The following is a 114,114-nucleotide window of genomic DNA, read 5'->3' on the forward strand; positions in this document are numbered from 1 at the left end:
GCACGAGGCCGTGACGTGGCGCAACCGCGCGCTGCTGCTGTTCGACCGGGTCGCGATGCCGGTCGCGGTGTGTGACGTGTACGGGGCGGTACTGCTGGCCAATCCGGCGATGGCGGCGGAGTGCGGCAGGACGCCGGGACGGCTGCGCGGCCGCGATGTGCTGGAGCTGTTCAGCCCGCGGGAGGCCACGCAGGTGGAGCGCATCGCCGAGGCCCTGCGCCTGCGGCACCGCTCGCGCTACCAGGTGTCGGTGCGCTGGCGGGCCCCGGGCGGCGCGGAGCGCACCGGCGAACTGACGGCGGACCCGGTCAGCGACACGGCGGAGGACACCCCGGCCCTGCTGGTGATGCTCAGGGTGGACCCCGCATGCACCCCCTCCCCCGCCGCCCCCGCGGAACAGGCCCGGGTCACCCCGACGGAGGCCCGCATCCTGGCCCTCCTGGCCGCCGGTACCACCACGGCCCGAGCCGCCCGGGAGACCGGCCTCACCACCGACGGCGTGACCTACCACCTGCGCCGCCTGTCGTCCCGCTGGGACGCGTCCAACCGCACGGAACTGGTGGCCAGGGCCTATGCACTGGGGGTACTCAGACCGGGCGTCTGGCCGCCGGAGGTCGCGGGCGCCGGCTCCTGACGGAAATCCGGTCGCCCCTCGCGTCGCGACTGTCTAGTCTGATCCCACCCTCAAAACCTAGGACCCCTAGGTTTGCGAAAGACAACTCCGAGGAGCTCCCATGCAGCCGCTCACCGAGCAGGACATCCGCGCCTCCTTCGTCAACTGCTCGAAGGGCGAGGCCAAGCGGCTCGTCGTGCCCAGGGATCTCGACAGGCGGCCCTGGGGTGATCTCGACTTCCTCGGGTGGCGGGATCCGGGGGCGCCGGACCGGAGCTATCTGGTGGCCGAGCGGGACGGGCGGCTCGTGGGGCTGGCGATGCGGTTCCAGGCCGGGCAGCGCGGGTTCCTGCACCGCAGCATGTGTTCGCTGTGCCTGACCACGCACCCGCGGGGCGGGGTCTCGCTGATGACCGCGCGCAAGGCCGGGCCGGCCGGGCGTGAGGGCAACTCCGTCGGCGCGTACATGTGCACCGATCTCGCCTGCTCCCTGTACGTGCGGGGGAAGAAGGCGCCGGAGGCGGGGTCCCGCTTCGAGGAGAGCCTCACCCTGGAGGAGCAGATCGCGCGGACCAGAGGCCATCTGGCCGCCTTCCTCGACAAGGTGTACGCCTGAGCCCCTCGGTCGCCCGCGGTTTGCCCCGGCACTAACGTCCTTCATGAGCGTCCTTCATGGACGTGTTCGGTGGATGCGTTCGAGGCGCCGGGGAAGGGGAACAGCCCGAGGATGCGAGAGGTACGTGAGTGGACGGCGCGCGCCGAGCGGATCGTGAGGAAGCGTCGTGATCCGGTGGTCGTCCAGACGCTGCGGTCCGCGACGGCGGCGACGATCGCGTACGTCATCGCGCTGCGGCTGAGCCCCGAGCCGGCCCCGCTCACCGCTCCCCTGACCGCACTGCTGGTCGTCCAGGTGACGCTGTACGCCACGATCACCAACGGCTTCCGGCGGGTCAACGCCGTGGTGACGGGCGTGCTCGTCGCCATCGCGTTCAGCCTGCTGGTGGGCCTGACCTGGTGGAGCCTGGCCATGCTCCTGCTGGCCTCGCTGGTGGTGGGGCGGCTGGTCCGGGTGGAGGAGTACGTACCGGAGGTCGCGATCAGCGCGATGCTCGTCCTCGGCGTGACCAGCGTGGGGGACTACGCCTGGGCCCGGGTGGTGGAGACGCTGATCGGCGCGTCCGTCGGGCTCGCCTGCAACCTGCTGCTGGCTCCGCCGGTGTGGGTGGAGGAGGCGGGCGAGTCGATCGAGGGCCTGTCACGCCGGCTGCGGCAGCTGATGCTGCGGATGGGCGAGGAGGCCGCGGGCGGCACGCCCGTGGACCGCGCGGAAAGCCAGTTGCACGAGGCACGCCGCCTGGACCACGACATCGTCGAGGTGGACGCGGCGCTGCGGCAGGCCGAGGACAGTCTGCGGCTCAACCCGCGCGTGCAGGACAGCGTGCTGCACCGGGTCGTGATGCGCACCGGCCTGGACACGCTGGAGATCTGCACGGTCGTCCTGCGGGTGCTGGCCCGCTCCCTCACCGACCTCGCGAAGGAACGCGAGCCCGAGCCGCTGTTCGAGGCGGAGACCGGCGCCGCCCTGGCGCAGCTGCTGTCCGAGATCGCCGACGCCGTGGTGAGCTTCGCGGTGCTGGTCACCACGCACCTGAGCGCGAGCGCCGAGTCGGCGGAGGAGCGGCTCGCCGCGGAGCTGCGCACCGCCGCGGGCACCCGCGACAAGCTGGCCCTGCTGCTGCGCGAGGAGGCCGAGCGCGACCCGCGGCACTGGCAGCTTCCGGGAGCGGTCCTGACGGAGGTCAACCGCATCCTCGACGAGCTCGACACCGAGCACCGCACCCGCCGCCTGTTCGAGGAACTGGACCGTGTGTCGGGCGAGCAGCGGGCCCGGATGCCCCGTCTGACGCGGCTGAGGGAGCGGCTGGGCGTCACGGAGCAGATGTGGCGGAACCGCGCGGGGTTCGACGGGCGTTCTCGCTGAGGGGAACGCCGGCAGGGGGCCGGCACCCGAGGCGAGGAGCGGGACATGGCCGACACGAGCGTCCGGATCGACGGGAACACACTGCGGCTGCCGGGCGGGGTCGCCGTGCGGTTCATCCGCACCCTGCGCCTGCCGGAGTCGGGTACGCATCCGCTGCCTCCGGGCCTCGGCGAGTTCCCGGTGCGGCGCGTCGCGGACTACGCGGACCGGGTCCCCGAGGAGTGGCGGGCTCGCGGCGGCGTGATGCTGCCGGTGTATCTGCGCGAGGCGATGTGGCTGAGCTTCGCGGGCACCTCGGAGCCGGCCGCGCTCCAGGTCGGTGTCGGCAAGGTGTGCGCGGTCTCGGGCCGGCCCTGGAGCGACCGGCCGACTCGCGGGCCGCAGAACTACGTGGTGCTTCCCCGTCAGCCCTGGCTGGACGGCATCAACTCCGGCACGGGCACGGTCCGGCAGTTCGTGGCCGTCCCGCTCGGTCTGGGCGCCACCGTCGAGGGGCAGATCACGGGCGAGGAGGTGTGGGGCGGCGTCCAGCTGCAGTCCTTCGCGCTGAACGACCGGGAGCTGGCGCGGTGGCGTGAGGAGGAGCGGCTGCGGCAGGTGCCCCCCGTGCCCGCGCCGCCCGGCGGCTACGGCGCCGCGATGCCGGCCGCTTTCGGCAGTCCTGCCGCCGGTGGATACGGGGCGCCCGCGACCGGTGGCTACGGCTCCGCGATGCCGATGGCGGCCCCGGCCGCGCCGGGCGCCGTCCCGCCACCGGCCGCGACCGGTGCGGCCCCGTCGGCCCCCGGGGCCGCGCCCGCGGCGCCGGCGAGCGCTCCGCGCGCGGCCGCAGCGATGGGGCTGGGCGTCGGCGGCTCCATGCGGCAGGAGGTCTACCAGGACGACCGGCCCCTCTCGCACTGGTCGGACAAGCCCGCCGGGCGGGTGTTCGTGCACCTGGTGACACCGCCGGAGTGGCGCCGCATCACCGGCGAGGCCGCACCACCGTCGCCGGTGGACCGGGCCGCCTACACCCGGGCGGGCCTGCCCTGGTTCGACTACTTCGACCAGGATGCGGAGGACCTCGCCCCCACGGACACGCTCCAGTCCGTCAAGCCGGTCGGCGACTGGCTCGGCGACGACCACGAGCCCTGGCAGCCGCCCACGCCGGGACAGACGCACCAGCTGAAGCACGCCCCGGGCCGACCGGTCGCGGACGGGGACTGGTAGTCGGCCGTGAGCATCGCGGACGGGACCGGCGCGGCGGTCGGTGGGACGCGTCGGCCGCCTCCCCTCGCGGCGCGTTGCGCCGCACGCAACACCCGCTGCCGTTTGTTGCACCCGAGGGCAGGTGAACGCCAGGGTGGCAGTCACGACGGGGACGAGTGACGACCTGAGGGGCGACATGGGCAGTGGTGGCTGGAGCAGGCGCCGGTTCGTCGGCGCACTGACGGGCGGGGCGGCCGCGGCGGCGCTGCCGTCCTGCGACAAGGCGCCCGCGCCCCCGTCGACCCCGGCAGCGACGCCCGAGGCGGCCACGAGCCCGCCGCGCGAGGCCCGGCGCCCTTCCGGGCCCCGTCCGCTGTACCTCGGCACCTACACCTCCGTCGAGGGCGGCGGCAAGGGCATCGGTCTGGCGACCTACGACGCGGCGACGGGTGGGATCACCGGCGTCGGCACGATCGGCGGCGTCGGCGACCCGTCGTACCTCGCGCTCCACCCGGACCGCGGCACGCTCTACGCGGTGGACGAGCGTGCGGACGGTGCCGTGACCGCCGTCCGGCTGTCCGACCGGAAGGTGCTGGGCAGCCGGAGTACCGGCGGCGCGGCCCCCTGCCACCTGTCGGTGCATCCGGGCGGGCGCTGGCTGCTCAGCGCGAACTACGGGACGGGCAGCGTCGCCGTGCATCCCATCGACGCCTCGGGCGCCCTCGGCGAACGCACCGCCCTGGTCCGGCACTCCACTCCCCCACCCGGCCCGGGCCAGGAGGGCCCGCACGCCCACCAGGTCGTCCCGAGCCCGGACGGGGGCCACGTACTCGCCGTCGACCTGGGGACGGACACCGTCTACACGTACCGGCTGGACGACAAGGCGGGCACGCTCACCGAGGTCGCGCAGGCGCACACCCGGCCGGGCGCCGGACCGCGCCATCTCACGTTCCACCCGGGCGGCCGGTACGCGTACCTCGCCAACGAGGTCGACGACACGGTGGCGGTCTGCTCCTACGACAAGGCTTCCGGCCGGTTGACCGTCGGCGAGGCGCAGTCCACGGGCACGGGTTCGGGTACGAACTACCCGGCGCAGATCCTGGTGACCGCCGACGGCCGGTTCGCCTATCTCGCCAACCGCGGCCACAACAGCCTCACCCGCTACGCCGTCGAGGCCGACGGCGCCCGGCTCAGGCTGCTCGACACGGTGCCGGTGGGCGGCGACTTCCCCCGGCAGATCGCGTTCTCGCCGGAGGGCACGCTGCTGTTCGCCGCGAACCAGAAGTCCTCCACCGTCACCGTCTTCCACGTGGACGAGGGCGACGGCGCACTGCGGCGGGCGGGCGCGGCGTTCCCCTCACCCGTCGCCGTCTGTGCGCTGCCGCTGTAGGGCCCGCGGGCACGATGCGGCGGCGGCCTGGCCGAGCAGGACGTGCATGCGCTCCGTGAGCTGCGCGACGTCGTCGGCGGGTGCGTGGAAGGCGAGGCGTACGTCGCCGTGGGCGCGGACCCGTTCGATGCGCAGCGTCAGTCCGTGCCGGTCGACGGCGAGCGGCTGGACGCCCACCGCGCCGTGCAGGCTGTCGGAGTCGACGAGCCGCGTGAGGCGCTCCACGGCGTCGGCGTGGCAGTCGGCGAGGTGGGTCAGCAGCCGGGCCTCGGCCATGCTGAGCGGGTCGGGGACGGCGGCCGCGAACTCGGCGAGGTCGACGGTCACGGAGCCGGACGGCTGCCGCAGCACGACACGGGTGGGCGTGAAGGCGAGCCTCTCCCCCTCGACGGCGAACCAGCCCGCGAGCCACAGCCGGGCGCGGATCCGGCTGCGCACCGGGACGGGAGCGACGTCGGCGAACTCCAGCACCGCGGACGGCTCGCCGCGGGGTGCGCAGATCGCGGCCGCGAGCAGGGCGCTGTCCGCGGGCACGTCCACGAGCACCCGGCCGTCCTCGTCCACGCTGTGCGCGCCGACCAGTTCCTCCCGTGTGCCCTCCGCGGTCACGGAGCAGGACCACGCGGCGGCGAGCACCGAGCGCGCCCGCTCCGCCGCGGCGGGAGCCGCCGTCCAGCTGTGGCTGTCGTCAGCCATCCCAGACCTCCTTAGGTAAGCCTAAGCTAACCTATCGAAGATCCGGGTGTGCGCCAACCACGGCGCGTCTCCTTTGCGGCATCCTTCAGGGTGTGAGCACACCCAGCAGAGCGCGTGCGCACACCTCGCGCACCTGCTCGCGGCCCAACTCCGTGCCGCGCAGCCACTCCAGGCAGACGGCCGTGGTGAACGCCAGCCAGCCGCGCACGGCCAGCCGGACCTCCGGCCGCCCCTCGACGGCGGGGCCGAACTCGGGATCCGCGGCGAGCGCGGCGAGGATCTGCCGCTCCTGCGCGGCCAGGGCCCGCTGATAGACGCGCCGCACCGCCTGGTCCCCGGCCGCGTCGGCGCGGTGGAAGGCCCGATAACCGTGGGCGTGCGCCTGGACGTACTCCAGGAACGTCTCCAGGCCTGCCCCGAGTTGCTCGCGGACCGGGACGCCGGGCACCGCCGCCGTCATGCGCAGCATGCGCTCGCTCTCGCGCTCGACGACCGCCGCGAAGAAGTCCCGCTTCGTCGGGAAGTAGTGGTACAGCAGCCCGCGCGACACCCCGGCGATCTCGGCGACCTGCTCGATCCACACCTCGTCGTAAGGGCTCTCCGAGAACAGCCGCGCACCGACCGACAGGAGCTGCTCCCGGCGCTCCCCGGTGCTGAGCCGGCGGCGCGTGCGCCCGTCCTGGTTCGCAGCCATGCCCGCACTTTACTTGACGCCGGTTCAACAACGGGACCACACTGAACCGCACTATTGAACCCACGTACAACACCTGCGAACCCGCCGTCGGATCAAGGGAGATCGCGTCATGACGGAGGCGCCGACACGCACCGGGGAGCCCAAGGGTTTCCGCAGTGCCGAGCTGGGCTGGCCGGAGCTGGACCGCATTCCGCATCCGCCCCGCCGGATCCCGCTGCTCGGGGACGTGGTGGGGGTGAACCGGCGCACTCCCCTGCAGGACTCGCTGCGCTACGCCCGCGAACTGGGTCCGGTGTTCCGGCGGAAGGCGTTCGGCAAGGAGTTCGTGTTCGTGTGGGGTGCCCGGCACGCGGCCGACCTCGCGGACGAGTCGCGGTTCGCCAAGCACGTGGGACTCGGCGTGGCCAACCTGCGGCCGGTCGCCGGGGACGGCCTGTTCACGGCGTACAACCACGAGCCGAACTGGCAGCTGGCCCACGATGTGCTCGCGCCGGGGTTCAGCCGCGAGGCCATGGCCGGTTACCACCCGATGATGCTGTCGGTCGCGCAGCGGCTGACGGAGCACTGGGACCGGGCGGCCGCTGCGGGCCGGGCGGTGGACGTGCCCGGCGACATGACCAAGCTGACGCTGGAGACGATCGCGCGCACCGGCTTCGGGCACGACTTCGGCTCGTTCGAACGTTCCCGGCCGCATCCCTTCGTGACCGCGATGGTGGGCACGCTGACCTACGCCCAGCGGCTCAACACCGTGCCCTTCCCGCTGGCGCCTCTGCTGCTGCGCAGCGCGAGCCGCCGCAACGCGGCCGACATCGCCCACCTCGACGAGACGGTCGACGAACTGGTGCGGGCCCGGCGCGCCGGGGGCGGCGGCGACGGCGACCTCCTCGACCGCATGCTGGAGACGGCCCATCCCGGCACCGGGGAACGGTTGGCACCGCAGAACGTCCGCCGGCAGGTCATCACGTTTCTCGTCGCCGGCCACGAGACGACCTCCGGGGCGCTCTCCTTCGCCCTGCACTACCTCGCCCGCCACCCCGAGATCGCCGCCCGGGCCCGCGCCGAGGTGGACCGGGTGTGGGGGGACACGAGCGAACCCGCCTACGAGCAGGTGGCCCGGCTGCGCTACGTCCGCCGGGTGCTGGACGAGTCGCTGCGGCTGTGGCCCACCGCGCCCGCGTTCTCCCGGGAGGCCCGGCAGGACACGGTGCTGGCCGGGGAGCACCCCATGCGGCGGGGCGCCTGGGCGCTGGTGCTGACGCCGATGCTGCACCGGGACCCCGAGGTGTGGGGAGCGGACGCCGAACGGTTCGACCCGGACCGCTTCGACGCCGGCGCCGTACGGTCCCGGCCCCCGCACACCTTCAAGCCGTTCGGGACGGGCGCACGGGCGTGCATCGGGCGGCAGTTCGCGCTGCACGAGGCCACGCTGGTGCTCGGACTGCTGCTGCGGCGCTACGACCTGCGTGCCGACCCGGCCTACCGGCTGCGCGTGACGGAACGGCTGACGCTGATGCCGGAGGGCCTGCGGCTGCACCCGGAGCGCCGCACGGCAGTGCGGGAGCCGGCCTCAGACCTGCGCCGTCCAGTGCCCGGGGCGGGTGACTGACCCGGGCAGCCGGGTCCCGGCGTTTCCCCGGGCCGCGTTCAGCTGTGGCTGGGTGAGGAAGAAGGCCCCGGTCAGATCGGCGTCGGTGAGGTTGGCGTCACGCAGGTCGGCACCGATCAGGTCGGCTCCCCGCAGGTCCGCCCCGGTGAGGTCGGCGGCGATGAGGTAGGCGCCGCGCAGGCAGGCTCCGCGCAGGTCGGCGCCCTTGAGACGGGCGCCCATGAGGTCCGCGCCCCGGCGGTCCTTCTTACGGCCCTTGACGCCCGCCCTGGCCAGCTCGCTCGTCCTCAGCAACAGGACGTTGACCTCCTGGCGGTGTGCCGCCACATCCAGCGCGGCGAGCTCCTCGGGTGTCCCGCCGGTCAGTTCTTCGGTCTTCTCCAGGGCCTCGCGCACGTCGGCGTGGACGGGACGGGCCGCGGGCAGGGTGAGCGCCTCGGTCAGGTACCACAGCAACTCGTGCAGCTGGCGGACCACCGGGAACACCTCGAACATGCGACGGGCGTCCTGCGGTGGCCCGGTGCGCCAGTCCCGGCCGCCGAAGGTGATCTGCGAGACCTGCTGCCCGGCACCGAAGCAGTCGTAGACCGTGCAGCCGGTGAACCCCTTCTGCCGGAGCCGGGCGTGGATGCCGCAGCGGTGGTCCTCCCGGAGGTTGCGGCAGGGCGTGCCGGCGGCTTTGTCGACCGCGAAGTCGGCCGAGGCGGCGAAGGGCAGGGCGACGCAGCACAGCCCGAAGCACCGCTCGCAGTCGCCGCGCAGTTCCGCCTGCTCGGCCTGGTGTTCTCGCATGCCGTTCAGCATACGAAACGACAATCGACGGGCGCGTTCCGGTCACGCGGCCGGTCCGGGCGCCTCCAGACGATCCAGCCGCTCGGGGTCGGCCAGGATGTACATGTCCGTGATGCGGCCGCCGACGATCGTGACGCCCATGACCGACTGGACGCGGCCTTCGTGCACGTTGACCATTCCGACCGAGCCGTTGACCAGGACCAGCTCCGCGGCCTGCGTGAACGGGGCGAACATGAGCGCCTGCTCCGCCACCGCCTTCGCGCCCTGGACCACCTTGGAGGCGGCGGCGCCCCGCACGAGCGCGCCCGAGTCGGCCCGCAGCAGGACATCCGGGTGCAGTACGGCCACCAGCGCCTCGAAGTCCCCGGCACGCGAGGCGGCCAGGAAGGCGTCGAGCACCTCCTTCTGCCGGCCCAGGTCCGGCTCGGCCGAGGGGGCGGCCCCGCGCACCCGGCGCCGAGCGCGGCTCGCCAGCTGCCGGGTCGCGGCCGGATTGCGCTCCACGATCGGCGCGATGTCGTCGAACGGCACGGCGAACATGTCGTGCAGCACGAACGTGAGCCGCTCGTCGGGCGTCAGGTTCTCCAGTACGACGAGCAGGGCCAGGCCCACGGAGTCGGCCTGGAGCACCTCCTCGGCCGGATCGATGTGCGACAGGGGCCGGAGCACCGGGTCCGGGACATAGACCCGCACGGTGTCCTGGGTGTCGCCCATCGGCTCCTCGCGGCGGGCGGTGCGCGAGCGCAGCATGTCCAGGCAGACCCGGCCGGTCACCGTGGTCAGCCAGCCGCCGAGGTTCTGGATGTCGCCCGTGTCGGTGCGGCTGAGCTTGAGCCAGGCCTCCTGGACGGCGTCCTCCGCCTCGGAGAGCGATCCGAGCATGCGGTAGGCCACCGCCTCGAGGTGCCCGCGGTGTTCCTCGAAGCGGTGCGCCAGTTCCTCGTCGCCTGTCATGGTCTCCCCCGTCGTCCGTTGATCAACCGCTGATCAACCGCTGGTCATCTGCTGAACAGTTCGAACGCCACCGCGGGGCGGCCCCCGAACCGCTCCCCCGTCCGCTCCGCGTTCTCCGTCAGGAAGCCGCGCACGTACGTCTCCGGGTCCTCGCTGGTCAGCACCTCGATGTACGTGCGGTGTTCCAGCAGGGAGCGCACGGCCCGTTCCATCCCGGCTGTCGCGTCGACCGCGTGCGTGGGCGTGCTGGAACCCGCGACCGCGACCCAGCGCACACCGTCCCAGGGGTCGAGGCCCTGCTCGACGAGCTCGGGGAAGATCCACCGGTTGCCGGCGTCGCCGGCCGCGTCGAGCGTGGCCCGGCCGACGGCCACGTGGTCCGGGGTGTTCCAGGCGACGCCGCCCCAGGTGTCGCGGTGGTTGAGCGTGAGGACCAGCTCGGGCCGGTGGCGGCGGATGGCGGCGGCGATGTCGCGACGCAGGGCGGTGCCGTACTCGATGACCCCGTCCTTGTGGTCGAGGAACTCCACCTCCGACACGCCGACCACCGCCGCGCTGGCCCGCTGCTCCCGCTCGCGCAGCGGCCCGCACCGCTCCGGCTCCAGCGTGTCGATGCCGGCCTCGCCCCGCGTCGCGAGGACGTAGGCGACCTCGCGGCCTTCGTCGGTCCAGGCCGCGATCGCCGCCGAGCAGCCGTACTCGAGGTCGTCGGGATGCGCCACGACCGCGAGGGCACGCCGCCAGTCGCCGGGCATGGGCTGCAGTTGAGGGGTCGTCATGCCCGCAGACTAGCCCGCGCCGCCGACATCACCGGGCGTACGGCACGGCATCACGCGTCACCCCGTACGAGCGCCAGCAGCCGGTCGAGGACGCGGGGGCCGCCGGTGCGGATGCCGTCGTGCTCGAACTCGTCCGTGATCCAGGTGCGCAGCCCCCGGATCGTGCGGGCGGTGCGCAGGGAGTGGGCCGTGTCGACGTACATGTCGTCGTGGTAGACGGCCGCCACCACCGGCACCGTGTTGTCGGCGAGGCGGGCGGGGTCGTACAGGGGCGTCCAGTCGGTGCGGGCGGCGAGCAGGTCGGCGGTCTCGCGCAGCGGGCGCAGCGCCGGGTCGCAGTCGAACATCCAGGGGTGAATCGATTCCCCTGTGAACAGCAGCGGCTCGTCACCGGCGAGGGCCTTGGCGGCGTCGAACTGCGGGAATTCGGCGCGGACCCGCTCGGCGGACCAGGCCGTGGGCCGGGCGTCCTGGCCGTAGATCGACTCGTGGACCAGGGCGTACAGCGGGTGACGGGCGTAGGAGAGCATGGCCTGCACCTGCTCCTGGAACGCGTCGGAGAGCGCGGAGCCCTGCGGGGTGCGGACGAAGGCGTCCTCGAGGAGGTAGTGCAGGCGGTGGGTGCCGTCTGCGGTGCCGAGGGCGATGCCGAGGGACTGGAACGCCTCGACGGTGAGCCGGTAGCCGTTCGGCAGGACCACGTCGTGGTGGAGCAGGTGCTCGGCGATGCGGCGGGCGCGCTCGGCGTCCTCGGGATAGCGGGCGTAGTGGGCGGCCACCTTGCGTTCGATGCGTGGGAAGGCGGCCCGGTAGACGTCGTCGGCGTGGGCGTCCAGGGAGGGCAGGCCACCGGTGATCACGGCGGTGGCCAGGCCTTCGGGGGCCAGGGACAGGTAGGTCGTCGCGCAGAAGCCGCCGAAGCTCTGGCCGAGGACGGTCCAGGGCTCGCCGCCGGTGAGTTCGGTGCGGACGGCCTCGCAGTCGCGGACGATCGAGTCGGCACGGAAGTGCGTGAGGTAGTCGGCCTGCTCGGCCGGGCCGCCGCGCAGCGGGAGCGTCTGGCGGTTCGCGGGGGTGCTGTGGCCGGTGCCGCGCTGGTCGAGGAGCAGGACGCGGTACTCCTTCAGGGCCCTGCCGAGCCAGCCCGGCCGTCCGACGGACCGGTCGGCGCCGAAGCCGGGTCCGCCCTGGAGGTAGAGCAGCCACGGCAGGTCCTGGGACGCTTTGTCGCCCGCCACGACCTCGCGGGCGTACAGCTCGATGGTCTCGCCGTCGGGGCGGCCGTGGTCGAGGGGGACGGTGAAGCGGCGGTCGGTGAGGAGGACTCCGGGCTGGCGGTAGCTGACGGTCAACAGGGCTCCCGGGACGGACGGATCTTCAGGCCGCGTCCCAGTTCATCACAAGGATCGCCCGTGGGTGAGCCCTTCGATCATGAAACCCTGCTGAACGGCCGTTCAGGCTCAGCGGGCGGACAGGCTGGAGCGGCGGACCACCAGCTCGGGCTGCAGGACGACCCTGCGGTGCTCGTGTGCGCGCGCCGCGCCCTCCTCCTCCGTCTCCTCCAGGAGCAGGTCGGCGGCCATGGCGCCCATGGTGACGGCGGGCTGCCGCACCGAGGTGAGCGGGACGGCCGCGGCGGCGGCGAACTCGATGTCGTCGTAGCCGACGATGGCGAGGTCGTCGGGGACGCCGACACCGGCCGCGTACATGGCCTGCAGGACCCCGAGGGCGAGCAGGTCGTTGGCGCAGAACACGGCGGTGGGCCGGTCGGCCAGCCCGAGCAGCCGGGCCCCCGCGTCCCGGCCCGCGGCGACGTCCAGCCGTTCGGTCGGCAGCTCGCGCAGGGCGTCGGGACCGAACCCGGCCTCGGCGAGCGCTTCGAGGGCACCGGTGCGGCGGTCGCGGACCTGGTTCAGGCCGGGCGGGCCGCTGACGTAGGCGATCGAGCGGTGCCCGGCGTCGACGAGGTGGCGTACGGCCAGGGCACCGCCCGCCACGTCGTCGACGGAGACCGAGCACTCGGTGGTGCCCTCGGCGACCCGGTCGACCAGCACGAACGGGATGCCGTGCCGACGGAACGTCTCGATGTTGCGGCCGGTCGCGTCGGCCGGCGTGAGCAGCACGCCGCGCACCCGCTGCTCGGCGAAGAGCGACAGGTACTCGGCCTCCTCGCCCGGGTTCTGGGCGCTGTTGCAGACCATGACACCCAGTCCGGCCTGCCGGGCGGCGCGCTCGGCGCCGCGCGCGACGTCGACGAAGAAGGGGTTGCCCATGTCGAGGACGAGCAGCCCCATGATGCGGCTGCGCCCCGCGCGCAGCTGGCGTGCGGACTCGCTGCGGACGTACCCGAGCCGGTCTATCGCGGACAGCACCCGGGCCCGGGTCTCGGTCGCGACCGTGTCCGGGCGGTTGATCACGTTCGAGACCGTGCCGACGGAGACTCCGGCGACGCGGGCGACGTCCTTGATACCCACCGACTGGGCCATCGGGCAGGGACCTCCAGGGGGAGACACGGGGGGGGCGGCGTCCGGGGCGGCTTCACATTACCGGCACGCCGCCCCGGGGACCGGATGCGGTCAGGCGGGCAGGCGGAAGTCCGTCACGTGCAGCGCCGAGGGCGTCGTGCCGCTGGACTTCTCCTGGTACATGAAGGACAGCACCCCGTCCTGTGCGACCCGCGTCTCGTCGATGACGACCTCGCCGAAGGCGTTGAGGCCGCTGCCGTCGAAGAGGATCTTCCAGTCCGTGTACCCGGAGGCGGCGGAGGCCCCGGCGATCCGGCCGAAGGGGAAGACCGCGTACGCGTTGTCGTACTTGTCCAGGATCAGCTTGGTGCGCTGGCTGGAGTTCAGCGGGACCGGTATCTCGGTCTTCTGCCAGGTGCCGGAGGCGTTCTTGCGGACGTGGAAGGCCCGTCCGTTGGCGGTGCGGTCCGCGACGTAGTTCGTGGTGCACTGGCCGAAGCGGCCCGGGACGTAGGAGATGATCGCGTGCGGCCGGCCCGCGGAGTCGGTGAACTGGCTCTCCTGGTTCATCAGGGAGTGGTCGGGGTTGAGCGGGTCGATCACCAGTCCGGCGTCGGTCACGGACACCTTGTCGGAGCCGCCCGTCACACCCACGACGGTTCCGTCGTTGTTGCGCCAGGTGCGGCCCCGGTCGTCGGAGTAGACGTAGCCGGTGTCGTGGTTGGTGATGCCGCCGCCGTTGCACATCACGGCGCCGTTCTGCTCGCGCCAGGTGAAGAAGGAGTGCAGCCGGCCGCCCCGGTCGTAGTCGATGCCGTGCAGGTACATGTTGCGTGCCGTCGAGGAGCCGTGCTCGCTGGTGTACGTGCCGGTGGAGCTCGACCACTCGCCGAGGTTCGTCCACTTCGTACCGTCGTACTCGGCGAGGGCGTTCCGCCCGTTGCCGGAGACGGCGACGCGGTAGCTCAGCTGGAGCTTTCCGTCGGGCGTGGAGATGAACTGCGGATAGGTGAACTGGGAGGTCGGCGCCAGCCCGTCCAGGGTGGACTGCGGCGCCCCGAAGCGAGAGGCGCTCCAGCTCAGCCCGGCGGGGTTGTCCATGAGCCCCGCGACGGACTTGACGTAGGTGAAGCCGTCGCTGTGGGAGTCCATGTTGAGGTGCAGCCGGCCGTCGACCTTGGAGACACCCATGGAGATGACGTTGTGGGAGTCGTCGGCCTTGAGGATGTGCCCGACCTTCACGGTGGACCAGGTGCTCCCGCCGAGGACGCGGCGGCCGACGACGGCGTTCCTGTCGGCGGTGTACCAGACGGCGTACTGGTAGCCCTTGTAGGTCAGCAGGCCGTTCTTCTGGAACGCGTTGTTGTTGACCAGCCCGTCGTACGACACGAAGAAGACGGCCTGACCGTCGAGTGTGGTGGTGCCGGTCCGGGTGACGGAGGGACCGGGGTCGGCGGCCCGCGCGGTGCCGGAGGCGAGGGCGGGGGTCACCACTGCTCCCGCGAGGGCGGCGGCCAGCAACGTACGTCTGTGCATCTCGTGGACTCCATCGTCATGCGAGGTGGAACACTTCGGTGAGCGGTTTCATGGCCTCGTCGGGCCGGGCGCCGTCCAGCGACTCGAAGAACGGCGCCATCTCCGCCTGCCAGCGGGCGTTGACGTCGGTGGCTTCCATACCGGCCTGGGCGGCGGCGAAGTCCTCGGTCTCCAGGTAGCCGACGAGCAGTCCGTCCTCACGCAGGAAGAGCGAGTAGTTGTGCCAGCCGGTCTCCGAGAGCGCCTGGAGCATCTCGGGCCATACCGCGGCGTGCCGCTCGCGGTACTCGTCGAGGCGGTCCGGCCGGACCTTCAGCAGGAAGCACACGCGCTGCATCAACAGATCTCCGGGATCAGAAGTTGAACTGGTCGATGTTCTTGGCGTCGAACACGGTGGGCTTGCCGAGGCTGATCACGCCGTCCTTGCCGATGGGGTACTCGCCCATGGAGCCGGCCTTGAACGTCTCGCCCTCCTTGCCGGTGATCTGCCCGGAGGACAGGGCGACGGCGGTGCGGGCGGCCAGCTCGCCGAGCTTGGCCGGGTCCCACAGCTCGAACGCCTCGACGGTGCCGTTCTTGACGTACTTGCGCATGTCGTTCGGGGTGCCGAGGCCGGTCAGCTTGACCTTGCCCTTGTACTTGGAGCCCGACAGGTACTGGGCGGCGGCCTTGATACCGACGGTGGTCGGGGAGATGATCCCCTTCAGGTCCGGGTACTCCTGCAGCAGGCCCTGGGTCTGCTGGAAGGACTGCTGGGCGTCGTCGTTGCCGTACGCGGTCTTGACCAGCTTGACGTTCTTGTACTCGGGCTTCTTCAGCTCGTCCTTCATGAAGTCGATCCAGGTGTTCTGGTTCGTCGCGGTCTGCGCGGCGGACAGGATCGCGATCTCGCCCTTGTAGCCGATCTGCTTGGCGAGCAGCTGCACCTCGGTACGGCCGAGGTCCTCGGCGGAGGCCTGGGAGACGAAGGCGTTGCGGCAGTCGGCCGTGGTGTCGGAGTCGTAGGTGACCACCTTGATGCCGTTCTTCATGGCCTGCTTGAGCGCGGTGCACAGCGCGCCGGGGTCCTGCGCGGACACGGCCATGGCGTCGACCTGCTGCTGGGTGAGCGTGTTGACGTAGCTGACCTGCCCGGCGGTGTCGGTCGCGCTGGACGGCCCGACCTCCTTGTAGCTGGACCCCAGCTCCTTCAGCGCCTTCTCGCCACCCTTGTCGGCGCTGGTGAAGTAAGGGTTGTTGACCTGCTTGGGCAGGAACCCGACGGTGAGCCCCTTCTTGGTGGCCGCGTTCGGGTCGGCCTTGCCGGCGGTGGCGGCGCTGCCGCCCTCGTTCGCGACGTCCTTCTTGGTGGTGCCGCCGCCGCAGGCGGTGAGGGCCAGGGCGAGGGAGGTGGCGGTGGCGAGAGCCGCGCAGCTGCGGCGGAGAGTTGACTTACGCATGGCTTTTCCTTTGAACGAGGTTGAGGGGAACGCCCTTGCTTTCAGGGGCGCGGGGAACTGCGCGACCAGCTACGGACGGCCGGTCAGCCGGACGATTGAGCACGCAACACGGCGATCTGCCGAGCCACCCGCGGCCCAAGAACGGAAAGCACGAGCAACACACCTGTCACGACGATCTGCGACTGTGCCGAGACATCCTGAAGGCTCATCACGTTCTGCAGTGCGCCGAGCAGAAACACCCCGGCGATCGCGCCACCCAACGTGCCCCTGCCGCCGTCGAAGTCGATCCCGCCGAGCAGCACGGCGGCCACGACCGACAGTTCGAGGCCGGTGGCGTTGTCGTAGCGGGCACTGGCGTAGTGCAGCGCCCAGAAGATCCCGGTCAGCGAGGCCATCAGCCCGGTCAGCGTGAACAGGATCAGCTTCTGCCGCTTGACGCGGATCCCGGCGAACCGCGCGGCCTCCTCGCTCGCCCCGATCGCGAACAGCGACCGTCCGAACGGCGTCGCGTGCAGCGCGACCACGGCGATGGCGAGCAGGACGAGGAACGGCAGGAAGGCGTAAGGGATGAAGGTGTCACCGACGCGCCCGGCCGCGAAGTCCAGGTACTGCGTGGGGAAGTCGGTCACCGCGTCGGACCCGAGCACGATCTGCGCGATGCCCCGGTAGGCGGCGAGGGTGCCGATGGTGACGGCGAGGGACGGCAGCCCCAGCCGGGTCACCAGCAGTCCGTTGACCAGCCCGCACACGACACCGAGCAGCAGACAGATCGGGATGATCGTCTCGATGGCCATGCCCTGGTTCCACAGCGCGCCCATCACGGCACCGGACAGACCGGCCGTGGACGCGACCGACAGGTCGATCTCGCCGGAGACCACCAGCAGGGTCATCGGCAGCGCGATCAGCGCGATGGGCAGGGTGTTGCCGATCAGGAACGACAGGTTGAGCGCGTTGCCGAACCCGTCGACGAAGCCGAAGGAGAACAGCAGGACCACGACGAGGAGTGCGCCGACGGCGGAGTCCCACCTCTTCAGGCCGGAGAAGCCGGCCGCTCGGCTCAGGGAGATGTCAGCCATGGCGGGCGTTCCTCTTCTTCAGGGCGGAGGCCACGCGCAGCGCGACGATCCGGTCGACCGCGATCGCGAGGATGAGCAGGATGCCGTTGATCGCGAGCACCCACACGGAGCTGACGCCGAGGGCGGGCAGCACGCTGTTGATGGAGGTGAGCAGCAGCGCGCCGAGGGCCGCGCCGTAGACGCTGCCGGAGCCGCCGGTGAAGACGACGCCGCCGACCACGACCGCGCTGACGACGGTCAGTTCGTAGCCGTTGCCGGTGCCGGAGTCGACGTTGCCGAAGCGGGCGAGGTACATCGCGCCGGCGAGTCCGGCGAGGGCGCCGCAGAAGGTGTACGCGGCGAGGATCCGCTTGCGGACGGGGATGCCGGCGAGGCGGGCGGCCTCGGGGTTGGAGCCGAGTGCGTACAGTTCGCGGCCGCTGCCGAAGTGCTTGAGGTAATAGGCGGTGGCGACGAGCACCGCCAGCGCGATCAACGCCAGGTACGGGACCGCCGAGATGCCGCCGGAGCCGAAGTCGACGAATCCGCCGGGCAGATCGGCAGCGGTGATCTGGCGTGATCCGACCCAGATGGAGTCGATGCCACGGATGATGTAGAGCGTGCCGAGGGTGACGACGAGCGCGGGCACCTGGCCGAGGCTGACGAGCAGTCCGTTGAGCAGTCCGAAGCCGATGCCGAGCAGCACCGCCAGCGCGATCGCCACGACGGGGTTGCCGCCGCCCTGGAGATACGTTCCGGCGGCGAACGCGCTGATCCCGAGCGTGGATCCGACGGACAGGTCGACGTTGCGGGTGATGACCACCAGGGACTGGCCGGTGGCGACCAGGACCAGGATCGTCGCGTTCAGCAGCAGGTCCTTGATGCCCTGCTCGGACAGGAACTGGCTGTTGCCTGCCTGGGTGACGCCGATCATCACCAGGAAGACGAGCAGGATGGCGAGTTCGCGCATCTTGAAGACGCGGTCGACCAGCCGGGTGCCGCTGGACTTGGGCACGTCGGCCACGGGGGCCTCTTGCGGGGTGACGACCGTCATGCGGCGGCCCTCCCGGTGGCTGCGGCCATCACGGTTTCCTCGGTGGCTTCGGAGCGCGGGATCTCGGCGGTGAGGCGGCCCTCGTGCATCACCAGCACGCGGTCGGCCATGCCGAGGATCTCGGGCAGGTCGGAGGAGATCATCAGGACGGCCACGCCGTCGGCGGCCAGTTGTGACAGCAGCCGGTGCACCTCGGCCTTGGTGCCGACGTCGATGCCCCGGGTCGGCTCGTCGACGATCAGCACCTCGGGGCCGGTGGCCAGCCATTTGGCGAGCACGACCTTCTGCTGGTTGCCGCCGGAGAGCGTGTTGACGGTGTCGGCGATGCGGGCGTACTTGACCTGGAGCTTGACGGCCCAGTCGAGGGAGCGGCTGCGCTCGGCGCCGCGGTCCATCAGCCCGGCCCTCACCGTCGTCCGCAGGCCCGTCAGCCCGATGTTCCGCTCGATGGACATGTCCATCACCAGGCCCTGGGCGCGCCGGTCCTCGGGGACCAGGGCGAGCCCGGCGGCCATCGCGGTGGACGGGGCGCCGTTGACCAGGGCCTTGCCCCGGACGGAGACCTCGCCGGCGTCCCAGCGGTCGATGCCGAAGACGGCCCGGGCGACCTCGGTGCGCCCGGCGCCGACGAGTCCGGCGAGGCCGACGATCTCGCCGTGCCGGACCTCGAAGGAGACGTCGGTGAAGACGCCCTCGCGGGTCAGCCGGCGCACGCTCAGGGCGACCTCGCCCGGCGTCACCTCCTGCTTGGGGTAGAGCTCGTCGAGGTCGCGGCCGACCATGCGGCGCACGAGGTCGTCCTCGGTCATGCCGTCCAGGGGCTCGCTGGCGACCCAGGCGCCGTCGCGCAGGGTGGTGACCCGCCGGCAGATCTCGAAGATCTCTTCCAGGCGGTGGGAGATGAAGAGCACGGCGGCGCCCTGGTCGCGCAGGGTGCGGACGACGTTGAAGAGGCGGGCGACCTCGCTGCCGGTGAGGGCGGCCGTCGGCTCGTCCATGATCAGGACGCGGGCGTCGAAGGAGAGGGCCTTGGCGATCTCGACGATCTGCTGGTCGGCGATGGACAGGCCGCGGGCGGGCCGGTCGGGGTCGAGGTCGACACCGAGGCGCTTCATCAGGGCGGCGGTCGCGTTGTGGGTGGCCTTGTGGTCGATCCGGCCGAGGGCGCGGCGCGGCCGGCGGCCCATGTAGATGTTCTCGGCGATCGACAGGTCGGGGAAGAGCGTGGGCTCCTGGTAGATCACGGCGATGCCGGCGTCACGGGCGTCGCCGGGTCCGTGGAAGGCGACGGGCGCACCGTCGAGCAGCACCTGGCCGGCGTCCGGGCGGTGCACTCCGGCGAGCGTCTTGATGAGCGTGGACTTGCCGGCACCGTTCTCGCCGGCGAGTGCGTGCACCTCCCCGGGGAACAGCTCCAGGGAGACGTCCCGCAGTGCGCGGACCGCGCCGAAGGACTTGGAGACGTCCCTCAGCGCGAGAACCGGGGCCGGACCCGTGGTGGACGGGTGGGTCATGAGGGCTCCTCGACGACGCCGGCGGGTCGGCCCTCTCGGCGTCGTGAAAGGTTTCAACTGGATTGCCGGGACGTTAGGCGGGCCGCGCATGTCACGTCAATGGGTTCCGGTCGAAAAAGTTTCGAGGACAGAAGGTCACGCATGGGTCACGGGAAACCGTCTCGGCCGGAGGGGTTGACACCCCTTCGGGGGGCCCATAACTTCGCGTCCTGAATCGTTTCATTCAGTGGTCGTCACGACCCGATGTCACAGGAGCCTGACGTGACCGAGCTCGCCGCGGCGAAGGCCGCTCTCAAGACACAGGCCGTCGAGACGCCGTCGTGGGCCTACGGGAACTCGGGCACGCGGTTCAAGGTGTTCGCGCAGCAGGGGGTGCCGCGCACCCCGTTCGAGAAGCTGGACGACGCGGCGAAGGTGCACGAGTTCACCGGGGTCGCCCCGACCGTGGCCCTGCACATTCCGTGGGACAAGGTCGACGACTACGCGGCGCTGGCGAAGCACGCCGAGCAGCGGGGCGTGAAGCTCGGGGCGATCAACTCCAACACGTTCCAGGACGACGCCTACAAGCTCGGAAGCATCTGCCACCCCGAGGCCTCCGTGCGGCGCAAGGCCGTCGATCATCTGCTGGAGTGCATCGACATCATGGATGCGACGGGCTCGACGGACCTGAAGCTGTGGTTCGCCGACGGTACGAACTATCCCGGCCAGGACGACATCCGGGGGCGCCAGGACCGGCTGGCGGAGGGGCTGGCCGAGGTCTACGAGCGGCTCGGGGACGGGCAGCGGATGCTGCTGGAGTACAAGTTCTTCGAGCCGGCGTTCTACACGACGGACGTGCCGGACTGGGGTACCGCCTACGCCCACTGTCTGAAGCTCGGACCCAAGGCGCAGGTGGTCGTCGACACGGGGCACCACGCGCCGGGGACCAACATCGAGTTCATCGTGGCGACGCTGCTGCGGGAGGGGAAGCTCGGGGGCTTCGACTTCAACTCGCGCTTCTACGCGGACGACGACCTCATGGTCGGGGCGGCGGATCCGTTCCAGCTGTTCCGGATCATGTACGAGGTCGTGCGGGGCGGTGGGTTCTCGCCCGAGGTCGCGTTCATGCTCGACCAGTGCCACAACATCGAGGCGAAGATCCCGGCGATCATCCGGTCGGTGATGAACGTGCAGGAGGCGACGGCGAAGGCGCTGCTCGTCGACGGTGACGCGCTGGCCGCGGCGCAGCGGGCGGGGGACGTGCTGGAGGCCAATGCCGTGGTGATGGATGCGTACAACACGGATGTGCGGCCTCTGCTGCGTGAGGTGCGAGAGGAGATGGGGCTGGACCCCGAGCCGCTCGCTGCGTATCGGCGGTCCGGGTGGGGTGAGCGGATCGTTGCCGAGCGCGTGGGCGGGCAGCAGGCGGGGTGGGGTGCGTAAGCGTCTGCCAGGTTCTGTCTGATTCGGGCTGCGGGCCGGTTGTGGCTGGTCGCGCAGTTCCCCGCGCCCCCAAGGGGGCACCTCACACCCCTGTCTCTTGAAAAGGAACTGATCATGGCTGTCCATCCCGAAGCCGCCGCTCTTCTCGCCCGGTCGCACCGGCTCGGCAGCGATCCCCGGAACACCAACTACGCCGGCGGCAATGCCTCCGCCAAGGGCACCGAGACCGATCCCGTCACCGGCGGTGATGTCGAGCTGATGTGGGTCAAGGGGTCCGGTGGTGATCTCGGGACCCTGACCGAGGCCGGGCTCGCCGTGCTGCGGCTGGACCGGATGCGGGCGCTCGTGGACGTGTACCCGGGCGTCGAGCGCGAGGACGAGATGGTCGCCGCGTTCGACTACTGCCTGCACGGCAAGGGCGGGGCCGCTCCCTCCATCGACACCGCCATGCACGGGCTGGTCGAGGCCGCACACGTCGATCATCTGCACCCGGACTCGGGAATCGCGCTCGCCTGCGCCGCCGACGGGGAGAAGCTGACCGCCGAGTGCTTCGGGGACAGCGTGGTGTGGGTGCCGTGGCGACGGCCCGGTTTCCAGCTGGGTCTGGACATCGCCGCTGTGAAGGAGGCCAACCCGCAGGCCGTCGGGTGCGTGCTCGGCGGGCACGGGATCACCGCCTGGGGGGACACCTCCGAGGAGTGCGAGCGGAACTCGCTGCACATCATCCGGACCGCCGAGCAGTTCCTCGCCGAGCGGGGCAAGCCCGAGCCCTTCGGGCCGGTGATCGAGGGGTACACCACGCTGGGTGCCGCGGAGCGTCGGGAGCGGGCCGCCGCGCTCGCCCCGCACATCCGGGCCGTGGCCTCCCAGGACCGGCCTCAGGTCGGGCACTTCGACGACTCCGAGGTCGTGCTCGACTTCCTCGCGAGCGCGGAGCACCCGCGGCTCGCCGCGCTCGGCACGTCCTGCCCGGACCACTTCCTGCGCACCAAGGTGCGGCCGCTGGTGCTGGACCTCCCGCCGAGCGCCCCGCTCGACGAGGCGATCGCCCGGCTGAAGGAGCTGCACGCCGAGTACCGCGAGGAGTACGCCGCCTACTACCGGCGGCACGCCGAGCCCGACTCCCCCGCCATGCGCGGCGCCGACCCGGCCATCGTGCTCGTGCCCGGGGTGGGCATGTTCTCGTTCGGCAAGGACAAGCAGACCGCCCGGGTGGCCGGTGAGTTCTACGTCAACGCCATCAACGTGATGCGCGGGGCCGAGGCCGTGTCCACGTACGCGCCGATCGAGGAGTCCGAGAAGTTCCGCATCGAGTACTGGGCGCTCGAGGAGGCCAAACTCCAGCGGATGCCGAAGCCCAAGGCGCTGGCGACCCGGGTGGCGCTGGTGACGGGTGCCGGCAGCGGGATCGGCAAGGCCATCGCGCACCGGCTCGTGGCCGAGGGCGCGTGTGTCGTCGTGGCCGATCTGAACGGTGAGAACGCCGCCGCCGTCGCCGAGGAGCTGGGCGGTCCCGACAAGGCCGTCGCCGTGACGGTGGACGTCACCTGCGAGGAGCAGATCGCCGAAGCGTTCCGGACGGCCGTGCTGGCCTTCGGCGGAGTCGATCTCGTCGTCAACAACGCGGGCATCTCGATCTCCAAGCCGCTGCTGGAGACCTCCGCCAAGGACTGGGACCTCCAGCACGACATCATGGCCCGCGGTTCCTTCCTGGTGTCGCGGGAGGCGGCCCGGGTGATGACCGCCCAGGAACTGGGCGGCGACATCGTCTACATCGCCTCGAAGAACGCCGTGTTCGCCGGGCCCAACAACATCGCCTACTCCGCCACCAAGGCCGACCAGGCCCACCAGGTGCGGCTGCTCGCGGCCGAGCTGGGCGAGCACGGCATCCGCGTCAACGGAGTCAACCCGGACGGCGTGGTGCGTGGCTCGGGGATCTTCGCCGGCGGGTGGGGCGCCCAGCGGGCCGCCGTGTACGGGGTGGAGGAGGAGAAGCTGGGCGAGTTCTACGCCCAGCGGACCATCCTCAAGCGCGAGGTGCTCCCCGAGCACGTCGCCAACGCCGTCTTCGCGCTGACCGGTGGGGACCTCACCCACACGACCGGTCTGCACATCCCGGTCGACGCCGGCGTCGCGGCCGCCTTCCTGCGATGAGCGCGGCCGTGAAGTCGTACGCCGCGGTCGATCTGGGCGCGTCCAGCGGGCGCGTCATGGTCGGCCGGGTCGGACTCGACTCGCTGGAGCTCAGCGAGGCCCACCGCTTCCCGAACCGGCCGGTACGTGTCCCGGAGGGCCTGCGCTGGGACGTGCTCGGCCTGTACGCCGGAGTGCTGGACGGGCTGCGGGCAGCGGGACAGGTCGACTCCCTCGGCATCGACAGCTGGGCCGTGGACTACGGGCTGCTGGACGCCGACGGGGCGCTGCTCGGCAATCCCGTGCACTACCGGGACGCCCGTACGGAGGGTGTCCCGGAGAAGGTGTGGGCGAGCGTGCCCGCCGGGGAGCTGTACGCCGCGACCGGGTTGCAGTACGCGCCCTTCAACACCCTGTACCAGCTCGTCGCCGCCCGCTCCACGGCCCAGCTCGCCCAGGCCCGGCGGCTGCTGCTGATGCCGGACCTGCTGACGTACTGGCTGACCGGCGAGCAGGGCACGGAACTCACCAACGCGTCCACGACCCAGCTGATCGACCCGCGCACCCGCGACTGGGCGCACGGCGTCGCGGAGCGCCTCGGTGTCGATCTCGGGCTGTTCGCGCCGCTGCGGCGGCCCGGTGATCCGGCGGGGGTGCTGCGGCAGGAGGTGCTGGAGGAGACGGGGCTGACCGGTCCCGTGCCGGTGACGGCCGTCGGGTCGCACGACACGGCGTCCGCGGTAGCCGCCGTACCCGCGTCGGGTGAGCGGTTCGCCTACATCTGCACCGGCACCTGGTCGCTGGCCGGTCTGGAGCTGGACGCGCCGGTGCTCACCGAGGAGAGCCGGGCCGCCAACTTCACCAACGAGCTGGGGCTGGACGGCACCGTCCGCTATCTGCGGAACATCATGGGGCTGTGGCTGCTCCAGGAGTGCCTGCGGGCCTGGGGCGACCCGGATCTAGGCGCGCTGCTGCTGGAGGCGTCCAAGGTGCCGGCGCTGCGGTCGGTCGTGGACGCGGGCGACGCGGCGTTCCTCGCGCCCGGGCGGATGCCGGAGCGGATCGCCGATGCGTGCCGGGTCTCGGGGCAGCCGGTGCCGGAGTCGCCGGCCGAGGTGACGCGCTGCATCCTCGACTCCCTCGCGCTCGCCCACCGCAGGGCGGTCCAGGACGCCCAGCGGCTCGCCGGTCACCCGGTCGACGTCGTGCACGTGGTGGGGGGCGGTACGCGCAACGCCCTGCTGTGCCAGCTGACCGCCGACGCGTGCGGCCTGCCGGTGGTGGCCGGGCCCACCGAGGCGGCGGCCCTGGGGAACGTCCTGGTGCAGGCGCGGGCGGACGGGCTGGTCGGCGACCTGGCCGGGATGCGGCGGCTGCTGGTGAACACGCAGCCGCTCACCCGGTACGAGCCGCGCGGCGGGACCGAGCGGTGGCGCGCCGCGCAGGCTCGGCTCGCCGCGCGTTGATGTCGCCGCGTGTGTGGGATTTCTCGGCGCGTTGTGTTCCGGGCGCATCGATCTCACATGCATGGATCTCGGCGCGTTGATGGGGTCTCCCGTCGGCCCCGCGCCCGGACTACTCTGCACTCATCCGATGACCGACCACGAGGAGCCGCGATGCGTGTCGCCCTGTTCCTGACCTGTGTCAACGACACGCTGTATCCGGACACCGGGCGCGCTGTGGTGAAACTGCTGACCAGGCTGGGTGTCGACGTCGACTTCCCGATGACGCAGACCTGCTGCGGGCAAGCTCACTACAACACGGGGTACCGCCGTCAGGCCGAGCCTCTCGCCCGGCATTTCTCCGATGTATTCGGCGAGTACGAGGCGATCGTGACACCGTCCGGGTCGTGCGGGGCGATGGTGCGGGAGCTGTATCCGCGGATGGGCGAACGGGCCCGGGCGGAGGGGCGCGGGGACGCGCTCGCGGCCACAGTGGCGCCGGTGGTGCCGAAGACGTACGAGCTGACGGAGTTCCTGGTCGACGTGCTGGGTGTGTCGGATGTCGGGGCGTACTACCCGCACAAGGTGACGTACCACCCGACCTGTCACGGGCTGCGCGGACTCGGACTCGGTGAGCGGCCGCTGCGGCTGCTCCAGGCGGTGAAGGGCCTGGAGCTGGTCGAGCTGCCGGGCGCGGACGAGTGCTGCGGGTTCGGCGGCACCTTCGCGCTGAAGAACTCCGACGTCTCGGCGGCGATGGGGGCGGACAAGGTGCGCAACGCCGAGTCGACGGGTGCCGAGGTGCTGTGCGCGGCGGACAACTCCTGTCTGATGCACATCGGCGGGACGATGGCCCGGCTGCGGACCGGCATGCGGCCGGTGCACATCGCGGAGATCCTGGCGAGCACGGAGGAGGAGGCGGCCGTATGAGCGGGACGTATCTCGGCATGCCGGCGTTTCCGGAGGCCGCCCGGGAGGCGGTGGGGAACGCGACCCTGCGCGGCAATCTGCGGCACGCCACACACACCATCCGCGCCAAGCGGGCGAAGGCCGTCACCGAGGTGTCCGACTGGGCGGAGCTGCGCGAGGCGGGGAAGCGGATCAAGGACCACACGCTGCGCCGTCTCGACCGCTACCTCGTGCAGTTGGAGGAGGCGGTGACGGCCGCGGGCGGTGTCGTGCACTGGGCCGCCGACGCGGACGAGGCCAACGAGATCGTCACCCGGCTCGTGCAGATGACCGGCGAGTCGGAGGTCGTCAAGGTCAAGTCGATGGCCACGCAGGAGATCGGCCTGAACGAGGCCCTGGAGGCCGAGGGCATCCGCGCCTACGAGACCGATCTGGCCGAGCTGATCGTGCAGCTGGGCAGGGACCGGCCCTCGCACATCCTGGTCCCGGCCATCCACCGCAACCGGGGCGAGATCCGGGACATCTTCACCCGTGAGATGAGCGAGTGGGGCCGTCCTGCTCCCGAGGATCTCACGGACACGCCCGCCGAACTCGCCGAGGCCGCCCGTCTGCACCTGCGGGAGAAGTTCCTGCGGGCCAAGGTCGGCATCTCCGGCGCCAACTTCATGGTCGCCGAGACGGGAACGCTCGTGGTGGTGGAGTCCGAGGGCAACGGCCGGATGTGCCTGACCCTGCCCGAGACGCTGATCTCGGTCGTGGGCATCGAGAAGATCGTGCCGACGTGGCAGGACCTGGAGGTCTTCCTGCAGACACTCCCCCGCTCCTCGACGGCCGAGCGCATGAACCCCTACACCTCGACATGGACCGGCACCACGGACGAGGACGGCCCGCAGAACTTCCATCTGGTGCTGCTGGACAACGGCCGCACCGACACCCTCGCCGACGAGGTCGGCCGGCAGGCACTGCGCTGCATCCGCTGCTCGGCGTGCCTCAACGTGTGCCCCGTCTACGAGCGGGCGGGCGGCCACGCCTACGGCTCGGTGTACCCGGGGCCGATCGGCGCGATCCTCAGCCCTCAACTGCGGGGCACGGGAAGCGAGATCGACGCCTCGCTGCCGTACGCCTCGTCGCTGTGCGGGGCGTGCTACGAGGTGTGCCCGGTCGCCATCGACATCCCGGAAGTGCTGGTGCACCTGCGGGAGCGGGTGGTGCAGGGCGGTGAGGTCACGCAGGCCGGCAACAAGGTGGTGCTGCGGCCCGCGAAGGGGCATGCCGCCGAGCGGGCGGCGATGCGTGCGGCCCGCTGGGCGTTCCTCCACGCGGGCGCACTGCGCACGGGCCAGCGCGCCGCCTCCCGGACCCGTCGCTTCCATCCCAGGACGCTGCCCGGCCCCGGCCGGGCCTGGAGCGGGACCCGGGAGCTGCCGCCGGTGCCCTCCGAACCGTTCCGGGACTGGTGGCAGCGCACGCGTGACGGGAAGGACGGGGACAGGTGAACAGCAGGGAACGGATCCTGGGGCGGGTGCGGCGCGCGCTGGCGGACGCACCGGCCGACGAGACGCCGATCGTGAGGGACTACCTGCGCGAGCACGGGCAGCGGACCGCCACGGAGACGGTGGAGCTGCTCGCCGAGAACCTGGCGGACTACCGGGCGCTCGTGCACCGCACGGACCCCGCCGGACTGCCCGGTCTGATCGCGGAGCTGCTGGACGAGCGCGGGGCCGCTTCGGTGCTGGTGCCGCCGGGGCTGGACGAGCAGTGGCTGGCGGTGACCGGGGTGACGCGGGTGGACGACCGGGCCGGGAGCAGTCCGGGTGACCTGGACCGGGTGGACAGTGTGGTGACGGCCTGTGCGGTCGCGATCGCGGAGACCGGCACCATCGTGCTGGACGGCTCGCCCGACCAGGGCCGGCGCCGGATCACCCTCGTCCCGGACCACCACATCTGTGTGGTGCGGGTGCCCGGCCAGGTCGTGTCGTCGGTGCCGCAGGGGCTCGAACGCCTCGACCCGGCACGCCCGTTGACGTGGATCTCCGGGCCGTCGGCGACCAGTGACATCGAGCTGGACCGCGTGGAGGGGGTGCACGGTCCGCGCACGCTGGAGGTGATCCTCGTCGGCGAGGACTGAGCCCGCCTTCGTGCTCAGGGCAGGATCGCGATCACCTCCGGTTCCCGAGCGGTCGCTGCAGGAGCGGCGCGCCGCCATCCCTCAACGCCATCTCCAGGAAACCGTTCGGCTTTACCGTCGGGCCGGGCAGGCACCCCGTGACAGCGTGGGTGAACAAGCGCTTAGATAGTGCCTGCCCGTCCTTCCCACGCCGCCGTCCTGGAGGCCACCGTTGTTCACATCCGTCGACGACGTCTCCGCACGCCTCGCCGCGACCGGCTACCTCGCCTCGCCCGCCGTCGCCACGACCGTCTTCCTCGCCGACCGCCTCGGCAAGCCGCTCCTGGTGGAGGGCCCGGCCGGCGTCGGCAAGACGGAACTCGCCAAGGCCGTCGCCGAGGTGGCCGGGGCGCGGCTGGTGCGCCTGCAGTGCTACGAGGGGGTCGACGAGTCCCGGGCGCTGTACGAGTGGAACCACGCCAAGCAGCTCCTGCGCATCAGCGCGGGCCGCGACGAGACGTGGGACGAGGCCCGTACGGACATCTTCAGCGAGGAGTTCCTCCTGACCCGGCCCCTTCTGACCGCGATCCGGGGCGACGACCCCAAGGTGCTGCTGATCGACGAGACCGACAAGGCCGACGTCGAGGTGGAGGGCCTGCTGCTGGAGGTGCTCAGCGACTTCCAGGTGACCGTCCCCGAGCTCGGCACCATCACCGCGACGCGCCGTCCCTTCGTCGTCCTCACCTCCAACGCGAGCCGGGAGCTGTCCGAGGCGCTGCGCCGCCGCTGCCTCTTCCTGCACATCGGCTTCCCCGACGAGGAGCTGGAGCGCCGGATCGTACGGCTGAAGGTGCCGGGGCTCGACGAGACCCTGGCCCGTTCGGTCGTCCGGGTCGTGGGTGCGCTGCGGGCGATGGACCTGCGCAAGGTGCCGTCGGTCGCCGAGACCGTCGACTGGGCGCACACCTTGCTCGCGCTCGGCGCCGAGTCGTTGGACGAGACGGTCGTGAAGGCCACGCTCGGGGTGCTCCTCAAGCATCAGGACGACGTCCTCAAGGCGTCCGCCAAGCTCGACCTGGACGCCCTGTGAACAGCCCTGGGACCGCCCCGGCGGGTGTCGCCGAGCGGCTGACGTCGCTGGTCGGGGCGTTGCGCGCGCACGGTGTGCGGATCGGCACCGGCGAGACGGTCGACGCGGCACGGGCGGTCGGGGAACTCGGGCTCGCCGACCGGGAGCTGCTGCGCGAGGGGCTCGCGGCGACGCTGTTGCACGGGCCCGCGCAACGGCAGGTCTTCGATGCGGTCTTCGACCTGTACTTCCCGCGCGGAGTCGGCGGCCCCGAGCACCGGGCGGTGGGGCGCGAGGAGCTGCGGGACCGGCTGGCCGACGCCCTGGCCGCCGACGACCGGGAGATGCTGGGCCGGCTGGCGATCGAGGCGGTCGACGGTTTCGGCGGCTACGGTTCCTCGCCGGAGTCGGACGGCTGGTCGTCGTACCAGGCCCTCGAACGGCTACGGCCGCAGACGCTGCTGGCCCGGGTGCGGGACACCGTCCGGGGGCAGGGCGGGAGGCGGGGGTTCGCGGACCGGCTGCTGGAGGACGAGATCCGGCGGCGCATCGACACCTTCCGCGACCTCGTGGCCGCGGAGGCACGGCGGCGGGTGGCCGAGCGGCGCGGCCGGGACGAGATCGCCCGGCGGGCGGTGGCCCCGACCGCGGACCGGGTGGACTTCCTGTTCGCCGGGCAGGACCGGCTGGCCGAGCTGCGCCGGACGGTGCAGCCGCTGGCCCGCAAGCTCGCGACCCGGCTGGCGGCCCGGCGCCGCCGCGCCTCCCGGGGCACGATCGATCTGCGGCGGACCCTGCGCGGTTCGCTGTCGACGGGCGGGGTGCCGATGAAGCCGGTGCTGCGCCGGAGGCGGCCGGCCCGACCCGAACTGGTGCTGCTGTGCGACGTGTCGGGGTCGGTCTCCGGCTTCTCCGACTTCACGATGCTGCTGGTGCAGGCGCTGCACGACCAGTTCAGCAAGGTGCGCGTGTTCGCCTTCGTCAACCGGATCGACGAGGTGACGGGCCTGCTGGAGCACGGGCGGGCCGATCCGGAAGGGCTGGGCGCCCGCATCCAGGCGGAGGCGGCCGTCACGGGCTATCACGGAAGCAGCGACTACGGCATGGCTCTGGGCGAGTTCGCCGAGCGGTACGCGGACGCGGCCGGTTCCCGCGCCACCGTGTTCGTCCTGGGTGACGCCCGTACGAACCGGAGCGACCCGAATCTGCCCGCCCTGCGGCAGATCGCCGAGCGCGCCCGACGCGTCCACTGGCTTAACCCCGAGCAGCGTTCCCGCTGGGGTACGGGAGACTCCGTCGCGCCCGCCTACGCCGAAATGGTCGAGATGCACGAGTGCCGCAACGCCCGGCAGCTGAGCGCACTGGTGGCCCGGCTGCTGCCGGTGTGACCGGATGACGGCGCCCAGTGCCGCAGCGGCAGGCGAGGTCGCCCCCGTCGCGGCACTAGTCCTTCTTGGCGTACTCCTTGGCCATGCTGCCCGCGAAGTCGTACACCACGCACTGCTCGTCGCCGACGACCCAGGCGTCGTGGCCGGGCGCGCAGACGAACACGTCGCCCGGTCCCACCTCGCTCTCCGCGCCGTCGTCCATGCGGATGTGCATACGGCCCGAGACGACGTAGCCGTTGTGGTGGATCCGGCAGCTGTCCGTCCCCGCGATCGGGGCCACGGACTCGGACCAGCGCCAGCCCGGCTCGAAGGTGGCCACGGCGAAGTCGAGCCCTGTCATGTGGACGGCTTCCAGATGGCCCCGGGGGTAGTCGCGCCGCTCGTCCGGCTTGTCGAGCGTCTTCACCTCAAGCATGACGCTCCTCCTCGGTGAGGTTTGCTTCCATCCTCCGTCGGCTCTCCGGGCGGCGCCATTCAGTGGGTGGCGCCGCCGCAGAGCTCGGCGAAGCGTCCGGCGTCGATGTTGCCGCCGGAGATGACGACACCGACGCGCGGGGGAAGGGGCCCCACTCTGCCCGTGAGCAGGGCGGCCAGCGGGGTGGCGCCGCTCGGCTCGACGACGATCTTCAGATGCTCGAAGGCGAACCGCATCGCGTCCCGGATCTCGTCGTCACCGACCAGGACGACCTCGTCGAGGAGCCGTCGGTTGACCGAGAACGTCAGCTCTCCCGGGGTGTGCAGGGCCTGGCCGTCGGCGATGGTGTGCGGCACCGGGATGCTGACGCGCCGCCCCGCTTCCAGCGAGCGCTTCGTGTCGTCCCCGGCCTCCGGCTCGACACCGACCGTCCGGATGCCGGGGTGCAGTCCCTTGGCGGCCGTGGCACTGCCGGCCATCAGCCCGCCGCCGCCGACCGGTGTGAGCAGCGCGTCCAGCTCCCCCACCTCCTCGAGGAGTTCGAGGGCGGCCGTGCCCTGCCCGGCCATGACGTGCGGATGCTCGTAGGGAGGGATGAGGGCGAGGCCGCGGTCGGCGGCGAGGGCCTCGGCGATCGCGACGCGGTCCCCGGTGTAGCGGTCGTACGTGACGATCTCGGCCCCGTAGCCGACGGTGGCGGCCCGCTTCGAGGGCGGGGCGTCCTCCGGCATGACGATGACGGCGGTGGTGCCCAGCTCGCGGGCGGCCAGGGCGACGGCCTGGGCGTGGTTGCCGGAGGAGTAGGCGGCGATACCCCGGGACAGCTGCTCGGGGGTGAGACGGGAGGCGGCGTTGTAGGCGCCGCGGAACTTGAAGGCGCCCACGCGCTGGAAGTTCTCGCACTTGAGGAAGACCTCGGCGCCGGCGAGCGCGTCCAGGGTGCGGGAGCGCAGCACGGGCGTGCGGTGGGCGACGCCCTCGAGCCGGGCGGCGGCGTCCCGGACGTCGTCGAGGGTGACCGCTGGGGTGGTGGTCGTCACGCGGATCCTCCGGTGGAAGCGCTGTGGGCCGCCCGGGCCCGGGAGAGGTAGTTGTAGGCCGAGGCGCGGGAGATGCCGAGCCGGGCGGCGACCTGTTCGACGGCGCCGCGCACGGCGAAGACCCCGCGGGTGTCCAGCCCCCTGAACAGTTCCACGCGCTCCGCGCGGTCGAGCTCCGCCCAGCTGCCCCGCTGCCGGGACCGGTGGGCGTCGACGAGGGCGTCGACCACGGAGTCGATGTCGTTGCCGAAGGTGGTCGTCGGGAGCTCGGCCGGAGCGGCGGCGCCGGCTCCGGCGAGCGCGCCGAGCAGGTCGTGGACCCGGGTGACCGCGCCGACGTCCACGTTGATGCAGAGGGCGCCGAACACGGCTCCCGTGGAGTCCCGGAGCACCATCGTGGAGGACTTCACCGGCGTGCCGTCGCGGGTGCGGCTGACGTAGTTCAGTTCGTCGGACGCCTCGTCGCCGCCGGCGAGGACGCGCATGCCGATCTCGCTCATGGCGCCGCCGACCGTACGCCCGGTCACCGCTCCGGCCACCGCGACCACCGATCGCTCCGGGATCCGGTAGTCGTGCAGCACGACGTCGCAGACGGGCCCGAAGGTCGCCGCGATCCCGTGCACGACCGGTTTCAGCGCGGCGAGGATCGCGTCCCGCTCGGCGCTCAGAGCGTCACCCATGGTCGCCCCCTCTCGCGTCATCACTTTAGACCAGAAGTCCAGAACCTGGATAGTCAGTCCAGAAGACATCAACAGTTGGCAATGGTTTTCACATGACTTCGACCGCTACACGCTTCTGACATTCATTCCCATCTAGCGTGTTGCCTGCCGACGGCCTTCCCGTCGACCCCCTTGTGCACGCCCGTCCTGGAGGAGCCATGCCCCTGTCCACGTCCCGCCGCGCCGCGCTGCTGACCAGCGCGTCACTGGCCCTGCTCGCGGGCTGCGGCAGCTCGTCGGACTCCTCCGGCGGCAAGAGCGCACCGGCCCGTGTGGCCGTGGTCGCCTCCACGGACGTCTGGGGCGACATAGCCCGACGCATAGGCGGCGACCGGGTCGACGTGACGTCGGTCATCAGCGACCCCGACCAGGACCCGCACTCCTACGAGGCCGACCCCCAGAACCAGCTGGCCCTGTCCAAGGCGAAGATCGTCGTCGAGAACGGCGGGGGCTACGACGACTTCGTCGACCACATGCTCAAGGGCGGGCACCACGGCACCGCCGAAGTGATCAACGCGGTCGACGTGTCGGGCAAGACCGCGCCCGAGGGCGGCGAGCTCAACGAGCACGTCTGGTACGACTTCCCCACCGTCGCCAAGGTCGCCGACCGGATCTCCGCCGCCCTCGCGAAGGCCGACCCCGGCGACGCCACCGCGTTCACGAAGAACGCCACCGCCTTCAAGGCGAAGCTCGCTCCGCTGGAGGCCGCGGAAGCGGGGATCAAGAAGGCGCACGGCGGTGAGGGCATCGCCATCACGGAGCCGGTACCGCTGTACATGACCGAGGCGAGCGGCCTGGTGAACCGGACGCCGGCGCAGTTCAGCGAGGCGGTCGAGGAGGGCGACGACGTCGCCCCGCGCGTCCTCCAGCAGAGCCTCGCGCTGTTCAGCGGCAAGAAGGTGAAGGCCCTGGTCTACAACGAGCAGACCTCCGGCCCCCAGACCGAGAAGGCCGAGGCGGCGGCCAAGGCGGCCGGCATCCCCGTCGTGCCCGTCACCGAGACCCTGCCCAGCGGCAAGGACTACGTCGGCTGGATGACCGCCAACGTCGACGCGCTCGCGAGCGCGCTGGCCAAGTGACCCCGATACCCGGGCAGGGCGGCACGCCGGTCATCTCGCTGCGCGCCGCCGCCCTGTCCTACGGTGACCGCGAGGTGTGGAGCGGCCTCGATCTCGACGTGCGGCCCGGGGAGTTCCTCGCCGTGCTCGGGCCCAACGGCGCGGGCAAGACCAGCTTCGTGCGGGCGCTGCTAGGCCGTCGGCCGCTGTCCGCCGGCACGCTGACCGTCCTCGGCCGGCCGGCACGCGAAGCCGCCCGGCACATCGGCTACGTCCCGCAGCAGGCGGCCCTGTCCACGCAGGCCGTGCTGCGCGCCCGGGACCTCGTCCGGTTCGGCGTCGACGGCCACCGTTTCGGGCCGCGGCTGCGCACCGCCGGCATCCGCCGCAGGGTGGACGAGATCCTCGAGTCGGTCGGCGCCTCGGCCTACGCCGACGTCCCGCTCGGGATGCTCTCCGGCGGCGAACGGCAGCGCGTGCGCATCGGGCAGGCCCTGGCGACCGACCCTCGTCTCCTGCTGTGCGACGAGCCGCTGCTGTCGCTCGACCTGCACCACCAGCGGGCCGTCACCGAGCTGATCGACGCCCGGCGCCGCTCCCACGGCACGGCGGTCGTGTTCGTGACGCACGAGATCAACCCGGTGCTGGGCATGGCCGACCGGGTGCTGTACCTGGCCCCCGGCGGCCACCGGGCCGGGACCCCGCAGGAGGTGCTGACCTCCGAGTCGCTGTCCCGCCTCTACGGCACGCAGGTCGACGTGCTCCGCGTCCGGGGCCGGGTGGTGGTCGCGGGGGCTCCCGACGAGACCGCCCGCCCGCCGCACCACCCCGAGCGGGCCCACGAGAGCGACGGAGTGCGCGCATGACACTCGCCGACGGGATCTGGCACCAGATCTTCGACTTCACCGACTACGGCGAACTCCTCGCCCTGGTCCGCAACTCCCTCGTCGCAGGCGTGGCACTGGGCCTGGTGGGCGGGCTCGCCGGGGTGTTCGTCCTGATGCGGGACCTGCCGTTCGCGGTGCACGGCATCAGTGAGCTGTCGTTCGCGGGCGCCTCGGCGGCCCTGCTGCTCGACGCGAACATCGTGGCCGGCTCGATCGCCGGTTCGCTCCTGGCCGCCGGTGCCATCGGCGTCCTCGGGTCCCGGGCCCGGGACCGCAACTCGGTGATCGGCATCATCATGCCGTTCGGCCTGGGACTCGGCGTGCTCTTCCTCGCTCTGTACAAGGGCCGGGCGGCCAACAAGTTCGGGCTGCTCACCGGGCAGATCGTCGCCGTCGACACCCCGCAGATGTCCTGGCTGCTGGGCACCTCCGTCCTGGTGCTGGCGGCCCTGGCGGTCATGTGGCGTCCGCTGGCCTTCGCCAGCACGGATCCGGACGTGGCGCAGGCCCGCGGGGTGCCGGTGCGTGCGCTGTCCTTCGCGTTCATGCTGGTGCTCGGGCTCGCGGTCGCCCTGTCGGTGCAGATCGTCGGCGCGCTGCTGGTGCTGTCCCTGGTCGTCACCCCGGCCGCTGCCGCCTCCCGCGTCACCGCGTCGCCGGTGCTGCTGCCCACGCTGAGCGTGGTGTTCGCCGTGGTCTCCATCGAGGGCGGCATCCTGCTCGCCCTGGGCAGCAGCATCCCCATCAGCCCCTACGTCACGACGATCTCGTTCACGATCTACGCGGTGTGCCGGGTGGCCGGCCGGTACCGCAACCGGCGGTGGGGGGTGCGGCGCACGGTGGTGCGGGCGGCCCGAGCGGATCTCCCCGCTCGAACCTGACTGGTCCCATGCCTTGGACTCGCGCAGCACCATCGCGGCCACGCCCTGGCGCCATCAAGAAGCTGCCCGTGGAGGTCACCCTCGCCTGATGCCGCCGGCCCCTGCCGCATACCTTCCGAGTCATTGCCGGACTCCGGACGGCGGGGATCCCCCGGATGTGCGGGAAGGGGCGGTCAGCGGGACGCTGGTGAGGTCGGCATGGTCACGCCTCCCGGGGAGATCGCCATGGACACCGCCATCCTGGAAGAGATGCGGACCGCGCTGCGGGGGCCGGTGATCGGCCCTGCGGACTCCGGCTACGACCAGGCCCGCAAGATCTACAACGCGATGATCGACAAACGGCCCGCCGCCTTCGTCCCGTGCACGGACGCCGCCGACGTGATGGCCGCGGTCGCCTACGTGCGTGACCACGGCCTGGAACTCGCCGTGCGGGGCGGCGGCCACAGCGGCCCCGGCCTCTGCCTGGTGGACGACGGCGTCACGATCGACCTGTCGCCGATGCGCTGGGTCCGGGTCGACCCCGAGGCGCGGACCGCCGAGGTCGGCGGCGGCAGTCACCTCGGCGACCTCGACCACGCCACCCAGGCCTTCGGCCTCGCCACTCCCACCGGCATCATCTCCATGACGGGGGTGGGAGGTCTGACGCTCGGCGGCGGCCACGGCTATCTCACCCGCAAGTACGGGCTGACCGTGGACAACCTGATCGCCGCCGACGTGGTGCCGGCGGACGGCAGCTTCGTCACCGCGAGCGAGACCGAGCACCCGGACCTGTTCTGGGCCCTGCGGGGCGGCGGCGGCAACTTCGGCATCGCGACCTCCCTCACCTACCGGCTGCACCCGGTGGGCACGGTCGGGGCCGGGGTGACGGTCTGGCCGGTCGACAGCACGCGCGAGGTGCTGGCCTGGTACCGCGAGTTCCTCCCCGCCGCCCCCGAGGACGTCTACGGCTTCTTCGCCGTCCTCGTCGTCCCGTCCGGCCCGCCCTTCCCCGTGGAGCTCCACGGGCGGAAGGTGTGCGCCGTCGTGTGGTGCTGCACGGGTGATCCAGCCCGGCTCGACGAGACGCTGTCGGTGGTGAACGACCCAGGGCGGCCCGCCTTCCACTTCACGACGCCGATGCCGTACGACGCGTTGCAGAGCATGTTCGACGAGCTGATCCCCACCGGCTACCAGTGGTACTGGCGGGGCGACTTCTTCGACCACATTCCCGACGCCGCACTGGACGTGCACCTCGAGTACGGCCGGAACATCCCGACGCCGCTGTCACTGATGCACCTCTACCCGATCGACGGGGCCGTCCACCGGGTCGCCCCGGACGACACCGCGTGGAGCCACCGGGACGCGCTCTGGTCCGGCGTCTTCGCCGGCGTCGACCCCGACCCCGCCAACGCGGGGATGATCAGGCAGTGGTGCGTGGACTACCAGGAGGCGCTGCACCCGTACTCGATGGGCGGCTCGTACGTGAACTTCATGGGCTCGGGCGAGGGGGAGGAACGCGTCCGGGCGACGTACCGCGACCACTACGACAGGCTCGCCCGGGTCAAACGGACCTACGACCCGGACAACTTCTTCCACGCCAATCAGAACATCCGTCCGGCGCGAGGGTGACGGCCATGGGTCGAATGGTCGACGCCGACGGGGTGCACCTCTGGGCGGAGCAGCGGGGCGAGGGACCCGACGTCCTGCTCGTCGCGGGGCTCGGAGACCCCGCCGAGGCGTGGCGGGCACAGCTCGACGGGTTCGCGGACCGCTACCGGCTCACCGCGTTCGACAACCGCGGCGCGGGCCGCAGCCCGCTGCCCGACGGCCCGCTCTCCGTAGCGCAGATGGCCGACGACGCGGCGGCGCTGCTGCGCGCGCTCGGGATTCCGACGGCGCACGTCGCGGGCTTCTCGGGCGGCAGTTTCATCGCCCAGGAGCTGGCCCTCCGCCATCCCGGCCCGGTCCGCAGTCTCGTCCTCATGAGCACGATGGCCCGCCCGGATCCCTACTTCCGGACCATGACGCGCTTTTGGAACTGGATGGTCGAACGCGCCCCGGACGAGCGGGCCATGCTGGAGGCGTTCTACCTGTGGATCTACACCCCGCGCGCCCACGCCGACGGCACGGTCGACCGCTTCATCGACGAGACCCTCGCCTTCGAGCATCCGCAGTCCGCCGAGGCCTTCCAGCGCCAACTCGTGGCGTTCGCCGGTCACGACACCCTCGACCGCCTCGGCGGCATCGGCGTCCCGACCCTCGTGCTGGCCGGGGAACTCGACCTCGCCACACCGCCGCGCCTCGGCCGGGCGGTCGCGGACAGCATCCCGGGTGCCGTGTTCGACCTGCTGCCCGGGGAGGCGCATCAGCCGTTCCAGGAGGTGCCGGAGGTGTTCAACGCGCGGGTCGGCCCCTTCTGGAGGGAGGTGGAGGCACGGACCGACGGGAGTGCCGACCGGCAACGCTGACGATCCCGGGTGTCCGTTCACCGCCGGTGCCCGCCGGACGGCGGTGGGCGGGCACCGTGCGCTCTTCGACGGGTGTCAGGCCGCCACGAGAGCCGGGTCCGGTTCCTCCGCGGCGGCGAGCTGGGCGAGGAGCGTCGCCCGGGCGCGGGCCACGCGGGAACGGACCGTGCCGACGGGGCACTTGCTCAGCACGGCGGCCTCCGCGTAGGGCAGACCGAGCAGTTGCGTGAGGACGAACGCCTCACGGCGTTCGTACGGCAGTCCCGCCAGCAACTCCAGCAGCGCAACGCCGTCGTCGAAACCGGGCAGGCCGCGCGGCTGGGCGAGTTCGGCGGCCGGCTCCCAGTCCGGCAGGTCCGCCGGGCGGGGGCGCACCGCGGTGGACCGGATGCTGTCGGCCACCGCGCGCCGGGCGATCGCCAGCAGCCAGGTCCGCGCCGAGGAGCGGCCCTCGAACCGGTGCAGGCTGCCGAGCGCCCGCAGGAACGTGTCCTGCGCCAGATCGTCCACCGCCTGGGGGTCGGCGCACAGATGGACGACGTACCGGGTGACGTCACGGTGCAGGGCCCGTACGAAGTGGTCGACGGCCACGGAGTCGCCGCCGCGGGCGGCCAGCGCCCAGGCGGTTATCGACTCGTCGGCCGGCGCCGGTCTCGCGTGCGTAAGGGGCGGGGCAGGAGTGATCACCTGATGTCCTTCTCGTCGTGCGGGACCGCGAGGACGCGGGTGGGCGGACCCTGAGGCCCGGCGTGCGCGCATGGCTGAACGGTCCCGTGAGCGGGGAGGGGGGCGGGCGTCCCGTAGGGCGCGGGCGAGGCGTTGAGCGCCTGCGGGTGCGCGCGGATACGGACGCACGGCCCCGGCCGGGACGCGCAGGGGCTGCCCCGGGGTACCACCGGCTGCCGTCAGGCGGCAGCGGCCCCCGCGGGCGGTCCCCGGGTGGTGATCGCGTGGACGAGAAGGAGCCGGTGCGGCGTACGGTGCGCCGGCCGCCGTCGTTCGCGTACGGGCGGGGGCGGCGGTGCGATCAGGGCGAACAGGAGCCGCAGCGGTGCGGCGAGCCGGCTGCCCACGGCGCGCAGCAGCCGGAAGGCGGCCCGTTCTCCGTGGCCCAGCCACAGGCCGCACAACAGGGCGGCCAGGAGGTGGGCGGCGAGCATGCCGAGGGACGAGTCACCGCCGGGAAGATGCCCTGTGTGAGGGGCGACGGAGCCCATGGAGTCCATGGCGCCCGGGGTCGTCACGTGGCTCATGCCGTGACGCATGGATCCCACGGCATGGCGCATGGGCGGCGTGTCCATGGAGTCGAACCCGGACCCGGATCCGGCCGCGGCCGGCGGTCCGAGCGAGAACGCCGAGTGCAGCGCCGTCTGGACGGTCACGGCGACGGTGACGACCAGCAGGAGTCCGCGCTCGCGGCCCGCGAGGCACCAGCCCGCCAGGCCCGCCGCGACCCAGCCGGCCAGCAGCGTCGGCAGGGGCACGTGGTCACCGGACATCATCACGTGCCCGAGGGCGGCGAGCACGACACAGACGGCCGCGAACACCGCGGCCCGCATCGCGCGAACACACCACCCGACCGTCATGGCGCCTCATCCTCGCATCCGGCACCGCCCCGACACCCCTGTGTACGGACATCTCCCCCGCCGCCCACTCAATCCAAGCCATGTGATCCAGGCCACGGCGCCGGAGCCGGTGCCTCCGGTGGGGGCACGGCAGAATCCCCGGCGTGGACATCACCGCGCAGGAACTCAACCGTGCCACGCTCGGACGCCAGTTGCTGCTGGGGCGGGAGGCGCTGGGCGCCGGGGAGGCGGTGCGGCGCGTGGTGGCGTTGCAGGCGCAGCATGCCGCTTCGCCGTACGTGGCGCTGTGGAACCGGCTGGCCGGCTTCGCGCCGGAGGAGCTCGACGTCGCCTTCGCGGAGCGCGCGGTGGTCAAGGCGACGCTGATGCGGATCACGCTGCACGCGGTCCACGGGGACGATTACCAGGTCTTCCGGGAGGCGATGCAGCAGACGCTGTACGCCTCGCGGCTCGGGTACCGCTTCGCCGCGGCGGGGCTCACGCCGGCCGACGGCGAGGCGCTCGTCCCCGAACTGCTGGACTTCGCGGACCGGCCCCGGACGGCCGCCGAGGCGCAGGACTGGCTGGCGGAGCGGGTCGGGGCGGAGAAGATGGCCGGGGCGTGGTGGGGGCTCAAGGCGTACGCGCCGCTGCTGCACGTCCCGACCGGCGGGCCGTGGTCGTTCGGCGTCCGGTCGTCGTTCGTCGCGGCACGGACGGGTCCCGTGCCCCGGGGGCGGGCGCCGGTGCCGGAGGCGCTGCGCCACCTCGTCCTGCGGTACCTGGGGGGTTTCGGGCCCGCGTCGGTGGCGGACGTCGCGCAGTTCGTCATGGTGCCGCGAGCACCCGTACGCCAGGCTCTGTCGGCCCTCGGCGACGAGGTGGAGCAGCTCCGGGGGCCCGAAGGAACCCTGCTGTACGACGTGCCGGGGGCCTCGCGTCCGCCGGCGGACACGCCGGCCCCGCCCCGGCTCATGGCCATGTGGGACAGCGTCCTGCTGGCCCACGCCGACCGCAGCCGCGTGATTCCCCCGGCGTATCGCCGTCTGGTGATCCGGGTGAACGGCGACGTGCTGCCCACGCTCCTGATCGACGGCCGGGTCGCCGGCGTGTGGCGGGCGGTCGACGGTGGTGTGGAGGCCACGGCGTTCCACGACCTGCCGACCACCGTGTGGGACGCACTCGCCGCGGAGGCCGCGTCACTGATGGCGCTGCTGGCCGACCGCGACACCGAGGTCTACCGCCGCTATCACCACTGGTGGCCGAAACTCCCCGCCGGCCAGGTGCGCCTGCTCAGGGGCTGAACCCGACCGGCATGCAGCCACGCCCGTAGTCCGGCACGAGCCACCGCGCACAGAGCGTCGTCACTCATGCCTCGCACCGGCCGGTCACCTTCCGCGAGCAGCCCTCCGCCGCCACGCCCCGAGTCGGCGGCGCACCCCGCTCCGGTGGCCGGGGTGTCGCGCTCGCCCGGCGCCGCCCGCGGTGTCCCGGGCGGGACGCCAGGGGTCGCCGGGGGCTGCGGCCGGGCTTTGCGCCTGGGCCTGCGCCTGGATCTCGTAGTGGGCGTCGTGGGCCGTCACCCGGAAGGCCTCTTCGCACGAGGCCACGGCCGCGCGGAATCCGGAGCCGGCGAGGCCGCGACGCCGGATCACGGACGCGAGCCAGGCGAAGAGGCCCATGACGACCGCCAGGGTGGCCGCGACGATCAGAACCGGCAGCAGCTGCCCCGTCCACATGGTGTGCCTCATGCCCGGACAACGGCCCGTGGCTCCGGCCGGTTCCCTCGGCGGGCGGACGCGGTGACGTCGCGTCAGTGGTGGGCGTGGACCACGGCGTGGCCCCGGCCGCGGCCGATCATCCACCGGTTGACCGGGGTGGTGATCAGGAAGGCGACGGCGAAACCGCCGAGGAGCGCGGCCCAGAAGAGGCCCTCCGACAGATGGGCGTCCAGCGCGCCCGGCGTCAGCGCGACGATCGCGTTGTCCACGAGTTCCATGACCGCGATGGAGACGGTGTCCGCGGCGAGGGCGACCCGGAGCGCGGCCTTGAGCCCGAGGCCGGCCCGCAGGACCGCGAACAAGGTGAAGGAGTAACCGAACAGGAAGGCGAGCGCGATCGCCGCCACCATGGTGGGCACGTTGCCCCACCCCAGCGCCGTGCCGATCACCATGCCGAGGATCTCGCCGATGGCACACCCGGTCAGACAGTGCAGGGTCGCCTTCACCGCGGTCCCCCAGGACGCGGTCCCGTGCGGTTGCCTCTCAGGTTCGTGAGCGGTGTGGTCCATGACCCGGACTATATACCCCCTGGGGGTATACACACCAGAGGCCGACGTCGCGCCGGCGGTACGGAAACCGCCGGACGGTGAACCACGGCCCGCGGGGCGGTCGGATGATCGACTTAGAGTGGTCGCCATGACGACACACCCCACCCCGCCCATGGAGCCGACCCAGCCGAGCGGGGCGATCCCGTCGCCCCGCTCGTCCCGGGCCTACCTCTCCGAACTGTTCTCGCTGGAGGGCCGGGTCGCGGTCGTCACCGGCGGCAGTTCCGGCATCGGCCGCGCCATCACCGACGCCCTCGCCCGCGCCGGGGCGAGCGTGGTGACCGTGGCCCGCGGCGAGGCCCGGCTGGCCGCGACCGCCGAGGAGTTGACGGCCCTCGGCTGCCGTGTCGCGTGGGTCGGCGCGGACCTGAGCACCCGCGAGGGCGTGCGGACGGCCGCCGAGCGGGCGGTCGAGGTGTTCGGGGAGCCCGACATCCTCGTCAACAGCGCCGGGATCAACCTGCGTCCGCCGATGGACGAACTCGGCGAGGACGTCTGGGACGCCACGATGGCCGTCAACCTGGAGGCGCCGTTCCTGCTGGGGCAGCGCTTCGGCCCCTCCATGGCGGAGCGCGGATACGGGCGGATCATCCACATCAGCTCGCAGCAGGCGCACCGCGCGTTCGTCCACAGCGGCGCGTACGGCGCCTCCAAGGGCGGACTGGAGGCACTGGCGCGTTCCCAGGCCGAGGCGTGGTCGCCGCGCGGTGTCACCTGCAACCTGCTCGTGCCGGGCTTCGTCATGACACCGCTGAACGCGCGGCTGTCGTCGGACCCGGAGAAGGTGAGCGCCCTCGCCGCCCGCACGATGATCGGGCGGAACGGGCTCGCCGAGGACTTCGCGGGCGCGGCGGTCTTCCTGGCGAGCGCGGCGTCCGCCTACGTCACGGGGCAGTCGGTGTTCGTCGACGGCGGACTGTCCGTCCACTGAGCCCTCCCTCCGCGTCCGCCGGGTCCCCCGAACGGACAGCGACCGAGGGGCGCCGCCCGGTTCCCGGTGTCACGCTGGGCACACAGGACCCGCGGAAGGGAAGCATCGCCATGATCACGACGGAGTACGTCCCCGGTTCCCCCTGCTGGCTCGACCTGGGCGCTCCGGACGTCCGGGCCGCCGCCGGCTTCTACGGCGCCGTCCTCGGATGGGACTACGAGCCCATGGGCGAGAGCGAGGACTTCGAGGGCGGGATGTTCAAGAAGGACGGCAAGACCGTCGCCGGGCTCGGCAAGCTCACCGAGGAAGGCGCGCGTCCGGCCTGGATGCTCTACTACAGCGTCACCGACGCGGACGCCACGACGGAGGCCGTGCAACAGGCGGGCGGCACCGTACGGGTCGCGCCGATGGACCTCGACGACTGGGGCCGGATGGCGCAGTACACCGACCCGCTGGGCGGCCAGTTCGCCGTCTGGCAGCCGGGCACCAACAAGGGTCTGGAGCTGGTCGACCAGCCGGGCTCACTGTCGTGGACCGAGCTGTACACGACCGACGCCGCGGCAGCGCGGGGGTTCTACGGCTCCCTCTTCGGCTGGCAGTTCAGCGACATGCCACTCCCCGGCGGCGGGGGCACGTACACGCTGATCACCCCCTCGGGGCTCTCCGAGGACCGGATGCACGGCGGACTCATGCAGCTCGGCAAGGAGGACCTGGCACTGACGGGCGGGCGACCGTACTGGCACCCGGTCTTCGCCGTCGGCGACTGCGACGCCGCGGTCGCCCAGGTCGCCGCGAACGGCGGCAGCGTGCAGATGGGGCCGGCGGACATGGAGGGCGTCGGCCGGCTCGCCGTCTGTCTCGACCCGGCGAACGCGGACTTCGTGGTGCTCGCCCCGTCCGAGGCCTGACGCCAGGGCACGAGCGCCCGGCCCGAGTCCCCGCGGGCCGGGCGCTCGCCACCGATGCCCCGATCACCCGCATGGCGAGCCACCATCGGGAAGCGGGCCACCGGCCACCGCTCACACCTTCTTGCATATGATGCGCAAATGCGTGAGTACAGCATCAGGGAAGCCACGCCGGGCGACATCGACGGGGCCCGGGCGGTGATGCTCGACGCCGTGTACCGCGACTTCGGCACGGGCTACGTGCCGCGCTGGCACGGCGACATCATCGATCCGGTGCCGTTCTACGTCACGCCGCCCCGGCACACCCTCCTGGTCGCCGTGGACGAGCGCGACGGGACGGTGGCGGCCACGGCGGCACTGGACGCACGCGGCCCGGCCCACCCGCCGAATCCACAGTGGCTGGCCGAGCGGTTCCCCTCGGGCGAGACGGCACAGCTGCGGCGGGTGTACGTGCGCCCCGAACACCGGCGGCGCGGGCTCGCACGGCAACTGGTGGACGAACTCCTGGAGTTCGCCCGGGCCGACGGCGGTTACCGGTCCGCCTACCTGCACACCTATCCGCAGTCCCCCGGCGCGATGGGCCTGTGGGAGACGCTGGGCAAGGTGGTGTGCGACGAGCGGGAGGAGGTGCCGGGCGGGGGCAGCGGCGTCGTGCACTTCGAGATACCGCTCGCTTAACGAAAATGGTATTCATATACATTATGAGAATCCCCCGCCGCCGGCTCACAGCCGGCCTGCTGCTGTTGCCGCTGCTCGCCGGCTGTTTCGCGTCCTCGGGTGACGGCTCCGCCGAGACCTCGGACTCCGCCGGCTCCGGTGACGGCGGACGGCTGCGCGTGGCCCTGGCCTTCCCGCCGACGCAGAACTACTCGCCGTACGGGTACGACGCCTACAACCTGTCCCGGCTGGGGGTCGCCGAGGGGCTGACCCGCCTGGACGCCAACGGCACAGCGGCACCCGCGCTCGCCGAGTCCTGGAGCAGCGAGCAGGGCGGCGAGAGCTGGCTGTTCACCCTCCGGGACGCGAAGTTCCAGGACGGTGAGGACGTCACCGCCGAGGCCGCCGCCTCCGCCCTCACCCACGCCGCCGCGGCGAAGCCGGCACCCGCCGCGATATCCGGCGTGAAGCTGACCGCCGAGGCCGTCGGCGAGAACCGGGTGCGGGTCTCCACCGGCGAAGCCGACCCGGTGCTGCCGCTGCGGCTGACCAACCCCAGCCTCGCGATGTTCTCCCCGAAGGCGTACGGGAAGAAGGGCACGGTGAACGCGGTCGGCACCGCGACCGGCCCCTTCGAACTCACCGAGGTCACCGGTGACCGGTCGGCCGTGCTGAACCGTTTCGACGGCTACTGGGGCGGCCGGGCCCAGGCCTCGGGCATCGACGTCCGGTACGTCTCCGACGGCACGGCCCGCGCCAACGCCCTGCGCACCGGGGACGTCGACCTCGCCGAGGCGGTCCCGGTCGCCCAGGCCGCCTCCCTGGGCAGGGGCACCGTCCACGCATCGAGCACGGCCCGCAACACCAGCCTGTACCTCAATACCGGGTCCGGCGCCTTCACGGACGCCGGGCTGCGGGCCGCCGCGCGTGCGGCGGTCGACGGTGCGACCGTCGCCGAGGGTGTCTACGAGGGCTCGGCCGAACCCGCGCAGGGCATCTACGGCCCGGCCCTGACCTGGGCCGCCGGCAAGCGCCTCCAGCCGTCCGGGAGGGCCGCGGCGACCGACCCCGACGGCAGGAGCATCACCATCGGCACCTACAACGACCGGCCCGAACTGGCGGAGACCGCGCAGGTGCTGCAACAGCAGCTGGAGAAGGCCGGGTTCGAGGTGAAGCTGGAGGTGCGGACGTACGCGCGCCTCGAAGGGGATCTGCTGGACGGGAAGTTCGACGCCGCCGTCGTCGCCCGCAACATGATGACGGACACCGGCGACCCGGTCACCGTGCTCGACAGCGACTTCACCTGCGACGGTTCCTACAACCTGGCGTTCCTGTGCGACCGGGACGTCGACCGGCTCGTCGCGACCGCCCGGACGGAGTCCGACCCCGTACAGCGTCAGGACGCCGCCATGAAGGCGGAGGCCGCGATCCTCGGTACCGACGCGGTGATCCCGCTGGTGCACCTGAAGGCCGTCACCGGGGTCCGGCCGTCCGTGCGGGGCGCTCGACTCGACCCGTACGAGCGGGAGCTCGTCGGCGTGGGGACGCGGCCCTGAACACCGAGACCTCCCTGACGACCCGGGGTCTGACCGCCCTGCGCGCCCTCGCGCGGGGCGGTGGCCCGACGCTGATGTGGCGTGCCGTGCTCACGGCCGCCCTGGTCGGTGCGATCGGCCTGCTGCCGTGGTTGTCGCGTACCGACCCGGCGTTGACCGTCCTCAAGGCCCGCTCCGCGGACCGTGACCCGACACCGGAGACCCTGCACGCGATCCGCGCCGAACTCGGTCTGGACGACGGACCATGGGCCCTGCTCGCCCGCTGGCTGGGCGGCCTGCCGCACGCGGACGCGGGCTCGTCCTGGGTGTCCGGCGCCCCCGTGCTGCCGGGTGCCGTGCAGGCGCTCGGCGTGTCACTGCTGCTGATGTGCGGGGCGCTGGTGGTCGCCGCGGGCACGGCCGCCGCCGTCTGCGCCCCCACCCTCAGGCTCGGCGCGCGAGGCCGTCTCGGCGCGCGTCGTCCCGGCGGGACGGCGACCGCCGTGCTGGCCTCCCTGCCCGAGTTCCTCGTCGCCTCGGTGCTGGCCTCGGTGATCGCCGTGCAGCTGGGCTGGCTCCCCGCTCTGGGCTGGTACGGGCCGCAGTGGATGGTGCTGCCCTCGCTCGCCCTCGGCCTGCCCGCCGGCGCGGTCCTCGGCCGGATGCTCGACGACCTGCTGCCCGGCGCGTTCGCGGAACCCTGGGCCAGGGCGGCCGCGGCACGCGGTGTTCCGCCGAGGTCGCTGGCCCGGCAGGCGGTGCGCCGCTGCGTGCCCGGACTGCTGCCCAACCTGGGGCTGTTCGTGGTGGGGCTGACCGGCGGATCGGTCGCCGTCGAGCAGATCTTCGACATCCCGGGCCTCGGCCGGCTCACCCTGCACGCCGCACTCGCCCAGGACCTGCCCGTCCTGCAGACCGGCACACTCGCCCTCGTGCTCCTCGCGGCGGCGGCGGGGCTCCTCGCCCGGATCGCCGCCCGGCTGCTGATCGGACCGGCGCTGCGCGACGGCGCCCTGGAGTCCCTGCACCGGCCCCGGCCCCCCGCGCCCCGGACGCTCCCGCTGCTCTACGGGGGACTGCTGACCGCCGTGATCGGGGCCGGTCTCCCCCGCGACCCGCTCGCCCTGGACACACTCGCCCGGCTGCAAGCCCCCTCCGCGGAGCACCCCTTCGGCACGGACGCGCTCGGCCGGGACGTCCTGGCCCGGATCTCCCACGGGGCGGTGACCACCCTCGGCACCGCCCTCGCGGTGAGCGCCGCCGCGCTCGTCACCGGGCTGCTGCTGGGGCTCCTGCCGAGGCTTTCCGGGCCACTGGTCGACACGCTCAGTGCCGTACCGCCCGTACTGGCCGGGCTGCTCGTCACCGGCATCGCCGGGAGCGGCCCCTGGACGCCCGCGCTCGCCGTGGGCGTCGTGGCCTGGTCCCCGCTCGCCGCGCACGCCTCCTCGCTGCTGCGGCAGGAACGGGCCACGACCCATCTGGTCGCCACCCGGGCGCTGGGCGCCGGCCGCTGGTACCTGCTCCGGCACGAACTGCTGCCCGCCGTCGTGCCCCCGGTCGCCCGGCACGCCCTGCTCCGGCTGCCGGGTGTCGCGCTGAGCCTCGCCGCGCTCGGCTTCCTCGGCCTGGGCGCCCAGCCGCCCTCCCCCGAGTGGGGCCTGCTGCTCTCCGAGAACCAGCCCTACGCCGAACGGGCACCGTGGGCCGTCCTCTTCCCGGCCGCCGTGCTCGCCCTGCTCGGGGCACTCGCGGTGACGGCCGCGGGCGGGGTACGGCTGCCCAGACGGCGCGCCCGGCCCGCGGATCCGGCCGTCCCACCCGTCGGTGAGGGCGTGCCGGCCCCGCGACGGCACCCGGAGCGCCCCGAGGACCTCCTGACTCCCGTGTCCGCCTCACAGACAGACGAACGATGACCGACTCCGCTTCCAGGGTGCCGACCCGCAAGGCCGCCCGTGCGACCCGCGCCGAAGGCCGTGACGGCACGTGGCGTCTGATCAGGCGGCTGTCGCCGCTGCTGCGGCTGCTGATCCTCACCCAGCTCGCCTTCAACATCGGCTTCTACGCCGTCCTGCCGTTCCTCGCCGAGCACCTCGGCACCGCGATCGGCATGGCGGGGTGGCTGGTCGGGTTCGTGCTCGGGCTGCGCACCTTCAGCCAGCAAGGGCTGTTCGTGGTCGGCGGCTGGCTCGTCGACCGGTTCGGGGTCCGGCCGGTCGTGCTGGCGGGCTGCACGCTGCGGATCGCCGGGTTCGGGTGGCTCGGCTTCGCACAGACGGGCGGGGCCGTGATCGGTGCGGTGCTGGTGATCGGTTTCGCCGCGGCGCTCTTCTCCCCCGCCGTGGAGTCCGAGGTGGCCCGCCAGGCGGTCGTGTGGGAGGAGGACGGGCACGGTCCGCGCACCCGGGTCCTCGCCCTGTTCAGCGTGGCGGGCCAGGTGGGGGCGTTCGTGGGGCCGCTGCTCGGCGCGCTGCTGCTCGCCGTCGACTTCCGCACCGCCTGTCTGGCCGGTGCCGGGGTCTTCGTACTCGTCCTCGCCGGGCACCTGTGGCTGATGCCGCAGCACATCCCCGGCCGGGTCCGCGTGCGGGAGCGGGGCGGGGTCCGCGCCCTGCTGCGCAACCGTGGCTTCCTCGTCCTGTGCTGTGCGTACGGCACCTATCTGCTCGCCTACAACCAGCTGTATCTGGCCCTGCCGGACGAGGTGCAGCGCGCGGCGGGCTCCCAGGCGCCGTTGTCGTGGCTCTTCGCGCTGTCCTCCGTGCTGGTGGTGTTCACCCAGCTGCCGGTGACCCGCTGGGCGGGCGACCGGCTGGATCTGCGCCGCTCCATGACCGCGGGACTACTGCTGATCGCGTCCGGTTTCGCGGTGGTGGCCGCGGCCCGTCCCGGCGGCTGGACGGGCACGGCCGGGCTGCTCCCGGCCGGGGGTTTCGTGATCTTGCTCACCGTGGGGCAGATGCTGGTCGTGCCCGCCGCCCGTGCCTGGGTGCCCGACCTCGCCGAGGAGGGCCGGCTCGGGCTCTACATGGGTGCGCTGTCGTCCGTCTCGGGTCTGATCGTCCTGGCCGGCAGCGCGGCCACCGGCTTCCTGCTCGACCTGGGCCTGCCGGCCGCCGTGCCGTGGCTGGTCCTGGCGGCCGTACCGGCCCTGGCGGTGGCCCTGTTGCCGCACCGGGAGAAGGAGGCGGGCGCGGCGGCCTGACGCCCGGCGGCCTCCCGCGGCAACCGGGCACCGGGAGTGTCACCCCGGCGGGCGACTCCTTCGCTCGGGCGTTTCCGCGTCGGGGCTGCCCTTGCGAGGGCACGGCCGCGGAGATCGGGGGCCGTGCCGCGCCAGTATCCTGGGTCGGCTGCGGCACCCCCCGTCAAGCCCCGTGCGCAAGCGGGGAGTTCGGCCCGCGGCGACGACCTTCCCCTATGCGTGAGACGAGGACGAGTGCTGCTAGCGGGCCGCTACCGGCTGGATGTGGAGATCGGGCGCGGTGGAATGGGAGAGGTCTGGCGCGCGTACGACGAGACGCTCGCCAGAGCGGTGGCCCTCAAGCTGCTGCTGCCCCAGGACACCGATGCCACGGCGACCTCCCGGTTCCGTCTGGAGGCTCAGACCGCCGGACGTCTGAACCACCCCAACGTGGTGGGTGTGCTGGACTTCGGTGAGTACGACAACCGGCTGTACCTGGTGATGGAGCTGGTCGAGGGCGACAGTCTCGCCGGGGTGCTGACCGGCTCCGGCGCGCTGCCCGCCGAGCGGGTGGCCGTGCTCGCGGCGCAGGCGTCCGCGGGGCTCGCCGCCGCGCACGCGCAGGGCATCGTGCACCGGGACGTCAAACCGGCCAACCTGCTGCTGGACGCGGGCGGCACGCTGAAGATCGGCGATTTCGGCATCGCACGGTTCCTCGACGACCCCGGTGCCGCGCTCACCGCCACCGGCCAGATCATCGGCACCGGCCTCTACCTCGCGCCCGAGCGGGCCCTGGGCAAGCCCGCCGGGCCGGCCTCCGACATGTACTCCCTGGGTTGCGTGCTCTACCAGCTCCTCAGCGGACGACCGCCGTTCGAGGCCGACACCGCCGTCGCCCTGCTCCACCAGCATCTCGACTCGGCTCCCGTGCCACCGCGCGAGCTCGGGGTCGCCGGGCTTCCGCCGGCGTTCGAGAACTACCTCCTAGGTCTGCTCGCCAAGCAGCCCGAGGACCGCCCCACCGCCCAGCAGGCCGCCGAGTGGTTCGCCCAGGGCGCCTGGCGGGGCCTGCCCGAGCCGCTGCCGGAGGTCTCGAGGCCGCTGCGGCCGAACAGCGCGTCCAGTGCGATGCCCGCCGGGCCGGGACCGTACGCGACCGCCGAGACCGGCAGCCCGACCACCTACGCGCTGCCCGCCACCACGGGTCACCGCACCGCTGCCCGGGCTGCCCAGACGGGGCGTTCGGGCCGCTCGCGCGGGCGCGGCGGTCAGGGCAACCGGTCGAAGCTGGCCGCGACGGCCGCCGCCGCGGCACTGTTCGTCGCCGCGATGCTCATCGGCATGCGCTGGTTCTCACCCGAGACGACCGCGGAGGGGACGGAACCCGACGCGTCGCCGAGTGCGAGCAGCCCCGCCGCCACGCCGTCCACCGACTCCGCCACGTCCGACTCCTCCGATCCGCAGACCGACCCGGCGGCCGGCCCGGCGGCCGACCCGGGGCCGGCCGACACGCCCGCCACCGGCACCGTGGCCGATGTCACTCCGTCCACGCCGCCCCCTTCCCCGACCCCTCCCGCGTCCGCGCCGGACGTCGCGACTCCGACGCAGGAAGCGGTCGACGGCGGCCCCGGGCAGCCGAAGCCGGAGAAGCCCCGCCAGGCCGGGGAGGACGGGGAGAGCGACGACGGCGGGGACGACGGGGGCGACGACTGACAAGGCCCGGCATGCCGTGCGGCGAAGCCCTGTGCGGAGCGTGTGGACCGGCCGGGGGATGCGCCGGTGTGCGAACGGGCGCCCCCTCGCGCGCCCCTTGGGTGGCTTGTCATCGCCCTTATCCCGGCCTTATTGTCACCAGGCCTTGGTGAACGGGAAATCCGGTGTGATGCCGGTGCGGCCCTCGCCACTGTGAATCGGGAAGTCCGGCTCCGGCCCTCACGGGCAGCCACTGGGTCCTTGCGACCCGGGAAGGCGGAGTCCGGGCGGTGGTACCCGTCAGCCAGGAGACCGGCCAAGGCGCGTCAACCATCCACGAGGTGCTGGAGAGGGTCTGCTGAGCCATGCACATAGCCGAGGGTTTCCTTCCTCCGGCGCACGCGGTCGCCTGGAGCGTCGCGTCGGCGCCGTTCGTCGTCCACGGAGTCCGGTCGCTCACCCGTGAAGTGCGCGAGCACCCCGAGAGCACCCTGCTCCTCGGGGCGTCCGGCGCCTTCACGTTCGTCCTGTCCGCCCTCAAGCTTCCGTCCGTCACGGGCAGTTGCTCGCACCCCACCGGCACGGGCCTGGGCGCCATCCTGTTCCGGCCGCCCATCATGGCGGTGCTGGGCACCATCACCCTGCTGTTCCAGGCGCTGCTGCTGGCGCACGGCGGCCTGACCACGCTCGGTGCCAACGTCTTCTCCATGGCGATCGTCGGGCCCTGGGCCGGATACGCCGTCTACAAGCTGCTGCGGCGCTCCAACGCGCCGCTGATGGTGGCGGTGTTCTGCGGCGCGTTCGTCGCCGACCTGTCCACCTACTGCGTCACCAGCGTGCAGCTGGCGCTCGCGTTCCCCGACCCGGGCAGCGGATTCCTGGGCGCGCTCGGCAAGTTCGGTTCCATCTTCGCCGTCACGCAGATCCCGCTCGCGATCAGCGAGGGCCTGCTGACCGTGCTCGTGATGCGGCTGCTGGTGCAGTCCAGCAAGGGCGAACTGACCCGGCTGGGCGTGCTCCTCGCCCGGAAGCAGGCGCGCACCGGGACCGAGACCGAGGTGGCTGCCCGATGAAGCGGAACACGAAGATCAACCTGCTGCTGCTGTTCCTCGTGGCCGCCCTCGCCGTGCTGCCCCTGGCGCTCGGTCTCGGCGACCACAAGAAGGAGCCGTTCACCGGCGCCGACGCCGAGGCCGAGACGGCGATCACCGAGCTGAAGCCGGACTACGAACCGTGGTTCTCGCCGCTTTACGAACCGCCGTCCGGTGAGATCGAGTCGGCGCTGTTCGCCCTCCAGGCGGCTCTCGGCGCCGGTGTCCTCGCCTACTACTTCGGCCTGCGCCGGGGCCGCAGGCAGGGCGAGCAGCGGGCGCTGGAGCGGGAGGCCGACGGGGCGCTCCCGGGCGCCGCCGGGAAGTCCGCCGCGGAACGGGACTGAGCCCGGGTGCTGCCGATCGACGCGGCGGCGCACAGCAGTCGCTGGCGCCGCCGCCATCCCGTGGACAAGGCCGTGCTCGGGCTCGGTCTCACCGTGCTCGCGATCTCCCTGCCGCCCTGGCCGGGCGCGGCCCTGGTCCTTCTGACGGCCCTGGTCGTGCTGCTGGGGCCGGCCGGTGTGCCCGGGCGGCGGTTGTGGCGGGCCTACCGGGTGCCGCTGGGTTTCTGTGTGACCGGCGCGCTCACGCTGCTCGTCCAGGTGGGCGGGCCAGGGGGGTTCGTCTCCCTCGCCGGCGACGGGCCGCTGCGGGCCGGGGAGTTGCTGCTGCGGACCTCGGCGGCCTCCCTGGGGGTGCTGCTGTTCGCCTTCACCACGCCCATGTCCGACCTGCTGCCCCGGCTGGTCCGGGCCGGGGTCCCCGCGGCGGTCGTCGACGTCGCGCTCGTGACGTACCGGATGAGCTTCCTGCTGCTGGACTCCATGCGGCGCATCCGCGAGGCCCAGGCGGCGCGGCTCGGGCACACCGGCCGGGCCGCGGAGTGGCGGTCCCTGGCCGGGCTCGGCGCCACCGCTTTCGTCCGGGCCTTCGACCGGGCCGGACGGCTCCAAGCGGGGCTCGCCGGGCGCGGCTACGACGGCACCCTGCGGGTCCTGGTGCCCGAGGCCCGGGTGTCCGTCCGTTTCACGGCGGCCAGTTGCGCGCTGCTCGCGGCGCTGGCCGTCCTCACCCTCGTACTGGAAAGGCCGCTGACATGAGCGAGGCCGCCCTCGTCGCCCTGCGGGGCGCGTCCTTCGCCTACGAGGACGGCCCGGTCGTGCTCAGCGGCCTCGACTTCGAGATCCGTGAAGGCCGCGCGCTGGCGTTGCTCGGCCGCAACGGCAGCGGCAAGACCACGCTGATGCGGCTGCTCAGCGGCGGCCTGAAGCCGCACCAGGGGCAGCTCACGGTCGAGGGGCGGCCGGTGGCGTACGACCGCAAGGGGCTGACCCGGCTGCGGACCACCGTGCAGCTGGTGGTGCAGGACCCGGACGACCAGTTGTTCGCGGCGTCCGTCGAGCAGGACGTGTCCTTCGGTCCGCTGAACCTCGGCCTGGACGACACGCAGGTACGGGCACGGGTGGCCCAGGCGCTGGCGGCCCTGGACATCACGGCCCTGGCCGACCGGCCCACTCATCTGCTCTCCTACGGACAGCGCAAACGCACGGCCATCGCGGGCGCGGTCGCCATGCGGCCGCGTGTCCTCGTCCTGGACGAGCCGACGGCCGGGCTCGACCCCGACGGCCAGGAGCGGCTCCTCACCGCTCTCGACGGACTGCGGGCCGCCGGCACCACGGTGGTGATGGCCACCCACGACGTCGATCTCGCCCTGCGCTGGGCCGACGACGCCGCGCTCCTCACACCGTCCGGTGTCCGCACCGGGCCGGCGGCCACGGCACTGGCCCGCACGGATCTCCTCCGACAGGCGGGGCTGCGTCTGCCGTGGGGTGCCGCGGTGACCCGACTTCTGAGGGCCCAGGGGCTGTTGACGGCAACGGAGCCGGGCCCGCGTACTCCGGACGAGCTCGCCGTGCTCGTGGGAGGGCGGCTGCGGGCGTCGGGCGGGTGAGAGTGACGCGGCGGTGAGCACGGCCTCTCCCGGGGGCGGCGCCAGGGGAAGCCGCCACCGAGGCACGGATGCTCACCCGGATCCGCGCCCTGCCGGCCAAGGCGAGGCACGGTGACTCCCCCATCCGCGCCCTGCCGGCCAGGCCAGGCACGGTTACTCACCCCCGTCCGCGCCCTGCCGGCCAGGGCGGAGGCGACCGGCGCGGGCGGTTCTCGCACCATGGCGCGGCGCCGGCCGAAGCGCGCTTGCCCGGCGTCGCCGCACGGCACTACGTTGCCGGGGTGGATCTCTTCTCCCGCACCTGGTCGGCGTTGCGCGCGGCCGTGGCCGACCTCTCCGACGAGGACTTCGGGCGGCCCTCCGGCTGTACGGGCTGGCTGGTGCGGGACCTGGTGTGCCATCTGATCGTCGACGCCCAGGACGTCCTGATCACCCTGGCCACCCCCTCCGACCGGGAGCCGACCCGTGACGAGCTCACGTACTGGGACGTCTCGGACACTCCGCCGACCGGTGACGACCCGCTCGACGCGCTGACCGTCCGGCTGGCCGCCGCGTACGAGGATCCGGGCCTGCTGAAGTTCCATCTGGACGACGTCGGCTCCGCCGCCGGGCGGGCGGCCCTGCTCGCCGACCCGGCCGGCCGGGTCGGCACCCGTGACGAGGTCCTCACCGTGAGCGACTTCCTCTCCACCTATGTCATGGAGTGGACGCTGCACCACCTCGACCTGATCGCTCACGTGCCGGGCGCGAAGCCGCCGCCCGCGGAGGGGCTCGTCCGGTCCCGGGACATGCTGGAGCGGATCTTGGGGGGCCCGTTCCCGGCCTCCTTCCCCGATGCGGACGCACTGCTGATCGGCACCGGGCGGCGCGCCCCGACCGGGGCGGAGCAGGCCGACCTCGGTGACCTGGCCTCCAGGGTCCCGTTGTACCTGGGCTGACCTTCACGGTCGCGAAGCCGCTGTTCGCAGGGCCGCCGTCGGGCCACTTCGACCGGGGTGGGAGCATGGCCGCCATGGACATCCGCCGCAGGAACAACGTCAACGTCATCGGCCCGGTCGACGCACCGGTCCTGCTCCTGGCCCACGGCTTCGGCTGCGACCAGAACATGTGGCGGCTGGTGGTACCGGCGCTCGCCGAACGCTACCGGGTGGTGCTGTTCGACTACGTCGGCTCCGGCGGCTCGGACCTCGCGGCATGGAGCGAGGAGCGGTACTCCTCGCTCCAGGGTTACGCCGCGGACGTCGTCGACGTCTGCGAGGAGCTGGACCTGCGGCAGGCGGTGTTCGTGGGGCACTCGGTCAGTGCCATGGTCGGAGTGCTGGCGGCGCAGGCCGCGCCGGAGCGGATCGGGGCGCTCGTGATGGTGACTCCCTCGCCGTGCTACATCGACGACGAGGGCTACCGCGGCGGCTTCAGCACGGAGGACATCGACGAGCTCCTCGCCTCGCTCGAGGCGAACTACCTGGGCTGGTCGTCCGCCATGGCCCCGGTGATCATGGGTAACCCGGAGCGGCCGGAGCTGGGCCAGGAACTCACCAACAGCTTCTGCGCCACCGACCCCGACATCGCCCGCGTCTTCGCCCGGACGACCTTCCTCACGGACAGCCGCGAGGACCTGAAGGGCGTGTCCGTGCCGACCCTCGTGCTGGAGTGCGAGCAGGACGCGATCGCGCCCCGCGAGGTCGGCGCCTACGTGCACGCGGCGATCCCCGCCTCCCGCCTGGTCACGCTCGACGCCACCGGGCACTGCCCGCAGCTCAGCGCGCCGCAGGCCACCACCGGGGCGATCCTCGACTTCCTGGAGTCCCTGAAGTGATGTGCCGTACGGGCGGCGTACCCGAGCCCGCCGAGACGGGGGACGACGCGAGCACGGACGCGGCCTTCTCCGCGCTGCTGGAGGACAGCTCGGAGGACCTGTACGAGTCCGCGCCCTGCGGTTACCTGTCCACGATGATGGACGGCACCATCGCCAAGATCAACAACACGCTGCTGGACTGGCTCGGTCTGGACCGCGAGGACGTGGCGGGCCGCAAGCGCTTCGCGGACCTGCTCACCATCGGCGGGAAGCTCTACCACGAGACGCACTTCGCCCCGCTGCTGCGCATGCAGGGCGAGCTGCGCGGCATCGCCCTGGACATGCGGCGCCGGAGCGGTGGCCCGCTGCCGGTTCTGGTCTCCGCCGTGATCAAGCACGGTACCGAGGGCGAACCGTTGCTCATCCGCATCACCGTCTTCGACGCCTCGGACCGCCGCTCCTACGAGAAGGAACTCCTGCACCGGCGCCAGGAGGCCGAGCGGGCCCGCGTCGAGGCGGACGAGGCCCGGCGCCAGGCCGAGGCCGACCGGGCCAGGCTGGCCGACGCCCTCGCCGTCCTGCAGCGTTCCCTCGTCCCGGATTCGCTGCCCGCCGTGCCGGGCCTGGAGACGGCCGTCCACTACCACACGGCGTCCCCGGACCAGCTGGGCGGCGACTTCTACGACCTGTTCCCCGTGGCCGGCGGCCGGTGGGCGTTCTTCCTCGGCGACGTGTGCGGCAAGGGCCCCGAGGCCGCGTCCCTCACGTCCCTGACCCGCTACACCCTGCGTGCCGCCGCCCACCACGACCCGGATCCGGCCTCGGCGCTGAGCACGCTGAACGCCGTCCTGCACGAGCGGTACACCGGCGGCGGCAACCCGCGGTACTGCACGTGCATCTTCGGGACGGTCGAGCCGGGCGGCGAGCACGGCCGGACCGTGGTGCGCCTCGCCTCCGGCGGCCATCCGCCGGCGCTCGTCCTGCGGGCGGACGGCCGAGCCGAGTTCCTGCCCACCCCCGGCGGCCTGCTCATCGGCGTCGTGCCCGGTGCTCCGATCGGCACGGCCGAGACCGTCCTGGCGCCCGGTGAGACGCTCGTGCTGTACACCGACGGCCTCACCGAGGCCCGCCTCGGCCCCGGCCGTGACGACCTGTACGGCGAGGACGCGTTGCACGCCTTCGCCACCGATCACGCTCCCGCGTCGCCGCACGAGGTGATCACCGCCCTCACCGGACTGCTCGAGGGCTTCGGCGACGGTCTCGACGACGACACCGCCCTGCTCGCCCTCGGCGTTCCCGCCGCCCCTTCCGTCACAGCCCCGACAACGAGTCACACCTCATGAACGCGCTCACCATCAGACAGCTCGACACCGCCACGGGACCCGTTCTGTACGTGGCCGGCGACCTGGACTTCGACCAGGCCCCCGTCCTGCGCGGCCGGCTGGACCAGCTGACCCTGTCGCCGGGGCAGTGCCTGGTCCTCGACCTGTCGGGCCTGGCGTTCTGCGACTCCTCGGGCATCACCGCCCTGCTCGCCGCACGCCAGCACGCCCTGGCCGCCGACGCCGACATCGCCCTGGCCGCCGTACCGGCGAACCTGATGCGCGTCCTCACCCTGGTCGGCCTCGACCAGGTCTTCACGCTGCGCCCGTACTCCAGCGCCGCGTCATGACCCGGCCCGGACGAAGACCGGTTCCAGGTGCTTCTCCGGCAGCGCGGCCGGCAGGTCCTCCCAGTCGATGACGTGGGAGACGACCTTGCCGGGTGAGACGGAGCCGGCCAGTGCGAGGGCGTCGGGGATGTGGGCGCGTACGCTGTCGCGGGCGACGCGCAGGCTGACTCCGGTGAGGTGCATGTCGAGCAGAGGCAGTTCGCCGGGGCGGAAGTGGTTTCCGCGCTCTCGCAGATCCCCTCGGGCGTCAGGCCATGTGCCGCGCCAAGCGCAGTACACAACCGCTGGGTCACACGGCTGCTCAGCCAGAGGCGCTCATCGCCGGCGCGATCCGGGACTGACCGCCTCCGCCGCGCACTCCCTGCCCTCTCCGACCTCGCCCGGCCCACCGGCAGGGGCGTCTTAGGGGCCGCTCACCGGCGCACGCCACCGTCCCGCCCCGAATCCGCCCGTCGCGCCCCATGGCGCTCCCCGCACACCACCCTCCGGCCGGAAAACGCTTGGACTCCGCGGCCGGCATCGCGGGACACTTCCGCACTCGACCCGAAACCTCACACATCCGTTGCGGCGATGGCCCCTGCCCGCACGCGCGGCGTGGCGGGCGGCCACAGAACGACACAGGGGTGGGATGGAAACGCCGGAAACACACAGGGTATTACCGGGCAAGCGCTCGGTGCTCCTCGCACTTGGCTACTACGGACGGGAGTTGTCCCGGCTGCGCCGGTGGACGGCGCCCACGATGCTGCTCTCGGCGCTGGGCAACATCGGAATCAACTACGTCGCGCCGCTGATCGTCGCCAAGCTCGTCGCGGACATCGCGGGGAACAAGGGCGTCACGGCCGGCTCGACCCTGCCGTACGTGCTCGCCTTCGCCGGTGTCCTGCTGGTCGCGGAGGCACTGTGGCGCGTCGCCCTGCACTGCCTCACCCGTCTCGGCGCCCTGGGCATCGAGCACCTGTACGTGATCGGAATGGACGAACTGTTCGCCAAGGACGCCGCGTTCTTCCACGACAACTTCGCCGGTTCGCTGACCAAGCGGGTCCTCAGCTTCGCCTCCCGTTTCGAGCAGTTCGTCGACACCCTGACCTTCCAGATCGTGGGCAGCTTCGTGCCGCTGACGTTCGGGGCGGTGGTGCTGTGGCGCTACGAACCGCTGCTCGTCGTCGGACTCCTGGTGATGATCGCAATCACGGCGGTGCTCGTCGTGCCGCTCGTGCGGCGCCGCCAGGCGCTCGTCGACAGGCGCGAGGAGGCGATCGCCCGGGTCTCGGGCCATGTCGCCGACAGCCTGATGAACATGGACACGGTGCGGGCGTTCGCCGCGGAGGGCCGCGAGGCCGCCGAACACCGCTCCCTGGTCGCAACGTCCCGCCGGCTCACCATGCGGTCGTGGGACTACGGAAACCTGCGCATCGACACACTGGTCGCGCCGATGTCCGTGCTGACCAACGCGATGGGCCTGCTCCTGGCGGTGGCGCTGGGCGGCGGCGCGCACGGGGTGGAGGCGGTGGTGGTCGCCTTCGCCTACTACAACAACGCCACCCGGATCATGTTCGAGTTCAACCAGATCTACCGGCGGCTGGAGAGCTCGATGACGGAGGCCGCGCAGTTCACCGAGCTGCTGCTGACGCCGCCGACCGTGCTCGACCCGCCGACCCCGGAACCGCTGCCGTCCGGGGCCGCCGACGTGCGCTTCGAGAAGGTGACCTTCGCCCACCGGGGTGGCCGGCCGCTGTTCGAGGGACTCGACCTGGCCGTGCCGAGCGGGGCGAAGATCGGCCTCGTGGGCCGGTCCGGCGGCGGCAAGACCTCGCTCACCCGGCTGCTGCTGCGGATGACCGACATCGACGGCGGCCGCATCCTGATCGGCGGCCAGGACATCAGCCGAGTGCGCCAGTGCGAGCTGCGCGGGCGGATCGCGTACGTACCGCAGGACCCGGCGATGTTCCACCGCAGCCTGCGGGACAACATCGCCTTCGCCCGGCCTGACGCCACCGACGCCGAGATCCTCCGGGCGGCCGAGGCGGCCCATGTCACGGAGTTCGCCGACGCGTTGCCGGACGGCTTCGACACCATGGTGGGCGAGCGGGGCGTCAAGCTGTCCGGCGGTCAGCGCCAGCGGGTCGCCCTCGCCCGGGCGATCCTGCGGGACGCGCCGATCCTGCTGCTCGACGAGGCCACCAGTGCCCTGGACTCGGAGAGCGAGCTGCTGGTCCAGGAGGCGCTGTGGCGGCTCATGGACGGACGGACCGCGTTGGTGGTGGCGCACCGGCTGAGCACGGTCGCCGGCATGGACCAGCTCGTCGTCCTCGACCGCGGCCGGATCGTCGAGCAGGGCACCCACCAGGAGTTGCTCGCGATCGACGGTGCCTACGCGAAGCTGTGGCAGCACCAGTCGGGCGGGTTCCTCGACGACACCTCCGGGCGGGCCGAGGTGCTGTAGCGCGGGTTCGCTCACTGCCTTCCGAGGGCCGTGGCCGGGCCTCATCCCTGTCCGCGGCGTGGCCGGGCCTCACCCCTGTCCGCGGCGTGGCCGGGCCTCATCCCTGTCCGCGGCGTGCCCGGAACTCACTTCTGTCCGAGGGCCCGTGCCCGGGCCGCCAGGGCCTCCAGCAGGAGGTCCACCGCCTGCTCGAAGGAGCTGTCCGCCATGGCGGGCAGCTCCGCGCGTACCGCGGTCAGGGACGGGTACGTCGCCGGGTCGAGGCCCTGGTAGACGTCGCGCCACGACCCGTGGTCGGCCTCGCGCCGCTGCGGGGGAAGCGCGTGGAACGCCGCCTCCGTGGCGGCGTGGCTGAGTACGGTGTCGATGAAGGCCAGGTAGAGCCGTGCGGCGTCGGCCGGCGGGAAGCCCGCGGTCAGCAGCAGGCCGATCCCCGTCTCGACGGCGTGGATCTCGTTCCGGCGCCGGGTCACGCGGTGGGCCGCCATGGCGGCCGCCCGCGGATGGGCGAGGTATCCCGCACGGACCCTCAGGGCCATCTCCCGCAGCGAGGCCACCCAGTCGTCCCCCGGGACGAAGCCGGCCATGGCGTCGCCGATGATCCGGTCGGCGATGGCGAGCACCAGGTCGTCGGTGCCGTGGAAGTAGCGGTACAGCGCGGTCGGGTCACAGCCCAGGGCCGCGCCGAGCCGGCGCACGCTCAGCGCCTCGGGTCCGTGCTCGCCGATGAGCCGCAGCGCGGTCTGCACGATCAGCTCCTCCGACAGCAGCACTCCCGAACGGGTGGGCCTTCGACGCCGACGTTCCTGCGGGACACGGGTGGTCATGACGTGGACTCCTCTCCCCCTGCGCCGGTGGTTCCTCGCGTACGCAGTGAACGACCCCCGACGCCTTACGTCAACAGGGTTGACCCAATGCGGCCCCCGGCGGTTCCATCACAGTCCCGCGCGGCTCTTCCCACCCCGTCCCCCGAGGAGCCCTTCATGTCGTCCGCACCGCCCTCGTCCCGCCCCGCGCTGCGCCGATCCCTCGGCGTGGTCGACGGCGTGGCCATCGCCGCGTCCAGCACCGCGGCCACCACCAGCATCGCCATCGGCATGGGCACGATCGCCACGGTCGTGGGCCTGCAGGCACCCGCGCTCCTGCTGCTGGCCTTCCTGCCGGTGCTGGGCATCGCCCTCGCGTACGCCCGGCTCAACCGCTCCGAACCCAACTGCGGCAACGGCTACACCTGGGTCGGCAGATCCCTCGGTCCCTGGCCCGGCTTCCTGACCGGCTGGGTCACGCTGGTCGGCTCGGTCATCTTCTGCGCCTACACCAGCGCGATCATGGGCTCGGTCGTGCTGGCCTTCGCCAACAAGGCCGGCCTGCGCAGCCTGGCCGGCATCGCCCTCGACCCCACGTCCACGGGCGTCTGCACGGCGGTCGGGCTGGTGATCCTGCTCGCCCTCACGGTCCTGGCCGTCACCGGAGTCCGGGGCGCGACCCGGTTCCAGTTCGCGCTGCTGGTGTTCGAGTACGCGGTGCTGCTCGGGTTCTGCGGCTGGGCCCTGATCACCGGCGACCACGCCGTCTCGCTGTCCTGGTTCAACCCGTTCGAGATCTCCAGCGGCACCCACTTCGCCCAGGGCATGGTCCTCGCGGTGTTCTTCTTCTGGGGCTGGGACGCGGCGTTCAGCGTCAACGAGGAAACCAAGGACCCGGGCGACTCGGCCCGCGGCGGACTCATCGCCCTGTTCGCGATGCTCGGCCTGTTCCTCTTCGCCTCGGTGGCCTTCCAGCGGGAGATGAGCCTGGCCGAACTCGTCCGCAACGGCCCCCAGGCCCTGCCCTACCTCGGGGAGAAGCTGGCCGCCGAGCCGTGGGCGACCCTGCCCCTGGTCGCCCTGATGTTCTCCGCCGTCGCCTCCGTGCAGGCCACCCTGATCCCCACCGCGCGCGGCCTGCTCGCCATGGGCCGCGACCGCACCATGGGCCCGCTGTGGACCAGGGTCCACCCGCGCTACGGCACGCCCGCCGCGGGAACGGCCGTCGTGATGTCCGTCGCCGCGGTGATCGCCGTGCTCGCCTTCGCCATCCCCAAGCTGAGCGACATGCTGCTGGCCGCCGTCAACGCGATCGGCCTGATCGTGGCCCTCTACTACGGCCTCACCGCGCTCGCCTGCGCCGTGCGCTTCCGCTCCGCGCGGCACGAGGGTGCGCGCGAGGCGCTGCTCGCCGTCGGCGTGCCCGCCGTGTCCGGGCTGGTGCTGCTGGGCCTGGGCGCCTACCTCGGATACTCGTACCTGACCATGAGCGACCACTTCGAACTGAGCCCGGACAACGGGTGGTTCATGTTCTCGCTGCCAGCCGTGACCGTGCTCGCCGGCCTCGGCATGGCCGCCGTCGCCAAGTACGTCCGGCGCTCGCCCTACTTCACCACCGGGCGCGGCACCGACGCCGAGGCCCTCACCCTGCCGATGGACCGCACGGCGGTCTGACCCCCATGGAGCTCATCCCCATGTCGCACCCCCCTGTCCCGGGACCCGCCGACCTCGTGTTCACCGGCGGTCCCGTGCACACCGTCGACCCGGCCCGCAGCCGCGCCACCTCGGTGGCCGTGCGCGGCGGGCGGATCGTCGCCGTCGGCCACGACGAGGTGCGCGAGCTGATCGGGTCGCGCACCGAGGTCGTCGACCTCGCCGGGAAGCTGCTGCTGCCGGGTTTCCAGGACGCCCACGTCCACCCGATGGGCGCGGGCCTCGAACTCGGCCTGTGCCACCTCGGCGACACCACCGACGCGCACGCGTACCTGCGCAGGATCGCGGCGTACGCACGGGAGCACCCGGACGTCGAATGGATCACGGGGGGCGGCTGGTCCCTGGAGGCGTTCCCCGGCGGCTCCCCCACGGCCGCCGCCCTCGACACGATCGTCCCGGACCGGCCCGTCTTCCTGCCCAACCGCGACCACCACGGCGCCTGGGTCAACACCCGGGCCCTGGAGCGCGCCGGCATCGACGCCCGGACCCCCGATCCCGCCGACGGCCGGATCGAGCGCGACGCCGAGGGCAACCCCACCGGGATGCTGCAGGAGGGCGCCGTCCACCTGGTGGGCCGGTTGGTGCCGGACCCCACGCCGGAGGAGCAGCTCGCCGGTCTGCTGCGCGCCCAGGCCGTGCTGCACTCCCACGGCGTCACCGCCTGGCAGGACGCCATCGTCGGCACCTACGCCAACCTGACCGACCCGGCCCCGGCCTACCTGACGGCCCTGGACCGGGGCCTGCTCACCGCGCGGGTCGTCGGCGCCCTGTGGTGGGACCGCGAGCGGGGCGCCGAGCAGATCGGCGAACTCGTGGCCCGGCGGGAGGAGTTGAGCCGGGACCGGTTCCAGGCCGGCACCGTGAAGATCATGCAGGACGGCATCGCCGAGAACCACACCGCCGCCATGCTGTCCCCCTACCTGACCGGCTGCGGCTGTGCCTCGGACAACAGCGGCATCAGCTTCGTCGAACCGGGTGAGCTGCGGAAGTACGTCACCGAACTGGACGCGCACGGTTTCCAGGTCCACTTCCACGCGCTCGGCGACCGCGCGGTGCGGGAGGCACTCGACGCCGTGGAGGCCGCCCGGGCCGCCAACGGCAATCGCGACACGCGGCACCACCTGGCGCACCTCCAGGTCGTCCATCCCGCCGACCTGCCACGCTTTCGGGCGCTGGGCGCGAGCGCCAACCTGCAGATGCTGTGGGCCGCCCACGAGCCGCAGATGGACGAGCTGACCCTGCCCTTCCTGGGGGCGGAACGCGGCGCGTGGCAGTACCCCTTCGGCGATCTGCTGCGCGCCGGTGCGACCCTCGCCGCCGGCAGCGACTGGCCCGTCAGCAGCCCCGACCCGCTCCAGGCCATCCATGTCGCCGTCAACCGGGTCTCCCCCGAGGCACCCGGGGGCACCCCGGCCTTCGTCCCGCAGCAGCGCCTCGACCTGGGCACGGCCATCGCCGCCTACACCGCGGGCAGCGCGTACATGAACCACCTCGACGACGTCACCGGCAGCATCGCCGTCGGCAAGGCGGCCGACCTGGTCGTCCTCGACCGGGACCCGTTCGCGGGTCCGACCGGGGAGATCGCCGCCACCCGGGTTCTGGAGACCTTCGTCGAGGGCAGGCGGGTCCACGCCGGCGCTTGACCGTGGTGCAATGCTCCGGGGAAGTTCCGTACGGAGGGGGATGACACGCGGTGGGGTCGTCGGGGGACGGAGTCATGCGGTCCGTGCTGTGGGTGCTGATCGCTGTCGTGACACTGGGCGTCGGTGCGGCGTCGGCCCACGAGGTCCGCGGAGCGCTGGATCGGGAGCGGGAGTACCGCGGCGCGCCCGCGTGTGCCGCTGCTCCCGTGAAGGCGTCGGGGTGCGTGTGGGAGCAGGAGTTCACCGTCCGCAGCGCCGCCCCGAACCACGGAAAGCGGGGCGGGTCTCCGGAGGCGGAGCTGGTGCTGCCGTCGGGCGAGCCGTGGGAGGTGACGTTCCTGCGGACCGAGCCGGTGATGTCCGAGATGGCGCCCGACGAGAAGGTCGTCGGTGTGATCTGGCACGGGCAGATCGTCGAGGTGCGGGACGGCGAGGGCCGACGGCAGCAGACGTCCGACGGACCGGTGGGCTGGCCGGAGGACCGTCTGGGCGGTGCGCTGGCCTGCATCTCGTTCGGCCTGGCGGCCCTCGTGGGCGGGGTGTGGCCGCTCTTCGCCCGGGGCGAGGAGCGTCGTGTGACGGCGGCGAAGATGGTGCGGTGGCACGGCGTCGGCCTGGGCGCGACGGCGATCCTGACGCTCTGGGCGCAGGCGGCCAACGGCTGGCCGCTGTGGGCCCTTCCGGCGATCTGGGGGCCGATCGCGCTGCTGGTCCTGGCGTCCATGACGGCCTTCGCCCTCGGCGCGCTGCGCGGCGAGCTGGACGACGACCCGCCGGCCCGGCAGGAGCCTTCGCCGCAGGTCTCCTGAGGGCGTGCGGCTCAGGTCTGCCGGGCGTGCACCGGACTGTGGGCGACATCGTCCGGGCACGGGCGGTGCGGTCGCCGGGTTCGCCGGTCGCGCCGCCAGTCGTAGGCCGCGAGGACCAGGGAAGCGGCCATGCCGACGAGCCCGGCGCCCATAGCCAGGAAGAGGGCGCCGCGGTAGTCGTCGCTCCTGCTGCCGAGGACCAGGTAGTAGAGACCGGGCAGCGCGGCGGTGCCCACCGCGGCGCCGAGGCGCTGCCCTGTCTGCAGGGCGCCGCCCGCCGCTCCCGCCATGTGCACGGGCACGTCCCGCAGCGTCATGGTGATGTTGGGGGAGATCACGCACCCGCCGCCCACGCCACCGAGGAACAGGACGGGGGCGGCGATCCAGGGCGCGATGTCGAGGGGCGCGAAGCGCAGCAGCAACGCGGCGCCGCCCAGTCCGAGGAGTACGCCCGTGAGTCCGCCCACGGTGAGCAGTCGGCCGAGCCGGTCCACCAGCCGCCCGGAGACCCCGGCCGCGAGGGCCGAGCCGAGGGCGAAGGGGGTCACGGCGAGGCCCGACTCGAGCGGGGAGAAGCCCAGGCCGTGCTGGTAGAAGAGGGCGAAGACCAGCCAGACGCCGCTGAAGCCGATGAAGTAGAGCGTGCCGACGCCCGCGCCGACGGCGTAGCCGCGCACGGTCGTGAACAGCCGCGGATCGAGCAGCGGCTCGGTACCGCGGTCCAGCAGGCGGCGCTGCCACCGGGTGAAGGCGAAGAGCAGCCCGGCGCCGGCCGGGAACATCCACCACAGCCGGGCGAGGCCGCCGGTCTCCGCCTGGACCAGCGGGTACATGAGCGCGAGGACGCCGAGGCCGAGCAGCACGACGCCGGGCAGGTCGACGTGTTCCCTCCCGGAGCGCCGGGTGCGGGGCAGCAGGCGGCGGCCGAGGAGGACCGCGAGGATGCCGATGGGGACGTTGACGTAGAAGATCCACCGCCATCCCTGGGCGCCCTCGGCCAGGGCGAGGATCAGGCCGCCGGTGAGGGGGCCGACAGCGGAGGAGACGCCGACGGTGGCGCCGAAGAAACCGAAGGCGCGGCCGCGTTCGCCGCCCCGGAACATCTGCTGGATGAGCGCGGAGTTCTGCGGGGCCATGAAGCCGGCGGCCAGGCCCTGGGCGAGCCGGGCCACCACCAGCAGCGTGATGTTCGGGGCCGCTCCGCAGGCCGCGCTGAAGAGCACGAAGCCGCTGAGGGCGACGAGGAAGATACGGCGCCGGCCGAGCGCGTCACCGAGGCGGCCGGCGGTGACGAGGGCGAGGCCGAAGGAGAGGGCGTAGCCGGAGACCACCCACTGGACCTCGGCCGCGGAGGCGTGCAACTGCTGCTGGATGGTGGGCAGGGCGACGGCCACGATCGACACGTCCAGCAGGCTCATGAAGCCGGCGACCAGCGTGACCCACAGGGCCCGCCACCGTTTGGGGTCGGGCTCGTAGCCGTCCTCCCGGGCACCCTGGTCGTGGCCGCCCGCCGCCGACGCCGTCACGTGGGCTCCTCTCACCCAGAACTCACCCGGCGACTCAGGTTCCCCCGCAGCGGCACGGGCACACACGCGTCCCGGACATCCTCCCGGACGGCGCGGCGTCCCGCCTCTCGCCCCGAGCATTCGCGTGTCACGTTCCGTGATCAACCGGCCGCTGCGCGAACGGGGTTGTTTGAGCGCGCGAGATCTGTGCAGGCGTGGTCTTTGGGAATGCGAACGGCGAAAGGAACCACGTGATGGCGGAGACCGACAACGACGAGTCGGTGGACCCCGCGGCGGTCAGACGGCACCGGGTGCTGTTCCGGGCGATCGAGAAGCGGCGCAACCCCAAGCTGCGCCGCAGCGACATCACGGTGACCGATGATGCGGCGGTCAAGCGCGCCACCAAGGCCGCCGCCCTCGGCAACGCGATGGAGTGGTACGACTTCGGCATCTACAGCTATCTGGCGTCGACCATCGGGCGGGTCTTCTTCCCGTCCACCAACGACACCGCCCAGCTGCTCGGCTCCTTCGCGACGTTCGCGGTGGCGTTCCTGGTGCGTCCGCTCGGAGGCATGGTCTTCGGGCCGCTCGGGGACAAGGTGGGACGCAAGCGCATCCTCTCCCTCACCATGATCATGATGGCGGTGGGGACCTTCGCGATCGGCCTGGTCCCCTCGCACGCGGCGATCGGGCTGTGGGCCCCGGCCCTGCTGATCTTCTTCCGGCTGGTGCAGGGCTTCTCCACCGGCGGGGAGTACGGCGGCGCCTCGACGTTCATCGCGGAGTACGCGCCCGACAAGCGGCGCGGCTTCTTCGGCAGCTTCCTGGAGCTCGGCACGCTCGCCGGCTACGTCGGGGCCTCCGGCCTCGTCGTCGTGCTGCAGATGTTCCTCAGCGACGACCAGATGCTGTCGTGGGGCTGGCGCGTGCCGTTCCTCGTCGCGGCCCCGCTCGGCCTCATCGGCCTCTACCTGCGGCTCAAGCTGGACGAGACGCCCGCCTTCCAGAAGCTGGAGGGCGGCCAGGCCAAGGCGAGCGAGGCGGCCGACGCCGTGGAGACCTCGGCGGCCGCCGACCTCGGCAAGATCTTCACCCGGTACTGGCGGCCGCTGCTGCTGTGCCTGGCGCTGGTCGCGGCGTACAACATCACCGACTACATGCTGCTGTCGTACATGCCGACCTATCTGTCCGACGAGCTGGGCTACGGGACCAACCACGGGCTGCTGATCCTGCTCGTCGTGATGGTGCTGCAGATGTGCGTGATCAACCAGGTGGGGAGGCTCTCGGACCGCTTCGGGCGCAAGCCGCTGCTGATGGCGGGGATGCTCGGATTCCTGTTCCTCTCCCTGCCGTCGTTCCTGCTCATCCGGCAGGGCAGCGTCGTGCTCATCACCCTGGGGCTGCTGCTGATGGGGCTCTCGCTGGTGGCGATGCTCGGCACCATGTCGGCGGCGCTCCCGGCGATCTTCCCCACGCAGGTGCGCTACGGCTCGCTCTCGGTGGCCTACAACCTGGCCACCTCGATCTTCGGCGGTACGACACCGCTGGTGATCACCGCTCTGATCAGCACCTTCGACTCGACGCTGATGCCGGCGTACTACGCCATGGGCGCCGCGGCCATCGGTGTCATCGCCGTGCTGTGCATGCGCGAGACCGCCAACCAGCCCCTGGCCGGCTCCCCGCCGTCCGTGGAGACGCAGGCCGAGGCGGAGGAACTCGTCCAGGCGCAGTCGCCCCAGCCCAGGTTCTGACCGAGGTGAAGGCCCCGTCCGGGGGCGTTGCGGACGGGGCCTTTCGCGGTTGGGCCCGGCAGACCGGGGAACACGGTGCGCGCTACGACCCCCGAGGCGAGGCCGGTAAGGCGATGACCGAGTACGAACGTTCCCGGACGATGCCCGCACAGCCCGAGCACGTCTTCGACCAGGCCGCGAACGTCGGACGGCTGGACAGCTGGCTGCCGGAGGCCCTGCACGTGGAGGCCGGGGAGCTGCCGGCCGTCACCGTCCACGAGGACCGCACGGACGAGGACACCGACGCCCTGTTGCGCGCCCGTCCGGAGCAGATGCGGCTCGAGTGGGGCACCCGTGAGCAGGGCGGCTACGCGGGCTGGCTGCAGGTCGCCGGGCTCGACGGCGGAGCCAGTGAGGTGACGGTGCATCTGTCGTTCTTCGACGACCGTCACGACCCGGGCGAGCGGGCCGCCGCCGACGCCCTGGACAGCAGCCTGCGACGGCTGGAGGAACAGGTGCGACTGCACGTCGACCACGCGGCCGGCTGACCCCTGGTGGCACGCGCGAGGCAGTACGCGGTCGCGGCGTCCGGGCAGTGGACCGACGAGGAGGAGGGGCGGCGCCGGCTGCCCTCCGGCGAGGTGCACGCCTGGGAGCCGGGCCGCAACGAGACGGTCTGCGGCCCGTCCCTCAGCCGTTCCCGGCTGGCCCGCTTCCCGCACGTGGGCTGGCCGGACACCTTCCCGGAGTCGGGCGGCGCCGCGGACCGGGGGCGGCGCCTGTGCCCGCGCTGTGCGTCGGTTGCGGGACGTCACTCTCGCCCTGAACCGTCCTGTTGGGCGCGTCGCCCGGCCGCGGCGACGTCTCGCATGGCCAGCAGGAAACGCCGGACCACGGCCAGTTCCGCCTCGTCGAAGGACCCCATCGAGTCGACCATCTCGTGGATCAGCGGCCCGAAGAAGGACCAGCCCAGCCGGACGGCCTCGTCCCGCACCACCAGCAGCACGCGCCGGCGGTCCTCGGTGTCCCGTTCCCGGCGCACCAGTTCCAGCCGCTCCAGCCGGTCGACCAGGGCCGTGGTCGACGCCGAGTTCACCCCCAACTGCGCGCCCAGCCACCCCGGGGTGGCCCGTACGCCCTGCCGGCCGGCGTCCAGCAGGTGGATCAACGCCCGTACGTCCGTGGAATGAAGACCGTTGCGACCCGCGAACTCGGCGGCGAACAGGTCCAGTTCCATCGTCACGGCCCGCAGCAGATGCACCATGCGCAGAGCGGGATCCTGGTCGTCCATACTTCACTCCCCTAATATCTCGTTGTTCGAGAATATCGGTGAACGAGCCATACGGGTGGGGACATGGATGACACGACAGCGTTCTCCAGGGCGTACGACGACGTCCTGCGACGGTGGCCGGGTGAGGTGCGCGGCGTCGACGTCCCCACCCCCTACGGCAGCACCCGGGTACACATCAGCGGGCGCGAGAGCGGCACCCCGCTCGTCCTGCTGCCCGGCGGCGGAGCCACCTCGACCGCCTGGTTCGCCACCGTCGGCGCCCTGGCCCCCACCCATCGCATCCATGCCGTCGATCTCATGGGCGACATCGGCCGCAGCGTCCACGACGGAGCACCGCTGCGCGGCGCAGCGGACCTGACGGCCTGGCTCGATGCCCTGTTCGACGCGCTGAACCTGGACGGCGCGCACCTGTGCGGGCACTCCTACGGCGCCTGGATCGCCCTCCGCTACGCCCTGCACGCGCCCCGTCGGCTCGGCAGGCTCGCACTGCTCGACCCGGTCAACTGCTTCACCGGCATGAGCCCGCGCTACCTCGCGCACGCCCTGCCGATGCTGCTGAGGCCCAGCGCCGAGCGGGTGCGTGCCTTCCACCGCTGGGAGATCGGCCGTGACCCCGAGGATCCGGTGTGGCGGGCGTTCCTGGGGAGCACCGCCACCGCCCGCCGGTCGAAGGTCGTGGCCATGCGGCGCCCCAAGGCGCCGGAGCTGGCGGCGTGCACCGTCCCGACGCTGGTGCTCTTCGCGGAACGCAGCCGTGCCCACGATCCGCTGCGTGCGGCGGCCGCCGCACGCCGGCTCCTGCCCTCTGCGAGCGTCGTCACCCTGCCCGGCGCCTCCCACCACTCCTTGCCCACCGAGCAACCCGCTCAACTCGGCCGCCTGCTCCAGGGCTTCTTCGCCTGAATGCCCGGGGGGTCCGTGTTCGCACACCCCTGGTGCGGCTCGGCCCGGTCGCCGACGGCACCGGCATCCTGCGCATGAGCGACTCGGCACGTGCAGGTCAGGGCCCACGCAGCCCGGGTTCTTGTTCGGAGTCTGTTTGTTCAGCCCGCTCGGGCCGACGTCGAACAACCAATACCGCTATCCCTTGGTCGGCGGGCACCGACCGGGGCCCGCCTGGAAGGGGGGCGGGTTGGTCGTGACAAGGCGCCGGGTGAAACGGGGGACGTTGCTGGCGGTGGCGCTCGGCTGTGTGGCCGCGGGCGCCGTGATCGCCGCGGCGGAGCAACGGCCGCCGGACGCCGGACAGGCCGCCGGTGTCGCCGTACGGGCCCTCACGGCTCAGGAGAAGAACCGGCTGTACCGGGCGGAACAGCTCTTGCTGCGCTCCTGTATGCGGGACCACGGCTTCGAGTACCGCCCTGTGCCGCGAAATCCCGTACCGCAGGCCAGGGAGTTCCCCTACGTGGTGGACGATGTCGGCTGGGCCCGGAAACACGGCTACGGCAGCGACATCCAGCGCGAGATGGCCCAGTTGCGCGAGAAGGACGTCAACCAGCGGTACTTCCGCTCCCTGCCTCCGGAGCGCCGGGCGCAGGCGTTGCGTGCGGCCAACGGTCGGGATCCGAACGGCGTCACCGCCCGCACGCTGGACGGCACGGTGCTGCGGCGCAGCACCGAAGGCTGTCAGTCGGAGGCCGACCGCGTCCTCTACGGCGATCTGGCGGCGTGGTTCCAGGCCGAGGTCACGCAGGATTCGCTGCCGGAGGTACGCCACATGCGCGTCATGACCGATCCGGCCTTCGGGCGGGCCGTCAAGCAGTGGGCCCGTTGCATGCGCGCCGCCGGCCATCCCTACGCCGGTCCCGCCCAGTTGCGGGAGGAGGCGCTGCCGGGTCCGGGCGAACCCGCGCTCGCCCCGCGGAAGGAGATCCGCCTCGCCGTGGCCGAGGCCCGCTGTGCCGCCGACAGCGGCCTCGCCCGTACGGCACAGGCGTTGGACCGGACGTATGCGATCCGGCTTCGCCACCAGTACCGCTCCGAGCTGGACGCCGCGCAACGGCTTCAGCGGGGAGCCCTTCCGCGTGCCGACAAGGTCATCGCCGACGCGCGCTGACCCGTCGGGGCGAAAAGAGAACGCACCACTCGCACCAAGAAACCGAGAACGGCCGTACCTCACGGCCAGGTCACCACACCCATGAAAGGCATTGCCATGCGCGTATCACGCTCGCTCGTCCTCGGGACGGCCCTGGTCGCCCTGGGCACCGGGCTCCTTCCCGCCGTCACCGCCCACGCGGCCCCCGACACCTCCCGGACCGCGTCCGCGTCAGCCGTCCCGGCCGTGCCCGCGGGCGTCCAGGCCGACGGCTACCTCCACCTGTACAGCGGCACCGACTACCGCGACTACTGCACGGGGTACGTCGGCAACTCCGCGAACTGGGGTGCTTGCCGCAACGTGATCTCCTCCCTGTGGAACAACGGATACCCCGGGAACCTGGACGACGTCTGGGTGTACTACCGCATCAACTACGGCGGCGCGCGACGGGGTGTCTACAACGGTGTCGCGATTTCCGACCTCGGGCCGTACCCGTTCGACGCGGGGACGGGCGCCGGAGCGGGCCAGTCGATCAATGACAACATCTCCTCCCACAAGTGGACGAACCTGTAGCCGACGGTCGTGACGAGGTCTGCGGGCCGCTCTTCGCGGGCGGCCCGCAGGCCGATCACCGCTCAGCACGGCGGCCGATAGGGCAACTCCGGAAAGTGCTGGCTCCACTGACCGCGACTCAGATGCGGACGCGCGGTCCGGCACACACGGGCCGACACCCGTTCGGGGTCGGGGTCCCACAGTCGCGCCGTGTGGTCGTTGGAGCCGGTGGCCATGGTGCGACCGTCGGCGGTGAAGGCGACGGCGTTGACGTCTCCCGTGTGGCCGGTCAGCGTCGCGAACTCCTCGGGAGGCCGCCGCCCTGGCGGTACCTTCCACAGGCGCACCGTGTCGTCGTTGCCCGCGGTCGCCAGGGTCCGGCCGTCGGGGCTGAAGCCGACCGCGTGCAGGGGCTCGGCATGACCGGTGAGGACGGTGGACCGGCCCCGGAACCGGCCATGGGACAGGGGCCACAACCGTGCCGTGCGGTCGTCGCTCGCGGAGGCCAGCGTCCGGCCGTCGCCGCGGAAGGCGAGGGATTTGACGACCTGGGTGTGCCCTCGGAGCGTGTCCGGCCTCCGCGACGGCAGGGACGCGGTGAGCGCCCACAGCCGGATGACGCCGTCCGCACCTCCGCAGGCCAGGCTGCGACCGTCGGGCGCGAAGGCCAGCGATTCCGCCGTGCCGGGCAGGAGAGCCCGGGAACGCGGGCGGTGCGGGTCGGTGATGTTCCACAGGCGAGCGCCCTCGTCGTCGGCGGTCACCGCCACACGGCCGTCGGGACTGATGGCGACGGCGTCGACCGCGCCGTGCGCCGTGAGAGCGGCCAGGAAACGGGGCCGACGGGGATCGGTCACGGACCACAGACGGGCCGTGCCGTCCAGGCTCCCCGAGATCAGGGTCTCGCCGTCCGCGGTGAAGGCGAGCGCGTTGACCGCGGCCGTGTGCCCGGCGAGGGAGGCCAGTTCGCGTACGGCGCGTGGGCGTGCGGTCGACCACAGGCGGACGGTGCCGTCATAGCTGGCCGACGCCAGCACGCCGCCCCGCGGGTCGATCGCCACCCCGTAGACCGAACTGCTGTGTGCGGCAAGGGTGTCGGTGGCCAGGTCCCACAGCCGTGCGGTGCCGTCCTGGCTGCCGGAGACCAGGGTGGAGCCGTCCGGAGCGAACGCCACGGACATCACCGCCCCGTCGTGCCCCGTCAGGTGCTCCGCCTGATAGGGGCGGCCGGCACCGTGCAGGCTCCACAGCCGCACCCCTTCCACACCTCCCGAGGCGAGGCTGTGGCCGTCGGGGCTGAAGGCGACCGCGTACACCTTGTCCGTGTGACCCTTCAGGGTTGCCGCCCGCGGAGCACTCCGGCGGTCGGTGACCGCCCAGAGACGTACGGTGTGGTCCCAGCCACCGGCCGCCAGGGTACGGCCGTCGGGACTGAAGGCCACGGACGCGACGACGCCGTGGTGCCCCCGCAGCGGCGGCAACGGCCGTGGACGGCGAGGGCGGGTGACGTCCCACCGGCGGACGGTGCGGTCGGTGCTCCCGGCGGCCAGCGTACGACCGTCCGGGCTGAAGGCGACGGACGTCAGACGGCCGACGCCCCTGACGTGCCCTCCCGGCTCACCGGTCGCAGGACGCAGACCGGTCATCGGCCGCAGACCCTGCCTCCGCGAGAGAGACCACAGGCGCAGGACGCCGTCCTGCCCGACGGTCGTGAGGGTGCGACCGTCCGGGCTGAAGGCCGCTGAGAGCGGGACGCCGGTGTGACGGGTCGACAGCCGCCGGGGGCGCCGGGGATCGGTGATGTCCCACAGCTGCACCGTGGCGGACCCGTCCGTCGCCTTGGGGTCGCCGGGCCCGCCGGCGGCGAGGAGCAGACGGCCGTCCGGACTGAAGGCGGTGGCACGCGTGGCTTCCTCGAGAACAGGACTGCCCTGGACAGCGGGTACCGTGCCGAGGGCCCGCGGCCGGTGCCGGCGGGTGGCGTCCCACAGCCGTACTCCCCCGGCGTGGCCGGTGGCCAGGAGACGACCGTCGGGGCTGAACAGCACCGGCACGTCACCCCGGTGGCCGGACAGTTCGGTGGCGTACGGGGTGGTGAAGGCGCTGAGCACGCTGCTGCGAGCCTCGACCGTGGGCGCCAGCCGATAGGCGGCCAGCGACAACTGCAGTGCCAGGGCGGGGTCGGCCGACCGCAGCGTCCGGACCTGCTCGGCGACCCGCCGGGAGGTGGCGATGTCCCGTTGCTGGTCGGCTCTGTGCTGGGCTCGCACGGCGACGCCCGTGGCGATGCTCGCCAGGGTGAGCAGAAGGCTGAGCAGCGCGATCAGACGGCGCATGCGCCGCACCCGCCGTCGGGCGGCGGCCTGCTCGGCCAGGCCGGCGGCACGGGAGGCATCGAGGAACTCGCGCTCCAGAGCGCTCAGGTCTCGCGCGGCACCGGCTGACCACTCGGCGACCAGGGCCAGGCGCGATCCGCGGAGCAGGACCTCGGGGTCCCGGCCGACCGATGCCCAGGTCTGGGCGGCCTCGGTGAGCAGGCGGTGGACCCGCACGCTGTCGCGGTCCTGGGCGAGCCAGTCGCGCAGGCGGGGCCAGCAGCGGATCAGTGCCTCGTGGCTGATCTCGACGCTGTCCTGGTCCAGGGACAGCAGTCGTGCGGCGGCCAGCCGTTCCAGGGTCACCGCGATGTCGGGGTCGGTGCCGTCCACCTCGTCCCGGGTGATACGCCGCTTGGTGTCCTCGGTGCCCTCCCCCAGCGCGCACAGGCGCAGGAACACCCCCTTGGCGACCCGCTGTCCGGACGCGGTCAGACCGGTGTAGACGCTCTCGGCCGTACGGGCCAGGGCACCTTCGATTCCCCCCGCGGCCTGGAATCCCGTCAGTGTCAGCGTGTTGCCCCGTCTTCGCCGCCAGGTCTCCAGCAAGGCGTGCGACAGCAGAGGCAGGACCCCCACCCGGTCGTGTGCGTGAGCCACCAGCTCCGCGAGCAGCGCTCCCTCCAGAGTGCACCCGGCACGGACGGCGGGCCCGGTGATCGCCCGGCGCAGTTCGTCGGTCGTCAGCGGACCCACGGCGACCTGGGCCCCCCCGCACGCCTCCGACAGTTCCGGGTGACGGGTGCAGTGCGGGTAGAAGTCGGCACGTACGCCCAGCACCACCCGGCAACGGCTGTCCTCGGCATGCGCGGCGGCGACCAACGCGCGGATGAAGCGGACCCGTTCGTCGCCCTCCCGGCACAGCGTGAAGACCTCCTCGAACTGGTCCACGACCAGCAGCAGTTCCGCGCCGTCGCCGTGGTCGGCCAGCGCTTGCCGCACCGCCCGGTGCAGGGCCTGGTCGCCGGAGGCGGAATCGACGTGCCGGGTCTCGGACGAACGCGCGGCGGACGGGACCAGAGCGGCCGCGCTCGTCCGCAACGGATGCGCGCCGGGAACGAGCACCACGGTCCGCCGCCGGCCGTGTGCGCTCTGCCAGCGCGGCACGACACCCGCGCGCAGCAGGGAGGACTTGCCCGACCCGGAGGCGCCGAACACGGCGACGAACCGGCTCTTCTCCAGCTGGGCGGTCACCGCGTCGACCAGTCGCTCCCGTCCGAAGAACCAGTCGGCGTCCTCCGCTTCGAACGCCGCCAGCCCGCGGTACGGGACCGCCTCGCCGGTGCCGTCGGCCGGCCCGTCCTGCCCCGCTCCCTCCGCCTCGCTGTCGGCCGCGGCCAGCTCGGCCGCGACCTCCTGCCACCGCTGCCTCCACTGGCGTACATCGCCGTCGCACGCCTCGACATACGCCAGGGCCACGGACAGCGTGGGCAGTCGGCGCCCCGCGGCCGCCTCGGAAAGGGTCGCCGCCGAGTAGTGCGCCCGCTCGGCCAGGTTCCGGTAGGTCGGGCTGCCCGCCTTCTGCCGCAGTCGGCGCAGATCGGCGGCGAACTTGAGTAACGAACTCTCCCCCACGTCCAGCGGACGTTCTCTACGCGGCACCCACGTCCCCCTCATGCCACCGGGCCCACATCTGTCTCAGGGAGCATGGCCGGGCGGGGGTCACCCGGAAACGGTCATTACGCGCCAGTCGGAGAGCGGTCCTGGCCGGTGCACACCGTGGCGGCACCGCACGCGGCGGTCCGGGGGCGCAGGGGGACGCCGTTGGTGCGCAGCACCTCGCGGACGTCCAGGATCAGGGAGAACACCTCACGGTTGCGGTCCCCGCCCTGCTCGTCCCAGGCTCGCTGCTCCGCCTCGACGGCCATCCGGTCCTCGGCGAACACCCGCTCGGTGAAGCGCCTGATGAAGGGCCAGGCCAGCTGCAGGGCACCGGGAACGCGCGGCTTCTCGATCATGAGCAGGCCGAAGGTGTGGCAGCGGCGCTGCTCGGCGTCCTCGGGCACGTAGGCGGCCCAGAGGCGGAAGGCCGGCCGCTCGGCGTTTTCCGGGACGAGGTCGAGGGTCTGGTACGGGTATTCGGTGCGGATCGTCATGACGTCGCGGGAGTCGTTGCCGCCGAGCCCCTCGGCGGCCAGCAGGCTCGCCCCCCGGTTGCGCTTGCCCCCGGTGTGGCTGAACAGGTATCTCGCCTCCACCGACCGCTCGTCGGTGCGGGAGTCGAGCAGCTCGGGGTGGAGCCTTCCGACCACGCCCCTGTGCAGGAACTGGTGGTTCATGTCGAGCAGGTTCTCGTGCATGAAGGAGTAGTGGCAGCGCACGGTCCGGGAGTACGTCATCGTCCTGTACAGCGGCGAGCCGTACGCCGGCAGGTCGGGCAGCGGAGTGTCGGCCGCCTTGTCCGGGTCGCCGGGGAACACGAAGACCAGGCCGTAGGCCTCGCGCACGGGGTAGCCGCGTACGCCGCGCGGGGGCCGGCCGTCGCCTTTGGCGAGGTACGGGATCTGCGAGATGCGGCCGTCGCCGCGATAGGCCCAGGCGTGATAGCAGCAGCGGAGTGTCTCGCCCTCCACGACGCCCATGCTCAACGGCACCTGCCGGTGGGCGCACCGGTCCTCCAGCGCGTACACGGTGCCGCTCTTCCCGCGGTACAGCGCGATGCGCTCGCCGGCGAAGGCGGCCGCGAACGCCCGCTCGCGCCGCACGTTCTTCGACACGGCGACCGGATACCAGAAGTCCGGGTTCGCCCCGACGCGCCGGAGATCGACGATGCCCGTACCCGGATCACGGTGCGCCGCCGGCCACTCGGCCCCGGCAGTCAAGGTCCCGGCCTCGTCGGTCTCGGTCATACCTCTCCCTCGCGCGTACGGGCAGCGACAGCCGCACGTCCCATCGGGCAGCACCGAGCTGCCGGCGCGGGCGTCCGGCACCGTCCATCCTCGCCGCGCCGCACCGCGCACGCCCTACCCGGCGCGTACGGACGGGTGAGTCGGGCCGGCGGCCGGTCCCGGGTAGAGCGGCCGGTCCCGTGTCGAGCATGATGCGGTCCACGGTCTGCGACAGGGCGCTGTCGGCACCGAGGATGGTCTCAGGCCCGTACCAGTCCGCCGACCCACCAGTCGTGCGGCTTGCCGTCGTTGGCGATGCTGCGGTTGCGCAGCGTCCCTTCGAGGGTGAAGCCCAGCCGTTCGGCGACGGCACGCGATCCGGTGTTGCCGGTCATGGCCCACCATTCGATGCGGTGGACGTCGAGCGTGGCCCAGCCCCATGCGCACAGCGCCCGCGCGGCCTCGACCGAGTAGCCCCGGCCGCGCTGCTCCTTGACCGCCCAGTAGCCGAGTTCGTAGACGCCCGCGCTCACCTTGGTCAGGCAGTACGAGCCGACGAGCGCTCCACTGTCCTTGCGGAACGCCCCGAGGACGTAGTCCTTGTCGGCGGCCCAGCCCTCGGGCCACTCCTCGCGGACCCTCTTCTCGGCGTCCTGCCGTCCGAAGGGCACGGGCACGGGCGTGTAGAACTGGATGTCCTCGTCCTGGCAGGCGTCGTGCACCGCCTCCACATCGCCCGGCTCGAAAGCCCTCAGCACCAGCCGCCGGGTCTCGAGTGTCACTGGATCCACCGCGTCAGTATGAGCGCCGCCCAGGGACGACGACCAGCGAATATCACCGCTGGATGCGTCACCGCGGGATGCTCTGCGGGTGCCGGAGCCGTGTGGCCCGCCTAAGGTGCGAGGAGGTGTCGCGTGACGGACGAGGCCGACGCGGTGCCGGATCTCGGCACCGATCCCTGCGACGAGGAGCGTGGTCGGTGTGGCCCGGAACCGCCGGTTGATCCTCAGCTCGCCGTCCGAGGTCTGGGACCTGCTGTGCGAGGGTCGTCGCTACGGCGAGTGGGTCTCCGGCACGCAACAGGTCACGGCCGCCGACCCGCACTGGCCGGAGGTGGGCGCCCGCCTGCACGTCAGGGTCGGACTGGGCCCGTTGGTCCTGGACGACACCTGCATCGTACGCATCTGCGAGCCGGGACGCCGTCTGGAACTGGAGGCCAAGGCTGACCCCTTCGGCGCGGCCCGCATCGCCATGAACCTGATCCCCTGGGGTGAGAACACGCTCTTCGTCCTCGACTGGCATCCCCTGCGCGGCCCCGGCACCCGGATGCACGGGCTTCCGGTGGACTACCTCGTCTCGATCCGCAACGGCATGATGCTGACGAAACTGGCCCGCATCGCCGTGCGCGAGCACCGCGACAGCGCCGGCGGCGCACCGCGGCACACCCGCAGCGGCTGAGAACGGCGGAGGGCCGGGGGCGGGGCAGCGCCCCGCCCCGCCCCCGGCTCCGCGGTCACTCCTCGTCGCGCAGCCGGGCCGCCAGTGAGGTCAGCTCCGCCGTCTCCTCGGTGTGCCCCAGGGCGGTCAGGCGGACGACGGCCGCGTCCAGCCGGGCGAGGGCGGCGGCGGGGCGTTCCAGGGAGAGGCCCTCCACGACACCGGCGAGGCGCACGCACTCCGCCCACTCGCCGGCCCGGTCGTCGTCCTGCCCCGGCTCGCCGAGCAGGCCGAGTGCCTTGTCCAGAGCGGCCAGGGCGTCCTCGTACGCGCCGGCGAAGGCGTTGACCCGCCCGTGCTCGTAGGCCAGGGCCGTGTCCAGGGAGCGGCCGTGGGCCTCGTACCCGGCGGCGCGGGCCTCGTCGGCGACCCGGCCGGCGTCGGCGAGGACGGCGAGGGCGTCGTGCAGCCCTGCCGCGCCCTGCTGCTGGGCCTGCAGACGGGCGACTTCACGCAGGGAGTTGCTGAGGTACTCGTAGCGCGGGTCCTCGGCGTGGGCGGCGAGCGCCTGGTCGGCGGCCTCCCGGGCCCGGCCGAACTCACCCGACTCGGCGAGGAGTACGGCCGTCTCCGCGGCGATCATGGCGTGGCTGCCCCGGTCGTCGTCCCAGCCGGCCGACTCGGCCGCGAGCGCGACGAACTCGGCCGTGGCGGCCTTGAGGTCCTCCCCCGTGTGCAGCGCACGGGCGCGGGTCAGACGCAACTGGGCCACGAGCCGGTCGTCCAGCTCTCCGGCGGCCACGTCCGGCTCCGCCAGCAGGGAGTCGAGCAGCGCGATGCAGTCCTCGACGCGGCCCAGGTCGAGGCTGAGCTGGGCGGCGTTGCTGTAGGTGCAGTACGCGTCGGTCCGGTTGCCGTGTCGCAGGTCCAGCTCCGCCGCGCGCGTCAGGTGCCGCAGCGCCTCCTCTGGCCGGCCCAGGTGCATGCAAGCCTCGGCCAGGTCGGTGTGCAGGCGGGTGGTTCCGACCGCCTCGGCGGGCCAGTCGGCGGCCAGGCGCAGGCCCTCGGCCAGATCGGTGTACGCGGCCTGGGCGTCCTGGAGGAGGAGCCGGAGCCTGCCGCGCAGTCCGAGCGTGCGGGGCAGGTGCCAGGCGGGGCCCTGCGCCGTCAGCCGGTCCATGAGGGCGTCGGCCTCGGCGACCGCGGCGGGCAGGTCGCCGGAGAGGGCGTGCGTGGTGGCCCGCAGCATGTGTGCGCCCGAGATCTGCCCGGCGATGTCGTGCCGGGCCGCGAACTCGCGGAGCAGGTCCGCCTCGGCGAAGACCGGCGCGAGGTGCTCCTGGCTGCGGGTCGCCTGCAGACGCAGGGCGAGCGCGGTCGCCCTCAGCCGCAGCAGGCGTGCCTCCTGGTGCGGGGTCAGGCCGGGTGTCTCCTCGTGCGTGCGGACCAGGGCCGCGTGGGCGTCGGTGAGGGCGGCGGCCCTGGCCTCCGGCCCGACGGCGCCCTCCGCGAGGATCTCGGCGTTCGCGAGCAGGACGCGGGCCCGGGTGAGCGCGGCGTCGCCCGGCGCGCCGACGTCGTCGTACAGGGCCGCTGCCTCCTCGTTCAGGGCGGCGGCCTCGGTGAACCGGTCCTTCTCGTGCGCCCGGTTCGCCTCTTCGGCCAGCAGGTCCGCGCGCAGCCGGGCGACCGGTCCCACGGCCGGGTCGTCGGGGTGGGTGTAGTCGCGGGCGGCGACGAGGGTGCGCAGCCGTGTCCAGCAGGCCCGCGCGTCGGGGTGGCCCTGCTCGTCCAGCGTCCGTGCGCGCAGGATGAGTTCGGTGAGCGATTCGGGGACGGCGGGGGCCGGGCGGGCGGCCGCCGGGGCGGCGGGGGCGGCCGGGGTCACGTCGTCGAGGCTGCGGGTGCGCAGGGTCAGCTCCAGGGTGTCCAGGAGCGGGGCGCGGTCCAGGCGGTCCCTGCGGCGGTCGGTGTGGGCCGTGGTTGCGTTGCGGGCGTCGAAGCGGGCGGCGAGGTCGTCGGCGCGGCTTCGCACCTCGGCGCGCAGGCGGGCGGCGGTCCAGGTGCGGCCCGCGTATCCGGCGGCGGGCAGCTCGCCGTGGCCGAGGAGCTCGACGCGCTGGAGGAGGACCTCCACGCCGGTGAGGAAGTCGAGCTGGTCGAGGGGCGAGTCGACCTCGTCGAACAGGTTCCGGTTCTCGGCGAGCAGTTCCAGGCCGCGGGCCTCGTTGCCGGTCAGCGCGCAGAACTCCAGGTGCCGGCCGACCTCCCCGGACATCGAGGGGTTGCGGCGGCAGCCGCGGTAGCCGGAGAGGTGCAGTTCGCGGGCCCGGTCGGCGCGGCCGGTGCGCAGCAGGGGCAGCAGCGCGTACGACAGGGAGCGGGCGGGCTCCTCCTGGCAGGACTCCTGGCCGGCCAGGACGGGCTCCCAGACGCGCAGGGCCCGCTCGTCGTCGCCGGCGGTGAGGTGGTGACGGGCGCGCCGACAGATCTCACAGGCCTCGCAGTCGCTGAGCCGGGTGCGGGTGCGGGCCGCCCACAGCTCGTAGGCGAGGGCGGTGTCCTCACCGACGTGGGCGGCGAGCTGGTAGGCCTCCCCGTAGTAGGGCTGGAGGCCGAGGCCGGCGCGCTCGTAGCGGTCGCGCATCTCCGTCAGCCACTGGCGCAGGCTGGTCAGCGGTATCTCGGGCAGGGCGCGCAGGGCGTTGGACACCCACTTGAACCGCCAGAACAACAGGTGGCGCAGGGACTCGTCGAAAACGTCGGGCTGCTCGTCGAAGAGGGTGAGCAGGCGCGCGAAGACGACGGGCGACTTCCGGGGTTCGGAGCCGTAGGTGTACGCCTCCTGGAGTTCGAGGAGGGTACGAATGAGCGGCAGGGGCTGCGCGAACTGCTCCGCAGCGTCGACGAGTTCCTCGGCGGTGACGGTGCGGGTGCGGCCGTAGGGGCGCCGTTGGTTCTCCTGGAGCGCCTGGTACAGCTCGTCGGTGTTCTGGGGGTGGGGTGCGGTGGGCATCGTCAGCTGTCCTTGCGGAGGGCGTGGGCGAGCAGGTCGAGGAAGGAGCGGTTGATGAGGCTCGACTCGGCGGGCCTGAGCGGGCGCCGGGACAGCATCGCGGCCTGCCCGTAGAGGGCTTCGGCGCTGGTGCGGGCCAGTTCGGGTTCGTCGATGGTGACGGCGGTACGGACCAGCGGATTGAGCTGGTTGAGGATCAGCTGGGCGCGCGGTGCCTCCTGGCGCAGGGCGCCGAGGATGTCGCCCCACACCCCGCCCTGCTGCTCCCGGGCGAGCTGGGAGCGGGTGCGTTCGTGGCGGGCCTCTCGGCTGTCGATGAGGAGGGCAGGCGCGGAGACGGGCTGGAAGGTGCGCAGGGCGACATCGCAGTCGAAGACCGCGAGGGCGTCGCGGGCCTGCGCGAGATAGGCCGCGGCGGCGAGCTCCGTCTCCCGGTCGACGGGGTCGAGGTGGGCGGTGAGGGTCGCCGGGTCGAGGTCGGCGACGGCGGCCTCCGGCCTGATCTCGGGCAGCCGGTGGACCAGTTCACGGTCGTAGGTGTAGCCGCCGTTGACGACACCGAGACCGGCGGCCGAGGCGATCGCGGCGACCTGGCGGAACTCCTCCACGCTGGACGTCACCAGCACGGTGCGGTGAGTGCGGGCGAACTCGTCCAGGGTGCAGTGCCCGTCGGTGGTCTCGAACGGCAGCCAGGGCAGCAGCATCCGCAGGATGTCGTCGTCGTGCACGGCGAGGGACTTCACGGCCAGGTGGTGGGCCTGGAGGAAGCGGCCGAGCAGGTCCGGGTCGCCGGCGGCGGTGCGGGCGATCCAGTCGCGCAGCCGCTCGGCGAGGGCGTCGCGGACGGCGGCGAGGGTGGCGTCCTCGTAGAGGGACTCGCGGGACGCCGTGGGGCGCAGGCTCTCGGCGTCGACGACACAGCGGACGAAGAACGCCCACTCGGGCAGGATCTCCTCGGCCTGCTCGGACAGCAGCATGCCCTTGACGTGCACGCGGTGGCCGTGGCGGCGCCCGGCCGGAACCGTCTCGGGCAGGATGCAGGCGATGCCCTTCAGGCCGACGGCCGGCAGGTCCAGCTCGATGGTGTCCAGCGGCTTGAAGCCGAAGACCTCCTCGCCGTACGCGGCCAGGGCCCGGGAGCGGGCTCCGGGTGTGGGGTACGGACGCGCCCAGGGGGCGGGCTCGGGGTTGACGGACGTGGCGGAGCGCCCCGAGCCGCCCGTGCCGTCGTCGAAGGTGACCGGGTGGCGGAGCAGGGAGCCGAAGTGGCGGGCCAGTGCGTGCACTTGCGCCGGCCGGGTCCACTCCCCCGCGTCGGCGCGCGGCGTCAGGGTGACGGTGGTTCCGGGCCGGGGTCGGGCGGATGCGGGCAGGGTGCGGACGGCGTAGCTGCCGTCGCCGCGTCCGCGCCACTCCACGGCGGGTGCGTCGGGGGTGCGGGCGGAGCGGCTCAGGACGTGGATCTCGTCCGCGACCAGGAAGCAGGAGAGCAGGCCGATGCCGAACTGGCCGATGAAGTCGGCGCGTTGCTCGGCGACCTGCTCGGCGCGCTTGCTGCTGCGGCCGATCGTGGCGAGGAAGGTGTGCACGTCGGCCTCGGTGAGACCGACGCCGTCGTCCTCGACACGTACCACCGAGCCGTCGGCGTACAGGCGCACGCCGAAGGCGTCGGCGGGGGCGGCCGGTTCGAGGGCGTGCCGGGCGGTCAGTGCGTCCACCGCGTTCTGCATCAGTTCACGCAGGTAGACGCGGGGGCTGGAGTAGAGGTGGTGGGAGAGGAGGTCCACCAGGCCGCGCAGGTCGACCTGGAAGGTGCGGTCGGTGGCGGCGGGGTCGGTGGCGTGGTGGCGCAGTGGCATGGGGCAGTCCGGGGTGAGGGGAACGGCGGGGTGGGCGAGGGTCCGCGGGACGGGCCGAGGACGGCCGGGGCGGGGCGGACGGCTCAGAAGGCCTTGCGGAAGCGCGCGTACACCTTCTGCGGGTCCGCCATGAAGGTCCACGGCCACCGGGTGAACGCGCCTTCCAGCTCGCGGAAGACATTGGAGGCGGTGCTGCTGCCCGCCAGCGAGAGGGCCATGGCGAAAATGTTGTAGTCGCCCTGCCAGCCCAGGCGGCGCTCGTAGGCGTGGTGCAGGATGCTGCGCTCGGCCGCTTCCCTCAACTCGGTCCGGATTCGCGGGTGCTGGAGGCAGTCGCGGTGGTCGGATTCCACCCAGTCCTCGATGTGTGCCATGGCGACCACGCAGCCGAGCCGGTGCCCGTCGGGCGCGCCGGCGAAGGCCTTCCGGGCGAAGTCGAGGGCCTGGCCCGGCTCTCCGCCCCAGCGGGGCTGGAGGTGCGACACCCACTCCAGGTGGAGGTCCAGGTTCAGCGGGTCACGCCGCAGACCGGCTGCGAGCCTGGCCTCCTGGACGCTGTCGTCGACGGACATGCCGCGTCCCGAGGTGAGCAGGTGGCGCCACGGCGTGACCCAGTCGGGCCGCAGCTCGGCGGCCTCCAGCAGGTGCTCCTCGGCGATGCGCAGCCGCTCGTAGAAGGTCTGCCACTGGTCGCGGCTGACGTCCACGGCACGGGCGGACGTACGCGCCTCCCATCCCCAGGCGACATGGCGCGCGCCCGAGATCAGCAGGGCGGTCGCCCGGAGCTCCTTGTCGTCCTCGTCCTGCTCGGCGGCCCGGACGATCCACTCCTGCAGACCGTCCACCTCGGTCAGTTGCCCCAGGACCGCCTGGTCGTAGCCGAGGTCGAAGGGGGCGAGGGCCGCCTTGACCGCCGCCCAGTCGCCGGCGTCGGCCGCTTCCACGAGGGTGAGCACCCGGGCGTCCCCGAGCGCGCGCAGGGCGTACACCCCGTTCTTCTGCCTGCGCGAGACGGGCAGGGCGTGCGAATCCGCCGTCGGTCTCTCCCCGCCCCCACCGAACAGCTTGCCGAACATGCCGCGCCCTCCCCTGGTACCGCGTGATCTTCCGGTGCAGCATAGGCGGACCCACCGACACGCTCTCCACCGGGTTTTCACCGGCACTTCACGAGACGGGACAGCGCGGCGCCCGGCGCTCCCGCCCGATCGGCAGCCGGCGTGGCGGGCGTCCTCGGGTCTCTGGCGCAGTGGCGCCGTGAACGCAAGCGGGACTTCTGGCGGAGCGTGACAGGCGGCTGAGGCCGTTCGGCCGGAGGCCCGTCCTCACTCCTCGGGTCAGCTGACGGGGACGCGCAGGGCCAGGACGGCGACGTCGTCGTCGTTGCCCGGGGGGCGGACACGGCGCAGGAGCTGGTCGGTGAACGAGGCGAGGGGCCGATGGGCCAGGGCGGCGGCGTGCTGGCGCAGTCGGTCCAGTCCCTCGTCGAGGCTGCGGCGGGGCGCTTCGACGAGTCCGTCGGTGTACAGCACCAGGGTGGAACCGGGCGGGAGCAGCGCGGTGGCGTCCGGGCGCCGGGTGCCGGTCTGGGTGCCCAGCAGGATGCCGTGCCCGTCGGTGAGGTAACGGGTCAGGCCGTCCCGGCTGATCAGCAGCGGCGGCGGGTGGCCGGCGTTGGTCCAGGACAGCCGCCATCCCTCCTCGGCCGGTTCGATCCGGGCGAAGATCGTCGTGGCCATGGTGACGTCGGTGATGTGCTGGATCGCCTCGTCGAGCCGTTCGACGATCCGGCTGGGAGGCTCGTGCTGGGACCAGGCGTAGGCACGGAGCATGTTGCGGACCTGAGCCATGCCGGCTGCCGCCTCCAGGTCGTGGCCGACGACGTCCCCGATGGCCAGCGCGGTGGACGCGTCGGACAGGGGGAAGGCGTCGTACCAGTCGCCGCCGACCTGGGAGGCGTCGGGCGCGGGCAGATAGCGGACGGTCATCTGCAGGCCGGAGACGCCCGGCATCTGCGGCAGGAGGTGGTTCTGCATGGTCTCGGCGACCTTGCGCTGGCGTTGGAAGAGGCGGGCGTTGTCCAGAGCGAGGCCGGCCCGGCGCGCGATGTCCTCGATCAGGGGGAGGTCCGCGGGCGTGAAGGCCGCCGAACTCTCGTCGCGGCCGAGGGTCAGCGCTCCCAGGACGGCGCGGGTGCTGCGGATGGGCGCGATGGCAGCGGAGCGCATCCCGGTGACGTCGAACAGGCGGCGCTGCTCGACTGCGATGCCGGAGTCCGGTGCCCCCTGGTAGGTCTGCGGGCCGGCCAGGTTGGAGGCGACCCCGCGCAGGGCCCTGGACAGGGGCATCGGGGATTCCTCGGGGATCGGCGGCATGGGTCCCTGCAGGTCCTCGTGGTGCGTGAGCGTCTCGCCGTCGGCGTGGACGACGACGGTGCGCCACACCTCGTCGCGCTCGGTGATCAGGTCGACGACCACCCAGTCCGCGAGGCGGGGCAGGACCAGGGTCACCAGTCGCTGCAGCGCCTCGTCCACGTCGAGCGTGGAGGTCAGCTGCGTGGTGGTCTCGGCCAGCAGGGCCAGTCGTGCCAGCTCCGACAGCGGCCGCGCCGCCGGCTCCGGCTCCGGCTGCGGCTCGGCGGCCTGCGGGTGGTCGGGGGCGTGGAAGACGACGAGCGTGCCGTCGTGCCGGCCGTCGAGGTCGTACGGTGTGATCATCCAGGAGATGCGCAGCACGGTGCCGTCGGCGCAGGCGAAGTAGTCCACGTCGGCCTGGGCGGTGCGCCCGGCGTGGAAGGCCTGCCGCATGGCGCACTGGGTTCTCGGCAGGTGCTGGCCCTGCGGGCCGCGGTGCAGCAGGTCGTGCGCGTCATGCCCGATCAGGTCGGCGGCCGGGCGGCCCAGCAGGTGCTCGGCGTGGGCGTTCACGGCGATGATGCAGCCCTGCTCGTCAACGAGGTAGGCGCCGGCGCCGATGGCTTCCAGGGAGGCGGTCGAGGCGACGGACGCTGTCGGCACGGACGGCCCCTGAACGGTCTCCGTGTGTTCCGGCCCCGTCATCGCGGCCTCCCTGCTGATCGGGCCGGCCTCCCGCTCGCCGGCATCCCCTGCTTGCTTGCCTTCCCCGTATGCCCATACGGCGGAAGATTCCACGTGTCGGGGCGACGTCACTGCTGCGTGCACCGCGGGCAGGCCGTTGACCTGCACCCGGCCGGGAAAACGGATCGCCCGGTCGGGGACCGTCCGGTCGGGGACGTACCCGCCGGGGCGGGGCCGCCCGGTGGCGGGGCCGCCCGGTGGACGGCCTCAGCTCAGATCGAGGTCGGCGTGCAGCAGGTTGTGGTCCGAGTAGGCGGTCGGATGCACGCGGTGCCTGAGCGGGACGACACCTCGCAGGAACACGTAGTCGAACTTGCTCTGCCAGTCGGTCGTCGGCCCGCAGCTGCCGGTGGGCGACGGACGGCACTGCGGGTCGGCATCCGTGGCCAGTTCCCAGATGGGGGACAGTTCGGGGGCGTCCGGCACGGCGTTGAAGTCGCCGAGGACGATCGCGCGGTCGTGCCGGGCGACCTCCGACGCGAGCACGCGGATCTGCCGCGCCCGGACCTCCTCCTGCTGTCGCTGGGCGAGATGGGTGTTGAAGACCCGGACGGAGCGGCCGTCGACCGTGGTGGTGACGGCCATGTACCCGCGGTCCTCGGATCCGCCGTCGGGATACTCCACGGTGACCGGGTCCGTCATCGGCGCGGCCGACAGCACCGCCTGGCCGAAGGCCCCGGGGCTCCACGGCGTCCCCCCGCAGCGGCCCCACTTGCGCAGCACCGACCCGTACTCGACGTGGTAGGACAGCCCGTGCAGGTTCTGCAGATACTCCCGGATCCGCTCGACGTCACGCACGCATGCTTCCTGAAGGCCGACGACCTGGGGCGCGTACGCGGCGATCTCCGCGGCCTTGTCGACGTCGCTCGCCTCGCAGGGGTTGCAGATGTTCCACGTCATGACCCGGTTCGGGACGACGTCCCTGGCCGCCACGGCGGGCTGCGCCCCGGCGAAGAGGGCGCCGTCGGGTGCGCTGGGTCCGACGAGCACCACGCAGATCGCCAGCATGACGCCCGCAAGCAATCGCGCGCCCGTGCGCCTGTCGAGCACCATCGCCTCCTCACTCGGGACACGTCCGGCCTCCGACGCCTCCCAGCACGAGGTTATGGGACGGGATCGTCGGCAACCCAGGCGATGGGCGATCTCGTTGCGGCGGTCGCTGTTCACGCTCACCCGGCCCACGGCACGGCGGGAGGGCGCGGGGCCGAGGACACTTCTCGCGCCGCGCTCCGTGCAGGGCCGAAAGGCGCCCGGGTTCGCGCCGCGCTCCGAGGTCCTGGCGCCTTCGACGGTGAGGGGCGAGGCTGTGCGTAGGGTGGCGGGACTGATGATCGACGCGGGCGGTGCGACATGGAGTGGCAGAAGTTCGCCGAGGAAATGGCCGTGCTCGCACGGACCCTGCTGAAGCAGGAGTCCGTGCAGCAGACTCTGGACGAGATCGTGGCGTCGGCCGTGAGGCTCGTGGACGGCTGTGACGCGGCGGGGATCCTCGCGGTGCGCAAGGGCCGTGCCGTCACGCTGTCCTCGTCCGGCGACATGGTCGAGGAGTCCGACCGTCTTCAGGGTGAGCTGGGCGAGGGGCCGTGCTTCGACCTCGCCGACCGCTCGGACGACGAGCGCGTGTTCCGGATCGTGGACATGAGTCGTCCCCAGCCGGACTGGCCCCGCTACGCCGAGGCCGCCCGCGCGCTGGGCATCGGCAGCATGTCCGGGGTCCTGCTCTACACCCACGACGAGGACTTCGGCGCGCTCAACCTGTACGCCGGCCGCCCGGGCACCTTCACCGAGGACATCGCGACCGCCGGCTGGCTGCTGGCCTCGCACGCCGCCGTCGCCCTCGCGGACGCCCGCACCATCGACCAGCTCGAACACGCGCTGGAGACCCGGCACGCCATCGGCGAGGCCATGGGCATCCTCATGGAGCGCCACGGGATGAGTGACGAGGACGCCTTCAACGTGCTGCGCAACATCTCCCAGCACCACAACGTCAAGCTGCGCGACGTCGCCCAGCGAATCCGGGACAAGCGCTCCGGCAAGCAGCCCTGAGCACACCGGCCGATCCGAGCAGACATTCCATGCAGGCGGGTCACCCTGCTGACCGGCACCTTCAAGCTGGTCAACCACAACAGCAAGGGGCTGTGAGGGGGGTCACGGACCCATCCTCTTATTGATGGGATGGATCTATCTCTCTGGCTCCATTGCATCCACCCCTTAGATCACTTCGCACGCATTACCTGCGACTTTCGCGCCAGCATCTAGACGGCTCGGCCGAGCACCCTCTATAAACATCCCATCTCTTCACGAGCGACACACGGCTGTCGTATCGGCGTAACAACTTCCGCTACGGGACCAGCGCGAGGAATCCAACGATGAGACTCAGATCCGCTCTCTGCTCCGCTTCCGTCGTCTGCGCACTGACGCTGCTCAGCGCCTGCGGCGGCGGCTCCACCACCGCCGCGTCGTCGAGCGGCGAGCCGCTCGTGGGTGTCGACTACCCCCGCTCCGACACCGACTTCTGGAACTCGTACATCAAGTACACGCCCCAGTTCGCCAAGGACCTGGGCCTGGACCTGAAGACCACCAACTCGCAGAACGACGTCGCCAAGCTGACCGCGAACGCGCAGACCTTCATGAGCCAGGGGGTCAAGGGCGTCGCGATGGCCCCGCAGGACACCGCCGCCATCGCGCCCACCCTGGCGCAGATGGAGGCCAAGAAGATCCCGGTCGTCACCGTGGACACCCGTCCCGACAGCGGCAAGGTCTACATGGTCGTCCGCGCCGACAACCGCGCCTACGGCGAGAAGGCCTGCCGGTTCCTCGGCACCAAGCTGGGCGGCAAGGGCAAGGTCGTCATGCTCCAGGGCGGCCTCGACTCGATCAACGGCCGTGACCGCACCGAGGCGTTCAACGACTGCATGAAGAAGAACTACCCCGGGATCAAGGTCTTCGGCGAGGCCACCAACTGGGACGGGGCGACAGCGGCCCAGAAGCTCCAGACGGACCTGACGGCCCACCCGGACATCAAGGGCGTCTACATGCAGTCCAGCTTCGCCCTGTCCGGCACGCTCCAGGTGCTCAAGCAGCGCGGTCTGCTGGTCGACCCGAAGAGCGAGAAGCACGTGTTCGTGGTCTCCAACGACGGCATCCCCGAGGAGCTCAAGTCCATCGCCGCGGGCAAGATCGACGCCACCGTCTCGCAGCCGGCCGACCTCTACGCCAAGTACGCCCTGTACTACCTGAAGGCCGCGCTCGACGGGAAGAAGTTCAAGCCCGGCAAGACCGACCACGACAGCACCATCATCCAGGTCCGTCCCGGCCTGCTGGAGGACCAGCTCTCCGCCCCGCTGGTCACGGCGGACGGCGGCACCTACGGCGGTGTGCCCAGCGTCAAGAGCGACGACAAGGCCCTCTGGGGCAACAACCTCGGCTGACATTCCCCGGCAGAGCAACGGCTGACGAGATCTAGGCGGTTGAGATGAAGGACGGGGAGCGAACAACGGACCCCGTGCCCGCCCCGGCGGACGATGGGCGGGCCTCCGCGGGCCTGCCCCTCGTCGAGGCGACGGGCATAGTCAAGCGATTCGGTCCGACGGTGGCCCTGAACGGCGCCCGGATCACCATCAGAGCCGGCGAGACCCACGCGCTCGTCGGACGCAACGGAGCAGGCAAGTCGACCCTGGTGTCCGTCCTCACCGGTCTGCAGTCCCCGGACGAGGGCAAGGTCACCTTCGGCGGCAGCCCCGCACCGCGACTCGCGGACCGCGACGCCTGGCGGCAGCGGGTGGCCTGCGTCTACCAGAAGTCCACGATCATCCCCACGCTGACCGTCGCGGAGAACCTCTTCCTGAACCGGCACGACCACGGCCCGGGTCGGCTGATCAGCTGGACGGGCGTACGCCGCCGGGCGCAGGAACTGCTGTCGACCTGGTCGGTGGACGTCGACCCGCAGACCCCGGCCGGCGACCTGAACGTGGAGCAGCGGCAGTTCGTGGAGATCGCCCGGGCGCTGTCGTTCGGGGCCCGGTTCATCATCCTCGACGAACCCACGGCGCAACTCGACGGGGCGGCGATCAACCGGCTCTTCGACCGCATCCGCGACCTGCAACGCCAGGGCGTGACCTTCCTGTTCATCAGTCACCACCTGCAGGAGGTCTACGAGATCTGCGACATGGTCACGGTGTTTCGCGACGCCCGGCACATCGTGACCACCCCGGTCGCCGGCCTCCCCCGCACCGAGCTGGTCGCCGCCATGACCGGCGAGGCGGCGGCGGACCGGAGCCAGGAACGCCCCGGCAGCCTGGACCGCGCGGCCCCGCCCGCGCTGTCCGTGCGCGCGCTGGGCAGCGACGGCGCCTACGGCGACGTGACGTTCCGGGTGGGCGCCGGGGAGATCGTCGGACTCGCGGGGGCCGCCGCCAGCGGCCGTACCGAGGTCGCCGAGACCGTCGTGGGCCTGCGGGCCGCCACGACCGGAGACGTCGAGATCGCCGGGCGGCGGCCCCGGCCGGGCAGCGTGCCCGCCGCACTCGCCGCCGGTGCCGGGTTCGTCCCGCAGGACCGGCACCACCAGGGCTTCGTGCCCGACATGTCGATCGCGGACAACGCCACGCTCTCCGTGCCCAAGCGCCTGGGCCGGGGCGGTTTCCTGAACCGCGGCCGCCGCGACCGGCTCGCCCAGGACATGATCCGGAACCTGGCGATCAAGACCCCCGGCCCTGAACTGCCCGTCTCCGGACTCTCCGGAGGCAACCAGCAGAAGGTCGTCATGGCCCGGGCCCTGGCCGACGACCCCCGGCTGCTGGTCCTGATCAACCCGACCGCCGGTGTGGACGTGCGGTCCAAGGAATTCCTCCTCGGCAAGGTCGAGGAGACCGCTCGGAGCGGCACCGGAGTACTCATCGCCTCCGACGAGCTCGACGACCTGCGTATGTGCGACCGCGTCCTGGTGATGTTCCAGGGCCGTGTGACCAACGAGATCGCCCGAGGCTGGCACGACCACGACCTCGTCGCCGCGATGGAAGGAATGGAGCTCAATGCCTGAAACCGTCGTCGCCGACGCGTCCGCCACCGGGACGGACGCGCACCGCGCGAAGCGGACCGCGCTGCTCGGCGGCCGGATCCCGCTGGCCCGGCTGCGTGACCTCGCGCTCGTTCCGGCGATCGTGGCCATCGCGATCGTCGGCCAGATCGTCAACCCGGTCTTCCTGCAGGCCGACAACCTCATCAACGTCCTGCAGACGATGTCCGAGATGGCGCTGCTGGTCCTCGCGCAGACGATGATCCTGATCGTCAAGAAGATGGACCTGTCACTGGAGTCCACGATGGGTCTCGCGCCCGGCGTGGCCGCCTGGCTCGTGGTGCCGGCCGGAGCCGGGCACGGGCTCGGGCTCATACCCGGTGGCCTGTCGGTCCCCGTGACCCTGGCCGTCGGTCTGCTGATCGGCGTCGTCAACTCGGTGCTGATCATCCGTTTCGGCCTCAACGGCTTCATCGTCACGCTCGGCATGCTGATCGTGCTGCGCGGCATCCTCACCGGCATCTCCGGCGGCCAGACCTTCTTCCAGCTGCCGCCGTCGATGCTCTACCCGGGCACCGCCGAATGGTTCGGCATGCCGGCCTCGATCTGGATCTGCCTGGCCCTGTTCGCCGTCGCGATCGTCGTCCTCGGCTGGACCAGCTTCGGCCGTTCGCTCTACGCCATCGGCGGCAACGTCGACGCGGCGAAGGCGGCCGGCATCCGCACCGACCGGGTGCTCTGGATCGTCATCGTCACCGGCAGCCTGCTCGCCGCCCTCGCGGGTCTGTTGCTCTCCGGACGGCTGGCCTCCGTCGCTTCCGCCCAGGGCAACGGCTACATCTTCACCGTGTTCGCCGCGGCCGTCATCGGTGGCATCAGCCTCAACGGCGGCAAGGGCACCGTGTTCGGCGCCTTCAGCGGCATCCTGCTGCTCTTCATGATCCAGAACGTACTCACCCTGGCCGGTGTCCCCGCCCAGTGGATCGGCGCCCTCAACGGCCTGATCATCCTGGTCGCCCTGACCATCTCCCGGATCACGGGCGGCAAGGTCCAGGACTGAACCAGGCGGCCGCCGCCTCGCACCGACCACCGCACCACCCTTCCCCGCCGCAGGGGGGCCACGTGCCCCGCCCGCCCCACAGGAGTTGCTGCCATGTCCTCCGCCGTGTCCTCAGCCGCCCGCATCATCGCCCTGGACGTCCTGGACGTCCGCTTCCCCACCTCCGAGCATCTCGACGGCTCGGACGCGATGAATCCCGAGCCCGACTACTCGGCCGCCTACGTGGTCCTGCGCACCGACGCCGGCGACGGGCTGGAGGGCCACGCGCTGGCCTTCACCACCGGACGGGGCAACGACGCGCAGGCCGCCGCCATCGCCACCCTCGCCCCGCACGTCGTCGGACGGTCGGTCGAGGAGGTGTGCGGCGACCTCGGCGCCTTCTCCCGCTCCCTCGTCCACGATCCCCAACTACGCTGGCTGGGGCCGGAGAAGGGCGCCATCCACATGGCGACCGGCGCCGTCGTCAACGCGGCCTGGGACCTCGCGGCCAAGCGCGCCGGAAAGCCCGTCTGGCGTTTCCTCGGCGAGATGTCCCCCGAGGAGCTCGTCGCGCAGGTGGACTTCCGCTGGCTGTCCGACGCGCTCACCCCCGAGGAGGCACTGGAGATCCTGCGCCGCGCCGAGCCGGGCCGCGAGCGGCGCATCGGCCTGCTGATCGACGGTGGCTACCCCGCGTACACCACCACCCCGGGCTGGCTCGGGTACTCCGACGAGAAGCTGGCCCGGCTGTCCCGCGAGGCCGTCGCCGACGGCTTCACCCAGATCAAGCTGAAGGTCGGGGCGTCCCTGGAGGACGACATCCGGCGCATGCGCGTCGCCCGCGAGACCGTCGGCCCGGACATCCGCGTCGCGGTCGACGCCAACCAGAGATGGGACGTCCAGCCCGCCATCGACTGGATGCGTGAGCTGGCCCGCTACGACCCGTACTGGATCGAGGAGCCCACCTCCCCCGACGACATCCTCGGCCACGCCGCCGTCCGCAAGGCCCTCAGCCCCATCAAGGTCGCCACCGGCGAGCACATCGCCAACCGGGTCGTCTTCAAGCAGCTGTTGCAGGCCGGCGCGGTGGACATCGTGCAGATCGACTCGGCGCGCGTGGGCGGTGTCAACGAGAACATCGCGATCCTGCTGCTCGCCGCGAAGTTCGGCGTGCCGGTCTGCCCGCACGCCGGCGGAGTGGGCCTGTGCGAGATGGTGCAGCACCTGTCGATGTTCGACTACGTCGCCGTCTCCGGCACCACCGAGAACCGTGTCATCGAGTACGTCGACCACCTGCATGAGCACTTCGTCGACCCGGTACGCATCGTCGACGGTCACTACCTCGCCCCGGCCCTGCCGGGGCTGAGCGCGCAGATGCACCCGGAGTCCCTCAAGGAGTACTCCTACCCCGACGGCCCGGTCTGGTCCTCCCGTGTCTGACTTCCTGCCCCTGATCGACTCCCACCACCACGTCTGGGACCTGAACCGGCGCCCGCAGCCCTGGCTGGACGAGCCGGGCCTCGAACCGATCCGCCGTAGCTACGGCGTCGGGGACCTGCGGCGGGAGGCGATCCGGCCGATCGCGGGCCGGTGGCTGACGCGGACGGTACTCGTCCAGTGCATCGCGTCGCTGCCGGAGACCGCGGAACTGCTCGCGCTCGCCGACCAGGACCCGCTGGTCGGCGCGGTCGTCGGCTGGGCGGATCTCGCCGGGGCCGACGTCGGGGACATGCTCGACGTGCTGCTGGCCGGCACGGGGGGCTCGAACCTGCGGGCCGTGCGGCACCTGGTGCAGGGGGAGCCCGATCCGGAGTGGTTGCAGCAGCCGGTCGTCGAACGGGGCCTGCGCGCCGTCCAGGACCGGGGCCTCGGCTACGACGTGCTCATCCGCAGCCATCAGTTCCCGCAGGCCATCCGCCTCGCCCAGCGCTTCCCCGAGCTTCCCCTGGTCCTGGACCACGCCGGGAAGCCGCCCATCGGCCCGCACGCGCGCCGCGACACCCTGCCCGACTGGCAGCGCAGGGTGCGCGTGCTGGCCGGCTTCCCGCAGGTGCGGTGCAAGCTCTCCGGGCTGATCACCGAGGCCGACCACCGCGAGTGGACCATCGCCGACATCCGGCCGGTGTGGGACACCCTGCTGGCGGCCTTCGGCCCCTACCGGCTCATGTTCGGCTCCGACTGGCCCGTCTGCGTCCTGGCCGGTGGCTGGGCCCGCTGGGCGGCCACCGTCGAGGAGTTGCTGCACGGTTTCTCCGAGCACGAGAAGCAGGCGTTGCTGTGCGACACGGCGGCCGGCTTCTACCGGCTGTACCAGACGTAGGAAGAGGCCCTTTCATGCTGCTGACCGAACTGCTCCACCCCGGCATCCTCGAAGCGCTCGCGGGAGCGGGGCACGGGGCCCGTGTCCTGCTCGCCGACGGCCACTACCCCGCCAGCACGGCCGTCGGGGAACGGGCGAGGACCGTCCACCTCAACCTCTCCCCCGGCGTGCTCGACGTCAGCACCGTCCTCGACGTCCTGCTGCGGGCCCTGCCCGTCGAGACGGCCCAGGTGATGGTGCCGCCCGAGGGGGAGCCGGAACCCCCGGCCATCGCCGAGTACCGCTCGCGGCTGGCGCCCGTCCCCGTCGAGACGCTCGGCCGCTTCGAGTTCTACGACGCCGCCCGCTCACCCGACCTGGCCCTGGCCGTCGTCACCGCCGACATCCGTACCTACGCCAACCTGCTGCTGACCATCGGCGTCCGCGCTGAAAGGACCCTGACCCCGCGATGACTCTCGCCGTCCGCTATCTCGCCGCCCGAACGCTCGACACCGCACCGGCCGAAAGCGCCGAACCCGGCCCGGGCGAGGTGCAGGTGGCCCCCGCCTACGTCGGCATCTGCGGCACCGACCTGCACATCTTCCACGGTGACATGGACGCCCGCGTGGCGACGCCCGCCGTGCTCGGGCACGAGATGTCCGGCCGCGTCGTCGCGGTCGGGGCGGGCGTGGAGGACTGGCGCCCCGGGGACGCGGTCACCGTGATGCCGCTGCGCTGGGACGGCACCTGCCCGGCCTGCCGCTCCGGTCACCGGCACGTCTGCCGGCACCTGGACTTCATCGGCATCGACTCCCCCGGTGCGATGCAGCAGCGCTGGACCGTGCCCGCCTCCACCCTCATCCGCCTGCCCCAGTCGCTGCCCCTGGACCAGGGCGCGCTCGTCGAGCCCACCGCGGTCGCCGTGCACGACGTCGGCCGGGCCGGTGTCCGCCACGGTGAGAAGGCCGTCGTGGTCGGCGGCGGTCCGGTCGGCATCCTCATCGCCCTGGTCGCCCGGGCCGCCGGCGCCGATGTGCGGGTGGTGGAACTCAACGCGCACCGCCGCCTGCTCGCCGAGGAACTCGGTCTGACCACCTGGGATCCGGCCGCCGCCGACATCCCCTCGCTGGTCGGCGAGTGGACCGGCGACGCGGGCGCCGACGTGGCCTTCGAGGTGTCCGGTGCCGCCGGCGGCGTCGACACGGCCGTCGAGGTCCTCGGGGTGCGCGGGCGGCTGTGCCTGGTCGCCATCCATCCCAAGCCCCGCGAGATCGACCTGCACCGCTTCTTCTGGCGCGAACTCACCCTCGTCGGGGCCCGGTTGTACGACCGCTCCGACTTCGAGAAGGCGGTCGCCCTGGTCGCCGACGGCACCGTCGCCGCCCACCGCCTGATCAGCGAGGTCGTCCCGCTCACCCAGGCACCGGCCGCCTTCGAGGCCCTGGAAGGCGGCGGTGACGTGATGAAGATCCTCGTCGACTGCACCACCGACTCCGAGGGAGCCGCCGCGTGAACGCCTTCGACCTCACCGGAAAGCTCGCCGTCGTCACCGGCGCCAGTCGTGGCATCGGCCGCGCCATGGCCCGGGGCCTCGCCGAGGCCGGCGCCGACATCATCGGCGTCAGCGCGTCTCTGGAGGCGGGCAGCGACGTCGAGAAGGACGTCACCGCCGCGGGCCGCGCCTTCGAGGCGATCCGCACCGACTTCGCCGATCCCGAGGCCGTACGGGCACTCGGCGCCGACCTCGCCGGGCGTGAGCGCCCGGTGGACATCCTCGTCAACAACGCCGGCACCATCCGCCGCACGCCCGCCGCCCAGCACTCCGACGCGGACTGGGAGCTGGTGCTCCAGGTCAACCTCAGTGCGCAGTTCGCGCTCACCCGCGCGATCGGGGCGGGCATGGTCGAACGCGGGCACGGCAAGGTCATCTTCACGGCTTCGCTGCTCAGCTACCAGGGCGGCATCACCGTCCCCGGCTACACCGCCGCCAAGCACGGCATCGCCGGCCTGACCAAGGCCCTGGCCAACGAGTGGGCCCCGCACGGCGTCAACGTCAACGCCATCGCGCCCGGCTACATCGCCACCGACAACACCCGGGCGCTCCAGGACGACCCGGCGCGCAGCAGGGCCATCCTGGAGCGGATTCCGGCCGGCCGCTGGGGCTCCGCCGACGACCTCGCCGGTGCGACCGTCTTCCTCGCGTCGGGCGCGGCCGACTACATCCACGGCACCACCCTGCCCGTCGACGGCGGATGGCTCGGCCGATGAGCGCGGGGAGGGGCACCGATCCGGCGGCCGTCCTCGCGGGGGCCCGTCTCCTGCCCGTGCTGACCGTTCCGTCCGTGGCGAGTGCCGGCCCCCTGGCCGACGCACTCGCGGCGGGCGGCGCACGGTGCGCCGAGGTCACCTTCCGCACGCCCGGCGCCGAGCAGGCCCTCGAGGCGATGGCGGCCCACGGCGGCCTGACCGTCGGCGCCGGCACCGTCCTGACCACCGAGCAGGCGGAACGGGCCGTGACGGCCGGGGCCCGGTTCCTCGTCTCCCCGGGCTTCGACGCGGAAGTCATCGACAGGGGTCGGGAGTTGGGGGTCCCGGTCGTTCCCGGCATCTCCACCGCGACCGAGTTGATGCGCGCGCTGCAGGCGGGCCTGGACACGGTCAAGCTGTTCCCCGCCGAGCCGCTCGGCGGCACCCGGATGCTCCGGGCCCTGGCGGCGCCCTTCCCGCAGGTCCGTTTCGTGCCCACCGGCGGCATCGGCCCGGACCAGATGCCCGGCTACCTCTCCCACCCGGCGGTCCTCGCCGTGGGCGGCAGCTGGATGGCCACCCGCGGCCACCTGGAACGCGGCGAGTACGCGGAGATCCGCCGGCTGACCGCCGAGGCCGTGGAGAGGAGCACACCGTGACCGACGTGATCGCCCTGGGCGAGGTGATGCTGCGCTTCGACCCGGGTGAGGGACGGATCAGCACCGCCCGCTCCTTCCATGTGTGGGAGGGGGGCGGTGAGTACAACGTGGTACGGAGTCTGCGCCGCTGTTTCGGCCTGCGCACCGCGGTCGTCACCGCCCTCGCCGACAACGCCGTGGGCCGGCTCGTCGAGGACCTGGTCCTGCAGGGCGGCGTCGACACCTCGCTGATCCGCTGGGTCCCCGACGACGGCATCGGCCGCAGCGTCCGCAACGGCCTGAACTTCGTGGAGCGCGGCTACGGCATCCGCGGCGCTCTCGGCGTCAGCGACCGGGCGAACACGGCCGTGTCGCAGCTGCGGAAGGGAGACGTCGACTGGGATGCCGTCTTCTCCGGCCCGGTGCGCTGGTTCCACACCGGCGGCGTCTTCGCCGGCCTGTCGGACACCACCGTCGATGTGGCCGACGAGGCGATGGCCGCCGCTCGCCGTCATGGCGTGACCGTCTCCTACGACCCCAACTACCGCCCCAGCCTCTGGGCCGGCCGTGGCGGCGCCGACCGCGCCCGGGAGGCGGACCTGCGCCTCGCCCGGCACGCCGACGTCGTCGTGGGTGCCCTCGGTCTCGCGGGCAGCCGTCCGGGCGCCTGTCGCCTCACGGCCGACGAGGTTCCCGACGCGCTCACCGAGGTCGCCGGTCTGCTGCCCGGGGTGAGCGTGCTGGCCACGACGTTGCGCGAGGTGCCGTCCGCCGGCGTCAACGACTGGTCCGCGGTCGCCTGGTCACCCGGGACCGGCCTCGTCACCGGTCCGCAGATGCCCGGACTGCACGTCCTGGACCGCATCGGCTCGGGCGACGGCTTCGCCGCGGGGCTCGTCTACGGCCTGCTCACCGGTGCGGGGCTGGAACAGGCCGTCGCGTACGGCACCGCCCACGGCGCCCTCGTCATGACCACCCCGGGGGACGTCTCCATGGCCACCCTCGCCGAGGTGGAAGCGCTCGTCGCGGGCGGCTCGGCCCACGTCAGACGCTGACCGCTCGCAACCGTCATCTCGAGGAGCACGACTTGCGCCGCCGAACCATCCGCAACACCCGTGTCGAACTCACCGAGCTCGGCTTCGGAGCCTCCGTGATCGGCAACCTGTACCGCCTCACCTCCCCCGAGGAGGCGTCTGCCGCGGTCGACGCCGCCTGGGACGCCGGCATCCGCTACTTCGACACGGCCCCCCACTACGGTCTCGGCCTGTCCGAACGCCGTCTCGGCACCGCGCTGCGCGCCAGGCCCCGCAGCGAGTACGTCGTCTCCTCGAAGGTGGGCCGCCTGCTCGTCCCCAACGCAAACCCCCGTGGTGTCGACAGTGAGGGCTTCGTCGTCCGCGACGACGTGCGCCGCGAGTGGGACTTCAGCCGGGAGGGGGTACTGCGCTCCATCGAGGCCACGCTGGAGCGCACCGGCCTGGACCACCTGGACGTCGTCTACCTCCACGACCCCGACGACCACTGGCGGCAGGCCGCAGACGAGGCCATGCCCGCCCTCGCCGAGCTGCGCGACCAGGGCGTCGTCGGCGCGATCGGCGCCGGCATGAACCAGTCCGCCATGCTCGCCCGGTTCCTGCGTGAGACCGCCGCCGACGTCGTCATGCTCGCCGGCCGCTACACCCTGCTCGACCAGGGCGCCCTCGACGACGTCCTGCCCGCCGCGCAGGAGACCGGCAAGAGCGTCGTCGCCGTCGGTGTCTTCAACTCCGGCCTGCTCTCCCGCGACCGTCCCACCGCCGGCATGAAGTACGACTACCAGGACGCACCGCCCGACCTCGTACGGCGAGCCCTGGCCATCGCGGAGATCTGCGAGGCCCACGGTACGAGTCTGCCCGCCGCGGCCATCGCCTTCCCCCGCACCCACCCCCACGTCGTCAACGTCACCCTCGGCATGCGCAACGCCGACCAGGTCACCCGCAACGCCCGGCTCCACCGGCGGAGCACTCCCGCCGGCCTCTGGAACGACCTCCTCGACCAGGGACTCATCCGGTCCGACGTGCCCCTCGGGCGGGTCACGCAGGGTGACGGCATTCCCGAGAGGAGCACCCCGTGTCCCTGACCGACAGGGCGATCGCGCAGATCCGCGAGCTCATCGCCTCCGGTGCGCTCCCGCCCGGCTCGAAGCTGCCTCCCGAACAGGAACTGGCGGCCCAGCTCGGCCTGTCCCGCAATCTGGCCCGGGAGGCGGTCAAGGCGCTGGCCGTGGCCCGCGTCCTGGAGGTCAGACGGGGTGCCACGACAGCCGGTCCTACGGGCGCACCCTCGCGGAGCACGAGGCGATCTACGCCGCCCTGGCCGCTCGGGACGCCGCGCTCGGCCACGCGGCGGCACTGCTGCACGTCAGCAACACCGAACAGTGGCTGCGGGAGCACCTGGAGTCCGCGGGCGGCTCGTCCGGGAGCGGCCCGGCAGCCGGACTCGCCTCCTGACCAGGGCCGCCCACGCCGGGTGCGGACCGTCAGGGAGTCCCGGACGAGCGGGTCTACGCGACGCCCTCGCTCCGGATCCGTCCAGGGATCTTCGGCCGGTCGTGCCGGTATCATCGGCGTCACATTCGACGGCCCTCCTGGCGGACGCGCGCCGGGGGCCCTGAGGAGCGGCGCTCACGGAGGGAGCTCAGGTTGTCCCTGACGGACAAGGCCATAGAGCAGATCCGTGAGCTCATCCGCTCGGGGGCGCTTCCCCCGGGTGCGAAACTGCCCCCGGAGCCGGAGCTGGCGGCGCAGCTGGGGCTCTCGCGCAACCTCGCCCGCGAGGCGGTCAAGGCTCTGTCCGTCGCCCGGGTGCTGGAGGTCCGCCGGGGGGACGGCACCTACGTGACCAGTCTCCAGCCGAGCCTGCTCCTGGAGGGCCTGGGCGGCGCGGTGGAGCTCCTCCAGAGCGACAAGGGCGCGCTGCAGGATCTGATGGAGGTGCGGCGGCTGCTCGAACCGCTCGCCACCGGGCTCGCCGCCGACCGGATCACGGACGAGCAACTGGCCGAGGTCGAGCGGCACTTGGACGCCATGCGCGAGGCACGCGACGACGTCGAGCAGCTCAACGCGCACGACGCCGCCTTCCATCGGGCGGTCGTCGCGGCCACCGGCAACGAAACCCTGCTCACCCTGCTCGAGGGCATCTCCGGCCGCACCCTGCGCGCGCGCATCTGGCGCGGGCAGGTCGACGACCGGTCGTCCGAGCGGACCCTGGCGGAGCACCAGGCGATCTTCGACGCCCTGTGCACCCGTGACCCCGCCCTCAGCCAGGCCGCTGCCCTGCTGCACGTCAGCAACACCGAGCACTGGCTCCGTCGGCACCTGCAGTCCCTCGACCTTCAGGCCTGACGCCTCCCGGGAGCGGGAACCGGACGCCACAGCCCGGGTTCGGCCACAACTCGCGGGAAGTATGTGCCACGCATTGACGGTTGCCGCGAGCTTCCTATCATCCCAACCATCGACACCCCGAGCGCCGTTCGAGGTATCGGACGATCCATGAGAACCGGGGCCTCCTGGAGTGCCCGAGGGCGCCCCTCACCTGCACCCATTTGTCATGCGCACGCCCATCTCCAGCTTGAGGAGTGATGTGATGCCGGCACGCAAGTCACCCAGGTTGTGGTCCGTCGTCGCCGCGGCGTTCCTCGCCGTGGCGACAGCCACCAGCGCCACGGCTCTGCACGACGGCACGGGCGGGCAACACACCGCGCCCGCCGGGGCCGCGGCCCCGGCGGCGACGGCCGGGTGCGGCAAAGCCCCCGGACTCAACAGCGGCACCCACACCCTGCAGATCAACGGCAAGAGCCGCAGTTACATCCTGAGGGTGCCGGACAACTACGACCGCAACCGCTCCTACCGGATGGTCTTCGGCTTCCACTGGCTGGGCGGCACCGCCGACGACGTGGCCACGGGCCGCACCGTCGAGAACGGCACCTGGGCCTACTACGGGCTGCAACGGCTCGCGAACAACAGCGCCATCTTCATCGCACCACAAGGCCTGAACAACGGCTGGGCCAACTCCGGTGGCGAGGACCTGGCCTTCGTCGACGCCATGATCCGCCAGATCGACGGTGCGCTGTGCGTCGACACCACCCGGCGCTTCTCCGTCGGCTTCAGCTACGGCGGCGCCATGACCTACGCCTTGGCCTGCTCCCGGGCGACGGTCTTCCGCGCGGTCGCGGTGCAGTCCGGCGGTCAGCTCAGCGGCTGCAGCGGCGGCTCCCAGCCCGTCGCGTACCTGGGCATCCACGGCATCCGGGACTCCGTCCTCGGGGTGGCCGGCGGACGTTCGCTGCGTGACCGTTTCGTCCGCAACAACGGGTGCACGGCCCAGAACGCGCCCGAACCCGCGCAGGGCAGCAGGGCGCACCGCGTCACCCAGTACGCGGGATGCTCCTCCGGACACCCGGTCGTGTGGGCCGCGTTCGACGAGGGCCACATCGCCGCACCCCAGGACGGGGCCGCCGGTGACAGTGGCTCCAGGACCTGGGTGCCGGGCGAGATCTGGAACTTCTTCACACGGTTCTGAGACCTCCGCCCCGGCACCGGGCCGGCGGGAGGCGTCATGCCGACGCGGTCGCGGCTCGTTCCGCCCGGGAACGGGCCGCGCGGTCCCGCGGCGCGTCATGTCCACGACCGCGCCGCCACCGGGTCCAGCCGGATGAGAACGGCGGTGTTCCCGCGCGGCAGCGAGACGGTGAGCCGACCCGCGTCCGCATCCCACTCCACGACGGCATCGGACGTAGGTGGATACAGCACCGTGGGCTCGACCCGAGCCCCGTGCAGGTGGGGAACGGCGAGCGTGCGGTCGGTGTCTCCGGATCCGTTCCGGACCGGGCCGCCCGGGGCAGGTACCGCCCCGCCGTTGTCCGGTTCCCTCCTGCAGACGACGAGGAACGTGGCCCCTCGGCTCCGAAGTCCGTGAGCGACCCACTCGTCCTCCCAGCCGGGAAGCCCCAGGGGCCAGAACGGCCTCGCCCGGCCCAGCTCCGGCCGGAGCTCCTTGTACACGGAGACCGCCGAGCGGACGAGGCCGGACTGCTCGGGGCTCATCAGATTGAGGAAGCCGGAGAGGTGGACGCGGCCGAGCAGGGCCCCGGTGAGGGTGAGGGCGATCTCGTCAGGGGTGTGATCCGGCTGGGGGTAGGCCCAGACCGCGGCCTGCTCCGGTGCCACGGCGGTGGCGGCCGCGGCGGCGATGGGCGGATAGCGCAGGAGGTCCTGCTGATCGCTGGTGGACTGCAGTTGCGCCACGGCCAGCTGCGCGTAGTCCATGCGCAGGCCGCCCGATCCGCAGTTCTCCAGGACGAGACCGGGATGCCGGTCGAGGAGCGAGGCCATCCAGTCGAGGTGGGCACGATGGTGCCCGAGCAGACCGGCACCCGCGCTCTCGGAGCCGTTCTCCGTGCCGGGACCGATGTTGATGTTGTAGTCGAGCTTCAGGTAGCCGACACCCCACTCACCGACCAGCCGGTCCACGACCCCGTCGAGGTGGGCGCGGGCGGCCGGGTGACGCAGGTCCAGGTGGTGCCGCCCGTGTTCGGTGACACGCAGGCCGCCGCGCCGGAAGAACGCCTCGGGAGGAAGGGTGCGGGCCAGGGGGCTGCGCACGCCGACGACTTCGGGTTCGAGCCAGAGCCCCGGGGTCATCCCGTGCGCCCTGATGGCGTCCAGGACCTCCGGCAGACCGCCCGGGAAACGGCGGGGAGCGGGCTCCCATGCGCCGACGGCGTCCCACCAGCCCTGGGCGTCGTCGTCGTACCAGCCCGCGTCGATCACGAACACCTCGGCACCGGCCGCACCCGCCGCCTCGATCAGCGGCAGGAGCCGCTCGGTGGTGGGGTCGCCCATCAGGGTGTTCATGTAGTCGTTGTAGATCACCGGCAGCGCGCGGTGGTCGGGGTGGTCGCGGCGGATGCTGCGGCGGTGGTCGGTGAGTTCACCGAAGGCCGCGTCCAGTCCGCCGGTCTCGGTATGGACGACCACGGCCGGCACCGTGTGGAACTCCTCGCCGGGAGCCAGGGTGTGCCACCACTGGTGGTGCGCGTCGTCGGGGCCGAACAGGGCCACATAGGCGGCCCCCTCGCGTTCACCCGTCTCGAAGCGCCAGCCCGCACTGGACTCGATCTGCCACAGCCAGGCACGGCCGTCCGCGTCGGTGAGACCGGCCACGGGAAGATGGCGGCCGGTGGACCAGCTCCCCTGCGAGTACCGCTCGAAGCAGCCCCGGCCCTCATGGCCGTGCGCGGAACGGCTCAGCGCGACCACCCGCTTGCGGAACCCGTCCTGCCGCCACCGGCATTCGGCGAGCCAGTCGTTGTCGGCCCAGTGCAGCGTCAGGTCGTCGAGGCCGCCCTCCCCGCCGACGATGCCGCCGAGTGCCAGGGTGGAGACGCTCTCCAGCCGCAGCACCGCGTCGCCCTCGTTGACGAGGCGTACCCGGGCGCGCAGGCAACCGCTGCCCGCACGCGTCTCCAGGGTGACGTGGGCGGCCAGACCGGTTCCGGGATCCGTGAGCCGGATCGTCGTACGGTCCACGCCGTCGTGCCGGACCGTCTCGTGCCCCTGGTAGATCAGGCGCTCACCGATGGCGGTCTCGATGAAGCGCTCCCCCGACCACATGCGCCCGTGACCGGTGGCGGTGACCTCGACGAGGGGCACCAGGCGGGTCCAGTCCTGACCGGGTCTGCCCAGCCTCACCGCTCCGCCGGCGTCCAGGACGGCGTACAGGCCGGTTTCCGGATGCGACCAGACCCGGGAGCCCTCGACTGTTTCGACGGTAGCGGTCAACGCGCTTCCCCTTCCGGGATGTTCGGTCCTGCGGCGGTCTGTGTGGGGGCTGATCTGGGGATTCACCAACGGCGGCGGGGCCGGGCCCCGGTGGCGGATGTACCCGGGAGCCGAATCCGCTCCCGCGGTCTCTTGACGCCCGCGTTGTGACCGCTCACAATCCTCGCATGTTTGTGACCGGTCACACAAGGTCGTGCGACTCCGCCGACCCCCCTCAGGGACGGCGGAAGGCCGCGAGCATCCGCGATGTCGCCCGGGCGGCGGGCGTGTCCTACCAGACCGTTTCGAGGGTCGTCAACGGCCACCCGAACGTCCGGGAGGAGACGCGCAAGCGGGTGCAGGAGGCCATCTCCGCCCTGGGATTCAGGCGCAACGCCACCGCGTTCGCGCTGGCCAGCGGCGTGACCCGGTCGATCACCGTCCTCACGTCGAACACCCTGCTCTACGGTTACGCAGCCACCCTGCAGGGCCTGGAGGAGGCGACCCGCGCCGCGGGCCACACGCTCGGCGTGCGGGTCCTGACCCCCGAGGACGACCTGGACCGCACGATCGCATCGGCCGCCGACGCCGGTGGCGGCCTGGTGGTCATCGGCTTCGACCGCCTGGGCGCGGCCGCCCTGGACCGCGTACCGGCACACGTGCCGTGCGCGGCGGTGGTGGAGGCTCCGCCACCGGGGAGCACACCCGGGCTCCCCGCCGTGTGGGCGGACGACCGCGAGGCGGCCCGTGCCGCCACCGAACACCTGTTGTCGCTGGGGCACGACACCGTCCACTACGTGGCGATTCCCGCCTCGACCGGATCCCCTCGCTCGGTGGGGCCGCGCGCCGAAGGCCGGCGTCAGGCCCTGGAATCGGCCGGTGTCGCCGTTCCCGAGCCGTCCGGCAAGGGCTGGGACGCCCAGGCCGGATACGAGGCCGGGAGGAAACTCGCCCGGAACCCGGAGGCCACCGCGATCCTCTGCGGCAACGACGACCTGGCGCTGGGTGTGCTGCGGGCCCTGCACCACGCCGGGCGACGGGTCCCGCAGGACGTCAGCGTCGTCGGATTCGACGACGCTCCGCACTCCGCCTACGTCACACCGTCCCTCACGACGGTCCGCATGGACTTCCAGGGGCTGGGCCGCGCCGCCTTCGGGCTGCTGCGCACCCGGCTCGACCCCGATCAGCAGGCCCCCGTGGCACCGCCGGCCGCACCCACCCTCGTCCTCCGGGAGAGCGCGGGCCCGCGGCGCAGGTGAGCCGGACCGCACCCCCGCACCACCTCTCCTCCGCCTCCTCGCAGTCATCGCCTCTCTCCGCAGCACCGCACCGCCTTCCCGCTCCTCACGACCAAGGATCTCGCCATGAGAAGAGCCGCCTCCGTCCTTGTCACCGCCTGTCTGCTCGGCCTGACCGCCACCGCCTGCAGCGACAGCACCGCCGGCGGAACCGGCGCCGCTGCCGAGGGACCGGTCGACCCGACGGCCGACCTCAAGGGTGTCGAACTCACCATGTGGACGGCCCAGAACAGCGTCGGGCAGCCCAAGCAGGCCATCGAGGCGTTCGAGAAGGCCACCGGCGCCAAGATCAACACCGAGGTCATCCCCGACCCGTACGAGTCGAACGTCCCGACCAAGCTCGCCTCGGGCGTCAAGCCGGACCTGATGTTCTGGCAGCCCACGGGCAGCACCCTGCCGTTCATCCAGCCGCAGCAGAACCTGCTCCAGCTCGACAACGAGGACTGGGTGAAGAAGCTCGGCAAGACGGAGCAGGGCCTCGGCCAGGTGGACGGCCACCGCTACGCGGCCATCGTCACCAGCCCCGCGGTCCTCGGCGTCTACTACAACAAGGACGTCTTCAAGAAGGCCGGCATCACCACGATGCCGAAGAGCTACGACGACCTCCTCGCCACCGCCTCGAAGATCAAGTCGAAGACGGGTGTGGCCCCCTTCTTCGAGGTCGGCGGCGACAAGTGGCCCCTGCAGTGGCAGGTCCAGGTGCAGATGACGGATCTGCCGCAGACGTTCTGGGACAAGCTGAACGAGAACAAGGCCAGTTGGACCGACAAGACCATCGTCGACGCCATCACGAAGTACAAGACGAAGGTCCTCGACGGCGGTCTGGCGCAGAAGAACTACAAGACGGCCACGTTCGTCGACCAGGGCAAGGCGATCATGGACGGCGGTGCCGCGATGGCCCTCAACGTCACCTCGCTCCAGGCCCAGATACAGGCCACCTCCAGCACCCAGGAGATGGACGACAAGCTCGGCTGGTTCCCCATCGCCAACAGCGCCGCGAAGGCCGAGTACTCGCCCGACCAGACCAACGGCGTCGTCGCCTTCAAGACCGGCGACACCAAGCGGCAGAACGCCGCCCGGCAGTTCCTGTCCTTCTGGCTCGGCAAGGACTACCCGGACTACATCAAGGCGAACAAGCTCGTCTCGGTGCAGCCGTCGGTGCCCAACCCCAAAGGTCTGCCGCAGACCGCGATCGCCCAGGCCGAGGCGCTGTCCGCCGCCACCGGCGTCTTCCAGGTCAAGGCACTGACCGCGCCCGACATGCACCTCGCCCTCGCCGACATGATCTACGGCAAGAAGTCGCCCCAGCAGGTCGCCCAGGCCGCCCAGGACCAGTTCGAGCAGGTGCTCAAGGCGCGCGGCGTCTCCAGCTTCTGACCGGCGCCCCCTGTCGCCAAACCGCCCCCGGGCCGCCGTCGGCGGCGCGCCCGGGGCCCGCATTCGGAGGTGAGAAAGTGGTGGACACCGCCACCAGGGGCGCCCTCGACGCCACGCGCGCGAAGGACCGGAGGGCATCGCCCCGCCGCGCCCGGCGCGAGCGCGTCCGCAGGAAGGCCGACCAGCCGTGGTGGTTCGCGCTTCCCGCGCTCGCCGTGTTCGGCGTGTTCTTCCTGCTGCCCAACCTGCTGAACTTCGTGTACCCGTTCACCGACTGGTCGGCGTTCCACCCGCAGATCGGCTTCGTGGGCCTGTCGAACTTCGAGACCATCCTCAACGACGGCTCGATGGTCCGCGACATCCGCATCACCCTGGAGTACGCGGTCCTGGTGGCCGTGTTCCAGAACGGGTTCGGTCTGGGCCTGGCCCGGCTGCTGGAGCGGGACACCCGCTTCAACCGCTTCTTCCGGGCGGTGTTCTTCCTGCCCGTACTGATCTCCGCCCTGGCCGTGGGCTACATCTTCCGGGCCCTGCTCGCGCAGGACGGGGCACTCAACGGCGTGCTGTCCGCCCTCGCGGGGCACCAGGTCGACACGCCCTGGCTGGGGTCGACGACCTGGACCCTGGTCGTGGTGACCCTCGTCCACGGCTGGAAGTGGATGGGCCTGGCCATGCTGATCTACCTCGCGGGCCTGAAGAGCATGCCCGGTGACGTGCTGGAGGCCGCCCGGATCGACGGGGCCGGGGCCTGGCGCACCTTCTGGTCGATCCGGTTCCCGCTGCTGGCGCCCGCCGTGACGTTCAACGTCACGACCGCCCTGATCGGCTCCATGAACACCTTCGACATCGTCCAGGCCACCACCGGGGGTGGCCCCGGCAGCGAGACCGAGGTGTTCAACATCTACATGTTCCGCATCTTCGGCCAGGGACTGTACGCCCAGGCGTCCGCGATGAGCCTGGTGCTCTTCCTCGTGGTCGTCGTCCTCGCCGTGCCCGTGATCGTCGGCCTGCGCCGGAGGGAGATCAACCAGTGACCACCGCCACCGTGTTCGCTCCCGCCCGCCGGAGCGCCGCGCGCCGGCTGCAGCCGACGGCCGTCCTGCTCATCGCGGCCGTCACCATCGGCATCCCGCTCTGGCTCGTCGCGGTGACCTCCGTGAAGCCCCAGGCGGAGGCGATCAAGCCCAACCTCTCGCTGCCGCACCGGGTGCAGGCGGCGGAGAACTACCAGCAGACCTTCGACCAGGGCAAGGTCGTCCAGGGCTTCGTCAACAGCGTGCTGGTCGTGGTCCCTTCCGTCCTCCTCGTGCTGCTGCTGGGCGCCGGCGCCGCCTGGGTCTTCGCCCGCCGCACGGGGCGCCTGTCCGGCACGCTGTACGCCTTGAGCATCAGCGGCCTCCTGCTCCCGCCCGCCGTCATCACCATCGTCATGGAACTGCGTCAACTCGGCCTGGCCGGCACCCAGCTGGGCATGATCGCGGTCTACACGGGGATGTACCTGTCGACGTCGATCTTCTTCATGACCGGCTTCATCCGGAACCTCCCCGAGGAACTGGAGGAGGCCGCCCGCATGGACGGCGCCGGTCCGGCCCGGGTCTTCTTCCAGGTGATCCTGCCGCTCCTGCGCCCCGTCATCGCCACCGCGACGATCATGGTGATGCTCTTCGCGTGGAGCGACATCTTCTACGCGTTCTTCGTGCTGGGCGGCGGGGCGAAGGCCACGCTCCCGCTCAACCTCTACCAGGTCGCGAGCGCCCAGCTGTACCTGAACAACTGGCACCTCATCTTCGCCTACGTCGTGATGATGAGCCTGCCGATGGTGGCCGTCTTCGTCATCGCCCAGCGCCGGATCGTCGCCGGCATCACCAGCGGCGCCGTCAAATAACGCGCGCCCACGACTTCCGGGCGCTCCCCCGCGTCCCGGCCCTCACCCTCCGGTCCGCCCGGTCCGTCCGGGCCCCCGGGTCCACTCACCATCCTCCCGCAACGACGCGGGAGGCGGAGGACGCACATGCCCCGAACCGAGCACACCTCACGCAAGACCGCGCGCCTCATGGGAGCCATCGCCTGCGCCGCCGCGCTGATCGGCACCGCCATGACCCTTCCGGCCGCCCAGGCGGCCACCCCGCGGGTCACCGTCGACCTGGGCAGAACCACCGGTGACGTGATGCACGGCGCCAACGGAACGCTGTACGGACTCAGCGACGACGGTGTCCCCGGCGACGAGCTGGTGGCCCCGCTGCACATGACCACGGTCGTGCAGAAGGCGCCGGACGGTGCGCAGCACCCCAACGGGGATGCGCTCACGATCAAAAAGGGCTACGACCGCAACGGCGGCGGCGAGGTCCACATCTACATGCAGGACGTCTACGCCCAGTGGCCGTACGAGAACCTCGGCCTGGACGACTACCTGGCCAAGGTCGACACCATGGTCCGCAAGGTCGCCGCCCGCCCCGACCGGGACGACTTCGTGTGGGTGCCCTTCAACGAACCGGACGGCAACTGGTATCCGGACCTGGGCAGTTCGGACAGCGCCAAGTACGCGAGCGCCCTGAACAGGTTCCGCAAGGACTGGCGCACCGTCTACCGGAAGATCCGCTCGATCATCCCCGACGCCCGGATAGCGGGGCCCAACGAGACCCACTACGACGGCAGGCTCATGGGCGACTTCTATCCGTGGGCCGAGGCCGGCAAGGTGCTCCCGGACATCACGACATGGCACGAGCTGGGCCCGGACTCCCTGAGGGACTTCGAGTCCCACCTCGCCGACTACCGGGCCGTCGAGGAGAAGGCCGGCATCTCCGAGCGGCCGGTCAGCATCAACGAGTACGGCAACCGGCGTGACCAGTCCGTGCCCGGCCAGATGGTCCAGTGGCTTTCGATGTTCGAGCGCAACAAGGTCTACGCCGACCAGGCGTACTGGAACGTCGCGGGCAACCTCAACGACAACGCAGCGCAGACCAACATCCCCAACGGCACCTGGTGGCTGCTGCGCTGGTACGCGGGCCTGACCGGCAAGACCGTGCGGCTGGACCCGCCGCAGCCGAACACGGTCGACACGGTCCAGGGCATCGCCTCACTGGACACCGGCCGCACACAGGCCCAGGTACTGCTCGGCGGCACCTCCGGCGACGTCGAGACGGTGCTCCGCCACGTTCCCGAGCGCTTCGGCAAGAAGGTCGACGTCACCGTCGAGCGCATCGGCTGGAGCGGCTACGAGGGCGGCGCCGCGCCGAGCGTGGTGTCCCGCACCACCAGCAAGGTCGCCGCGAACGGCAGTGTCACCGTGCCGTTGACGAACCTGGACGCCATGTCGGCGTACCGCGTCACCGTCAACCCGGCCGGCAGCGGCTCCCCCACCGCGGCGAGCCTGCCCTGGTCCGCGTCGTACGAGGCGGAGAACGCCGCGATCACCGGCGGCACGGTCTACTCCCAGGGTTCGCTGAGCAATCCCTACGGCTTCGCCACCTCCGGCACCAAGGACGTCGGCAGCCTGAACCAGCCGGACAGCAAGGTCGCCTTCACCGTCGACGTCCCGAAGACCGGCACCTACGACCTGGACGTCTTCTACGGCAACCAGTCCGGCGGGCCCGCCACCCAGACCCTCACGGTCGACGGCGGCGCGCCGAAGACCCTCACCTACGGCTCGACCTTGAACTGGACCTACCGCGCCACGGCGAGCACACCCGTGTCCCTGACGGCCGGCACGCACACCCTGACCCTGGGCAAGGGCACCAACGAGGTCACCCTCGACAAGATCGACCTCACCGCGTCCAGGACCCCGGACTCCGTCTACCCCGCGGCCTACGCCGACATCAGCGGGTCCCCGTCGTACGACTACAGCGCCTCCGGGCGCAGCGGCGCCGGCGCCCTGGTGCTGGGCCGCGGCGACAAGGCCGCCTTCGACCTACACGCGCCGGCCGACGGCTACTACACCGTGCACGCCGACTACGCCGCCACCGGCCGGGGCACCTTGAGCCTGGACGGCGCCACCGCCGCCGCGCTCCCCTCCACTCGGGGCCGGGTCACCGACAAGTCCCTGCGGCTGTACCTGTCGCAGGGCAACAACCGCATCACCGCCGCCGTCCCGGGCAACGGCAGCCTCTCCCTGCGCGACCTGCGCGTCACCGGCGCGGTCAGCACCTCGGGGGTCACCGCCTACGAGGCCGAGGACGCCACCCCCAGGGGCACCGCGTCGGTCTCGCGCAACTCCTGGGCCTCCGGCGGCACGTACGTCGGACACGTCGGCCGGGGCGCCGGCAACACGCTCACCTTCACGGTGAACGCCCCCTCGGCCGGGCGATATGTGATGAACGTGCGCTATGCCAACGCCGAGGTCGCCGGGTCCGGGAACTACAACACCAATGTCGTCTCCCGGGCAGCGGACATCACCGTCAACGACACCTCCCGGAGGGTGATGTTCCGCAACTCCTACAGCTGGTCCGACTTCTGGGACCTTCCGGTCCCCGTCACCCTCGAGGCCGGCGCCAACACCATCACCTTCGGCAACCCGACGGCGTACGCGCCGGACATCGACAAGGTGACCGTCGCGCCCCTGAACGGCTGACGAGAAGGGTCGCGGTCGGGCGGCGCACCGCCGGTTCTAGCGCCAGGGATCAAGGGCGTGCTTGCCACGGGTCCGGCCGGCTTCCAGGTTCTTCAGCACCTCCGGCCCCTCGGCCAGGGGGTGAAGTTCCGGGGTGCCGGGCGGGTACACGCCGCGGGCGATGAGGGCGTCGATCTCGCCGAGCAGCGTCCGGTAGAGGGACGGGGCGGCGGTCGCCAGCGCACCGATGTGCAGGCCCTTGACCTGGACCGGGTGGGTGAAGACCAGGTCGTGCGTGGTCAGGGTGGCATCGCCGGACGCGGCGCCGAACACGATGACGCGTCCGGTGAAGGGCTTGGTGACCGACAGACTGGTCTCGAACGTGGCGCGGCCCACCGATTCCAGGACCAGGTCGACGCCGCCTGTCCGACGGGTGATCTCCGCGGCCAGGTCGGGCCGCCTGCTGTCCAGGACCTCATCGGCGCCGAGCGCTTCGACGATGGCGTGCTTGTCGGGGGACGCCGTGGCCGTCACACGCGCTCCGTAGTGGCGCGCCAGGCGGACGGCTGCCTGCCCCACGCCGCCGGCCGCGGCATGGACGAGCACCACCTCCCCCTTCTTGATCTCTCCCAACGGCTTCAGCGCCGCCAATGCGGTGGCCCAGTTCAACACGAGGCCGAGAGCTTCGGCGTCGCTCCAGCCGGACGGCACGGGAAGTACGCCCGCGGCGGACATCGTCATGTACTGCGCGAAGGCACCCGGACCGGTTCCCACGACATGGGTGCCGAGCCGAAGCGGACTCTCGACGTCCGGACCGGCCCCCACGATCTCGCCGGCGGCTTCGAAGCCCGCCACGTAAGGCGCGTGCGGCCCTCCGCCGTACGTTCCGCGGGTCTGCATGACGTCGGCGAAGTTGATCCCGGCGGCGCCGACGCGGATCAGGTACTCGCCGGGCCCCGGGGTGGGACGACGGTGATCGGTGGCGAGGGTGAGGTCCTTCGGCCCCTGGTGCGAGTGCTGGATGAGTGCTCGTATCGTCTGTTCGGTGGCCTGCTGCGGCTCGTCGGTCTCCATGCATGAGAACGTAGGAGCCTGACACTTACGTCAAGGTCAAGCGGCGCTCATCGGCCGCTGCGGCGGGCCTCCCGGAGGTAGGTGTCGAGGGCCGCCTGCTGATCGCTGAGAGCGGCGACGCGTGCGGCGAGCCGATCGCGATAGCGCTGTACCTCGTGGAGGAACTCCGCGCACACCGCTTCGGTGCCGGCATCGGTTCCGTCGGTGAGGCTCGGCAGGGCTTCCCTGATCAACCGCACCGGGAGCCCCGATTCCAGCAGCGAGCGGATGACGAGCACCCGGTCGATCGTGGACTGGCAGTAGTCGCGGAACCCGTTGCTGAAGCGGCCAGGGACGATCAGGCCCTCGTCCTCGTAGTGCCGTAACGACCGTGCACTCACGCCAGTGATCCGGGAAGCCTCGCTGATCTTCATGTCCGAAGCCAACGCCCGGGCACGCCGCTGTCTTCCAGCACCGAGTGCCACAACGAGGTAGCCGCACACCCGGGGGCAGTGGGCCTCGTCATCGATCGGGCCGGTGCAGGTCTGACGCCGTCACGCGGATCAACTGAGGGGCAGGCCGGCAGGCCAGGGGCACTGCGCCGGGCAGGTGCCGTTCCGTCGCGGATGAGAAAACCGTTGGTGGAGTTCATGCGGCCACTGCTACCTTTCCTCAGGCCGTGCGACAGAGCGAGGAGGTGGTACCCGTGAACGCAGAATCGACATGGGTGCTCCCCTCCGGGGTCACGGTCGGGCGATAGGTCGTCGTCCAGGAGCGCCGTTCCATGGCACTCCCGAAAGGCACGACGATGCAATTCACTTCTGAGCAGCGTCTCGACGACGCTGTCCTCGAGCGCGAATTCACCCTCGGCGAGATTCCCGGCATCCTGTGGACGCCCGGATCGGCATCCGCATCCGCACCGGTGCCTCTGATCCTGCTCAGCCCTCCGCCTCTCGGGCTGCGCACGTCGTACCCCCGACTGGTGGCCCGAGCGCGGCACTCTGCGGCGGGTGGCTTCGCCACGGCCGGCATCGAGCTCCCCGGACGGGGCGACCGGCCTCGCCGGCCTGCCGCGGAGCGGGCCCTCGCAGACCTGCGCCGGGCCGTGGAAGCGGGCGAGCCGGTGAGCAACAAGATCATCGACGCCTGCATCCTCCCCCTGGTCGACCAGGCGGTCCCGGAATGGCAGGCCGCTCTGGACGCCCTCCTGTCGCTGCCCGAGATCAGCGGCCCCGTCGGGTACTCGGGGGGAGTGATCTCCATCGGGACCCGACTGGCAGTGGTCGAGCCGCGCATCTCGGCCGCCGTGCTGTTCGCCGGGAGTTTCGTGCCTCGGGCCATGTTCGAAGAGGCCCGCCAGGTCACCATTCCCCTGCACGTCCTGTTGCAGTGGGACGACGAAGGCAACGACCGGCAGGCGGCCCTGGACCTGTTCGACGCCTTCGGCTCGAAGGAGAAGACACTGCACGCCAACATGGGCGGCCACACCGGCGTCCCTCCGTTCGCGGGGGACGCCGCCGCACAGTTCTTCGCCCGACACCTGAGGTGACGCCGGGCCGTCAGGCCACGAGCAGACGGTAACCGCGTCGGCCGGGATGCCTGCATCCGGAGCAGCTCCCGGCCCGCCTCGGCTCTCCACGTCACGGGCCCCTGCCAGACCCTGGCAGGGGCCCGTCCTGC

99 protein-coding genes, 3 pseudogenes and 1 riboswitch (1 of these 103 only partly in view) are annotated in these 114,114 nt (G+C 72.2%); of the genes and pseudogenes, 67 read left to right on the forward strand and 35 right to left on the reverse strand.

What is annotated here, in order from left to right:
• The 5 genes from AB0B29_RS29250 to AB0B29_RS29270 all read left to right on the forward strand — a co-directional run.
• A protein-coding gene (locus tag AB0B29_RS29250) for a PAS domain-containing protein (RefSeq protein ID WP_362244608.1) crosses the window boundary here: on the forward strand, positions 1 to 634 show its 3' portion. It extends 14 nt beyond the left edge of the window; 634 of the gene's 648 nt are visible here — the last part of the coding sequence; its start codon lies off the left edge, out of view; its stop codon occupies positions 632 to 634.
• Between the two features lie 100 nt (positions 635 to 734).
• A complete protein-coding gene (locus AB0B29_RS29255; RefSeq protein WP_362244453.1) occupies positions 735 to 1,229 on the forward strand; it encodes an FBP domain-containing protein in 495 nt (164 codons plus the stop codon).
• Positions 1,230 to 1,340: 111 nt separating this feature from the next.
• On the forward strand, positions 1,341 to 2,594 hold the full coding sequence (locus AB0B29_RS29260) for an FUSC family protein (RefSeq protein ID WP_362244454.1): 1,254 nt from the start codon (positions 1,341 to 1,343) through the stop codon (positions 2,592 to 2,594).
• Positions 2,595 to 2,639: 45 nt separating this feature from the next.
• Entirely contained in the window at positions 2,640 to 3,803 is a 1,164-nt protein-coding gene (locus tag AB0B29_RS29265; protein ID WP_362244455.1) for a hypothetical protein, read from the forward strand.
• A gap of 175 nt (positions 3,804 to 3,978) precedes the next feature.
• Positions 3,979 to 5,172 carry a lactonase family protein gene (locus tag AB0B29_RS29270; protein WP_362244609.1) on the forward strand — a complete coding sequence of 398 codons (1,194 nt, stop codon included), beginning with the start codon at positions 3,979 to 3,981 and terminating at the stop codon, positions 5,170 to 5,172.
• Here AB0B29_RS29270 and AB0B29_RS29275 read toward each other — a convergent pair.
• Entirely contained in the window at positions 5,140 to 5,868 is a 729-nt protein-coding gene (locus AB0B29_RS29275) for a DUF2470 domain-containing protein (protein WP_362244456.1), read from the reverse strand. The two genes, AB0B29_RS29270 and AB0B29_RS29275, sit on opposite strands and share 33 nt — an antisense overlap.
• Before the next feature lie 85 nt (positions 5,869 to 5,953).
• A complete protein-coding gene (locus AB0B29_RS29280) occupies positions 5,954 to 6,562 on the reverse strand; it encodes a TetR/AcrR family transcriptional regulator (protein ID WP_362244457.1) in 609 nt (202 codons plus the stop codon).
• A 109-nt stretch (positions 6,563 to 6,671) separates the two neighbouring features.
• Between AB0B29_RS29280 and AB0B29_RS29285 the strand changes: the two genes are divergently transcribed.
• On the forward strand, positions 6,672 to 8,168 hold the full coding sequence (locus AB0B29_RS29285; protein ID WP_362244458.1) for a cytochrome P450: 1,497 nt from the start codon (positions 6,672 to 6,674) through the stop codon (positions 8,166 to 8,168).
• On the opposite strand, the gene AB0B29_RS29290 is transcribed toward AB0B29_RS29285, so the two are convergent.
• The 11 genes from AB0B29_RS29290 to AB0B29_RS29340 all read right to left on the reverse strand — a co-directional run bounded on the left by AB0B29_RS29290 (position 8,130) and on the right by AB0B29_RS29340 (position 19,756).
• Complete coding sequence (locus tag AB0B29_RS29290) at positions 8,130 to 8,972, reverse strand: pentapeptide repeat-containing protein (protein WP_362244459.1); 843 nt, start codon at positions 8,970 to 8,972, stop codon at positions 8,130 to 8,132. The genes AB0B29_RS29285 and AB0B29_RS29290 overlap by 39 nt on opposite strands.
• A gap of 30 nt (positions 8,973 to 9,002) precedes the next feature.
• Entirely contained in the window at positions 9,003 to 9,914 is a 912-nt protein-coding gene (gene sigJ / locus AB0B29_RS29295) for an RNA polymerase sigma factor SigJ (protein WP_362244460.1), read from the reverse strand.
• 44 nt (positions 9,915 to 9,958) lie between these two features.
• Positions 9,959 to 10,693, reverse strand: a complete 735-nt coding sequence (locus tag AB0B29_RS29300; protein ID WP_362244461.1) for a PIG-L deacetylase family protein — start codon at positions 10,691 to 10,693, stop codon at positions 9,959 to 9,961.
• 50 nt (positions 10,694 to 10,743) lie between these two features.
• Entirely contained in the window at positions 10,744 to 12,045 is a 1,302-nt protein-coding gene (locus AB0B29_RS29305) for an alpha/beta fold hydrolase (RefSeq protein ID WP_362244462.1), read from the reverse strand.
• Between the two features lie 108 nt (positions 12,046 to 12,153).
• Positions 12,154 to 13,179: a LacI family DNA-binding transcriptional regulator gene (locus AB0B29_RS29310; RefSeq protein WP_362244463.1), complete on the reverse strand. Its 1,026-nt coding sequence runs from the start codon at positions 13,177 to 13,179 to the stop codon at positions 12,154 to 12,156.
• A 90-nt stretch (positions 13,180 to 13,269) separates the two neighbouring features.
• A complete protein-coding gene (locus AB0B29_RS29315; RefSeq protein WP_362244464.1) occupies positions 13,270 to 14,694 on the reverse strand; it encodes a BNR repeat-containing protein in 1,425 nt (474 codons plus the stop codon).
• A gap of 16 nt (positions 14,695 to 14,710) precedes the next feature.
• Positions 14,711 to 15,031, reverse strand: coding sequence for an L-rhamnose mutarotase (locus AB0B29_RS29320; RefSeq protein WP_362244610.1), 321 nt, complete (start codon positions 15,029 to 15,031; stop codon positions 14,711 to 14,713).
• Positions 15,032 to 15,047: 16 nt separating this feature from the next.
• A complete protein-coding gene (gene rhaS / locus AB0B29_RS29325; protein WP_362244465.1) occupies positions 15,048 to 16,133 on the reverse strand; it encodes a rhamnose ABC transporter substrate-binding protein in 1,086 nt (361 codons plus the stop codon).
• Between the two features lie 83 nt (positions 16,134 to 16,216).
• Positions 16,217 to 17,209 carry an ABC transporter permease gene (locus tag AB0B29_RS29330; protein ID WP_362244466.1) on the reverse strand — a complete coding sequence of 331 codons (993 nt, stop codon included), beginning with the start codon at positions 17,207 to 17,209 and terminating at the stop codon, positions 16,217 to 16,219.
• On the reverse strand, positions 17,202 to 18,242 hold the full coding sequence (locus AB0B29_RS29335) for an ABC transporter permease (RefSeq protein WP_362244467.1): 1,041 nt from the start codon (positions 18,240 to 18,242) through the stop codon (positions 17,202 to 17,204). Before AB0B29_RS29335 ends, AB0B29_RS29330 begins: the two co-directional genes overlap by 8 nt.
• The gene (locus tag AB0B29_RS29340) at positions 18,239 to 19,756 is read right to left on the reverse strand and encodes a sugar ABC transporter ATP-binding protein (RefSeq protein WP_362244468.1); all 1,518 of its coding nucleotides are present in this window, start codon (positions 19,754 to 19,756) and stop codon (positions 18,239 to 18,241) included. The genes AB0B29_RS29335 and AB0B29_RS29340 overlap by 4 nt, the downstream gene beginning before the upstream one ends.
• A 261-nt stretch (positions 19,757 to 20,017) precedes the next feature.
• Between AB0B29_RS29340 and rhaI the strand changes: the two genes are divergently transcribed.
• The 8 genes from rhaI (at position 20,018) to AB0B29_RS29380 (ending at position 30,226) form a co-directional block, all read left to right on the forward strand.
• Complete coding sequence (gene rhaI / locus AB0B29_RS29345; protein ID WP_362244469.1) at positions 20,018 to 21,178, forward strand: L-rhamnose isomerase; 1,161 nt, start codon at positions 20,018 to 20,020, stop codon at positions 21,176 to 21,178.
• Positions 21,179 to 21,292: 114 nt separating this feature from the next.
• Positions 21,293 to 23,332, forward strand: coding sequence for a bifunctional aldolase/short-chain dehydrogenase (locus tag AB0B29_RS29350; RefSeq protein WP_362244470.1), 2,040 nt, complete (start codon positions 21,293 to 21,295; stop codon positions 23,330 to 23,332).
• Positions 23,329 to 24,777: a rhamnulokinase gene (locus AB0B29_RS29355; RefSeq protein ID WP_362244471.1), complete on the forward strand. Its 1,449-nt coding sequence runs from the start codon at positions 23,329 to 23,331 to the stop codon at positions 24,775 to 24,777. The genes AB0B29_RS29350 and AB0B29_RS29355 overlap by 4 nt, the downstream gene beginning before the upstream one ends.
• A gap of 150 nt (positions 24,778 to 24,927) precedes the next feature.
• The gene (locus AB0B29_RS29360) at positions 24,928 to 25,683 is read left to right on the forward strand and encodes a (Fe-S)-binding protein (RefSeq protein ID WP_362244472.1); all 756 of its coding nucleotides are present in this window, start codon (positions 24,928 to 24,930) and stop codon (positions 25,681 to 25,683) included.
• Positions 25,680 to 27,158 carry a LutB/LldF family L-lactate oxidation iron-sulfur protein gene (locus AB0B29_RS29365; protein ID WP_362244473.1) on the forward strand — a complete coding sequence of 493 codons (1,479 nt, stop codon included), beginning with the start codon at positions 25,680 to 25,682 and terminating at the stop codon, positions 27,156 to 27,158. The genes AB0B29_RS29360 and AB0B29_RS29365 overlap by 4 nt, the downstream gene beginning before the upstream one ends.
• Positions 27,155 to 27,790, forward strand: a complete 636-nt coding sequence (locus tag AB0B29_RS29370; protein ID WP_362244474.1) for a LutC/YkgG family protein — start codon at positions 27,155 to 27,157, stop codon at positions 27,788 to 27,790. The genes AB0B29_RS29365 and AB0B29_RS29370 overlap by 4 nt, the downstream gene beginning before the upstream one ends.
• 211 nt (positions 27,791 to 28,001) lie before the next feature.
• A complete protein-coding gene (locus AB0B29_RS29375; RefSeq protein WP_362244475.1) occupies positions 28,002 to 28,859 on the forward strand; it encodes an AAA family ATPase in 858 nt (285 codons plus the stop codon).
• On the forward strand, positions 28,856 to 30,226 hold the full coding sequence (locus tag AB0B29_RS29380) for a vWA domain-containing protein (protein ID WP_362244476.1): 1,371 nt from the start codon (positions 28,856 to 28,858) through the stop codon (positions 30,224 to 30,226). Before AB0B29_RS29375 ends, AB0B29_RS29380 begins: the two co-directional genes overlap by 4 nt.
• Before the next feature lie 55 nt (positions 30,227 to 30,281).
• On the opposite strand, the gene AB0B29_RS29385 is transcribed toward AB0B29_RS29380, so the two are convergent.
• The 3 genes from AB0B29_RS29385 to AB0B29_RS29395 are packed head-to-tail and all read right to left on the reverse strand — an operon-like array spanning position 30,282 to position 32,361.
• Positions 30,282 to 30,641, reverse strand: a complete 360-nt coding sequence (locus AB0B29_RS29385) for a cupin domain-containing protein (RefSeq protein WP_053673613.1) — start codon at positions 30,639 to 30,641, stop codon at positions 30,282 to 30,284.
• Between the two features lie 59 nt (positions 30,642 to 30,700).
• A complete protein-coding gene (locus AB0B29_RS29390; protein ID WP_362244477.1) occupies positions 30,701 to 31,681 on the reverse strand; it encodes a pyridoxal-phosphate dependent enzyme in 981 nt (326 codons plus the stop codon).
• Positions 31,678 to 32,361 carry a helix-turn-helix transcriptional regulator gene (locus tag AB0B29_RS29395; RefSeq protein WP_362244478.1) on the reverse strand — a complete coding sequence of 228 codons (684 nt, stop codon included), beginning with the start codon at positions 32,359 to 32,361 and terminating at the stop codon, positions 31,678 to 31,680. Before AB0B29_RS29395 ends, AB0B29_RS29390 begins: the two co-directional genes overlap by 4 nt.
• A gap of 197 nt (positions 32,362 to 32,558) precedes the next feature.
• Between AB0B29_RS29395 and AB0B29_RS29400 the strand changes: the two genes are divergently transcribed.
• The 5 genes from AB0B29_RS29400 (at position 32,559) to AB0B29_RS29420 (ending at position 37,673) form a co-directional block, all read left to right on the forward strand.
• Entirely contained in the window at positions 32,559 to 33,479 is a 921-nt protein-coding gene (locus AB0B29_RS29400) for a metal ABC transporter solute-binding protein, Zn/Mn family (protein ID WP_362244479.1), read from the forward strand.
• A complete protein-coding gene (locus tag AB0B29_RS29405; RefSeq protein ID WP_362244480.1) occupies positions 33,476 to 34,324 on the forward strand; it encodes a metal ABC transporter ATP-binding protein in 849 nt (282 codons plus the stop codon). The genes AB0B29_RS29400 and AB0B29_RS29405 overlap by 4 nt, the downstream gene beginning before the upstream one ends.
• The gene (locus AB0B29_RS29410; protein WP_362244481.1) at positions 34,321 to 35,226 is read left to right on the forward strand and encodes a metal ABC transporter permease; all 906 of its coding nucleotides are present in this window, start codon (positions 34,321 to 34,323) and stop codon (positions 35,224 to 35,226) included. Before AB0B29_RS29405 ends, AB0B29_RS29410 begins: the two co-directional genes overlap by 4 nt.
• Before the next feature lie 225 nt (positions 35,227 to 35,451).
• A complete protein-coding gene (locus AB0B29_RS29415; protein ID WP_362244482.1) occupies positions 35,452 to 36,834 on the forward strand; it encodes an FAD-binding oxidoreductase in 1,383 nt (460 codons plus the stop codon).
• A gap of 5 nt (positions 36,835 to 36,839) precedes the next feature.
• A complete protein-coding gene (locus tag AB0B29_RS29420) occupies positions 36,840 to 37,673 on the forward strand; it encodes an alpha/beta fold hydrolase (protein WP_362244483.1) in 834 nt (277 codons plus the stop codon).
• Positions 37,674 to 37,748: 75 nt separating this feature from the next.
• Here AB0B29_RS29420 and AB0B29_RS29425 read toward each other — a convergent pair whose 3' ends face one another.
• Both AB0B29_RS29425 and AB0B29_RS29430 read right to left on the reverse strand, forming a co-directional pair.
• Positions 37,749 to 38,360 carry a sigma-70 family RNA polymerase sigma factor gene (locus tag AB0B29_RS29425; protein ID WP_362244484.1) on the reverse strand — a complete coding sequence of 204 codons (612 nt, stop codon included), beginning with the start codon at positions 38,358 to 38,360 and terminating at the stop codon, positions 37,749 to 37,751.
• A 218-nt stretch (positions 38,361 to 38,578) separates the two neighbouring features.
• On the reverse strand, positions 38,579 to 39,259 hold the full coding sequence (locus AB0B29_RS29430; RefSeq protein ID WP_362244485.1) for a hypothetical protein: 681 nt from the start codon (positions 39,257 to 39,259) through the stop codon (positions 38,579 to 38,581).
• A gap of 143 nt (positions 39,260 to 39,402) precedes the next feature.
• On the opposite strand from AB0B29_RS29430, the gene AB0B29_RS29435 reads away from it, so the two are divergent.
• A complete protein-coding gene (locus AB0B29_RS29435; protein ID WP_362244486.1) occupies positions 39,403 to 40,542 on the forward strand; it encodes a winged helix DNA-binding domain-containing protein in 1,140 nt (379 codons plus the stop codon).
• Positions 40,543 to 40,626: 84 nt separating this feature from the next.
• On the opposite strand, the gene AB0B29_RS29440 is transcribed toward AB0B29_RS29435, so the two are convergent.
• Both AB0B29_RS29440 and AB0B29_RS29445 read right to left on the reverse strand, forming a co-directional pair.
• Complete coding sequence (locus AB0B29_RS29440; protein WP_362244487.1) at positions 40,627 to 40,989, reverse strand: hypothetical protein; 363 nt, start codon at positions 40,987 to 40,989, stop codon at positions 40,627 to 40,629.
• Positions 40,990 to 41,051: 62 nt separating this feature from the next.
• Entirely contained in the window at positions 41,052 to 41,528 is a 477-nt protein-coding gene (locus tag AB0B29_RS29445) for a DUF4396 domain-containing protein (protein ID WP_362244488.1), read from the reverse strand.
• A 151-nt stretch (positions 41,529 to 41,679) separates the two neighbouring features.
• Here AB0B29_RS29445 and AB0B29_RS29450 point away from each other — a divergent pair, with 151 nt between their 5' ends.
• From AB0B29_RS29450 to AB0B29_RS29520, 15 genes are all read left to right on the forward strand, one after another.
• A complete protein-coding gene (locus AB0B29_RS29450; RefSeq protein ID WP_362244611.1) occupies positions 41,680 to 42,498 on the forward strand; it encodes an SDR family NAD(P)-dependent oxidoreductase in 819 nt (272 codons plus the stop codon).
• Positions 42,499 to 42,608: 110 nt separating this feature from the next.
• Complete coding sequence (locus AB0B29_RS29455; protein ID WP_362244489.1) at positions 42,609 to 43,406, forward strand: VOC family protein; 798 nt, start codon at positions 42,609 to 42,611, stop codon at positions 43,404 to 43,406.
• Positions 43,407 to 43,544: 138 nt separating this feature from the next.
• Positions 43,545 to 44,081 carry a GNAT family N-acetyltransferase gene (locus AB0B29_RS29460; protein WP_362244490.1) on the forward strand — a complete coding sequence of 179 codons (537 nt, stop codon included), beginning with the start codon at positions 43,545 to 43,547 and terminating at the stop codon, positions 44,079 to 44,081.
• A 23-nt stretch (positions 44,082 to 44,104) separates the two neighbouring features.
• Positions 44,105 to 45,616, forward strand: a complete 1,512-nt coding sequence (locus AB0B29_RS29465; RefSeq protein ID WP_362244491.1) for an ABC transporter substrate-binding protein — start codon at positions 44,105 to 44,107, stop codon at positions 45,614 to 45,616.
• 74 nt (positions 45,617 to 45,690) lie between these two features.
• On the forward strand, positions 45,691 to 47,511 hold the full coding sequence (locus tag AB0B29_RS29470) for an ABC transporter permease subunit (RefSeq protein WP_362244492.1): 1,821 nt from the start codon (positions 45,691 to 45,693) through the stop codon (positions 47,509 to 47,511).
• Complete coding sequence (locus AB0B29_RS29475) at positions 47,508 to 48,800, forward strand: MDR family MFS transporter (RefSeq protein ID WP_362244493.1); 1,293 nt, start codon at positions 47,508 to 47,510, stop codon at positions 48,798 to 48,800. Before AB0B29_RS29470 ends, AB0B29_RS29475 begins: the two co-directional genes overlap by 4 nt.
• Positions 48,801 to 49,019: 219 nt before the next feature.
• Positions 49,020 to 50,492: a serine/threonine-protein kinase gene (locus AB0B29_RS29480; RefSeq protein ID WP_362244494.1), complete on the forward strand. Its 1,473-nt coding sequence runs from the start codon at positions 49,020 to 49,022 to the stop codon at positions 50,490 to 50,492.
• Positions 50,493 to 50,621: 129 nt separating this feature from the next.
• Positions 50,622 to 50,806, forward strand: a riboswitch (cobalamin riboswitch).
• 30 nt (positions 50,807 to 50,836) lie between these two features.
• Complete coding sequence (locus AB0B29_RS29485; RefSeq protein WP_362244495.1) at positions 50,837 to 51,544, forward strand: energy-coupling factor ABC transporter permease; 708 nt, start codon at positions 50,837 to 50,839, stop codon at positions 51,542 to 51,544.
• A complete protein-coding gene (locus AB0B29_RS29490; RefSeq protein WP_362244496.1) occupies positions 51,541 to 51,909 on the forward strand; it encodes an energy-coupling factor ABC transporter substrate-binding protein in 369 nt (122 codons plus the stop codon). The genes AB0B29_RS29485 and AB0B29_RS29490 overlap by 4 nt, the downstream gene beginning before the upstream one ends.
• A 6-nt stretch (positions 51,910 to 51,915) precedes the next feature.
• Positions 51,916 to 52,665 carry a cobalt ECF transporter T component CbiQ gene (gene cbiQ, locus AB0B29_RS29495; protein WP_362244497.1) on the forward strand — a complete coding sequence of 250 codons (750 nt, stop codon included), beginning with the start codon at positions 51,916 to 51,918 and terminating at the stop codon, positions 52,663 to 52,665.
• Positions 52,662 to 53,516 (forward strand): energy-coupling factor ABC transporter ATP-binding protein, encoded by an 855-nt coding sequence (locus AB0B29_RS29500; protein ID WP_362244498.1) that lies wholly within the window; start codon positions 52,662 to 52,664, stop codon positions 53,514 to 53,516. Before cbiQ ends, AB0B29_RS29500 begins: the two co-directional genes overlap by 4 nt.
• A gap of 281 nt (positions 53,517 to 53,797) precedes the next feature.
• A complete protein-coding gene (locus tag AB0B29_RS29505) occupies positions 53,798 to 54,454 on the forward strand; it encodes a maleylpyruvate isomerase N-terminal domain-containing protein (RefSeq protein WP_362244499.1) in 657 nt (218 codons plus the stop codon).
• Positions 54,455 to 54,528: 74 nt separating this feature from the next.
• Positions 54,529 to 55,332 (forward strand): alpha/beta fold hydrolase, encoded by an 804-nt coding sequence (locus AB0B29_RS29510; protein ID WP_362244612.1) that lies wholly within the window; start codon positions 54,529 to 54,531, stop codon positions 55,330 to 55,332.
• The gene (locus AB0B29_RS29515) at positions 55,332 to 56,654 is read left to right on the forward strand and encodes a PP2C family protein-serine/threonine phosphatase (RefSeq protein WP_362244500.1); all 1,323 of its coding nucleotides are present in this window, start codon (positions 55,332 to 55,334) and stop codon (positions 56,652 to 56,654) included. Before AB0B29_RS29510 ends, AB0B29_RS29515 begins: the two co-directional genes overlap by 1 nt.
• Positions 56,651 to 56,983 carry an STAS domain-containing protein gene (locus AB0B29_RS29520; protein ID WP_362244501.1) on the forward strand — a complete coding sequence of 111 codons (333 nt, stop codon included), beginning with the start codon at positions 56,651 to 56,653 and terminating at the stop codon, positions 56,981 to 56,983. The genes AB0B29_RS29515 and AB0B29_RS29520 overlap by 4 nt, the downstream gene beginning before the upstream one ends.
• Here AB0B29_RS29520 and AB0B29_RS29525 read toward each other — a convergent pair.
• Positions 56,978 to 57,237: pseudogene (locus AB0B29_RS29525) on the reverse strand (zinc-dependent alcohol dehydrogenase); the annotation flags it as partial. The gene AB0B29_RS29520 and the pseudogene AB0B29_RS29525 overlap by 6 nt on opposite strands.
• 374 nt (positions 57,238 to 57,611) lie before the next feature.
• Between AB0B29_RS29525 and AB0B29_RS29530 the strand changes: the two are divergent.
• Positions 57,612 to 59,426, forward strand: a complete 1,815-nt coding sequence (locus AB0B29_RS29530; RefSeq protein WP_362244502.1) for an ABC transporter ATP-binding protein — start codon at positions 57,612 to 57,614, stop codon at positions 59,424 to 59,426.
• Between the two features lie 125 nt (positions 59,427 to 59,551).
• Here AB0B29_RS29530 and AB0B29_RS29535 read toward each other — a convergent pair whose 3' ends face one another.
• On the reverse strand, positions 59,552 to 60,253 hold the full coding sequence (locus AB0B29_RS29535; RefSeq protein WP_362244503.1) for a TetR/AcrR family transcriptional regulator: 702 nt from the start codon (positions 60,251 to 60,253) through the stop codon (positions 59,552 to 59,554).
• 156 nt (positions 60,254 to 60,409) lie between these two features.
• Between AB0B29_RS29535 and AB0B29_RS29540 the strand changes: the two genes are divergently transcribed.
• From AB0B29_RS29540 to AB0B29_RS29550, 3 genes are all read left to right on the forward strand, one after another.
• A complete protein-coding gene (locus AB0B29_RS29540; protein ID WP_362244504.1) occupies positions 60,410 to 61,906 on the forward strand; it encodes an APC family permease in 1,497 nt (498 codons plus the stop codon).
• A 20-nt stretch (positions 61,907 to 61,926) separates the two neighbouring features.
• The gene (locus tag AB0B29_RS29545) at positions 61,927 to 63,588 is read left to right on the forward strand and encodes an amidohydrolase (RefSeq protein WP_362244505.1); all 1,662 of its coding nucleotides are present in this window, start codon (positions 61,927 to 61,929) and stop codon (positions 63,586 to 63,588) included.
• A 74-nt stretch (positions 63,589 to 63,662) separates the two neighbouring features.
• Positions 63,663 to 64,397 carry a hypothetical protein gene (locus AB0B29_RS29550; protein ID WP_362244506.1) on the forward strand — a complete coding sequence of 245 codons (735 nt, stop codon included), beginning with the start codon at positions 63,663 to 63,665 and terminating at the stop codon, positions 64,395 to 64,397.
• An 11-nt stretch (positions 64,398 to 64,408) separates the two neighbouring features.
• Here the strand turns inward: AB0B29_RS29550 and AB0B29_RS29555 are convergent, their stop codons facing one another.
• Positions 64,409 to 65,923 (reverse strand): MFS transporter, encoded by a 1,515-nt coding sequence (locus AB0B29_RS29555; RefSeq protein ID WP_362244507.1) that lies wholly within the window; start codon positions 65,921 to 65,923, stop codon positions 64,409 to 64,411.
• A gap of 233 nt (positions 65,924 to 66,156) precedes the next feature.
• Between AB0B29_RS29555 and proP the strand changes: the two genes are divergently transcribed.
• The 3 genes and pseudogenes from proP to AB0B29_RS29570 all read left to right on the forward strand — a co-directional run.
• Complete coding sequence (proP, locus tag AB0B29_RS29560; RefSeq protein WP_362244508.1) at positions 66,157 to 67,653, forward strand: glycine betaine/L-proline transporter ProP; 1,497 nt, start codon at positions 66,157 to 66,159, stop codon at positions 67,651 to 67,653.
• Positions 67,654 to 67,766: 113 nt separating this feature from the next.
• Positions 67,767 to 68,180 carry an SRPBCC family protein gene (locus tag AB0B29_RS29565; protein ID WP_362244509.1) on the forward strand — a complete coding sequence of 138 codons (414 nt, stop codon included), beginning with the start codon at positions 67,767 to 67,769 and terminating at the stop codon, positions 68,178 to 68,180.
• A gap of 6 nt (positions 68,181 to 68,186) precedes the next feature.
• Positions 68,187 to 68,477: pseudogene (locus AB0B29_RS29570) on the forward strand (hypothetical protein); the annotation flags it as partial.
• Here AB0B29_RS29570 and AB0B29_RS29575 read toward each other — a convergent pair.
• Positions 68,444 to 68,923 (reverse strand): MarR family transcriptional regulator, encoded by a 480-nt coding sequence (locus tag AB0B29_RS29575; RefSeq protein ID WP_362244510.1) that lies wholly within the window; start codon positions 68,921 to 68,923, stop codon positions 68,444 to 68,446. The pseudogene AB0B29_RS29570 and the gene AB0B29_RS29575 sit on opposite strands and share 34 nt — an antisense overlap.
• 63 nt (positions 68,924 to 68,986) lie before the next feature.
• Here AB0B29_RS29575 and AB0B29_RS29580 point away from each other — a divergent pair, with 63 nt between their 5' ends.
• From AB0B29_RS29580 to AB0B29_RS29590, 3 genes are all read left to right on the forward strand, one after another.
• Positions 68,987 to 69,826, forward strand: coding sequence for an alpha/beta fold hydrolase (locus tag AB0B29_RS29580; protein ID WP_362244511.1), 840 nt, complete (start codon positions 68,987 to 68,989; stop codon positions 69,824 to 69,826).
• A gap of 235 nt (positions 69,827 to 70,061) precedes the next feature.
• The gene (locus tag AB0B29_RS29585; RefSeq protein WP_362244512.1) at positions 70,062 to 70,979 is read left to right on the forward strand and encodes a hypothetical protein; all 918 of its coding nucleotides are present in this window, start codon (positions 70,062 to 70,064) and stop codon (positions 70,977 to 70,979) included.
• Positions 70,980 to 71,075: 96 nt separating this feature from the next.
• A complete protein-coding gene (locus tag AB0B29_RS29590; protein ID WP_362244513.1) occupies positions 71,076 to 71,531 on the forward strand; it encodes a hypothetical protein in 456 nt (151 codons plus the stop codon).
• 62 nt (positions 71,532 to 71,593) lie between these two features.
• Here AB0B29_RS29590 and AB0B29_RS29595 read toward each other — a convergent pair whose 3' ends face one another.
• The 3 genes from AB0B29_RS29595 to AB0B29_RS29605 all read right to left on the reverse strand — a co-directional run bounded on the left by AB0B29_RS29595 (position 71,594) and on the right by AB0B29_RS29605 (position 77,504).
• On the reverse strand, positions 71,594 to 75,487 hold the full coding sequence (locus AB0B29_RS29595; protein WP_362244514.1) for an nSTAND1 domain-containing NTPase: 3,894 nt from the start codon (positions 75,485 to 75,487) through the stop codon (positions 71,594 to 71,596).
• 77 nt (positions 75,488 to 75,564) lie between these two features.
• On the reverse strand, positions 75,565 to 76,734 hold the full coding sequence (locus AB0B29_RS29600) for an aromatic ring-hydroxylating dioxygenase subunit alpha (RefSeq protein WP_362244515.1): 1,170 nt from the start codon (positions 76,732 to 76,734) through the stop codon (positions 75,565 to 75,567).
• A 239-nt stretch (positions 76,735 to 76,973) separates the two neighbouring features.
• A complete protein-coding gene (locus AB0B29_RS29605; RefSeq protein ID WP_362244516.1) occupies positions 76,974 to 77,504 on the reverse strand; it encodes a GNAT family N-acetyltransferase in 531 nt (176 codons plus the stop codon).
• Positions 77,505 to 77,694: 190 nt separating this feature from the next.
• Between AB0B29_RS29605 and AB0B29_RS29610 the strand changes: the two genes are divergently transcribed.
• Entirely contained in the window at positions 77,695 to 78,171 is a 477-nt protein-coding gene (locus tag AB0B29_RS29610) for an SRPBCC family protein (protein WP_362244517.1), read from the forward strand.
• 55 nt (positions 78,172 to 78,226) lie between these two features.
• On the opposite strand, the gene AB0B29_RS29615 is transcribed toward AB0B29_RS29610, so the two are convergent.
• From AB0B29_RS29615 to AB0B29_RS29635, 5 genes are all read right to left on the reverse strand, one after another.
• Entirely contained in the window at positions 78,227 to 81,166 is a 2,940-nt protein-coding gene (locus tag AB0B29_RS29615) for a hypothetical protein (RefSeq protein ID WP_362244518.1), read from the reverse strand.
• 2 nt (positions 81,167 to 81,168) lie between these two features.
• A complete protein-coding gene (locus AB0B29_RS29620; protein WP_362244519.1) occupies positions 81,169 to 83,025 on the reverse strand; it encodes an HSP90 family protein in 1,857 nt (618 codons plus the stop codon).
• Between the two features lie 83 nt (positions 83,026 to 83,108).
• Positions 83,109 to 84,101 (reverse strand): hypothetical protein, encoded by a 993-nt coding sequence (locus AB0B29_RS29625; protein ID WP_362244520.1) that lies wholly within the window; start codon positions 84,099 to 84,101, stop codon positions 83,109 to 83,111.
• Positions 84,102 to 84,359: 258 nt separating this feature from the next.
• Complete coding sequence (locus tag AB0B29_RS29630; RefSeq protein WP_362244521.1) at positions 84,360 to 86,081, reverse strand: SpoIIE family protein phosphatase; 1,722 nt, start codon at positions 86,079 to 86,081, stop codon at positions 84,360 to 84,362.
• Positions 86,082 to 86,327: 246 nt separating this feature from the next.
• Entirely contained in the window at positions 86,328 to 87,173 is an 846-nt protein-coding gene (locus AB0B29_RS29635) for an endonuclease/exonuclease/phosphatase family protein (protein ID WP_362244522.1), read from the reverse strand.
• A 297-nt stretch (positions 87,174 to 87,470) separates the two neighbouring features.
• Here AB0B29_RS29635 and AB0B29_RS29640 point away from each other — a divergent pair, with 297 nt between their 5' ends.
• The 15 genes and pseudogenes from AB0B29_RS29640 to AB0B29_RS29710 all read left to right on the forward strand — a co-directional run bounded on the left by AB0B29_RS29640 (position 87,471) and on the right by AB0B29_RS29710 (position 101,920).
• Complete coding sequence (locus AB0B29_RS29640; protein ID WP_362244523.1) at positions 87,471 to 88,166, forward strand: GAF and ANTAR domain-containing protein; 696 nt, start codon at positions 87,471 to 87,473, stop codon at positions 88,164 to 88,166.
• 323 nt (positions 88,167 to 88,489) lie between these two features.
• Positions 88,490 to 89,551 (forward strand): sugar ABC transporter substrate-binding protein, encoded by a 1,062-nt coding sequence (locus AB0B29_RS29645; RefSeq protein WP_362244524.1) that lies wholly within the window; start codon positions 88,490 to 88,492, stop codon positions 89,549 to 89,551.
• Positions 89,552 to 89,595: 44 nt separating this feature from the next.
• Positions 89,596 to 91,161 carry a sugar ABC transporter ATP-binding protein gene (locus AB0B29_RS29650; protein WP_362244525.1) on the forward strand — a complete coding sequence of 522 codons (1,566 nt, stop codon included), beginning with the start codon at positions 89,596 to 89,598 and terminating at the stop codon, positions 91,159 to 91,161.
• Complete coding sequence (locus AB0B29_RS29655) at positions 91,154 to 92,197, forward strand: ABC transporter permease (protein ID WP_362244526.1); 1,044 nt, start codon at positions 91,154 to 91,156, stop codon at positions 92,195 to 92,197. The genes AB0B29_RS29650 and AB0B29_RS29655 overlap by 8 nt, the downstream gene beginning before the upstream one ends.
• 93 nt (positions 92,198 to 92,290) lie before the next feature.
• Positions 92,291 to 93,616 (forward strand): L-fuconate dehydratase, encoded by a 1,326-nt coding sequence (locus AB0B29_RS29660; protein WP_362244527.1) that lies wholly within the window; start codon positions 92,291 to 92,293, stop codon positions 93,614 to 93,616.
• Positions 93,609 to 94,496, forward strand: a complete 888-nt coding sequence (locus AB0B29_RS29665) for an amidohydrolase family protein (RefSeq protein WP_362244528.1) — start codon at positions 93,609 to 93,611, stop codon at positions 94,494 to 94,496. The genes AB0B29_RS29660 and AB0B29_RS29665 overlap by 8 nt, the downstream gene beginning before the upstream one ends.
• 14 nt (positions 94,497 to 94,510) lie before the next feature.
• On the forward strand, positions 94,511 to 94,948 hold the full coding sequence (locus tag AB0B29_RS29670; protein WP_362244529.1) for an RbsD/FucU domain-containing protein: 438 nt from the start codon (positions 94,511 to 94,513) through the stop codon (positions 94,946 to 94,948).
• Positions 94,945 to 95,988 (forward strand): zinc-dependent alcohol dehydrogenase, encoded by a 1,044-nt coding sequence (locus tag AB0B29_RS29675; RefSeq protein WP_362244530.1) that lies wholly within the window; start codon positions 94,945 to 94,947, stop codon positions 95,986 to 95,988. The genes AB0B29_RS29670 and AB0B29_RS29675 overlap by 4 nt, the downstream gene beginning before the upstream one ends.
• Positions 95,985 to 96,743: an SDR family oxidoreductase gene (locus AB0B29_RS29680; protein ID WP_362244531.1), complete on the forward strand. Its 759-nt coding sequence runs from the start codon at positions 95,985 to 95,987 to the stop codon at positions 96,741 to 96,743. The genes AB0B29_RS29675 and AB0B29_RS29680 overlap by 4 nt, the downstream gene beginning before the upstream one ends.
• Positions 96,740 to 97,381 (forward strand): bifunctional 4-hydroxy-2-oxoglutarate aldolase/2-dehydro-3-deoxy-phosphogluconate aldolase, encoded by a 642-nt coding sequence (locus AB0B29_RS29685; protein ID WP_362244532.1) that lies wholly within the window; start codon positions 96,740 to 96,742, stop codon positions 97,379 to 97,381. Before AB0B29_RS29680 ends, AB0B29_RS29685 begins: the two co-directional genes overlap by 4 nt.
• Positions 97,378 to 98,415 (forward strand): sugar kinase, encoded by a 1,038-nt coding sequence (locus AB0B29_RS29690; RefSeq protein ID WP_362244533.1) that lies wholly within the window; start codon positions 97,378 to 97,380, stop codon positions 98,413 to 98,415. Before AB0B29_RS29685 ends, AB0B29_RS29690 begins: the two co-directional genes overlap by 4 nt.
• A gap of 32 nt (positions 98,416 to 98,447) precedes the next feature.
• Positions 98,448 to 99,479 carry an aldo/keto reductase gene (locus AB0B29_RS29695; protein ID WP_362244534.1) on the forward strand — a complete coding sequence of 344 codons (1,032 nt, stop codon included), beginning with the start codon at positions 98,448 to 98,450 and terminating at the stop codon, positions 99,477 to 99,479.
• A pseudogene (locus AB0B29_RS29700) lies at positions 99,470 to 99,849 on the forward strand (FadR/GntR family transcriptional regulator). Before AB0B29_RS29695 ends, AB0B29_RS29700 begins: the two are co-directional and overlap by 10 nt.
• Before the next feature lie 192 nt (positions 99,850 to 100,041).
• A complete protein-coding gene (locus AB0B29_RS29705) occupies positions 100,042 to 100,743 on the forward strand; it encodes a FadR/GntR family transcriptional regulator (RefSeq protein WP_362244535.1) in 702 nt (233 codons plus the stop codon).
• Positions 100,744 to 100,984: 241 nt separating this feature from the next.
• Positions 100,985 to 101,920, forward strand: a complete 936-nt coding sequence (locus AB0B29_RS29710; protein ID WP_362244536.1) for an alpha/beta hydrolase family esterase — start codon at positions 100,985 to 100,987, stop codon at positions 101,918 to 101,920.
• 95 nt (positions 101,921 to 102,015) lie between these two features.
• Here AB0B29_RS29710 and AB0B29_RS29715 read toward each other — a convergent pair whose 3' ends face one another.
• On the reverse strand, positions 102,016 to 104,181 hold the full coding sequence (locus tag AB0B29_RS29715; RefSeq protein WP_362244537.1) for a glycoside hydrolase family 36 protein: 2,166 nt from the start codon (positions 104,179 to 104,181) through the stop codon (positions 102,016 to 102,018).
• A 167-nt stretch (positions 104,182 to 104,348) separates the two neighbouring features.
• Between AB0B29_RS29715 and AB0B29_RS29720 the strand changes: the two genes are divergently transcribed.
• The 5 genes from AB0B29_RS29720 to AB0B29_RS29740 all read left to right on the forward strand — a co-directional run bounded on the left by AB0B29_RS29720 (position 104,349) and on the right by AB0B29_RS29740 (position 111,402).
• The gene (locus AB0B29_RS29720; RefSeq protein ID WP_436845903.1) at positions 104,349 to 105,419 is read left to right on the forward strand and encodes a LacI family DNA-binding transcriptional regulator; all 1,071 of its coding nucleotides are present in this window, start codon (positions 104,349 to 104,351) and stop codon (positions 105,417 to 105,419) included.
• Positions 105,420 to 105,524: 105 nt separating this feature from the next.
• Positions 105,525 to 106,835 (forward strand): ABC transporter substrate-binding protein, encoded by a 1,311-nt coding sequence (locus tag AB0B29_RS29725; RefSeq protein ID WP_362244539.1) that lies wholly within the window; start codon positions 105,525 to 105,527, stop codon positions 106,833 to 106,835.
• Between the two features lie 77 nt (positions 106,836 to 106,912).
• Positions 106,913 to 107,869, forward strand: a complete 957-nt coding sequence (locus tag AB0B29_RS29730) for a carbohydrate ABC transporter permease (RefSeq protein ID WP_362244540.1) — start codon at positions 106,913 to 106,915, stop codon at positions 107,867 to 107,869.
• On the forward strand, positions 107,866 to 108,720 hold the full coding sequence (locus AB0B29_RS29735; protein ID WP_362244541.1) for a carbohydrate ABC transporter permease: 855 nt from the start codon (positions 107,866 to 107,868) through the stop codon (positions 108,718 to 108,720). Before AB0B29_RS29730 ends, AB0B29_RS29735 begins: the two co-directional genes overlap by 4 nt.
• Before the next feature lie 126 nt (positions 108,721 to 108,846).
• Complete coding sequence (locus tag AB0B29_RS29740; RefSeq protein ID WP_362244542.1) at positions 108,847 to 111,402, forward strand: CBM35 domain-containing protein; 2,556 nt, start codon at positions 108,847 to 108,849, stop codon at positions 111,400 to 111,402.
• A gap of 36 nt (positions 111,403 to 111,438) precedes the next feature.
• Here the strand turns inward: AB0B29_RS29740 and AB0B29_RS29745 are convergent, their stop codons facing one another.
• Both AB0B29_RS29745 and AB0B29_RS29750 read right to left on the reverse strand, forming a co-directional pair.
• On the reverse strand, positions 111,439 to 112,455 hold the full coding sequence (locus AB0B29_RS29745) for an NADPH:quinone oxidoreductase family protein (RefSeq protein WP_362244543.1): 1,017 nt from the start codon (positions 112,453 to 112,455) through the stop codon (positions 111,439 to 111,441).
• A 47-nt stretch (positions 112,456 to 112,502) separates the two neighbouring features.
• Complete coding sequence (locus AB0B29_RS29750; RefSeq protein WP_362244544.1) at positions 112,503 to 112,868, reverse strand: MerR family transcriptional regulator; 366 nt, start codon at positions 112,866 to 112,868, stop codon at positions 112,503 to 112,505.
• Between the two features lie 374 nt (positions 112,869 to 113,242).
• Between AB0B29_RS29750 and AB0B29_RS29755 the strand changes: the two genes are divergently transcribed.
• The gene (locus tag AB0B29_RS29755) at positions 113,243 to 113,983 is read left to right on the forward strand and encodes an alpha/beta hydrolase (RefSeq protein WP_362244545.1); all 741 of its coding nucleotides are present in this window, start codon (positions 113,243 to 113,245) and stop codon (positions 113,981 to 113,983) included.
• Positions 113,984 to 114,114: the final 131 nt, after the last annotated feature.

Origin of the sequence: Streptomyces tibetensis (genome assembly GCF_040647715.1) — a bacterium.
Classification (GTDB): Bacteria; Actinomycetota; Actinomycetes; order Streptomycetales; family Streptomycetaceae; genus Streptomyces; species Streptomyces tibetensis_A.

Coding starts and splice junctions, on each gene's coding strand:
- AB0B29_RS29255 (WP_362244453.1), top strand. CDS start 735: ATGCAGCCGCTCACCGAGCAGGACATCCGCGCCTCCTTCGTCAACTGC.
- AB0B29_RS29260 (WP_362244454.1), top strand. CDS start 1,341: ATGCGAGAGGTACGTGAGTGGACGGCGCGCGCCGAGCGGATCGTGAGG.
- AB0B29_RS29265 (WP_362244455.1), top strand. CDS start 2,640: ATGGCCGACACGAGCGTCCGGATCGACGGGAACACACTGCGGCTGCCG.
- AB0B29_RS29270 (WP_362244609.1), top strand. CDS start 3,979: ATGGGCAGTGGTGGCTGGAGCAGGCGCCGGTTCGTCGGCGCACTGACG.
- AB0B29_RS29275 (WP_362244456.1), bottom strand. CDS start 5,868: ATGGCTGACGACAGCCACAGCTGGACGGCGGCTCCCGCCGCGGCGGAG.
- AB0B29_RS29280 (WP_362244457.1), bottom strand. CDS start 6,562: ATGGCTGCGAACCAGGACGGGCGCACGCGCCGCCGGCTCAGCACCGGG.
- AB0B29_RS29285 (WP_362244458.1), top strand. CDS start 6,672: ATGACGGAGGCGCCGACACGCACCGGGGAGCCCAAGGGTTTCCGCAGT.
- AB0B29_RS29290 (WP_362244459.1), bottom strand. CDS start 8,972: ATGCTGAACGGCATGCGAGAACACCAGGCCGAGCAGGCGGAACTGCGC.
- sigJ (WP_362244460.1), bottom strand. CDS start 9,914: ATGACAGGCGACGAGGAACTGGCGCACCGCTTCGAGGAACACCGCGGG.
- AB0B29_RS29300 (WP_362244461.1), bottom strand. CDS start 10,693: ATGACGACCCCTCAACTGCAGCCCATGCCCGGCGACTGGCGGCGTGCC.
- AB0B29_RS29310 (WP_362244463.1), bottom strand. CDS start 13,179: ATGGCCCAGTCGGTGGGTATCAAGGACGTCGCCCGCGTCGCCGGAGTC.
- AB0B29_RS29315 (WP_362244464.1), bottom strand. CDS start 14,694: ATGCACAGACGTACGTTGCTGGCCGCCGCCCTCGCGGGAGCAGTGGTG.
- AB0B29_RS29320 (WP_362244610.1), bottom strand. CDS start 15,031: ATGCAGCGCGTGTGCTTCCTGCTGAAGGTCCGGCCGGACCGCCTCGAC.
- rhaS (WP_362244465.1), bottom strand. CDS start 16,133: ATGCGTAAGTCAACTCTCCGCCGCAGCTGCGCGGCTCTCGCCACCGCC.
- AB0B29_RS29330 (WP_362244466.1), bottom strand. CDS start 17,209: ATGGCTGACATCTCCCTGAGCCGAGCGGCCGGCTTCTCCGGCCTGAAG.
- AB0B29_RS29335 (WP_362244467.1), bottom strand. CDS start 18,242: ATGACGGTCGTCACCCCGCAAGAGGCCCCCGTGGCCGACGTGCCCAAG.
- AB0B29_RS29340 (WP_362244468.1), bottom strand. CDS start 19,756: ATGACCCACCCGTCCACCACGGGTCCGGCCCCGGTTCTCGCGCTGAGG.
- AB0B29_RS29350 (WP_362244470.1), top strand. CDS start 21,293: ATGGCTGTCCATCCCGAAGCCGCCGCTCTTCTCGCCCGGTCGCACCGG.
- AB0B29_RS29355 (WP_362244471.1), top strand. CDS start 23,329: ATGAGCGCGGCCGTGAAGTCGTACGCCGCGGTCGATCTGGGCGCGTCC.
- AB0B29_RS29360 (WP_362244472.1), top strand. CDS start 24,928: ATGCGTGTCGCCCTGTTCCTGACCTGTGTCAACGACACGCTGTATCCG.
- AB0B29_RS29365 (WP_362244473.1), top strand. CDS start 25,680: ATGAGCGGGACGTATCTCGGCATGCCGGCGTTTCCGGAGGCCGCCCGG.
- AB0B29_RS29385 (WP_053673613.1), bottom strand. CDS start 30,641: ATGCTTGAGGTGAAGACGCTCGACAAGCCGGACGAGCGGCGCGACTAC.
- AB0B29_RS29395 (WP_362244478.1), bottom strand. CDS start 32,361: ATGGGTGACGCTCTGAGCGCCGAGCGGGACGCGATCCTCGCCGCGCTG.
- AB0B29_RS29400 (WP_362244479.1), top strand. CDS start 32,559: ATGCCCCTGTCCACGTCCCGCCGCGCCGCGCTGCTGACCAGCGCGTCA.
- AB0B29_RS29410 (WP_362244481.1), top strand. CDS start 34,321: ATGACACTCGCCGACGGGATCTGGCACCAGATCTTCGACTTCACCGAC.
- AB0B29_RS29415 (WP_362244482.1), top strand. CDS start 35,452: ATGGACACCGCCATCCTGGAAGAGATGCGGACCGCGCTGCGGGGGCCG.
- AB0B29_RS29420 (WP_362244483.1), top strand. CDS start 36,840: ATGGGTCGAATGGTCGACGCCGACGGGGTGCACCTCTGGGCGGAGCAG.
- AB0B29_RS29430 (WP_362244485.1), bottom strand. CDS start 39,259: ATGACGGTCGGGTGGTGTGTTCGCGCGATGCGGGCCGCGGTGTTCGCG.
- AB0B29_RS29440 (WP_362244487.1), bottom strand. CDS start 40,989: ATGAGGCACACCATGTGGACGGGGCAGCTGCTGCCGGTTCTGATCGTC.
- AB0B29_RS29445 (WP_362244488.1), bottom strand. CDS start 41,528: ATGGACCACACCGCTCACGAACCTGAGAGGCAACCGCACGGGACCGCG.
- AB0B29_RS29450 (WP_362244611.1), top strand. CDS start 41,680: ATGGAGCCGACCCAGCCGAGCGGGGCGATCCCGTCGCCCCGCTCGTCC.
- AB0B29_RS29455 (WP_362244489.1), top strand. CDS start 42,609: ATGATCACGACGGAGTACGTCCCCGGTTCCCCCTGCTGGCTCGACCTG.
- AB0B29_RS29460 (WP_362244490.1), top strand. CDS start 43,545: ATGCGTGAGTACAGCATCAGGGAAGCCACGCCGGGCGACATCGACGGG.
- AB0B29_RS29465 (WP_362244491.1), top strand. CDS start 44,105: ATGAGAATCCCCCGCCGCCGGCTCACAGCCGGCCTGCTGCTGTTGCCG.
- AB0B29_RS29470 (WP_362244492.1), top strand. CDS start 45,691: ATGTGGCGTGCCGTGCTCACGGCCGCCCTGGTCGGTGCGATCGGCCTG.
- AB0B29_RS29475 (WP_362244493.1), top strand. CDS start 47,508: ATGACCGACTCCGCTTCCAGGGTGCCGACCCGCAAGGCCGCCCGTGCG.
- AB0B29_RS29485 (WP_362244495.1), top strand. CDS start 50,837: ATGCACATAGCCGAGGGTTTCCTTCCTCCGGCGCACGCGGTCGCCTGG.
- AB0B29_RS29490 (WP_362244496.1), top strand. CDS start 51,541: ATGAAGCGGAACACGAAGATCAACCTGCTGCTGCTGTTCCTCGTGGCC.
- AB0B29_RS29500 (WP_362244498.1), top strand. CDS start 52,662: ATGAGCGAGGCCGCCCTCGTCGCCCTGCGGGGCGCGTCCTTCGCCTAC.
- AB0B29_RS29510 (WP_362244612.1), top strand. CDS start 54,529: ATGGACATCCGCCGCAGGAACAACGTCAACGTCATCGGCCCGGTCGAC.
- AB0B29_RS29515 (WP_362244500.1), top strand. CDS start 55,332: ATGTGCCGTACGGGCGGCGTACCCGAGCCCGCCGAGACGGGGGACGAC.
- AB0B29_RS29520 (WP_362244501.1), top strand. CDS start 56,651: ATGAACGCGCTCACCATCAGACAGCTCGACACCGCCACGGGACCCGTT.
- AB0B29_RS29530 (WP_362244502.1), top strand. CDS start 57,612: ATGGAAACGCCGGAAACACACAGGGTATTACCGGGCAAGCGCTCGGTG.
- AB0B29_RS29535 (WP_362244503.1), bottom strand. CDS start 60,253: ATGACCACCCGTGTCCCGCAGGAACGTCGGCGTCGAAGGCCCACCCGT.
- AB0B29_RS29540 (WP_362244504.1), top strand. CDS start 60,410: ATGTCGTCCGCACCGCCCTCGTCCCGCCCCGCGCTGCGCCGATCCCTC.
- AB0B29_RS29545 (WP_362244505.1), top strand. CDS start 61,927: ATGTCGCACCCCCCTGTCCCGGGACCCGCCGACCTCGTGTTCACCGGC.
- AB0B29_RS29550 (WP_362244506.1), top strand. CDS start 63,663: ATGCGGTCCGTGCTGTGGGTGCTGATCGCTGTCGTGACACTGGGCGTC.
- proP (WP_362244508.1), top strand. CDS start 66,157: ATGGCGGAGACCGACAACGACGAGTCGGTGGACCCCGCGGCGGTCAGA.
- AB0B29_RS29565 (WP_362244509.1), top strand. CDS start 67,767: ATGACCGAGTACGAACGTTCCCGGACGATGCCCGCACAGCCCGAGCAC.
- AB0B29_RS29575 (WP_362244510.1), bottom strand. CDS start 68,923: ATGGACGACCAGGATCCCGCTCTGCGCATGGTGCATCTGCTGCGGGCC.
- AB0B29_RS29580 (WP_362244511.1), top strand. CDS start 68,987: ATGGATGACACGACAGCGTTCTCCAGGGCGTACGACGACGTCCTGCGA.
- AB0B29_RS29590 (WP_362244513.1), top strand. CDS start 71,076: ATGCGCGTATCACGCTCGCTCGTCCTCGGGACGGCCCTGGTCGCCCTG.
- AB0B29_RS29600 (WP_362244515.1), bottom strand. CDS start 76,734: ATGACCGAGACCGACGAGGCCGGGACCTTGACTGCCGGGGCCGAGTGG.
- AB0B29_RS29615 (WP_362244518.1), bottom strand. CDS start 81,166: ATGCCCACCGCACCCCACCCCCAGAACACCGACGAGCTGTACCAGGCG.
- AB0B29_RS29620 (WP_362244519.1), bottom strand. CDS start 83,025: ATGCCACTGCGCCACCACGCCACCGACCCCGCCGCCACCGACCGCACC.
- AB0B29_RS29625 (WP_362244520.1), bottom strand. CDS start 84,101: ATGTTCGGCAAGCTGTTCGGTGGGGGCGGGGAGAGACCGACGGCGGAT.
- AB0B29_RS29630 (WP_362244521.1), bottom strand. CDS start 86,081: ATGACGGGGCCGGAACACACGGAGACCGTTCAGGGGCCGTCCGTGCCG.
- AB0B29_RS29635 (WP_362244522.1), bottom strand. CDS start 87,173: ATGGTGCTCGACAGGCGCACGGGCGCGCGATTGCTTGCGGGCGTCATG.
- AB0B29_RS29640 (WP_362244523.1), top strand. CDS start 87,471: ATGGAGTGGCAGAAGTTCGCCGAGGAAATGGCCGTGCTCGCACGGACC.
- AB0B29_RS29645 (WP_362244524.1), top strand. CDS start 88,490: ATGAGACTCAGATCCGCTCTCTGCTCCGCTTCCGTCGTCTGCGCACTG.
- AB0B29_RS29650 (WP_362244525.1), top strand. CDS start 89,596: ATGAAGGACGGGGAGCGAACAACGGACCCCGTGCCCGCCCCGGCGGAC.
- AB0B29_RS29655 (WP_362244526.1), top strand. CDS start 91,154: ATGCCTGAAACCGTCGTCGCCGACGCGTCCGCCACCGGGACGGACGCG.
- AB0B29_RS29660 (WP_362244527.1), top strand. CDS start 92,291: ATGTCCTCCGCCGTGTCCTCAGCCGCCCGCATCATCGCCCTGGACGTC.
- AB0B29_RS29670 (WP_362244529.1), top strand. CDS start 94,511: ATGCTGCTGACCGAACTGCTCCACCCCGGCATCCTCGAAGCGCTCGCG.
- AB0B29_RS29675 (WP_362244530.1), top strand. CDS start 94,945: ATGACTCTCGCCGTCCGCTATCTCGCCGCCCGAACGCTCGACACCGCA.
- AB0B29_RS29685 (WP_362244532.1), top strand. CDS start 96,740: ATGAGCGCGGGGAGGGGCACCGATCCGGCGGCCGTCCTCGCGGGGGCC.
- AB0B29_RS29710 (WP_362244536.1), top strand. CDS start 100,985: ATGCCGGCACGCAAGTCACCCAGGTTGTGGTCCGTCGTCGCCGCGGCG.
- AB0B29_RS29720 (WP_436845903.1), top strand. CDS start 104,349: ATGTTTGTGACCGGTCACACAAGGTCGTGCGACTCCGCCGACCCCCCT.
- AB0B29_RS29725 (WP_362244539.1), top strand. CDS start 105,525: ATGAGAAGAGCCGCCTCCGTCCTTGTCACCGCCTGTCTGCTCGGCCTG.
- AB0B29_RS29740 (WP_362244542.1), top strand. CDS start 108,847: ATGCCCCGAACCGAGCACACCTCACGCAAGACCGCGCGCCTCATGGGA.
- AB0B29_RS29745 (WP_362244543.1), bottom strand. CDS start 112,455: ATGGAGACCGACGAGCCGCAGCAGGCCACCGAACAGACGATACGAGCA.
- AB0B29_RS29750 (WP_362244544.1), bottom strand. CDS start 112,868: ATGAAGATCAGCGAGGCTTCCCGGATCACTGGCGTGAGTGCACGGTCG.
- AB0B29_RS29755 (WP_362244545.1), top strand. CDS start 113,243: ATGCAATTCACTTCTGAGCAGCGTCTCGACGACGCTGTCCTCGAGCGC.